This is a genomic window from Enterobacter sp. 01-M-02-SI-ECC (assembly GCF_047530595.1).
GTDB classification, from domain to species: domain Bacteria; phylum Pseudomonadota; class Gammaproteobacteria; order Enterobacterales; family Enterobacteriaceae; genus Enterobacter; species Enterobacter cloacae_M.
On sequence record NZ_JBLKCZ010000014.1, the window covers coordinates 1 to 103,212 of the forward strand.

At 56.6% G+C, this 103,212-nt stretch carries 95 protein-coding genes; 68 read left to right on the forward strand and 27 right to left on the reverse strand.

Features of this window, described 5'->3' with window-relative positions:
• Positions 1 to 233 precede the first annotated feature (233 nt).
• The 4 genes from metA (at position 234) to aceK (ending at position 6,162) form a co-directional block, all read left to right on the forward strand.
• Positions 234 to 1,163 (forward strand): homoserine O-acetyltransferase MetA, encoded by a 930-nt coding sequence (gene metA, locus ACMWLG_RS16955; RefSeq protein ID WP_024906663.1) that lies wholly within the window; start codon positions 234 to 236, stop codon positions 1,161 to 1,163.
• 270 nt (positions 1,164 to 1,433) lie between these two features.
• Positions 1,434 to 3,035 carry a malate synthase A gene (aceB, locus tag ACMWLG_RS16960; RefSeq protein WP_023309985.1) on the forward strand — a complete coding sequence of 534 codons (1,602 nt, stop codon included), beginning with the start codon at positions 1,434 to 1,436 and terminating at the stop codon, positions 3,033 to 3,035.
• Between the two features lie 31 nt (positions 3,036 to 3,066).
• On the forward strand, positions 3,067 to 4,371 hold the full coding sequence (gene aceA, locus ACMWLG_RS16965) for an isocitrate lyase (RefSeq protein ID WP_023309986.1): 1,305 nt from the start codon (positions 3,067 to 3,069) through the stop codon (positions 4,369 to 4,371).
• A 51-nt stretch (positions 4,372 to 4,422) separates the two neighbouring features.
• Positions 4,423 to 6,162: a bifunctional isocitrate dehydrogenase kinase/phosphatase gene (gene aceK, locus ACMWLG_RS16970; RefSeq protein WP_045402577.1), complete on the forward strand. Its 1,740-nt coding sequence runs from the start codon at positions 4,423 to 4,425 to the stop codon at positions 6,160 to 6,162.
• Positions 6,163 to 6,326: 164 nt separating this feature from the next.
• Here the strand turns inward: aceK and iclR are convergent, their stop codons facing one another.
• Entirely contained in the window at positions 6,327 to 7,157 is an 831-nt protein-coding gene (gene iclR / locus ACMWLG_RS16975) for a glyoxylate bypass operon transcriptional repressor IclR (RefSeq protein ID WP_023309988.1), read from the reverse strand.
• Positions 7,158 to 7,350: 193 nt separating this feature from the next.
• Between iclR and metH the strand changes: the two genes are divergently transcribed.
• The 5 genes from metH (at position 7,351) to rluF (ending at position 14,515) form a co-directional block, all read left to right on the forward strand.
• A complete protein-coding gene (metH, locus tag ACMWLG_RS16980; RefSeq protein WP_045402574.1) occupies positions 7,351 to 11,034 on the forward strand; it encodes a methionine synthase in 3,684 nt (1,227 codons plus the stop codon).
• 216 nt (positions 11,035 to 11,250) lie between these two features.
• The gene (locus ACMWLG_RS16985) at positions 11,251 to 12,882 is read left to right on the forward strand and encodes a Na/Pi cotransporter family protein (protein WP_023309990.1); all 1,632 of its coding nucleotides are present in this window, start codon (positions 11,251 to 11,253) and stop codon (positions 12,880 to 12,882) included.
• A 95-nt stretch (positions 12,883 to 12,977) separates the two neighbouring features.
• The gene (locus ACMWLG_RS16990; protein ID WP_032662656.1) at positions 12,978 to 13,271 is read left to right on the forward strand and encodes a type II toxin-antitoxin system CcdA family antitoxin; all 294 of its coding nucleotides are present in this window, start codon (positions 12,978 to 12,980) and stop codon (positions 13,269 to 13,271) included.
• Positions 13,271 to 13,588: a CcdB family protein gene (locus ACMWLG_RS16995; protein ID WP_023309992.1), complete on the forward strand. Its 318-nt coding sequence runs from the start codon at positions 13,271 to 13,273 to the stop codon at positions 13,586 to 13,588. Before ACMWLG_RS16990 ends, ACMWLG_RS16995 begins: the two co-directional genes overlap by 1 nt.
• Before the next feature lie 54 nt (positions 13,589 to 13,642).
• The gene (gene rluF, locus ACMWLG_RS17000; protein ID WP_023309993.1) at positions 13,643 to 14,515 is read left to right on the forward strand and encodes a 23S rRNA pseudouridine(2604) synthase RluF; all 873 of its coding nucleotides are present in this window, start codon (positions 13,643 to 13,645) and stop codon (positions 14,513 to 14,515) included.
• On the opposite strand, the gene ACMWLG_RS17005 is transcribed toward rluF, so the two are convergent.
• The 3 genes from ACMWLG_RS17005 to lysC form a co-directional block, all read right to left on the reverse strand.
• Positions 14,516 to 14,788: a DUF3811 domain-containing protein gene (locus ACMWLG_RS17005; RefSeq protein WP_023309994.1), complete on the reverse strand. Its 273-nt coding sequence runs from the start codon at positions 14,786 to 14,788 to the stop codon at positions 14,516 to 14,518.
• A gap of 50 nt (positions 14,789 to 14,838) precedes the next feature.
• Positions 14,839 to 15,783 (reverse strand): ketopantoate/pantoate/pantothenate transporter PanS, encoded by a 945-nt coding sequence (gene panS, locus ACMWLG_RS17010; RefSeq protein ID WP_029740629.1) that lies wholly within the window; start codon positions 15,781 to 15,783, stop codon positions 14,839 to 14,841.
• Between the two features lie 93 nt (positions 15,784 to 15,876).
• Positions 15,877 to 17,226: a lysine-sensitive aspartokinase 3 gene (lysC, locus tag ACMWLG_RS17015; RefSeq protein WP_023309996.1), complete on the reverse strand. Its 1,350-nt coding sequence runs from the start codon at positions 17,224 to 17,226 to the stop codon at positions 15,877 to 15,879.
• A 374-nt stretch (positions 17,227 to 17,600) separates the two neighbouring features.
• On the opposite strand from lysC, the gene pgi reads away from it, so the two are divergent.
• The 5 genes from pgi (at position 17,601) to ACMWLG_RS17040 (ending at position 23,392) form a co-directional block, all read left to right on the forward strand.
• Positions 17,601 to 19,250, forward strand: coding sequence for a glucose-6-phosphate isomerase (gene pgi / locus ACMWLG_RS17020; RefSeq protein ID WP_045402571.1), 1,650 nt, complete (start codon positions 17,601 to 17,603; stop codon positions 19,248 to 19,250).
• A 367-nt stretch (positions 19,251 to 19,617) separates the two neighbouring features.
• Complete coding sequence (gene yjbE, locus ACMWLG_RS17025) at positions 19,618 to 19,860, forward strand: exopolysaccharide production protein YjbE (RefSeq protein ID WP_008503423.1); 243 nt, start codon at positions 19,618 to 19,620, stop codon at positions 19,858 to 19,860.
• 63 nt (positions 19,861 to 19,923) lie between these two features.
• Entirely contained in the window at positions 19,924 to 20,562 is a 639-nt protein-coding gene (locus ACMWLG_RS17030; RefSeq protein ID WP_045402567.1) for a YjbF family lipoprotein, read from the forward strand.
• Positions 20,559 to 21,296, forward strand: a complete 738-nt coding sequence (locus tag ACMWLG_RS17035) for a capsule biosynthesis GfcC D2 domain-containing protein (RefSeq protein WP_045402563.1) — start codon at positions 20,559 to 20,561, stop codon at positions 21,294 to 21,296. Before ACMWLG_RS17030 ends, ACMWLG_RS17035 begins: the two co-directional genes overlap by 4 nt.
• Positions 21,296 to 23,392, forward strand: coding sequence for a YjbH domain-containing protein (locus ACMWLG_RS17040; protein ID WP_045402559.1), 2,097 nt, complete (start codon positions 21,296 to 21,298; stop codon positions 23,390 to 23,392). Before ACMWLG_RS17035 ends, ACMWLG_RS17040 begins: the two co-directional genes overlap by 1 nt.
• Positions 23,393 to 23,469: 77 nt before the next feature.
• Here the strand turns inward: ACMWLG_RS17040 and ACMWLG_RS17045 are convergent, their stop codons facing one another.
• A complete protein-coding gene (locus tag ACMWLG_RS17045) occupies positions 23,470 to 23,922 on the reverse strand; it encodes an acyltransferase (RefSeq protein WP_045355214.1) in 453 nt (150 codons plus the stop codon).
• 95 nt (positions 23,923 to 24,017) lie between these two features.
• Here ACMWLG_RS17045 and psiE point away from each other — a divergent pair, with 95 nt between their 5' ends.
• Positions 24,018 to 24,428 (forward strand): phosphate-starvation-inducible protein PsiE, encoded by a 411-nt coding sequence (gene psiE / locus ACMWLG_RS17050; protein ID WP_000202963.1) that lies wholly within the window; start codon positions 24,018 to 24,020, stop codon positions 24,426 to 24,428.
• Between the two features lie 222 nt (positions 24,429 to 24,650).
• On the opposite strand, the gene malG is transcribed toward psiE, so the two are convergent.
• The 3 genes from malG to malE form a co-directional block, all read right to left on the reverse strand.
• Positions 24,651 to 25,541: a maltose ABC transporter permease MalG gene (malG, locus tag ACMWLG_RS17055; RefSeq protein WP_023310002.1), complete on the reverse strand. Its 891-nt coding sequence runs from the start codon at positions 25,539 to 25,541 to the stop codon at positions 24,651 to 24,653.
• Between the two features lie 14 nt (positions 25,542 to 25,555).
• On the reverse strand, positions 25,556 to 27,100 hold the full coding sequence (malF, locus tag ACMWLG_RS17060) for a maltose ABC transporter permease MalF (RefSeq protein ID WP_045402554.1): 1,545 nt from the start codon (positions 27,098 to 27,100) through the stop codon (positions 25,556 to 25,558).
• A 119-nt stretch (positions 27,101 to 27,219) separates the two neighbouring features.
• A complete protein-coding gene (gene malE, locus ACMWLG_RS17065) occupies positions 27,220 to 28,410 on the reverse strand; it encodes a maltose/maltodextrin ABC transporter substrate-binding protein MalE (RefSeq protein ID WP_023310004.1) in 1,191 nt (396 codons plus the stop codon).
• A gap of 370 nt (positions 28,411 to 28,780) precedes the next feature.
• Between malE and malK the strand changes: the two genes are divergently transcribed.
• From malK to ubiA, 5 genes are all read left to right on the forward strand, one after another.
• Positions 28,781 to 29,890: a maltose/maltodextrin ABC transporter ATP-binding protein MalK gene (gene malK / locus ACMWLG_RS17070; RefSeq protein ID WP_023310005.1), complete on the forward strand. Its 1,110-nt coding sequence runs from the start codon at positions 28,781 to 28,783 to the stop codon at positions 29,888 to 29,890.
• A 71-nt stretch (positions 29,891 to 29,961) separates the two neighbouring features.
• Positions 29,962 to 31,287, forward strand: a complete 1,326-nt coding sequence (locus tag ACMWLG_RS17075) for a maltoporin (protein ID WP_045402550.1) — start codon at positions 29,962 to 29,964, stop codon at positions 31,285 to 31,287.
• Between the two features lie 111 nt (positions 31,288 to 31,398).
• A complete protein-coding gene (gene malM / locus ACMWLG_RS17080) occupies positions 31,399 to 32,358 on the forward strand; it encodes a maltose operon protein MalM (protein WP_045402588.1) in 960 nt (319 codons plus the stop codon).
• A 180-nt stretch (positions 32,359 to 32,538) separates the two neighbouring features.
• Complete coding sequence (gene ubiC / locus ACMWLG_RS17085) at positions 32,539 to 33,036, forward strand: chorismate lyase (protein WP_045402546.1); 498 nt, start codon at positions 32,539 to 32,541, stop codon at positions 33,034 to 33,036.
• A gap of 12 nt (positions 33,037 to 33,048) precedes the next feature.
• On the forward strand, positions 33,049 to 33,918 hold the full coding sequence (ubiA, locus tag ACMWLG_RS17090; protein WP_045402542.1) for a 4-hydroxybenzoate octaprenyltransferase: 870 nt from the start codon (positions 33,049 to 33,051) through the stop codon (positions 33,916 to 33,918).
• An 87-nt stretch (positions 33,919 to 34,005) separates the two neighbouring features.
• Here ubiA and zntA read toward each other — a convergent pair whose 3' ends face one another.
• Together zntA and ACMWLG_RS17100 are read right to left on the reverse strand one after the other, a co-directional pair.
• Entirely contained in the window at positions 34,006 to 36,177 is a 2,172-nt protein-coding gene (gene zntA / locus ACMWLG_RS17095; RefSeq protein ID WP_045402539.1) for a Zn(II)/Cd(II)/Pb(II) translocating P-type ATPase ZntA, read from the reverse strand.
• A gap of 76 nt (positions 36,178 to 36,253) precedes the next feature.
• On the reverse strand, positions 36,254 to 36,880 hold the full coding sequence (locus tag ACMWLG_RS17100) for a lysoplasmalogenase (RefSeq protein ID WP_023310011.1): 627 nt from the start codon (positions 36,878 to 36,880) through the stop codon (positions 36,254 to 36,256).
• A 129-nt stretch (positions 36,881 to 37,009) separates the two neighbouring features.
• Here ACMWLG_RS17100 and ACMWLG_RS17105 point away from each other — a divergent pair, with 129 nt between their 5' ends.
• On the forward strand, positions 37,010 to 37,369 hold the full coding sequence (locus ACMWLG_RS17105; protein ID WP_045402536.1) for a DUF2500 domain-containing protein: 360 nt from the start codon (positions 37,010 to 37,012) through the stop codon (positions 37,367 to 37,369).
• A gap of 64 nt (positions 37,370 to 37,433) precedes the next feature.
• Here the strand turns inward: ACMWLG_RS17105 and ACMWLG_RS17110 are convergent, their stop codons facing one another.
• Positions 37,434 to 37,715, reverse strand: a complete 282-nt coding sequence (locus ACMWLG_RS17110) for a DUF1145 family protein (RefSeq protein ID WP_010436509.1) — start codon at positions 37,713 to 37,715, stop codon at positions 37,434 to 37,436.
• Positions 37,699 to 38,301: a 16S rRNA (guanine(966)-N(2))-methyltransferase gene (rsmD, locus tag ACMWLG_RS17115; RefSeq protein WP_023310014.1), complete on the reverse strand. Its 603-nt coding sequence runs from the start codon at positions 38,299 to 38,301 to the stop codon at positions 37,699 to 37,701. Before rsmD ends, ACMWLG_RS17110 begins: the two co-directional genes overlap by 17 nt.
• 127 nt (positions 38,302 to 38,428) lie before the next feature.
• Between rsmD and ftsY the strand changes: the two genes are divergently transcribed.
• The 6 genes from ftsY to livJ all read left to right on the forward strand — a co-directional run bounded on the left by ftsY (position 38,429) and on the right by livJ (position 45,414).
• Positions 38,429 to 39,889 (forward strand): signal recognition particle-docking protein FtsY, encoded by a 1,461-nt coding sequence (gene ftsY, locus ACMWLG_RS17120; RefSeq protein ID WP_045402532.1) that lies wholly within the window; start codon positions 38,429 to 38,431, stop codon positions 39,887 to 39,889.
• A gap of 2 nt (positions 39,890 to 39,891) precedes the next feature.
• Positions 39,892 to 40,557 carry a cell division ATP-binding protein FtsE gene (gene ftsE / locus ACMWLG_RS17125; RefSeq protein ID WP_045402529.1) on the forward strand — a complete coding sequence of 222 codons (666 nt, stop codon included), beginning with the start codon at positions 39,892 to 39,894 and terminating at the stop codon, positions 40,555 to 40,557.
• Entirely contained in the window at positions 40,550 to 41,605 is a 1,056-nt protein-coding gene (ftsX, locus tag ACMWLG_RS17130; RefSeq protein ID WP_023310017.1) for a permease-like cell division protein FtsX, read from the forward strand. Before ftsE ends, ftsX begins: the two co-directional genes overlap by 8 nt.
• Before the next feature lie 251 nt (positions 41,606 to 41,856).
• Positions 41,857 to 42,714: an RNA polymerase sigma factor RpoH gene (rpoH, locus tag ACMWLG_RS17135; RefSeq protein ID WP_023310018.1), complete on the forward strand. Its 858-nt coding sequence runs from the start codon at positions 41,857 to 41,859 to the stop codon at positions 42,712 to 42,714.
• A gap of 136 nt (positions 42,715 to 42,850) precedes the next feature.
• Positions 42,851 to 44,116: a 4-aminobutyrate--2-oxoglutarate transaminase gene (locus tag ACMWLG_RS17140; RefSeq protein WP_045402525.1), complete on the forward strand. Its 1,266-nt coding sequence runs from the start codon at positions 42,851 to 42,853 to the stop codon at positions 44,114 to 44,116.
• 197 nt (positions 44,117 to 44,313) lie between these two features.
• Complete coding sequence (gene livJ / locus ACMWLG_RS17145; RefSeq protein WP_021242735.1) at positions 44,314 to 45,414, forward strand: branched chain amino acid ABC transporter substrate-binding protein LivJ; 1,101 nt, start codon at positions 44,314 to 44,316, stop codon at positions 45,412 to 45,414.
• A 78-nt stretch (positions 45,415 to 45,492) separates the two neighbouring features.
• Here livJ and panM read toward each other — a convergent pair whose 3' ends face one another.
• Entirely contained in the window at positions 45,493 to 45,882 is a 390-nt protein-coding gene (gene panM / locus ACMWLG_RS17150) for an aspartate 1-decarboxylase autocleavage activator PanM (protein ID WP_023310021.1), read from the reverse strand.
• Between the two features lie 424 nt (positions 45,883 to 46,306).
• Here panM and livK point away from each other — a divergent pair, with 424 nt between their 5' ends.
• The 10 genes from livK (at position 46,307) to ugpQ (ending at position 56,468) form a co-directional block, all read left to right on the forward strand.
• Positions 46,307 to 47,416, forward strand: coding sequence for a high-affinity branched-chain amino acid ABC transporter substrate-binding protein LivK (gene livK / locus ACMWLG_RS17155; protein WP_045402522.1), 1,110 nt, complete (start codon positions 46,307 to 46,309; stop codon positions 47,414 to 47,416).
• A gap of 46 nt (positions 47,417 to 47,462) precedes the next feature.
• The gene (gene livH, locus ACMWLG_RS17160) at positions 47,463 to 48,389 is read left to right on the forward strand and encodes a high-affinity branched-chain amino acid ABC transporter permease LivH (RefSeq protein WP_008500099.1); all 927 of its coding nucleotides are present in this window, start codon (positions 47,463 to 47,465) and stop codon (positions 48,387 to 48,389) included.
• The gene (livM, locus tag ACMWLG_RS17165) at positions 48,386 to 49,663 is read left to right on the forward strand and encodes a branched chain amino acid ABC transporter permease LivM (protein WP_023310023.1); all 1,278 of its coding nucleotides are present in this window, start codon (positions 48,386 to 48,388) and stop codon (positions 49,661 to 49,663) included. The genes livH and livM overlap by 4 nt, the downstream gene beginning before the upstream one ends.
• Positions 49,660 to 50,427, forward strand: a complete 768-nt coding sequence (gene livG, locus ACMWLG_RS17170) for a high-affinity branched-chain amino acid ABC transporter ATP-binding protein LivG (RefSeq protein ID WP_023310024.1) — start codon at positions 49,660 to 49,662, stop codon at positions 50,425 to 50,427. The genes livM and livG overlap by 4 nt, the downstream gene beginning before the upstream one ends.
• 1 nt (position 50,428) lies before the next feature.
• Positions 50,429 to 51,142, forward strand: coding sequence for a high-affinity branched-chain amino acid ABC transporter ATP-binding protein LivF (gene livF, locus ACMWLG_RS17175; RefSeq protein ID WP_072254535.1), 714 nt, complete (start codon positions 50,429 to 50,431; stop codon positions 51,140 to 51,142).
• A 344-nt stretch (positions 51,143 to 51,486) separates the two neighbouring features.
• Positions 51,487 to 52,803, forward strand: coding sequence for a sn-glycerol-3-phosphate ABC transporter substrate-binding protein UgpB (gene ugpB, locus ACMWLG_RS17180; protein ID WP_045402518.1), 1,317 nt, complete (start codon positions 51,487 to 51,489; stop codon positions 52,801 to 52,803).
• A 120-nt stretch (positions 52,804 to 52,923) separates the two neighbouring features.
• The gene (ugpA, locus tag ACMWLG_RS17185) at positions 52,924 to 53,811 is read left to right on the forward strand and encodes a sn-glycerol-3-phosphate ABC transporter permease UgpA (RefSeq protein WP_023310026.1); all 888 of its coding nucleotides are present in this window, start codon (positions 52,924 to 52,926) and stop codon (positions 53,809 to 53,811) included.
• Positions 53,808 to 54,653: a sn-glycerol-3-phosphate ABC transporter permease UgpE gene (ugpE, locus tag ACMWLG_RS17190; protein ID WP_045402515.1), complete on the forward strand. Its 846-nt coding sequence runs from the start codon at positions 53,808 to 53,810 to the stop codon at positions 54,651 to 54,653. The genes ugpA and ugpE overlap by 4 nt, the downstream gene beginning before the upstream one ends.
• Position 54,654: 1 nt before the next feature.
• Positions 54,655 to 55,725 (forward strand): sn-glycerol-3-phosphate import ATP-binding protein UgpC, encoded by a 1,071-nt coding sequence (locus ACMWLG_RS17195; protein ID WP_045402512.1) that lies wholly within the window; start codon positions 54,655 to 54,657, stop codon positions 55,723 to 55,725.
• Entirely contained in the window at positions 55,722 to 56,468 is a 747-nt protein-coding gene (gene ugpQ / locus ACMWLG_RS17200) for a glycerophosphodiester phosphodiesterase (RefSeq protein ID WP_045402509.1), read from the forward strand. The genes ACMWLG_RS17195 and ugpQ overlap by 4 nt, the downstream gene beginning before the upstream one ends.
• Here the strand turns inward: ugpQ and ACMWLG_RS17205 are convergent.
• Positions 56,452 to 56,829, reverse strand: a complete 378-nt coding sequence (locus ACMWLG_RS17205; RefSeq protein ID WP_045402505.1) for a DUF2756 family protein — start codon at positions 56,827 to 56,829, stop codon at positions 56,452 to 56,454. The genes ugpQ and ACMWLG_RS17205 overlap by 17 nt on opposite strands.
• A gap of 123 nt (positions 56,830 to 56,952) precedes the next feature.
• Between ACMWLG_RS17205 and ggt the strand changes: the two genes are divergently transcribed.
• Positions 56,953 to 58,698 carry a gamma-glutamyltransferase gene (gene ggt, locus ACMWLG_RS17210; RefSeq protein ID WP_072254533.1) on the forward strand — a complete coding sequence of 582 codons (1,746 nt, stop codon included), beginning with the start codon at positions 56,953 to 56,955 and terminating at the stop codon, positions 58,696 to 58,698.
• 106 nt (positions 58,699 to 58,804) lie between these two features.
• On the opposite strand, the gene yhhY is transcribed toward ggt, so the two are convergent.
• A complete protein-coding gene (gene yhhY, locus ACMWLG_RS17215; RefSeq protein ID WP_045402502.1) occupies positions 58,805 to 59,293 on the reverse strand; it encodes an N-acetyltransferase in 489 nt (162 codons plus the stop codon).
• A 256-nt stretch (positions 59,294 to 59,549) separates the two neighbouring features.
• Here yhhY and ACMWLG_RS17220 point away from each other — a divergent pair, with 256 nt between their 5' ends.
• The 5 genes from ACMWLG_RS17220 (at position 59,550) to gntU (ending at position 64,501) form a co-directional block, all read left to right on the forward strand.
• On the forward strand, positions 59,550 to 60,587 hold the full coding sequence (locus ACMWLG_RS17220; protein ID WP_045402500.1) for an oxidoreductase: 1,038 nt from the start codon (positions 59,550 to 59,552) through the stop codon (positions 60,585 to 60,587).
• Positions 60,588 to 60,710: 123 nt separating this feature from the next.
• On the forward strand, positions 60,711 to 61,406 hold the full coding sequence (locus tag ACMWLG_RS17225; RefSeq protein ID WP_045402497.1) for a pirin family protein: 696 nt from the start codon (positions 60,711 to 60,713) through the stop codon (positions 61,404 to 61,406).
• Between the two features lie 101 nt (positions 61,407 to 61,507).
• Entirely contained in the window at positions 61,508 to 62,503 is a 996-nt protein-coding gene (gene gntR / locus ACMWLG_RS17230; RefSeq protein WP_021242747.1) for a gluconate operon transcriptional repressor GntR, read from the forward strand.
• Between the two features lie 126 nt (positions 62,504 to 62,629).
• Positions 62,630 to 63,157, forward strand: coding sequence for a gluconokinase (gene gntK, locus ACMWLG_RS17235; RefSeq protein ID WP_008503362.1), 528 nt, complete (start codon positions 62,630 to 62,632; stop codon positions 63,155 to 63,157).
• 3 nt (positions 63,158 to 63,160) lie between these two features.
• Positions 63,161 to 64,501, forward strand: coding sequence for a gluconate transporter (gene gntU / locus ACMWLG_RS17240; RefSeq protein WP_010436459.1), 1,341 nt, complete (start codon positions 63,161 to 63,163; stop codon positions 64,499 to 64,501).
• Between the two features lie 117 nt (positions 64,502 to 64,618).
• On the opposite strand, the gene plsB is transcribed toward gntU, so the two are convergent.
• Positions 64,619 to 67,039, reverse strand: coding sequence for a glycerol-3-phosphate 1-O-acyltransferase PlsB (gene plsB, locus ACMWLG_RS17245; RefSeq protein ID WP_045402495.1), 2,421 nt, complete (start codon positions 67,037 to 67,039; stop codon positions 64,619 to 64,621).
• A gap of 154 nt (positions 67,040 to 67,193) precedes the next feature.
• On the opposite strand from plsB, the gene ACMWLG_RS17250 reads away from it, so the two are divergent.
• The 4 genes from ACMWLG_RS17250 to ACMWLG_RS17265 all read left to right on the forward strand — a co-directional run bounded on the left by ACMWLG_RS17250 (position 67,194) and on the right by ACMWLG_RS17265 (position 70,010).
• Positions 67,194 to 67,562 (forward strand): diacylglycerol kinase, encoded by a 369-nt coding sequence (locus ACMWLG_RS17250; protein ID WP_023334158.1) that lies wholly within the window; start codon positions 67,194 to 67,196, stop codon positions 67,560 to 67,562.
• A 108-nt stretch (positions 67,563 to 67,670) separates the two neighbouring features.
• Positions 67,671 to 68,279 (forward strand): transcriptional repressor LexA, encoded by a 609-nt coding sequence (gene lexA / locus ACMWLG_RS17255; protein ID WP_023310039.1) that lies wholly within the window; start codon positions 67,671 to 67,673, stop codon positions 68,277 to 68,279.
• 63 nt (positions 68,280 to 68,342) lie between these two features.
• A complete protein-coding gene (gene dinF, locus ACMWLG_RS17260; protein ID WP_045402492.1) occupies positions 68,343 to 69,680 on the forward strand; it encodes an MATE family efflux transporter DinF in 1,338 nt (445 codons plus the stop codon).
• A 120-nt stretch (positions 69,681 to 69,800) separates the two neighbouring features.
• Positions 69,801 to 70,010: a CsbD family protein gene (locus ACMWLG_RS17265; RefSeq protein WP_014830284.1), complete on the forward strand. Its 210-nt coding sequence runs from the start codon at positions 69,801 to 69,803 to the stop codon at positions 70,008 to 70,010.
• Between the two features lie 69 nt (positions 70,011 to 70,079).
• Here ACMWLG_RS17265 and zur read toward each other — a convergent pair whose 3' ends face one another.
• A complete protein-coding gene (gene zur, locus ACMWLG_RS17270; RefSeq protein ID WP_008503369.1) occupies positions 70,080 to 70,592 on the reverse strand; it encodes a zinc uptake transcriptional repressor Zur in 513 nt (170 codons plus the stop codon).
• A 114-nt stretch (positions 70,593 to 70,706) separates the two neighbouring features.
• Between zur and ACMWLG_RS17275 the strand changes: the two genes are divergently transcribed.
• The 4 genes from ACMWLG_RS17275 to pspG all read left to right on the forward strand — a co-directional run bounded on the left by ACMWLG_RS17275 (position 70,707) and on the right by pspG (position 74,135).
• Positions 70,707 to 71,195, forward strand: coding sequence for a cupin domain-containing protein (locus ACMWLG_RS17275; RefSeq protein WP_023310041.1), 489 nt, complete (start codon positions 70,707 to 70,709; stop codon positions 71,193 to 71,195).
• A gap of 223 nt (positions 71,196 to 71,418) precedes the next feature.
• Positions 71,419 to 72,678 (forward strand): conjugal transfer protein TraF, encoded by a 1,260-nt coding sequence (locus tag ACMWLG_RS17280; protein ID WP_126304323.1) that lies wholly within the window; start codon positions 71,419 to 71,421, stop codon positions 72,676 to 72,678.
• A gap of 82 nt (positions 72,679 to 72,760) precedes the next feature.
• The gene (gene dusA, locus ACMWLG_RS17285) at positions 72,761 to 73,756 is read left to right on the forward strand and encodes a tRNA dihydrouridine(20/20a) synthase DusA (protein ID WP_045620061.1); all 996 of its coding nucleotides are present in this window, start codon (positions 72,761 to 72,763) and stop codon (positions 73,754 to 73,756) included.
• A gap of 136 nt (positions 73,757 to 73,892) precedes the next feature.
• On the forward strand, positions 73,893 to 74,135 hold the full coding sequence (pspG, locus tag ACMWLG_RS17290; protein ID WP_023310044.1) for an envelope stress response protein PspG: 243 nt from the start codon (positions 73,893 to 73,895) through the stop codon (positions 74,133 to 74,135).
• Positions 74,136 to 74,319: 184 nt separating this feature from the next.
• Here pspG and ACMWLG_RS17295 read toward each other — a convergent pair whose 3' ends face one another.
• Complete coding sequence (locus ACMWLG_RS17295) at positions 74,320 to 75,303, reverse strand: quinone oxidoreductase (RefSeq protein WP_045402484.1); 984 nt, start codon at positions 75,301 to 75,303, stop codon at positions 74,320 to 74,322.
• A 66-nt stretch (positions 75,304 to 75,369) separates the two neighbouring features.
• Between ACMWLG_RS17295 and dnaB the strand changes: the two genes are divergently transcribed.
• The 8 genes from dnaB (at position 75,370) to ACMWLG_RS17335 (ending at position 82,555) form a co-directional block, all read left to right on the forward strand.
• Complete coding sequence (dnaB, locus tag ACMWLG_RS17300) at positions 75,370 to 76,782, forward strand: replicative DNA helicase (protein ID WP_023310046.1); 1,413 nt, start codon at positions 75,370 to 75,372, stop codon at positions 76,780 to 76,782.
• A gap of 16 nt (positions 76,783 to 76,798) precedes the next feature.
• Entirely contained in the window at positions 76,799 to 77,878 is a 1,080-nt protein-coding gene (gene alr / locus ACMWLG_RS17305; protein WP_029740224.1) for an alanine racemase, read from the forward strand.
• Between the two features lie 22 nt (positions 77,879 to 77,900).
• On the forward strand, positions 77,901 to 78,458 hold the full coding sequence (gene pnuC, locus ACMWLG_RS17310) for a nicotinamide riboside transporter PnuC (protein ID WP_045402482.1): 558 nt from the start codon (positions 77,901 to 77,903) through the stop codon (positions 78,456 to 78,458).
• Positions 78,455 to 79,465, forward strand: a complete 1,011-nt coding sequence (locus ACMWLG_RS17315; RefSeq protein WP_045402480.1) for an AAA family ATPase — start codon at positions 78,455 to 78,457, stop codon at positions 79,463 to 79,465. The genes pnuC and ACMWLG_RS17315 overlap by 4 nt, the downstream gene beginning before the upstream one ends.
• A gap of 75 nt (positions 79,466 to 79,540) precedes the next feature.
• Complete coding sequence (gene tyrB, locus ACMWLG_RS17320) at positions 79,541 to 80,734, forward strand: aromatic amino acid transaminase (protein ID WP_045355258.1); 1,194 nt, start codon at positions 79,541 to 79,543, stop codon at positions 80,732 to 80,734.
• Positions 80,735 to 80,955: 221 nt separating this feature from the next.
• Positions 80,956 to 81,669 (forward strand): acid phosphatase AphA, encoded by a 714-nt coding sequence (gene aphA, locus ACMWLG_RS17325; RefSeq protein WP_045355260.1) that lies wholly within the window; start codon positions 80,956 to 80,958, stop codon positions 81,667 to 81,669.
• A gap of 113 nt (positions 81,670 to 81,782) precedes the next feature.
• On the forward strand, positions 81,783 to 82,199 hold the full coding sequence (locus ACMWLG_RS17330; protein ID WP_023310052.1) for a secondary thiamine-phosphate synthase enzyme YjbQ: 417 nt from the start codon (positions 81,783 to 81,785) through the stop codon (positions 82,197 to 82,199).
• Positions 82,200 to 82,201: 2 nt separating this feature from the next.
• Entirely contained in the window at positions 82,202 to 82,555 is a 354-nt protein-coding gene (locus ACMWLG_RS17335) for an MmcQ/YjbR family DNA-binding protein (RefSeq protein WP_023310053.1), read from the forward strand.
• A 3-nt stretch (positions 82,556 to 82,558) separates the two neighbouring features.
• Here ACMWLG_RS17335 and uvrA read toward each other — a convergent pair whose 3' ends face one another.
• Complete coding sequence (uvrA, locus tag ACMWLG_RS17340; protein ID WP_045355262.1) at positions 82,559 to 85,381, reverse strand: excinuclease ABC subunit UvrA; 2,823 nt, start codon at positions 85,379 to 85,381, stop codon at positions 82,559 to 82,561.
• A gap of 250 nt (positions 85,382 to 85,631) precedes the next feature.
• Between uvrA and ssb1 the strand changes: the two genes are divergently transcribed.
• Positions 85,632 to 86,162 (forward strand): single-stranded DNA-binding protein SSB1, encoded by a 531-nt coding sequence (gene ssb1 / locus ACMWLG_RS17345; RefSeq protein ID WP_023310055.1) that lies wholly within the window; start codon positions 85,632 to 85,634, stop codon positions 86,160 to 86,162.
• Between the two features lie 62 nt (positions 86,163 to 86,224).
• Here the strand turns inward: ssb1 and ACMWLG_RS17350 are convergent, their stop codons facing one another.
• Complete coding sequence (locus ACMWLG_RS17350) at positions 86,225 to 86,506, reverse strand: YjcB family protein (RefSeq protein ID WP_008503385.1); 282 nt, start codon at positions 86,504 to 86,506, stop codon at positions 86,225 to 86,227.
• A 646-nt stretch (positions 86,507 to 87,152) separates the two neighbouring features.
• Between ACMWLG_RS17350 and ACMWLG_RS17355 the strand changes: the two genes are divergently transcribed.
• Positions 87,153 to 88,718, forward strand: coding sequence for an EAL domain-containing protein (locus tag ACMWLG_RS17355; protein ID WP_045402478.1), 1,566 nt, complete (start codon positions 87,153 to 87,155; stop codon positions 88,716 to 88,718).
• A 6-nt stretch (positions 88,719 to 88,724) separates the two neighbouring features.
• Here the strand turns inward: ACMWLG_RS17355 and soxS are convergent, their stop codons facing one another.
• A complete protein-coding gene (gene soxS / locus ACMWLG_RS17360) occupies positions 88,725 to 89,051 on the reverse strand; it encodes a superoxide response transcriptional regulator SoxS (protein WP_013095071.1) in 327 nt (108 codons plus the stop codon).
• A gap of 98 nt (positions 89,052 to 89,149) precedes the next feature.
• On the opposite strand from soxS, the gene soxR reads away from it, so the two are divergent.
• The 4 genes from soxR (at position 89,150) to ACMWLG_RS17380 (ending at position 94,014) form a co-directional block, all read left to right on the forward strand.
• Positions 89,150 to 89,608: a redox-sensitive transcriptional activator SoxR gene (soxR, locus tag ACMWLG_RS17365; RefSeq protein WP_023310057.1), complete on the forward strand. Its 459-nt coding sequence runs from the start codon at positions 89,150 to 89,152 to the stop codon at positions 89,606 to 89,608.
• Positions 89,609 to 89,901: 293 nt separating this feature from the next.
• Entirely contained in the window at positions 89,902 to 90,573 is a 672-nt protein-coding gene (locus ACMWLG_RS17370; RefSeq protein WP_023310058.1) for a glutathione S-transferase family protein, read from the forward strand.
• Between the two features lie 294 nt (positions 90,574 to 90,867).
• A complete protein-coding gene (gene ghxP, locus ACMWLG_RS17375) occupies positions 90,868 to 92,217 on the forward strand; it encodes a guanine/hypoxanthine transporter GhxP (RefSeq protein WP_023310059.1) in 1,350 nt (449 codons plus the stop codon).
• A gap of 150 nt (positions 92,218 to 92,367) precedes the next feature.
• Entirely contained in the window at positions 92,368 to 94,014 is a 1,647-nt protein-coding gene (locus ACMWLG_RS17380) for a Na+/H+ antiporter (RefSeq protein WP_023310060.1), read from the forward strand.
• A 66-nt stretch (positions 94,015 to 94,080) separates the two neighbouring features.
• On the opposite strand, the gene ACMWLG_RS17385 is transcribed toward ACMWLG_RS17380, so the two are convergent.
• Positions 94,081 to 94,968: a LysR family transcriptional regulator gene (locus ACMWLG_RS17385; protein ID WP_045402475.1), complete on the reverse strand. Its 888-nt coding sequence runs from the start codon at positions 94,966 to 94,968 to the stop codon at positions 94,081 to 94,083.
• A gap of 102 nt (positions 94,969 to 95,070) precedes the next feature.
• Between ACMWLG_RS17385 and ACMWLG_RS17390 the strand changes: the two genes are divergently transcribed.
• Both ACMWLG_RS17390 and ACMWLG_RS17395 read left to right on the forward strand, forming a co-directional pair.
• Entirely contained in the window at positions 95,071 to 95,481 is a 411-nt protein-coding gene (locus ACMWLG_RS17390; protein WP_045402473.1) for a CidA/LrgA family protein, read from the forward strand.
• A complete protein-coding gene (locus tag ACMWLG_RS17395) occupies positions 95,474 to 96,163 on the forward strand; it encodes an LrgB family protein (RefSeq protein ID WP_023310063.1) in 690 nt (229 codons plus the stop codon). Before ACMWLG_RS17390 ends, ACMWLG_RS17395 begins: the two co-directional genes overlap by 8 nt.
• Positions 96,164 to 96,195: 32 nt before the next feature.
• Here the strand turns inward: ACMWLG_RS17395 and actP are convergent, their stop codons facing one another.
• The 3 genes from actP to acs form a co-directional block, all read right to left on the reverse strand.
• On the reverse strand, positions 96,196 to 97,845 hold the full coding sequence (gene actP / locus ACMWLG_RS17400) for a cation/acetate symporter ActP (RefSeq protein ID WP_023310064.1): 1,650 nt from the start codon (positions 97,843 to 97,845) through the stop codon (positions 96,196 to 96,198).
• Positions 97,842 to 98,156: a DUF485 domain-containing protein gene (locus ACMWLG_RS17405; RefSeq protein ID WP_028017918.1), complete on the reverse strand. Its 315-nt coding sequence runs from the start codon at positions 98,154 to 98,156 to the stop codon at positions 97,842 to 97,844. The genes actP and ACMWLG_RS17405 overlap by 4 nt, the downstream gene beginning before the upstream one ends.
• Positions 98,157 to 98,314: 158 nt before the next feature.
• Complete coding sequence (gene acs, locus ACMWLG_RS17410; protein ID WP_045402471.1) at positions 98,315 to 100,273, reverse strand: acetate--CoA ligase; 1,959 nt, start codon at positions 100,271 to 100,273, stop codon at positions 98,315 to 98,317.
• A 423-nt stretch (positions 100,274 to 100,696) separates the two neighbouring features.
• Between acs and gltP the strand changes: the two genes are divergently transcribed.
• Positions 100,697 to 102,010 (forward strand): glutamate/aspartate:proton symporter GltP, encoded by a 1,314-nt coding sequence (gltP, locus tag ACMWLG_RS17415; RefSeq protein WP_045355265.1) that lies wholly within the window; start codon positions 100,697 to 100,699, stop codon positions 102,008 to 102,010.
• A gap of 80 nt (positions 102,011 to 102,090) precedes the next feature.
• On the opposite strand, the gene ACMWLG_RS17420 is transcribed toward gltP, so the two are convergent.
• Complete coding sequence (locus tag ACMWLG_RS17420) at positions 102,091 to 102,765, reverse strand: tetratricopeptide repeat protein (protein ID WP_045402468.1); 675 nt, start codon at positions 102,763 to 102,765, stop codon at positions 102,091 to 102,093.
• Positions 102,766 to 102,886: 121 nt separating this feature from the next.
• Positions 102,887 to 103,039 (reverse strand): Hok/Gef family protein, encoded by a 153-nt coding sequence (locus ACMWLG_RS17425; RefSeq protein WP_032644722.1) that lies wholly within the window; start codon positions 103,037 to 103,039, stop codon positions 102,887 to 102,889.
• Between the last annotated feature and the right edge of the window lie 173 nt (positions 103,040 to 103,212).

Here is a 103,212-nt window from a genome sequence, read left to right on the forward strand (position 1 = left end):
CTGGCCTGTGAACCGGGTGGGTGCTCTGCTCCCGTGGCGGGTTACTCTGCCTGCCTGACCAGCTTCACTTCGTCAATACGGTTCTCACTGCACGCTTACAGTCAAACCGCACCATCCCCTCCTTGAAACTTTCTCACCTTCTGCTTGCGGACTCGACATTCAAACCATTTCTGGATATCGTTAGCTGTCTGGATGTCTAAACGTTTATACGTATGCTGTGAGGATATAAAGTTATGCCGATTCGGGTGCAGGACGAGCTACCAGCCGTCAATTTCTTGCGTGAAGAAAACGTCTTCGTCATGACGGCTTCGCGTGCGACAGGTCAGGAAATTCGCCCGCTGAAGGTGCTTATTCTCAATCTGATGCCAAAAAAGATCGAAACAGAAAACCAGTTCCTGCGTCTTCTGTCGAACTCCCCTCTGCAGGTTGATATTCAGCTGCTGCGAATCGATGCCCGTGAGTCACGTAACACGCCTTCTGAGCATCTGAACAACTTCTACTGTAACTTCGATGATATTCAGGGGGAAAACTTCGATGGACTGATCGTGACCGGCGCGCCGCTCGGTCTGGTGGAATTTAACGATGTCGCTTACTGGCCGCAGATCAAACAGGTTCTGGAGTGGGCAAAAGATCACGTTACCTCCACATTGTTTGTCTGTTGGGCGGTACAAGCCGCGCTGAATATTCTTTATGGCATCCCCAAGCAAACCCGTACTGAAAAGCTCTCCGGCGTATACGAACATCACATTCTTCACCCGCACGCTTTGCTGACGCGTGGTTTCGATGACTCCTTCCTGGCCCCGCATTCTCGCTACGCCGATTTCCCTGCCCAGCTGATTCGTGATTACACCGATCTGGAGATCCTGGCCGAAACGGAAGATGGAGATGCTTATCTGTTTGCCAGCAAGGATAAACGCATTGCTTTTGTGACCGGGCATCCTGAGTACGATCCGCATACCCTTGCGTCAGAGTATTTCCGTGATGTCGAAGCGGGTCTAAATCCGGATGTACCGTACAACTATTTCCCGAAAGACGACCCGCAAAACAAACCGAGAGCAACCTGGCGCAGCCACGGGAATTTGCTTTTCACTAACTGGCTCAACTATTACGTCTACCAGATAACGCCATACGATCTGCGTCACATGAATCCGACGCTGGAGTAATCTTCTGCACTAGACGATCCTAAAGCGTTTCAGCTATTCAAATCAGGCACCTTCGGGTGCCTTTTTTATTTTCGAAATGTCGCTCACCATTCAATAAAACTTTAATTCCAATAAAATCAGATAATTAATTTCACATTTACATTAAAATGGAAATTGTTTTTGATTTTAGAAAAAATGTAGATAGTCTTAATTCTGCTGAGCGAAAACTACCCAACGATCTTTCGTTCGCATCGGGGGCGTGATTTTGGATCTTTGATGAGGAGCAGAGTAATGACTCAACAGGCAACGACGGTCGATGAACTGGCCTTTACCCAGCCGTATGGCGAGCAAGAACAGCAGGTTTTGACGGCGGAAGCGGTAGAATTTCTGACTGAACTGGTGACTCGCTTTACGCCGCAGCGTAATAAGCTGCTGGCGGCACGCATTCATCAGCAGCAGGAAATTGACGATGGCAAGTTGCCTGGCTTCATTTCGGAAACCGCTTCCATTCGTCGCGGTGAGTGGAAAATCCGCGGCATCCCTGAAGATTTACAGGATCGTCGCGTTGAGATCACCGGTCCGGTAGAGCGCAAAATGGTGATCAACGCCATGAACGCCAACGTTAAAGTCTTCATGGCCGATTTTGAAGACTCTCTGGCGCCGGACTGGCGTAAGGTCATCGAGGGGCAGATCAACCTGCGCGACGCCGTGAACGGCACCATCAGCTATACCAACGAAGCCGGCAAAATTTACCAGCTCAAACCGAACCCGGCGGTGCTGATCTGTCGCGTACGCGGCCTGCACCTGCCTGAAAAACATGTCACCTGGCGTGGGGAAGCCATTCCGGGCAGCCTGTTTGATTTCGCGCTTTATTTCTTCCATAACTACAAGAATCTGCTGGCAAAAGGCAGCGGCCCTTATTTCTATCTGCCAAAAACGCAGGCCTGGCAAGAAGCGGCCTGGTGGAGCGAAGTGTTCAGCTACGCGGAAGATCGTTTCAACCTGCCGCGCGGTACCATCAAGGCCACCCTGCTGATTGAAACGCTGCCTGCCGTGTTCCAGATGAATGAAATTCTGCACGCCCTGCGCGACCATATTGTCGGCCTGAACTGCGGACGCTGGGACTATATTTTCAGCTACATCAAAACCCTGAAAAACTATCCCGATCGCGTACTGCCGGATCGCCAGGTTGTGACCATGGATAAACCGTTCCTGAGCGCCTACTCGCGTCTGCTGATCAAAACCTGCCACAAGCGCGGCGCCTTTGCGATGGGCGGCATGGCGGCTTTTATCCCGAGCAAAGACGCAGAGCGGAACAATCAGGTGCTCAACAAGGTGAAAGCCGATAAAGAGCTTGAAGCCCGTAACGGTCACGACGGCACGTGGATTGCCCATCCCGGCCTGGCCGATACGGCGATGGAGGTCTTCAACCGCGTTCTCGGCGACAATAAAAATCAGCTGTTCGTCACGCGTGAAGACGATGCCCCAACGGCTGAAGAACAGCTGCTGGCACCGTGCGCGGGCGAGCGTACGGAAGAGGGCATGCGTGCCAATATCCGCGTCGCGGTCCAGTACATCGAAGCGTGGATCTCCGGCAACGGCTGTGTACCTATCTACGGCCTGATGGAAGATGCCGCGACGGCGGAGATCTCACGTACCTCCATCTGGCAGTGGATCCACCATCAAAAAACACTCAGCAACGGCAAGCCGGTGACCAAATCTCTGTTCCGCCAGATGCTGGCCGAAGAGATGCGGGTGATCCAGGACGAGCTGGGCGAACACCGCTTCAGCAGCGGACGTTTTGACGACGCTGCGCGCCTGATGGAGCAAATCACCACATCAGATGACTTAATCGACTTCCTGACCCTGCCGGGCTACCGCTTCCTGGCGTAACTCACCACATAACAATATGGAGCATCTGCACATGAAAACCCGTACCCAACAAATCGAAGAGTTAAAGAAAGAGTGGACACAACCTCGCTGGGAAGGCATCCGCCGTCCTTACAGCGCGGAGGAAGTGGTGAAATTACGCGGCTCGGTCAATCCGGAATGCACGCTGGCACAGAACGGTGCGGCGAAAATGTGGAAGCTGCTGCACGGTGGCTCTAAAAAGGGCTACATCAACAGCCTCGGCGCGCTGACCGGCGGTCAAGCGCTGCAGCAGGCGAAGGCCGGTATTGAAGCTATCTATCTTTCCGGCTGGCAGGTCGCGGCGGATGCCAACCTGGCGTCCAGCATGTACCCGGATCAGTCGCTCTATCCGGCTAACTCCGTGCCGTCGGTGGTGGATCGGATCAACAACACCTTCCGCCGTGCGGATCAGATCCAGTGGGCTGCCGGTATCGAACCTGGCGATCCGCGCTTTACTGACTACTTTCTGCCGATCGTCGCGGATGCGGAAGCAGGCTTCGGCGGCGTGCTGAACGCCTTCGAGCTGATGAAATCGATGATTGAGGCCGGTGCAGCGGCCGTTCACTTCGAAGATCAGCTGGCATCAGTGAAGAAATGCGGACACATGGGCGGTAAGGTGCTGGTTCCTACACAGGAAGCCGTACAGAAGCTGGTTGCCGCGCGTCTGGCTGCTGACGTGCTCGGCGTGCCGACGCTGGTGATTGCCCGTACCGATGCGGACGCGGCGGACCTGATCACCTCTGACTGCGACCCGTACGACAGCGAATTCATCACCGGCGAACGTACCAGCGAAGGCTTCTACCGCACCCATGCCGGCATTGAACAGGCGATCAGCCGCGGCCTGGCGTATGCGCCTTACGCGGACCTGGTCTGGTGTGAAACCTCCACGCCGGATCTGGCGCTGGCAAAACGCTTTGCCGACGCCATCCACGCGAAATACCCGGGCAAGCTGCTGGCCTACAACTGCTCGCCGTCCTTCAACTGGCAGAAAAAGCTGGATGACAAAACCATCGCCAGCTTCCAGCAGCAGCTGTCCGACATGGGCTACAAATACCAGTTCATTACCCTGGCCGGTATCCACAGCATGTGGTTCAACATGTTCGACCTGGCGCACGCCTATGCGCAGGGTGAGGGCATGAAGCACTACGTTGAGAAGGTGCAGCAGCCGGAGTTTGCGGCGGGCAAAGACGGTTACACCTTCGTGTCTCACCAGCAGGAGGTGGGGACCGGCTACTTTGACAATGTGACCACGATTATTCAGGGCGGCACCTCCTCCGTCACTGCCTTAACGGGTTCAACGGAAGAAGCACAGTTCTAAACTTTTCCCCCTCTCCCCTCTCGGGGAGAGGGTTGGGGTGAGGGGGAATATATGTCGCGTGGCCTGGAATTGCTGATTGCCCAAACTATTTTGCAGGGCTTCGATGCCCAGTATGGTCGTTTTCTTGAAGTGACATCCGGCGCGCAGCAGCGCTTCGAACATGCAGACTGGCATGCGGTTCAGCAGGCCATGAAGCAGCGTATCCATCTCTATGACCACCACGTGGGTCTGGTGGTGGAGCAGCTGCGCTGTATTACCGACGGTAAAAGCCCGGACGCGGAATTTTTACTGCGCGTGAAGGAGCACTACACCCATCTGTTACCCGATTACCCGCGCTTCGAGATTGCGGAGAGCTTTTTCAACTCCGTCTATTGCCGGTTATTTGACCACCGCTCACTATCTCCTGAGCGGTTATTTATCTTCAGCTCCCAGCCCGAGCGACGCTTTCGAACCATTCCCCGTCCGCTGGCGAAAGATTTCTTTCCCGATCGCGGATGGGAAAAGCTCCTGCACCGCGTGCTAACGGATCTGCCGCTGCGCCTGCCCTGGGAGAATAAAGCCCGGGATATCGGTTATATCCACGCGCATCTCAACGAAACCTTCGGCGCGGAGGTGCTTAGCCATAGCCATTTGCAGGTGGCCAACGAGCTTTTCTACCGCAATAAAGCCGCCTGGCTGGTCGGCAAACTGGTTACGCCGACCGCCATTGTGCCTTTTCTGCTGCCCATTCACCGTACCGACGACGGGGAACTGTTTGTCGATACCTGCCTGACCACCGGCGCCGAGGCCAGCATCGTGTTTGGCTTCGCCCGCTCCTATTTCATGGTGTACGCCCCGCTGCCTGCCGCGCTGGTGGAGTGGCTGCGAGAGATCCTGCCGGGCAAAACCACCGCCGAGCTGTATATGGCCATTGGCTGCCAGAAGCACGCCAAAACGGAAAGTTACCGGGAGTACCTGCGCTATGTCACCACGGCCGATGAGCAGTTTATCGAAGCGCCAGGCATTCGCGGCATGGTGATGCTGGTCTTTACGCTGCCGGGTTTCGACCGGGTCTTTAAGGTGATTAAAGACAGATTCGCGCCGCAGAAAGAGATGACCGCCGCGCACGTTCGCGCCTGCTATCAGCTGGTCAAAGAGCACGATCGCGTCGGGCGCATGGCGGATACTCAGGAATTCGAAAACTTTGTGCTGGATAAACAGCAGATTGACCCAGCGCTCATGACGCTGTTAATGCAGGAAGCACCTGCGAAAATCACCGATCTGGGTGACAAAATCGTGATTAGCCATCTCTACATTGAGCGCCGCATGGTGCCGCTGAATATCTGGCTTGAGCAGTCCGAAGGCCAGGCGCTGCGGGATGCCATTGAAGAATACGGCAACGCGATTCGCCAGCTTGCCGCCGCCAATATTTTTCCGGGCGACATGCTGTTTAAAAACTTCGGCGTCACCCGTCACGGGCGGGTGGTGTTTTACGATTACGACGAAATTTGCTACATGACCGAAGTGAATTTCCGCGATATACCACAGCCCCGCTACCCGGAAGATGAGCTTTCAGGTGAGCCGTGGTACAGCGTCTCGCCGGGCGATGTGTTTCCGGAGGAGTTTCGCCACTGGCTGTGCGCCGACCCGCGCATCGGGCCGCTATTCGAAGAAATGCATGAGGATCTGTTCCGCGCCAGCTACTGGCGCGGGCTGCAAACGCGGATCAAAAACGGGCATGTCGAAGATGTGTACGCTTACCGCCGCAAGCAGAGGTTTTGCATTAGGTTTGCACCTTCTCTCGCAGGATGAGGACATCATGTTTGCACCCTCTCTCGCAGGGTGAGGGCATCATGTTTTCTCCCTCTCCCTGTGGGAGAGGGCCGGGGTGAGGGCATCAGGCCACAGTGTAACCCCATCGCCCGGTGGCGCTGCGCTTACCGGGCCTACGGTTCGAATGTTCGCCGGAACCCAACTTAGCGAATCCCACCATACGCCAGCGTTACCTCTTTCGCCGCCTTAATCACCAGCGCACCCAGCTCGGTCACGCGGTCGTCGGTCATCCGCGAAATCGGCCCGGAGATGGAGATAGCGGCAAACGGCTCGCGGTGCTCGTCAAAAATGCAGGCCGCGAGGCAGCGCAGGCCCAGGGCATGTTCTTCATCATCAAACGAATAGCCACGCTTGCGGGTCAGGGCCAGATCTTCTTTCAGATGCACGGGCGACACCAGCGTGGCGTGGGTGTAGGCGTGCAGCCCTTTACGGTGCAGCAGCCCCGTCACCTGCTCTTCGCTCAGCTGCGAGAGAAACGCTTTCCCCGCCCCGGAGGCATGCATCGGCAGCTTGCCGCCAATCGGCGCGGACATACGCATCAGCTGCGTGCACTGCACCTGGTCGATAATAATCGCCTGATGGTCGCTTTGGTCCAGCACCGCGAGGTTGACCGTCTCGCCGGACTCCTCCATCAGCTTGCGCAGAATCGGGTGCACAATCGCCAGCAGGTTGCGGCTCTGCAGGAAGCTGCTGCCGACGATAAACGCATGCGCGCCCACCGCCCAGTGCCCCAGCTCGCCGACCTGGCGGACAAAGCCCAGCTGCTGCATGGTGGTCAGCAGGCGATGCGTCGTGGAGTTCGGCAGGCCAGCCTGCTGGGCCAGCTCCGTCAGGGCCACGCTGCCGTGCGACTCGGCTATCCACTCCAGCAGCTTCAAACCGCGCGTGAGCGATTGAACCTGTCCGCCCTGTTGTGCGGCGGCGGCGGTGGCAGCAGGTTTTCTGCCGCGTTTAGCGGGAACGGTCGCGACCATGACGATCTCCTTTTTCTGTATCGTGGAAATCATTTTCGTTTTATTTGGTGAATTTGCAACCGTTATCCTGACTGATCGGAGGAGTGATGGTGAACATGTCTCATGTTACCGCTGTGCGGCTTTTCCACCCTGCGAGATTGTGCCAGTATGGAACGCAGCCTTTTGGCCTTGTTGAGCGTTGTCGGGAGCAAGTGTGAGCAGCAAAGTAGAGCAACTGCGTGCGCAGTTAAATGAACGAATTCTGGTGCTGGACGGCGGCATGGGCACCATGATCCAGGGGTATCGTCTGAGTGAAGACGATTTCCGCGGCGAGCGCTTTGCCGACTGGCCCTGCGACCTAAAAGGGAACAACGATCTGCTGGTGCTCAGCAAGCCGTCAGTTATTAAGGATATCCACAACGCCTACTTCGAAGCGGGTGCGGATATCGTTGAGACCAACACCTTTAACTCGACAACCATCGCCATGGCGGATTACCAGATGGAATCCCTGTCGGCGGAAATCAACCTGGAAGCCGCGAAGCTGGCGCGCGCCTGCGCCGACGAGTGGACGGCACGCACGCCGGACAAGCCTCGCTACGTTGCCGGGGTGCTTGGCCCGACGAACCGAACCGCGTCGATTTCACCGGACGTCAACGACCCGGCGTTTCGTAATATCACCTTCGATCAGCTGGTCGCGGCCTACCGTGAATCGACCAAAGCGCTGGTGGAAGGCGGTTCCGATCTGATCCTGATTGAAACCGTATTCGACACCCTCAACGCCAAAGCCGCGATTTACGCGGTGAAAGAGGAGTTTGAGGCGCTGGGCGTTGACCTGCCGATCATGATTTCCGGCACCATCACCGACGCCTCCGGCCGTACCCTGTCCGGTCAGACAACCGAAGCGTTTTATAACTCTCTGCGCCACGCCGAAGCGCTCTCCTTTGGCCTGAACTGCGCGCTGGGGCCTGATGAGCTGCGCCAGTACGTGCAGGAGCTTTCCCGTATCGCGGAATGCTACGTCACCGCCCACCCGAACGCCGGTCTGCCGAACGCGTTCGGTGAATACGATCTCGATGCCGACACCATGGCGGCGCAAATCCGCGAGTGGGCCGAGTCTGGCTTCCTGAACATCGTCGGTGGCTGCTGCGGCACCACGCCGGAGCACATCGCGGCCATGAGCAACGCCGTCGCCGGACTGCCGCCGCGCAAGCTGCCCGAGCTTCCGGTTGCCTGTCGTCTGTCCGGCCTTGAGCCGTTGACCATCGGCGACGACAGCCTGTTTGTGAACGTGGGTGAGCGTACTAACGTCACAGGTTCTGCAAAGTTCAAGCGCCTGATCAAAGAAGAGAAATACAGCGAAGCGCTGGACGTTGCCCGCCAGCAGGTGGAAAGCGGCGCGCAGATTATCGATATCAACATGGACGAGGGGATGCTCGACGCCGAAGCGGCGATGGTGCGTTTCCTCAACCTGATCGCCGGTGAGCCGGACATCGCCCGCGTGCCGATCATGATTGACTCGTCCAAATGGGAAGTGATCGAAAAAGGGCTGAAGTGCATTCAGGGTAAAGGCATCGTCAACTCTATCTCGATGAAAGAGGGCGTTGATATCTTTATCCACCACGCGAAGATGGTCCGCCGCTACGGTGCCGCCGTGGTGGTGATGGCCTTTGACGAAGTGGGCCAGGCGGATACCCGCGAGCGTAAAATTGAGATTTGCCGCCGCGCGTACAAGATTTTGACCGAAGAGGTGGGCTTCCCGCCGGAAGACATTATCTTTGACCCGAACATTTTCGCCGTCGCGACCGGGATTGAAGAGCACAACAACTATGCCCAGGACTTTATCGGGGCATGTGAAGACATCAAGCGCGAGCTGCCGCACGCGCTGATCTCCGGCGGCGTGTCGAACGTGTCGTTCTCGTTCCGCGGTAACGACCCGGTGCGCGAAGCGATCCACGCCGTGTTCCTCTACTACGCCATCCGCAACGGCATGGACATGGGGATCGTTAACGCCGGCCAGCTGGCGATTTACGACGATCTCCCTGCCGAGCTGCGCGACGCCGTAGAGGACGTGATCCTTAACCGCCGCGACGACGCCACCGAGCGCATGCTGGACCTGGCGGAGAAATACCGCGGCAGCAAATCGGATGAGACGGCAAACGTTCAGCAGGCCGAGTGGCGTTCCTGGGACGTGAAAAAGCGTCTGGAATACTCGCTGGTCAAAGGCATCACCGAATTTATCGAGCTTGATACCGAAGAGGCGCGCCAGCAGGCAGACCGCCCGATTGAGGTGATCGAAGGCCCGCTGATGGACGGCATGAACGTGGTCGGCGATCTGTTCGGTGAGGGCAAAATGTTCCTGCCGCAGGTGGTGAAATCCGCCCGCGTGATGAAGCAGGCGGTAGCGTATCTTGAGCCCTACATCGAAGCCAGCAAAGAGAAAGGTTCCAGCAACGGCAAGATGGTTATCGCCACCGTGAAGGGCGACGTGCACGACATCGGCAAGAACATCGTCGGCGTAGTGCTGCAGTGTAATAACTACGAAATTATCGACCTCGGCGTGATGGTCCCGGCGGACAAAATCCTCAAGACCGCGCGCGAAGTGAACGCCGACCTGATTGGCCTCTCCGGCCTGATTACGCCGTCGCTCGACGAAATGGTCAACGTGGCAAAAGAGATGGAGCGACAGGGCTTCACCATTCCGCTATTGATTGGCGGGGCGACCACCTCAAAAGCGCACACGGCGGTGAAAATCGAGCAGAACTACAGTGGCCCGACGGTGTACGTGCAGAACGCCTCGCGCACCGTGGGCGTGGTCTCCGCGCTGCTCTCCGACACCCAGCGCGACGATTTTGTGGCGCGCACCCGCAAAGAGTACGAAACCGTTCGCATCCAGCACGGCCGTAAGAAGCCGCGCACCCCGCCTGTTTCGCTTCAGGCGGCGCGCGACAACGATCTGGCCTTCGACTGGTCCAGCTATACGCCACCGGTGGCACATCGTCTGGGCGTGCAGGACGTGACGGCCAGCATCGAGACGCTGCGCAACTACATTGACTGGACGCCGTTCTTTATGACCTGGTCGCTGGCGGGCAAATATCCGCGCATCCTGGAAGATGAGGTGGTCGGCGAGGAGGCGAAGCGCCTGTTTAAAGATGCCAACGACATGCTCGACACGCTGAGCGCAGAGAAAACCCTCAACCCGCGCGGCGTGGTGGGCCTGTTCCCGGCGAACCGCGTGGGCGACGACATCGAAATTTATCGCGATGAAACCCGCACCCACGTGCTGGCGGTCAGCCGGCATCTGCGCCAGCAAACGGAGAAAGTGGGCTTTGCCAACTACTGCCTGGCCGATTTCGTCGCGCCGAAGCTGAGTGGTAAAGCCGACTATATCGGCGCCTTTGCGGTAACCGGCGGTCTCGAAGAAGATGCGCTGGCGGACGCGTTCGAAGCGCAGCACGATGATTACAATAAAATCATGGTGAAAGCGATTGCCGACCGCCTGGCGGAAGCCTTTGCCGAGTACCTGCACGAGCGCGTACGTAAGGTGCACTGGGGCTACGCGGCGAATGAGAACCTCAGCAATGAGGATCTGATCCGCGAAAACTACCAGGGGATTCGCCCGGCGCCGGGCTATCCGGCCTGTCCGGAGCACACCGAAAAAGGCACTATCTGGAAACTGCTGGATGTGGAAGCCCATACCGGCATGAAGCTCACCGAGTCGTTCGCCATGTGGCCAGGCGCGTCCGTCTCAGGCTGGTACTTCAGCCATCCGGACAGCAAGTACTTTGCCGTGGCGCAACTGCAGCGGGATCAGATTGAAGATTACGCCCTGCGCAAAGGGATGAGCGTGTCTGAAGTGGAGCGCTGGCTGGCGCCAAATCTCGGCTACGACGCCGACTAAAATCACTTTTCCTTACAACAAACAGGGCGCTCATTGGGCGCCCTGTCTCTTTCTTACGTTTAAACCCTTATACTGGAAGAAGGTTCTTATCTTTTGCCCGGTGGCGCTGCGCTTACCGGACCTGCGCGTAGGCCGGATAAGGCGTAGCCGCCATCCGGCAAGACAATGCGCAACAAACCTCAGGAAAACACATAACGATAAGGAGGAAAAACTTCCGTGCTGACGTTGTTACACCTGCTCTCTGCAGTCGCACTGCTCGTATGGGGCACCCATATCGTCCGTACCGGCGTGATGCGCGTATTTGGCGCGCGCTTACGTACCGTTCTCAGCAGCAGCGTTGAGAAGAAGCCGCTCGCCTTCTGCGCGGGCATTGGCGTAACGGCGCTGGTTCAGAGCAGTAACGCCACGACCCTGCTTGTCACCTCCTTTGTGGCGCAGGATCTGGTGGCGCTGGCCCCGGCGCTGGTGATTGTGCTGGGGGCGGATGTAGGTACCGCGCTGATGGCTCGTATCCTGACCTTCGATCTCTCCTGGCTGTCGCCGCTGCTGATTTTTATCGGCGTTATCTTCTTCCTCGGCCGCAAGCAGACGCGCGCCGGACAGCTCGGGCGCGTAGGGATAGGCCTGGGGCTGATCCTGCTGGCGCTGGAGCTGATTGTGCAGGCGGTCACGCCAATCACCGAGGCCAACGGCGTGCAGGTCATCTTCGCCTCCCTGACCGGGGACATCATGCTTGACGCGCTGATTGGCGCGGTGTTTGCCATCGTCAGCTACTCCAGCCTGGCGGCGGTTCTTCTGACGGCGACCTTAACCGCCACAGGGGCGATCTCCTTCCCGGTGGCGCTGTGTCTGGTGATCGGGGCCAACCTCGGCTCCGGCCTGCTGGCGATGCTCAATAACAGCGCGGCCAACGCCGCAGCCCGCCGCGTGGCCCTCGGCAGCCTGCTGTTTAAGCTGGTGGGCAGCCTGATTATTCTGCCGTTCGTTCACCCGCTGGCGAACCTGATGGACAACCTACCGCTGCCGAAGGCGGAGCTGGTGATCTATTTCCACGTGTTCTACAACCTGGTGCGCTGCCTGGCGATGGTGCCGTTTGCCGCGCCGATGGCCCGCTTCTGCGAACGCCTCATTCAGGACGAACCGGAGCTGGATGCGCGCCTGAAGCCGAAGCACCTGGATACCTCCGCGCTGGATACCCCGGCGCTGGCCCTGGCGAACGCCGCGCGCGAGACGCTGCGCATGGGCGACGCAATGGAAACCATGCTCGAAGGCCTGCAAAAGGTGATGCACGGCGAGCCGCGTGAAGAGAAAGAACTGCGCAGACTGGCGGACGATATCAACGTGCTCTATACCGCCATTAAGCTTTACCTGGCGCGTATGCCGCAGGACGAGCTGGCGGAGGAGGAGTCCCGCCGCTGGGCGGAAATTATCGAGATGTCGCTTAACCTTGAGCAGGCCTCGGATATCGTGGAGCGTATGGGCAGCGAGATCGCCGACAAATCCCTTGCCGCGCGTCGTGCGTTTTCAGGTGAAGGCCTGAAGGAGCTGGAAGCGCTGCACGAACAGCTGGTCAGCAACCTCAAGCTGGCGATGCTGGTCTTCTTCTCCAGCGACGTGCCGAGCGCGCGCCGTCTGCGTCGCAACAAGCATCGTTTCCGTATTCTGAACCGCCGCTACTCGCATGCCCACGTTGAGCGTCTGCACCAGCAGAACGTGCAGAGTATCGAGACCAGCTCCCTGCATCTGGGGCTACTGGGGGATATGAAGCGTCTCAACTCGTTGTTCTGCGCGGTGGCGTACAGCGTGATGGAACAGCCGGATGAAGACGACGAGCGGGATGAGTATTAATCTCCGGAAGCGCCTCGCAAAACCGTTTTGCGGGGCGTGACACCTTATAAAGCGCCATTTACTCTTCAGACCTTACATTTTGAAGGGAATAGAAAATGCTCGTTTATTACGCTACACTTCGCCAATTCATGCGCATTCCGATGGGAGTTCTCATGCGCGCTACTCATGGCATCAAAAAATCAGTCAATGTGTCGTTAGCACCAGAAATCCTTGAAGAGGCGCGTCGGCTTAAACTTAATCTCTCTGCTGTACTCACGGCTGCGCTGCAAGAGCAGTTTCGGGCGCATCAGCGCGCAGAGTGGTTAGCAGAAAATAAAGCTTCTATCGAGGCCATTAACCAGTGGGTTGATGAAAACGGCTCCTTTAGTGATTCTCAGAGATCGTTCTGATGGAGCAATATTTTGCTTATGAGAATGAAGGTAAGGGGAAAACTGCCTATCCCTGGCTAATCAATATGCAGCATCCCGTGGCCAATGTGATGAAGCATGTCCTGGTCGCACCAGCAGTTGAGCTTAGCAACCTGGGAGGCATTCAGCCGCCTGCGAAAGTGTGCCCTGTCGTTGAGATAGCGGGTAAGCCCTGCGTGGTCATGATGCACATGATGGCTGGCATATCGCCAAAAGAGTTAGGTGAGCGTGTTGCCGATCTTACGCAAAACCGGGCTTCATTGCGGGATGCACTCGATTTTTTGATCAACGGCTACTAACACTTTTTTGTCAGCCGCAAGGTAAGGTATATTTCGCCCTTCACAGGAGAAACTATGCTGCCAACTCAATCAACCCGATTAAACAAATACATTAGCGAGAGCGGGATCTGCTCACGTCGCGAGGCTGACCGTTACATTGAACAAGGTAACGTGTTTCTTAACGGCAAACGCGCCACCATCGGCGACCAGGTGGTGCCTGGCGATGTAGTTAAAGTGAATGGTCAGGTCATCGAACCGCGTGATGCTGAAGACCTGGTGTTTATCGCGTTGAACAAACCGGTTGGGATTGTCAGCACCACGGAAGACGGTGAGCGGGACAACATCGTTGATTTCGTGAACCACAGCAGCCGTATCTTCCCGATTGGCCGTCTGGATAAAGACTCACAGGGGCTGATTTTCCTCACCAACCACGGCGATCTGGTCAACAAGATCCTGCGTGCCGGTAACGACCACGAGAAAGAGTACATTGTGACGGTGAACAAGCCGGTCACGGACGAATTTATTCGCGGCATGGGCGCCGGCGTGCCGATCCTCGGCACCGTCACGAAAAAGTGTAAGGTGAAGAAAGAAGCGCCGTTCGCGTTCCGCATTACGCTGGTTCAGGGCCTGAACCGCCAGATCCGCCGTATGTGCGAGCACTTCGGTTATGAAGTGACGAAGCTGGAACGCACGCGCATCATGAACGTCAGCCTGTCAGGCATCCCGCTGGGCGAGTGGCGCGATTTAACGGATGACGAGCTGATTGAACTCTTCAAGCTTATCGAGAATTCCTCGTCCGAAGCGAAGCCGAAGGCCAAAGCAAAACCGAAAACCCAGGCGATTAAGCGCCCGGTGGTGAAGGCGCCGCAGGCGGAAGATAAGGGGCGAGGCAAGCCGGGTAATGGAAAACGCTTTACCCAGCCGGGACGCAAAAAGAAAGGGCGCTGATTAGCGCCTTCCACGTGTAGACGTTGTGGCCGACCAGGAAAATGTCGCCTCTGCATCGGGTTTATAAGCCTGCTCTTTTTTCAGCTTGCGGGCTTTTTTCGCCGCGGCGTCACGCTGCGCCATCAGCTTATCGATGTACTCTTTTTTCACCTGATTGGTTTCGGCGTTCGTCAGCGTGCGGCCATGTGCGATACGGGCGCGGTCGAGAAGCGTTTTCAGTTCGCGCTGCTCGGCTTCCGTCATGTCTTTCTGGGTCAAACGTGGTGTAGCCATTGCTGAAGCCTCCTGATAGAGAGGCTTCAGTGTAAAGCAAGCCGCGCAAATTAACCCTGCTTCACCGCATCTTTTTTCGTTTGTTCATCAATCGGTTTGCCGGACCAGTATCCCGCCAGTAGCGAGCCGGAGAGGTTATGCCAGACGGAGAACAGCGCGCCAGGCAGGGCCGCCAGCGGGGAGAAGTAGATTTTACCGAGCGCCGCCGCTAGGCCGGAGTTCTGCATGCCTACCTCGATTGCCAGCGTGCGGCAGGTAGATTCGTCAAAACCGAACAGCTTCCCACCCCAGTAGCCGCCCAGCAGGCCAATCGTGTTATGCAGCACCACGGCGATGATCACCACAAAGCCCACGGAGGCAATGTGCGATGCGGAACCCGCCACCACGGCGCTGATGATCGCCAGAATGCAGACCATCGAAAACGCGGGCAGGTACGGCTCAACGGCCTTCACCACGCGCGGGAAAAGATGGTGAATGACCAGCCCCAGCGCAATCGGGATCACCACAATCTGCAGAATGCTGAGCAGCATGCCCATCACGTCCACCTGAATATGCGCGTCCACGTACAGGCGGGTTAACAGCGGTGTGGCAACGACGCCCACCAGCGTCGAAACGGACGAGATCGTGACGGAGAGCGCCACGTCGCCTTTCGCCAGGTAGATCATGACGTTGGACGCCGTGCCGCTGGCCACGCTGCCCACCAGCACCATCCCGGCCGAGAGATCGGGCGGCATCTTAAAGGCCATCGCCAGCAGCCACGCCGCAAGCGGCATCACCAGGTAGTGCAGGAAGATCCCTGCTGCGACGGGCGCAGGGCGAGACAGCACGCGTTTAAAGTCGTCAATTTTCAGATGCACGCCCATACCGAACATGATCAGCATCAGCAGCGTGGCGACCCACGGACCAATGCCCGTGAACGTGGCGGGGGTGTAATACGCGAGTACGGAGAGCAGCAGCGCCCATAACGGGAACAGCCGCGTAACGGCGGATAACATAGTGGATTCCTTGCAGTATTGTCGTGTTGTTTAGTTATGAAAAAGCCGGGTCTGTGCCCGGCTTATAGGTATTGTTTATCGTGCTAACGAATTTTATTCAAACAAATTCTGATGAAGTTTCTGCACGACCTGCTCGGCCTGATCGGCAGGCACCAGGAAGCAGAGGTTATAGCTGGATGCGCCGTAGCAGATCATGCGGATGCTGAACGGGTCGAGCACGCCGAACACCTCTTTACCCACGCCGCAGGCGCGCGACAGCTTGTTGCCGATGATGGCAACCAGCGCCAGGTCTTCTTCCACTTCCACGCGGCACAGCTCAGACAGCTCAATCAGCAGCGACTGCGTCAGCAGCGTGTCGCCGGTGGAGGTCGAGCCGGTGGTGTCCAGCGTTAGCGCAATGCTCACTTCAGAGGTGGTGATCAGATCGACTGAGATATTATGGCGCGCCAGAATGCCAAACACTTCCGCCAGGAAACCGCGGGAATGCAGCATATTGTGGCTGTGGAGCGTCACCAGCGTCTGACGACGGCGCAGGGCCAGGGCGCGGAACAGCGGTGGGTTTTCCGTTTTCTTGCAGACCAGCGTCCCGCCCGCTTTCGGATCTTTACTGGAACCCACGAAGACCGGAATATCGCTGCGCACTGCCGGCAGCAGCGTTGCCGGGTGCAGCACTTTCGCGCCGAAGGTGGCCATTTCCGCCGCTTCTTCAAAGGCGATCACATCAATACGTTTAGCCGCGGAAACGACGCGCGGGTCGGTGGTGTAAATGCCCGGAACGTCCGTCCAGATATCCACGCGCGTTGCATGCAGGGCTTCGCCCAGCAGCGCGGCGGTGTAGTCGCTGCCGCCGCGGCCAAGCGTGGTGGTGCGGCCTTTCGCTTCACTGCCGATAAAGCCCTGGGTGATCACGATACCGTCTGCCAGGCGTGGTGCCAGCTGCTGATTGGTCAGCTCCGCCAGCGCCTCAACGTCCGGCTCGGCACGACCAAAGCGATCGCTGGTACGCATCACTTTACGCACGTCAAACCACTGCGCCTGAACGTTACGCTCGCGCATGATTTCGACAAACAGCAGGGTGGACATCAGCTCGCCGTGGCTGACCAGTTCGTCGGTCAGGGCGGTGGAGGTGGCCAGAGAAGCCGCTTCTGCCAGAGTGGTAATATTTTCCAGCAGACGCTCCACTTCCTCGCGGATGACGTTCGGGTTCTGCAGACGCTCAAGAATGTCGAACTGAATTTTGCGCAGTGCATCCAGCTTCACGAAACGTTCTGTCGCTTCCAGTCCTTCAGACAGAGAAACCAGCAGGTTCGTCACGCCGGCGGATGCTGAGAGCACCACCAGGCGGGTATTCGGATCGGCCAGCACCACATCGGCGCTGCGGTTCATGGCATCGTAATCAGCCACACTGGTGCCGCCAAATTTGGCGACCACAAAACTCGTCATAACAACCTCGTGTCAGGGAATGAATAAGCGACCTTGGCACAAGAGTGAAACGAAAACAGGTGCAGGCGCAAAATACGGCCCTATAAATAAAATGCGGGGGAGGTCCTGTCAATGCTGGGATTATGCGGATTTTTTATGGGGGGGTACCCCTGAGAAACAGGACTTATAACAGCGCCAGATTTTATGCTCCGTTTTAGGGCTTTTTGACCGACATTTCGCCGCCCCAGGAGGCTCCGTCAGCAGCTATACTTTTCGGGTCTTTTCACCTGTGTTTGATGCAGGCCAGGGCAATGGCATAAAAACCATCACAATTTTTATTTGCAGGCGCTACAATCGACCGCAGTCACAATTCTCAAATCAGAAGAGTATTGCTAATGAAAAACATCAACCCAACGCAGACCGCTGCCTGGCAGGCACTCCAGAAACATTTTGATGAAATGAAAGACGTCACCATCGCGGATCTGTTCGCGAAGGATGCCGATCGTTTCAACAAGTTCTCCGCGACCTTCGACGACCTGATGCTGGTGGATTTCTCTAAAAACCGCATTACCGAAGAGACGCTGGCAAAGCTGCAGGATCTGGCGAAAGAAACCGAGCTGGCGGATGCCATCAAATCCATGTTCTCCGGCGAGAAGATCAACCGCACCGAAGACCGTGCAGTGCTGCACGTGGCCCTGCGTAACCGTAGCAATACCCCAATCATCGTTGACGGCAAAGACGTCATGCCGGAAGTGAACGCGGTGCTGGAAAAGATGAAAGCCTTCTCCGAAGCGATCATCTCCGGTAGCTGGAAAGGCTACACCGGCAAAGCGATCACCGACGTGGTGAACATCGGTATCGGCGGTTCTGACCTCGGCCCGTTCATGGTGACCGAAGCGCTGCGCCCGTATAAAAACCACCTCAATATGCACTTTGTGTCTAACGTCGATGGCACCCACATCGCCGAAGTGCTGAAGAACGTGAACCCGGAAACCACCCTGTTCCTGGTTGCGTCCAAAACCTTCACCACTCAGGAAACCATGACCAACGCCCACAGCGCGCGCGACTGGTTCCTGAAAACCGCGGGCGACAACAAGCACGTGGCGAAACACTTCGCGGCGCTGTCTACCAACGGTAAAGCGGTCAGCGAGTTCGGCATTGATACCGCGAATATGTTCGAGTTCTGGGACTGGGTCGGCGGCCGCTACTCCCTGTGGTCTGCGATCGGTCTGTCCATCATCCTGTCCGTGGGCTTCGACAACTTCGTTGAGCTGCTCTCCGGCGCGCACGCGATGGATAAACACTTCTCCACTACCGCACCAGAGAAAAACCTGCCGGTGCTGCTGGCGCTGATCGGTATCTGGTACAACAACTTCTTCGGCGCTGAAACCGAAGCGATCCTGCCGTATGACCAGTACATGCACCGCTTCGCAGCCTACTTCCAGCAGGGCAACATGGAATCCAACGGTAAATACGTTGACCGTAACGGCAACGCGGTGGATTACCAGACTGGCCCAATCATCTGGGGCGAGCCGGGCACCAACGGCCAGCATGCCTTCTACCAGCTGATCCACCAGGGCACCAAAATGGTACCGTGCGATTTCATCGCCCCGGCTATCACCCATAACCCGCTGTCCGACCACCATCCGAAGCTGCTGTCGAACTTCTTTGCGCAGACCGAAGCGCTGGCGTTCGGTAAATCTCGCGAAGTGGTTGAACAGGAATACCGTGACCAGGGTGAAGATCCGGCAACCCTGGACCACGTTGTGCCGTTCAAAGTGTTCGAAGGCAACCGCCCAACCAACTCCATCCTGCTGCGCGAAATCACGCCGTTCAGCCTGGGCGCGCTGATTGCCCTGTACGAGCACAAGATCTTCACGCAGGGCGCCATCCTGAACATCTTCACCTTTGACCAGTGGGGCGTTGAGCTGGGCAAACAGCTGGCAAACCGTATTCTGCCAGAGCTGGGTGACGATAAAGCGATTGCCAGCCATGACAGCTCGACAAATGGTTTGATCAACCGTTATAAAGCATGGCGTGGGTAATTAAAACGTCATGAAAACGTGTCGGCTTAATGCCGGCATTTTTTTATCGGATAATTCCTGATGTCTGTTAGTTAACTCAAATTCTGAATCTGAGTTTAATCCGAAAAAGACGCTTAACCCGTTAATTCCTGCGGTTTATTTTAAGAAAATACGCAGTAATCCATTAACATCTTTATATTATAACTTATTGATTTTAATAATTTATATATTAATGCTATTTGTCTTTCATTTCCATTTTAACCATTAGTCCGAAAACCCCATCCCTATTTCCCCTTACGGCAAACCCACGGCACTAGTTGTGTATACTCGATTCCGCCTGAAATTCTTTTCGGGCAAATCTCCATTCATTCATTGAAGGGAAATTGTTATGAAGAAAGTACTGTATGGCATTTTTGCCATATCTGCGCTTGCGGCGACATCTGTCTATGCAGCTCCGGTTCAGGTCGGGGAAGCGGCAGGTTCGGCTGCGACGTCTGCGTCTGCGGGTAGTTCTACCGCAGCCAGCGCCAGCACCGTAAGTTCAGCCGTGGGTGTCGCGCTGGCGGCAACCGGTGGCGGTGATGGCTCCAATACCGGAACCACGACCACCACGACAACCAGCACCCAGTAATAGCGGGTGTTTTAATCATAACCACACTTCGGTGTGGTTATTTCGCCCCTTCGGAGAAGAGTCGTGAAGCGACCTGCAATCATTCTGATTTGCCTGCTGCTGCAGGCGTGCTCGGCCACCACCAAAGGGCTGGGAAACTCACTGTGGGAAAGCATGTTCGGTACACCGGGCGTGCATCTGACCGATGACGAACTTCAAAACATGCCCTATGCCAGTCAGTACATGCAGCTAAACGATGGCCCGCAGCTGTTTGTGGTGCTCGCTTTCGATGAAAACGGGCAGCAGAAATGGGTGACGCAGGATCAGGCCACCATCGTGACGCAGCATGGCCGTATCGTGAAAACCCTGTTGGGCGGCGATAACCTGCTGGAGGTGAATAATATCGCCGACGACCCGCTAATCAAGCCGAACCAGATCGCCGACGGCGCAAGCTGGACGCGCACGATGGGCTGGACCGAACATAAGCAGGTGCGTTACGCCACGGCACGCTCGACCTTCCGCTGGGACGGCACGGACAGCGTGAAAGTCGGCAGCGACGAAACCCGTGTCCGCGTGCTGGATGAAGAAGTCACCACCGACCAGGCCACCTGGCACAACCGCTTCTGGATCGACGAGGAAGGGCAGATCCGCCAGTCCCTGCAGTATCTCGGTGCCGTATTCTTCCCGGTGAAAACCACCCTGATCAAGGCGGCGAAATCATGAAAACGCTCATCCACGTTGCGCTTCTCGCCAGCCTCGCCGCGCCGCTGGCATGGTCCGCAGGGACTGTGAAGGTCTACACGCCGGACAGTGAAAAACCCAAAACCTTAACTCACGCCGAGCATCTGCTCGATCTCGTCGGACAGCCAAGGCTCGCCAACAGCTGGTGGCCGGGGGCAGTGATCGCTGAACGTCAGAAGACCGCTGAAGCGGAACAACAGCACAAGGCGCTCCTTGCCAGGCTGACGGGGTTAGCGGAACAGGAAGATGGCGACGACGCGGCGGCGATTAATAGCGTTCGTCAGCAGCTGCAGACGCTGAAGGTGACGGGCCGTCAGAACGTGAACCTTGATCCCGACGAAGTGCGCGTTACGGAAAAGGGTAATCCCACGCTTGAAGGGGAGTATACGCTCTGGCTGCCGGAGAAGCCGACGACGGTGACCGTAATGGGGCTAATCAGCAGCCCGGGTAAAAAGCCCTTTACGCCCGGTCGTGACGTGGCGAGCTACCTCGACGAGCAGAGCCTGCTGAGCGGTGCCGATAAAAGCTACGCCTGGGTGGTTTACCCTGACGGGCACACGCAGAAAGCCCCCGTCGCTTACTGGAATAAACGGCATATCGAACCTATGCCAGGCAGCATCATTTTTGTCGGTTTTGCCGACCATTTCTGGACGAAGGCGTATGACGGGCTTAACGCCGATATCCTTCACTCCCTGATTCAGCGGATACCGGAATAATGAAAAAAACCTATCTCTACAGCATGCTGGCGCTCTGCGTGAGTGCCGCCTGCCATGCAGAAACGTATCCGGCACCCATTGGCCCGTCTCAGTCAGACTTCGGCGGCGTCGGTTTACTGCAAACGCCCACCGCGCGTATGGCGCGCGAAGGGGAAATTAGCCTTAACTACCGTGATAACGACCAGTATCGCTACTACTCCGCCTCGGTACAGATGTTCCCGTGGCTTGAAACCACGCTGCGCTATACCGACGTGCGTACGAAACAATACAGCAGCGTAGAGGCGTTCTCCGGCGATCAGACTTACAAAGATAAAGCCTTCGACGTCAAGCTGCGCCTGTGGGAAGAGAGCTACTGGATGCCGCAGGTGTCCGTGGGCGCCAAAGATATCGGTGGTACCGGTCTGTTTGATGCGGAATACATCGTGGCCAGCAAAGCCTGGGGACCGTTCGACTTCTCGCTCGGCCTGGGATGGGGCTATCTCGGCACCAGCGGTAACGTGAAAAACCCGTTTTGCTCCTACAGCGACAAATACTGCTATCGCGATAACAGCTATAAGAAAGCGGGCTCCATTAACGGAGACCAGATGTTCCACGGTCCGGCGTCGCTGTTTGGCGGCGTAGAGTATCAAACGCCCTGGCAGCCATTACGCCTGAAGCTGGAGTATGAAGGGAATGACTACTCGCAGGACTTCGCCGGGAAGATTGAGCAGAAGAGCAAGTTTAACGTCGGCGCCATTTATCGCGTCACCGACTGGGCCAACGTTAACCTCAGCTACGAGCGCGGCAATACGGTGATGTTTGGCTTCACGCTGCGCACCAACTTTAACGACATGCGGCCGCACTACAATGATAACGCGCGCCCTGCTTACCAGCCGGAGCCGCAGGATGCGATTCTGCAGCACTCCGTGGTGGCAAACCAGCTGACGCTGCTGAAATACAATGCCGGCCTGGCGGATCCGAAGATTCAGACCAAGGGCGACACGCTTTACGTCACCGGCGAGCAGGTAAAATACCGCGACTCACGGGAAGGGATCGAACGCGCCAACCGGATCGTGATGAACGATCTGCCGGAGGGGATCCGAACGATCCGCGTGACGGAAAACCGCCTCAACCTGCCGCAGGTCACAACCGAAACGGACGTTGCCAGCCTCAAGCGCCATCTGGAAGGCGAGCCGCTCGGGCATGAGACCGAGCTGGTGCAAAAACGCGTAGAGCCGATCGTGCCGGAAACCACCGAGCAGGGCTGGTATATCGACAAATCGCGCTTCGATTTCCATATCGATCCGGTGCTGAACCAGTCCGTCGGCGGGCCGGAAAACTTCTACATGTATCAGCTGGGCGTCATGGCGACGGCGGATCTGTGGCTCACCGACCACCTGCTGACCACCGGCAGCCTGTTCGGCAACATCGCCAACAACTACGACAAATTCAACTACACCAACCCGCCAAAAGACTCGACGCTGCCGCGCGTGCGTACCCGCGTGCGTGAGTATGTGCAGAACGATGCTTACGTGAACAACCTGCAGGCCAACTACTTCCAGTACTTCGGCAACGGCTTCTACGGCCAGGTGTACGGCGGGTATCTGGAAACCATGTACGGCGGCGCGGGGGCGGAAGTGCTTTATCGTCCTGTCGACAGCAACTGGGCGTTCGGGGTGGATGCCAACTACGTCAAGCAGCGTGACTGGCGCAGCGCGCAGGACATGATGAAGTTCACCGACTACAGCGTCAAAACGGGCCATCTGACCGCCTACTGGACGCCGTCGTTCGCACCTGACGTGCTGGTGAAAGCCAGCGTCGGTCAGTACCTGGCGGGCGATAAGGGCGGCACGCTCGATATCTCTAAACACTTCGACAGCGGCGTCGTGGTGGGCGGCTACGCCACCATCACCAACGTCTCGCCGGACGAATACGGGGAAGGGGACTTCACTAAAGGGGTCTACGTGTCGATTCCGCTGGATCTGTTCTCGTCAGGCCCAACCCGCAGCCGCGCGGCGATTGGCTGGACGCCGCTGACGCGTGACGGGGGTCAGCAGCTTGGACGTAAGTTCCAGCTTTATGATATGACGAGCGATAAGAACATTAACTTCCGCTGATGCTTCACGCCGGGCGGCACCGCGTTTGCCTGGCCTGCTATTTTGTAGGCCCGGTAAGCGCAGCGCCACCGGGCGAATCACAAGCGGCGTAGTAGCCTCGCCGGGTTACCGGCATAGACACCTTTCTCGACGATCGATTTTGTTACCACGCTCCCTGCTCCAATCACCGCACCGTCGCAGATGGATACCGCCAGAATGGTCGCTCCACTGCCTATCGAAACATCATTCCCCACGGTAATATGGCCCCAGCTCTCACGGTCAGCGTTCGGTTTCCCCTCCCGAAACATATCGTTGGCAAACATCACGCCATGGCCAACAAAGCAACGCTGACCAATAGTGACATACTCGCAGATGAAGGTGTGCGACTGGATTTTGCAGTCGTCACCGATGCGCGTATTGCCCTGGATTTCAACAAACGGGCCGACGAATACGCCGTTGCCCAGAACACAGTCGTAAAGGTTAGCAGGTTCATATACGATCACATTGTCGCCACAGGTCACGTTGCGAACCCCGGTTTGTTTACGCTCCATCGGTTTCTTCCTACATAAAACATAATTAAAAAATATAGATCCCCGTCACATTTTTGCGTTATACAGGAACCTCGCCCTGGAGAATGAGGTGCTGTATGACATCCCTGACTCGCCCGCGCGTTGAGTTCATCTCAACTATCCTCCAGACCGTGCTGAACCTCGGTCTGTTGAGCCTTGGCCTGATACTGGTCGTCTTTTTGGGTAAAGAGACGGTGCATCTTGCGGATGTACTGTTCGCCCCTGAACAAACCAGCAAATATGCGCTGGTGGAAGGCCTGGTGGTCTACTTTCTCTACTTTGAATTTATTGCCCTGATTGTGAAGTACTTTCAGTCCGGATTTCACTTCCCGCTGCGTTATTTTGTCTACATTGGGATCACTGCGATAGTGCGGCTGATCATCGTCGATCATAAATCCCCGCTCGACGTGCTGATCTACTCGGCGGCGATACTGCTGCTGGTGATCACCCTCTGGCTGTGTAATTCGAAGCGGCTGAAACGCGAATAAAAAAATGGCGCTCCGAAGAGCGCCTAACAACAGTCACAAGTTTACTCTTCATATTTTACGCTGCTGATGCGTTGGCTGCGTTCGCTCACCCCAGTCACTTACTTTAGTAAGCTCCTGGGGATTCACTCACTTGCCGCCTTCCAGCACCGCAAAATATTTTGAGTATTGGGTCAATACAATACGTCTAAAGTTGAGGGTTGCAGTGGCATAACAAAATGAAACTTAACCTTTCACACCGCCCGCCGTCAGGCCGTTGACCAGCCAGCGCTGCGCCAGCAGGAACACCACGGTAATCGGGATGGCGGAAAGCACGGCCGCCGCGGCAAAGTCGCCCCACAGGTAGTTTTGCGGGTTGAGGTATTGCTGCATACCTACGGCCAGGGTGTAGCTGTTCACATCACGCAGTAACAGTGAGGCAACCGGTACTTCGGTGATCGCAGCGATAAACGACAGGATAAACACTACCGCCAGAATCGGCACCGACAGCGGCAGCAGCACCAGGCGGAACGCCTGCCACGGGGTTGCGCCATCCAGCGCGGCCGCTTCTTCCAGCGAGCCGTCGATAGTTTCGAAATAGCCTTTAATGGTCCATACATGCAGTGCGATACCGCCAAGATAGGCGAAGATCACGCCGCCGTGGGTGTTCAGGCCGATAAAGGGTACGTACTGGCCCAGACGGTCAAACAGGGCATACAACGCCACCAGCGACAGCACGGCCGGGAACATCTGGAAAATCAGCATCCCTTTCAGCAGCGTCGCTTTGCCCGGGAAACGCATGCGGGCGAAGGCGTAGGCGCAGGTGGTGGAAAGCGCCACGATACCGATGGCGGTAATACCTGCGATTTTCACCGAGTTCCACAGCCACAGCAGCACCGGGAACGGCGGCGGCGTGACGCGGCCATCCGCGTGTTCCACGCTGAAGCCCAGCGCGAGCTTCCAGTGCTCCCAGGAGATTTCGTCCGGGATCAGGCTCCCCGTCGCGAAGTTACCCGAACGCAGGGAGATGGCGATAACCATCAGCAGCGGGAACATGATCGCCGCGATGAAAATCAGCAGGCCTAAGTGCGTCGCCAGGAGGCGCAACTTCTGAGATTTGGGTTGTACCATAGCCATGATTGATGCCCTCCTTAATCAAATTTCATACGTGTGGCTTTCAGGTTCACAATCGCCAGAGCGCCTACCAGCAGGAAGATCAGGGTGGCAATCGCTGCCGCCAGACCGAAGTCCTGGCCGCCGCCGCCTTCGAAGGCGATACGGTAGGTGTAGCTCACGAGCAGGTCGGTATAGCCTGCTGGCGTCGTGGTGCCAAGGCGGTCCGGGCCGCCGTTGGTCAACAGCTGAATCAGCACGAAGTTGTTAAAGTTAAAGGCGAAGCTGGCAATCATCAGCGGCGTCAGCGGCTTAATGAGCAGCGGCAGCGTAATTTTAAAGAAGTTCTGGAACGGGCCCGCGCCGTCCATCGCTGAGGCTTCGTACAGATCGTCCGGGATAGCCTTCAGCAGGCCCATGCACAGGATCATCATGTACGGATAACCGAGCCAGGTGTTCACGATGATAATCATCGAGCGAGCGGTGGTCGGGTCGCTGAACCAGGCTGGTTTGATGCCGAACAGGGCGCTCAGCATCATGTTGATTTCACCGAAGCTCTGGTTAAACAGCCCTTTGAAAATCAGAATCGAGATAAACGACGGTACGGCATACGGCAGGATCAGCAGCACGCGGTAAACCGCTTTGCCCTTCAGGGATTCCCACTGGACCAGACAGGCCAGCACCATGCCCACGGCCACGGTCAGGATCACCGTCAACACCGAGAAGACCACCGTCCAGACGAAGATGGCGAAGAACGGCTTCTGAATGCCTTCGTCGGTAAACACACGGGTAAAGTTGTCCCAGCCGATGGTGACTGTGTAGCCCGGGCTGAGCTTGTCATCACCCCATTTGCCGTCGGCAGTAATGGACTGATAGAAACCAATGTCGTTATTCGGACGATATTTCACGCCGCTCTGGTTGTTGGTCAGCGTGCCGTCGTCCGCCAGGGTATACAGCGGCTGCGTGCCGGAGAACTGGCGCAGCGAGCTCATGGTCACCTTGCTTTCGTCTGGCAGCACGGCGGTGAGCTGGGTCAGCGCCTGGCGGTTCTGGGTAATGACGCGCAGGTTGGCACGTTCACCTTCCGGCAGGGCCTGTGCCTCTTTTAAGGCCAGCTTCTGCTCGCCGCCAAATTTGAAGGCGTCAGAGACGAAGTATTTCCCGCTTGCTTCGTCAGTAAGCGCTAACTTCCACTCGTTCCCGGCAGGATAGAGGCCGAAGTTAAAGGTCTTGCCTGCCTGATATGAGCGATCCAGCAGGACCTGCTGCGCGCGTTCCTGCGCAAGCTGGTTGGTGCTGCTGTAGTTGGTAAACGCAATGGCGATGGTACAAATCAGGGGGAACAGGACAAACAGCCCCATCCCGGCCACGCCCGGGTAGACATAGCGCCAGGCATAGGCTTTACGATTAGCGAAAATATACAGGCCAGCAGAACTTAAAATCAGCGTCATGATGGCGAACAGATATTCCCCTTGTACGTACATTAAAACAACAAGGTAACCCACCAGCAGACACAGCAGACCTATCGCTGACCACTTCAGCGCGTCGCTTTGCCACCAGCGTTTCTTTTTAATGACATCCATGGGGTTTTTCCTCTACAACGTTTGATCTTTTCTCCCTCTCCTGGGGGAGAGGGCCGGGGCGTGCGGATAGCGCCAACCCTCACCCTAACCCTCTCCCAAAGGGAGAGGGGACTACGTCATTACTTAGTAATACGACCCTGAGCATCTTTCAGCGCGGCATCGACAGTCTGACGACCGCTTGCAGCGTTGATGACCGCGGTACGCGTGGCGTACCAGAACGCGGCCATCTGTGGGATGTTCGGCATGATTTCGCCTTTCTGGGCGTTATCCATGGTGGCCGCGATACGTGGGTCTTTCGCCAGCTGATCCTGGAAGGATTTCAGCGCGACGGCGCCCAGCGGTTTGTCCTTGTTCACTTCATCCAGACCCTGATCGGTCAGCAGATAGTTTTCCAGGAACTCTTTCGCCAGCTCTTTGTTCGGGCTGGCGGCGTTGATGCCCGCGCTCAGCACGCCAACGAACGGTTTAGACGGCTTGCCTTTGAAGGTTGGCAGCAGCGCTACGCCGTAGTTGACTTTGCTCTTGTCGATGTTGGTCCAGGCCCACGGACCGTTGATGGTCATCGCGGTTTCGCCTTTGTTGAACGCCGCTTCCGCGATGGAGTAGTCGGTATCCGCGTTCATGTGTTTGTTCTTGATCAGATCCACCAGGAAGGTCAGACCCGCTTTCGCGCCAGCGTTGTCCACGCCCACGTCTTTCACGTCATATTTGCCGTTTTCAAACTTGAACGCGTAACCGCCATCGGCAGCAATGAGCGGCCAGGTGAAGTACGGCTCTTGCAGGTTGAACATCAGGGCGGATTTACCTTTCGCCTTCAGCTCTTTATCCAGTTTCGGGATCTCTTCCCAGGTTTTCGGTGGGTTTGGTACCAGGTCTTTGTTGTAAATCAGAGACAGGGCTTCAACCGCGATTGGGTAAGCGATCAGCTTGCCGTTATAGCGAACGGCATCCCAGGTGAACGGGAACAGCTTGTCCTGGAAGGCTTTATCTGGCGTCACTTCTGCCAGCAGGCCAGACTGCGCGTAACCCCCAAAACGGTCATGCGCCCAGAAGATGATGTCCGGGCCGTCGCCGGTTGCTGCAACCTGCGGGAACTTCTCTTCCAGCTTGTCCGGATGTTCTACGGTAACTTTGATGCCGGTATCTTTTTCGAATTTTTTGCCCACTTCGGCCAGGCCGTTATAGCCCTTATCGCCGTTAATCCAGATAACCAGCTTGCCTTCTTCAATTTTGGCGAGCGCTGGGGCGGAAACCATCATTGCTGCAAGGGCGGACAATGCGAAAACGCGTGCGCCAGTCTTGATATTCATATCTGCCATCCTTTTTGGTGATGTGCTCGTGGATACATAAGGTGGTTCAACGTGACTCAGTCTCCTTATTTGACATCCTCTTTCCATCCTCCCAACCCCTACGCCCCACCCCCCGTTTGTGTGATCTCCGTTGCATAAATTTAAGTTATGAGTGCTGGCGCACATAAAAACCCACCGAATTTTGCAGGCGGCTTCACGAATTTTGCCTCAGCCCGCCCGCGGCGGTCGCAGAGCCTGCTCCCTCATCCTCCCGCCTCCTCCCCCATAAAAAAGGCGGGGGGTGGAGGATTCGTGAAAGTAATGGATACCCCATAGTGAACTTATCTTGAATGTTTCTGTCGGTGACAGGTTGTAACGAAGGGAGAAGGGCATGGCGAGCGTACAGCTGCGTAATGTAACGAAAGCCTGGGGTGACGTTGTGGTGTCGAAAGACATCAATCTGGACATCAACGAAGGTGAATTCGTGGTGTTTGTTGGCCCATCAGGCTGTGGTAAATCTACTCTGCTGCGTATGATTGCCGGTCTTGAAACGATTACCAGCGGCGACCTGCTGATTGGTGATACCCGAATGAACGACATCCCGCCTGCCGAACGTGGCGTCGGTATGGTGTTCCAGTCTTATGCACTCTATCCACACCTTTCCGTTGCCGAAAATATGTCCTTTGGCCTGAAGCTGGCCGGCGCGAAGAAAGAGGTCATTAACCAGCGCGTGACGCAGGTGGCGGAAGTGTTACAGCTGGCCCACCTGCTGGAGCGTAAACCAAAAGCGCTTTCCGGTGGTCAGCGTCAGCGTGTGGCGATTGGCCGTACCCTGGTGGCCGAACCGCGCGTGTTCCTGCTTGATGAACCTCTCTCTAACCTGGATGCCGCCCTGCGCGTCCAGATGCGTATTGAAATCTCCCGTCTGCACAAGCGTCTTGGCCGAACGATGATTTACGTCACTCACGATCAGGTGGAAGCGATGACCCTCGCCGACAAAATCGTGGTGCTGGATGCCGGCCGCGTGGCGCAGGTGGGTAAACCGCTGGAACTGTACCACTACCCGGCTGACCGCTTTGTTGCGGGCTTTATTGGCTCGCCAAAGATGAACTTCCTGCCCGTCAAAGTGACCGCGACAGCCATTGAACAGGTACAGGTGGAGCTGCCAAACCGCCAGCAGGTCTGGCTGCCGGTCGACAGCGCCAACGTACAGGTCGGGGCAAACATGTCCCTCGGTATTCGTCCTGAGCACCTGCTGCCGAGCCACATCGCTGATGTGACCCTGGAAGGTGACGTTCAGGTCGTCGAACAGCTTGGTCACGAAACACAGATTCATATCCAGATCCCCGCCATCCGTCAGAACCTGGTCTACCGCCAGAACGACGTGGTGTTGGTAGAAGAGGGTGCCACATTCGCTATCGGCTTGCCGCCAGAGCGTTGCCATCTGTTCCGTGAGGATGGCACCGCATGTCGTCGGTTGCACAAAGAGCCAGGCGTTTAAGCAATCCCAAAAGAAGACACGAAACCGACAGGTCAAGTGTTCAAAGAAAAGCAATGATCTCAGGAGATAGAATGATGATTACTCTGCGCAAACAAGTCCCTCTGGCAATCGCCGTTGCGGCAGGCATCCTGTCTGCCCAGGCAGGCGCCGTGGACTTTAAAGGTTATGCTCGTTCCGGCATTGGCTGGACCGGGAGTGGCGGTGAACAACAATGTTTCCAGACCACCGGTGCGGATTCTAAATATCGTCTTGGTAACGAGTGTGAAACCTATGCGGAAGTTAAATTAGGCCAGGAAGTGTGGAAAGAAGCGGACAAGAGCTTCTATTTCGATTCCAACATCGCCTATAAAACTGCTCAGCTTAACGACTGGGAAGACAGTAACACGCCAGCAGTGCGTGAGTTTAACGTCGTAGGTAAAAACCTGATTGATTCACTGCCAGGGGCAAATATTTGGGCAGGTAAGCGTTTCTATCAACGTCATGACGTTCACATGATCGACTTCTACTACTGGGATATTTCTGGTCCTGGTGCAGGTCTGGAAAACGTTGATGTCGGTATAGGTAAACTCTCTCTCGCAGCAACTCGTTCTTCTGAATCCGGCGGCTCCTCGGCTTTTGGCGATCGCGATCCGAATACCGGTCTGCGTACCTATAACAACAAAGTGCCAAACGACGTGTTTGATGCGCGTTTAGCCGGTATGGAAATTAACCCGGGCGGTACTCTGGAACTGGGTGTTGACTACGGCCATACCAACATTCCTGACGATTACTACCTGCAGCCTGGTGCATCGAAAGATGGCTGGATGTTCACTGCAGAACACACCCAGAGCATGATGAAAGGCTTCAACAAGTTTGTGGTGCAGTACGCCACCGACTCCATGATTTCTCAGGGTAAAGGTCAGGCGCGTGGGGGTGCTGTTGATAATGACGGCAGCCTGATCCGTATCCTCGACCACGGTGCGATCACGCTGGCGGATAAATGGGACCTGATGTACGTCGGTATGTATCAGGATATCGATCGTGACAACAATCAAGGTACCACCTGGTACACCGTGGGCGTGCGTCCAATGTACAAATGGACGCCTATCATGAGCACCTTGCTGGAAGTGGGATATGACAACGTCAAATCTCAGCAAACCGGCGATCGTAACGACCAATACAAAATCACTCTGGCACAACAGTGGCAGGCGGGTGACAGCATCTGGTCCCGTCCAGCGATTCGCGTGTTTGCTACCTACGCCAAGTGGGATGAGAAATGGGGTTACGTGAAGACCGACTCTGAGGGTAACTTCTCTTCCACTGCTGCAAGCAACAGCACTGTAACTCCGTTCGGTACGACCAGCCGTGGTGACAGCGATGAGTGGACCTTCGGTGCTCAGATGGAAATCTGGTGGTAATTTTAGACGTTAATGTATTTAAAAGAGGGGCTTAGGCCCCTCTAACTCATAACGCATTTCTCGGAAAGTATGCGCTATTGCCTGGCTACCATGCTTTCGAATAATGAGGTCATAACGATGAAAAAAAGTCTCTTAGCACTCTGTCTGACGGCGGGCATGTTTGCTGCATTACCAGCAGTGAGCTTGGCTGATGTCAATATCGTTCCGCAGAACACGACTGCTGCGCCTGCGATCCCCTCTGCCACACTGCAAAGTCTGAACTGGGTGCCCGTGAATGTGGCACAAACCCAGACCATCGAGTTGGGGAATACAGGACAGACCCTGAATGTACCGGGAATTTCAGGACCGGTTGCTGCATGGAGTGTCCCTGCAAATGTGGGTGAGTTAACGTTAACGCTTGTCAGTGAAGCCGACAAAACACCCTCTGTATTTGCACCAAACGTGTTAGTGCTTGATCAAAACATGTCGCCTTCAGCTTTTTTCCCTAGCAGTTATTTTACCTATCAGAAACCCGGCGTCATGTCGGCTGACCGCCTTGAGGGCATACTGAAACTGACACCCGCTTTAGGCCAGCAAAAGATTTATATCCTCGCGTTTACTACGCCCGAAGATCTGCAGCGCACCACCAAAATGATTGATCCGGCAAAATCCTATGCTCAGGGGGCGGGTAACGCTATTCCTGATATTCCTGATCCGGTCGCACGCCATGTGACGAACGGTACGCTAAAACTCAAAGTTCAAACAAACACCAGCTCCAGTATTCTGGTCGGGCCGTTATTCGGATCCTCTGGCCCTGCTGCTGTCACCGTTGGCAACACTGCGGCACCTGCACCTGCCTATACCGCACCCGCTGCCACGGCAGCCGCACCGGTAGCGACTGCAGCGCCTGCCTCGGCGAAGAAAGCCGAGCCGGTACTGAACGACACCGAAGAGTACTTCAACAACGCCATTAAGCAGGCGGTGAAGCGCGGCGATGTCGATAAAGCGCTGAAGCTGCTTGATGAAGCCGAACGTTTAGGTTCAACCACTGCCCGTTCCACCTTTATCAGCAGTGTAAAAGGCAAGGGGTAACCGTTTCCCCACAGTGCTGATTTGTTAGTAGTTTGGTGCGCCTGAGTGGGCGCACTTTTTTTCGTATCGGCCAGGCTGTTGCGCCCATGTTGCGATCGTGATCGTTAAATAACGTTTGGCCCCCCTCAATCCGTGTTTCTGCGATACAATGCCATTACGTTATGTATCGGAGAGTCTGGCATGTCACACCCTGCGCTAACGCAACTGCGTGCGCTGCGCTATTTCGACCAAATACCTGCGCTTGATCTGCAGCAGCTCGACTGGTTGCTGCTGGAAGATTCCATGACGAAACGTTTTGAGCAACAGGGTAAAACGGTCACGGTGACCCTGATTCAGGAAGGGTTTGTCTCTGGCGATGAGATCGCCAACGAGCTGCCGCTGCTGCCGCACGAGCCACGTTACTGGCTGCGCGAAATTTTGCTCTGTGCCGATGGCGAGCCGTGGCTTGCCGGACGGACGGTAGTGCCCGAGTCCACCCTTTCCGGGCCAGAGCTCGCGCTGCAACGTCTGGGGAAAACGCCTCTGGGGCGTTACCTTTTCACCTCGTCTGAGCTTACCCGGGATTTTATTGAGATTGGTCGTGATGCTGAACTGTGGGGGCGTCGTTCCCGCCTTCGCCTGAGCGGTAAACCGTTAATACTGACGGAGCTTTTTTTACCGGCATCACCGTTGTACTAAGAGGAAGAAAAAATGGAGTGGAGCCTGACGCAGAATAAGCTGTTGGCGTATCACCGCTTAATGCGTACCGATAAACCGATTGGCGCGTTGCTGCTGCTGTGGCCGACCCTCTGGGCGCTGTGGCTCGCCACGCCGGGCGTGCCGCCGCTGTGGATCCTGGCTGTGTTCGTTGCCGGCGTCTGGCTGATGCGCGCGGCGGGCTGCGTGGTGAATGACTATGCCGATCGTAAATTCGACGGTCATGTTAAGCGTACTGCCGGTCGTCCGTTACCCAGCGGGCAGGTCACCGGGAAAGAAGCCCGCGTGCTGTTTATTGTTCTGGTGCTGCTCTCTTTCCTGCTGGTGTTAACCCTGAACACCATGACCATTCTGCTTTCCATTGCGGCGCTGGCCCTGGCCTGGGTTTATCCGTTTATGAAGCGCTATACCCACCTGCCTCAGGTGGTGCTGGGCGCAGCGTTTGGCTGGTCGATTCCGATGGCGTTTGCGGCGGTTAGTGAGTCCTTACCGCTCAGCTGCTGGCTGATGTTCCTGGCGAACATTCTCTGGGCCGTGGCGTATGACACGCAATACGCGATGGTAGATCGCGACGATGACCTGAAGATTGGCATCAAATCCACCGCCATCCTCTTTGGTCGTCAGGACAAGCTGATTATCGGTATCCTGCAGGTTGCGGTACTGGCGCTGATGGTTGCGATCGGTCGCCTGAACGGGCTGAACTGGGAGTTTTACTGGTCCGTGCTGGTGGCGGGACTGCTGTTTGCTTATCAGCAGAAGTTGATCGCCAGGCGTGAACGTGACGCCTGTTTTAAAGCGTTTATGAACAATAACTACGTTGGTCTGGTGCTGTTTTTAGGCCTGGCGATGAGCTATTTCTTATAAAAAAGTCGGGTGGCGGCTTCGCCTTACCCGACCTACGAGTTAGCAGGACATGGAGGCCCGGTAAGCGCTAGCGCCACCGGGCTTTTTTTATCGGCGACGCAGCAGCCGGAGCGCGTTCGCCGTCACCAGTACCGTTGCCCCGGTATCCGCCAGCACCGCCAGCCACAATCCGGTCATGCCGAGCAGGGTCGTCACGAGGAAAATTCCTTTCAGCCCGAGCGCAATGCCGATGTTCTGACGGATGTTGGCCCGCGTCGCGCGCGCCAGGCTAATCATCTGCGCCAGCCCGGTCAGGCGGTTGTGCGTCAATGCCGCGTCGGCCGTTTCCAGCGCCACGTCGGTACCGCTGCCCATCGCTATACCGATGGTGGACGCTTTCATCGCCGGGGCATCGTTAATCCCGTCACCGACCATTGCCAGCGGTGCGCGAGCGTTCAGCTCCGTCACGGCGCTGACCTTATCCGCAGGCAACAGTCCGGCTTTAAACTCCAGCCCCAGCTCACCGGCAATCGCTGCCGCCGCGCGAGGGTTATCACCGGTGAGTATAACGCCCTGCACGCTCAGCTTGTGCAGCGCCGCCACGGCTTCTTTGGCGTCATCGCGCAGGGTATCGCGCAGCGCCAGCATCCCTTTCGCGACGCCGTCCTGCATAACGGTCACGACGGTTTGTCCGGTCTGTTCTAACGCCTCAATCTCTGGATTAGAAGACTTGCCCGCCGCGACAATCAGCACCTTTTTACCGTCAACGATGGCCTCAATCCCTGACCCGACCAGCGCCCGCTGGGCGGTTGCCGGAGGGATGTCCAGCCCGCGCGCCTGCGCTTCACGCACAATCGCCTGCGCCAGCGGGTGAGTGGAGCCCTGTTCAACGGCGGCGGCCAGTGTAAGCAACGCATCTTCACTGATGTCCTGCGGATACACGCCGGTTACCTGCGGCTTGCCGACGGTCAGCGTGCCGGTTTTATCGAAGGCGATATGCTGGACCTGGCTCAGCTGCTCCAGCGCCGCGCCGCCCTTAATCAGCGCCCCGCGACGCGCCGCCGCCGCAAGACCGGAGGTAATCGCAGCCGGGGTGGAAATCACCAGCGCGCACGGGCAGCCAATCAGCAGCAGCGTCAGCCCTTTATAAATCCAGCCCTCCCACGGCGCGCCAAATAACAGCGGCGGGACGACGGTGACCAGCAGGGCAACCAGCATGATGGCAGGGGTATAAATTCGGCTGAAGCGATCGATAAAGCGTTCGACCGGCGCGCGGCGCTCTTCGGCCTCTTCAATCAGCTTCAGGATACGGTCGATGGCGCTGTCGCCCGGCTCGGAAAGCACGGTGAGCTGCACCAGACGGTCGACGCTGGTGGCGCCAGCAGGCACTTTTTCACCCGCGGCCCGCTCTACCGGAATGGATTCCCCGGTCAGGGCGCTTTCATCAAAGCTCGCGGTGGCGCCAAGCAGCGCGCCGTCTGCGGGCAGACGCCCCCCTGCGGCCACCTCAATCACGTCGCCCGGGCGCAGCGTATTGATGGCGACCGTTTCACGCGTGCCGTTTATCACGCGAGTGGCGGTTTCCGGCTTCAGCGCCATCAGCGCGCTGACCCCTTTACGCGCCCGGCTCGCCGCCCAGCCCTCAAGACGTTCGCCGATTAAGAACAGCAGCAGCACCATCGCCGCTTCTGCCGTCGCGCCAATGAACAGCGCGCCGATTGCCGCCAAGCTCATCAGCGTTTCGATTGCAAACCAGCTGCCGCTTTTCATCAGGCGCAGCGCCTGACGGGCAATCGGGAACAGGCCGACCAGCGTGGTGGCTATAAACGCCAGATTGCCGAACGGATGGTTAATCTGCTCCAGACCCCAGCTCAGGGCCATCATGATGGTGAGGGTAATGAGCGGCAGGTTTTCTTTCAGGGAGGAGGCTTTTTCAACGGGCGCCGTTTCGCTGCGCAGGGTATAGCCCGCCTTGCTGACGGCGGCTTCAATCTGTTTGCTGACGTCGCTATCGGCGCTGACCAGCAGCTTTTCGGTGGCGAACAGCACCTGAACGTGACTCACGCCCGGCACCTGCTTGACGGCGTTTTCCACCTTGCGGGCGCAGGCCGCGCAGTCCATTCCGTTGACGACCCAGCTGTAGCGGTTGCCGCTTTCAGGAAGGGGTTGAGTTGGCGTTTCGCACGCGCCTTCGCAGCAGCAGTCGTCTTTCGACGGAGCCGGGCTGAGCTTAAGTGCCGAGAATTGAGGAACTTTTTTAGGTATTTCTGGAGTCGACATGGCAGTCTCCGGCAATGATAATTTTCTCATTAACCGCAGCATACACTCTGGAGTCGACTCCAGAGTCAAGCGCTATTTAGATATACAGCGAACGCACAATCAGGAAATGCCCGGCAAAGTAACAGGCGGAGGCTATCGCGTTATCCGCCCGGAAGCGGCGGCGATAGTGGCTGCCCAGCCACACGATATTCCCGATCAGCAGCAGCGCGGCGCCGAAGAACGCGGACATCGCCGGAGCGGTCGGACGGAAGAACCACAGCTCGCCCGCCAGCCACACCATCACGAGCGTCATGGCGATAAAGGTACAGACCGGCAAACGCATCTCTTCCAGTCGTGACCAGATCACCGCAATCAGCAGCGCGCCAATCACCAGCAGCACCAGCGGCAGCGGCCAGAAGAAGGAGAGCGTCATCTGGCTGGCAAAGTAGATGGTATAGAGCAGATGCGACAGGAAGAACGCCCCAACGGCGTAGAGCAGGCGCTGGCGTGGCAGCAGGGTTAAGGCATCGCCAATCAGGGATGCACACAGTCCGGCTAGCACCAGATAGCTGACGGCGTTGAACATCGGCGCTTGCCAGGCCAGCAGCAGCAGGAGCAACAGCGTGACCGGTTTAAATAACCAGCGCTGCCAGGTGGGACCGCGGTACGACGCATCGACATAAAGCCATGCGGAAAAACAGACAGCGATAAATGACCAAAGCATATTAACTCCCTGTATCTGTTAAGTCTGAATAATCAGTTTCTGATCCAGTGTAGTGACGCGGGCGGGCGTTTGGCAATGGCGGGGGAGGCAAGGTATCCTGAATTCCGCAAAATCTGATGGGATTGTCGAATGAGCAAGATGCCGCTTTTTTTCATTATCGTGGTGGCGATTATCGTCATTGCCGCCTCGTTCCGTTTCGTGCAGCAGCGCCGCGAGAAGGCGGATAACGATGCCGCGCCGCTGATGCAAAAGCGCGTGGAGGTGACCAACAAACGCGAAAAACCGCTCAACGACCGCCGCTCGCGCCAGCAGCAGGTGACGCCTGCGGGCACAGCAATGCGCTATGAAGCGAGCTTTAAGCCGGAAGCGGGCGGCCTGGAGATAACCTTCCGCCTGGAGGCGCAGCAGTATCATCAGCTGACGGTGGGGGAGAAAGGGACGTTGAGTTACAAAGGGTCGCGGTTTGAAGGGTTTGAACCGGAGCGGTAATTTTCCCCTCACCCCGGCCCTCTCCCCTTGGGAGAGGGTTAGGGTGAGGGCATCAGGCCGCGCCTTACTTCTTCACCTGCGCCTTAAACTTCTTCATCCATACCAGCAGCTCAAACACGCCGAAAATAAACACGCGCAGCTGCTGCCAGCCCGTCATCTGCGGGCCGTCTTTCGGCAGACCGTTTTTCAGCATCACCATCTGCAGGGCGTGCATGAACGACGTGAAAATCAGCGCGACGTTAACGAAAATATTCATCGGGCGCGGGAACGGGTGCACCAGATTTAAAATCAAAAATGCCCAGACGCCCAGCATCAGCAAACGTCCCAGGTTAATCAGTACCGGCATCGGAGCCTCCTTGTGCCTGACGGTGATAAAGACGATAGGCCACCTGACCAGCGACCTTTTCGCGGTGCAGATCCCAGTGGGCGGGAACAGGTGGCAAACCGTTTTCCACTTCGCTTTCAACGTAAATTAGCGCGTCATCCGCCAGCCAGCCGTTTTGCTCCAGCAGGGATAACGTCTCTTCCAGCAGCCCCTTGCGGAACGGCGGATCGACAAACACCACGTTATGCGGCGTGCCCTTTTGCGCGAGGAAGCTCAGCGTGTTGGTGTTCACGACTTTGGCGTTGCTCGCCTTTAGCGTCGCCAGATTTTGCTGCAGCGTCTGCGCAACGCCGCGCTCCATCTCCAGCAGCGTGGCGCTGGCGGCATAGCGCGACAGCGCTTCCAGCCCCAGCGCGCCGCTTCCGGCGAAGCAGTCCAGGCAGTGGGCGTCTACCATTGACGGGGCCAGCCAGTTAAACAGCGTCTCGCGCACGCGGTCGGTAGTAGGGCGTAAACCGGGGCTGTCCGGCACCGGTAATTTCCGGCCTCGCCACTGACCGCCGATAATACGAATTTGACCGGCCGGGGCGCGGTTGGGTTTCTTCATCTCAGGAAAGCTCTGTTAACAATTGGCCTGCGATTGCGGGCGGTGATGTCAATTAAGTAAAGTGTTAGACTATTTCATCATTTTTTTAGCTTCCATGTATATAGCGCCGCGAGGAGTGTAGTCGCAGATGGCAAAACAAAAAAAACGTGGCTTCTTTTCCTGGCTGGGCTTCGGTGAAAAAGAGCAAGAAACAGAACAGAAAACCGAAGATCAACAAGCCGTTGAAGAGCAGTCGCAGCCTGAAACGCCTGTAGAAACCGCCGCGGTTGTCGAAGCGGAAGAAACGGCGCACAGCAAAGAAGAGATTGAATCCTTTGCACAAGAGGTGGTTGAGGTCACTGAACAGGTTCAGGAGAGCGAGCAGCCAGAATCGATTATCGTTGAGGACATTACCGAAGCGCCACAGGCCGTTATCGAACATGAAGAGCTGCCGCTGCCGGAAGAGGTGAAAGCCGAAGAGGTTTCTGCCGAAGAGTGGCAGGCGGAAGCGGAAACCGTTGAAATTGTTGAGGCGGTGGAGGAAGACGCGGCACTCGAGCCAGAGCTGACCGACGAAGAGCTGGAAGCCCAGGCGCTGGCGGCAGAAGCCGCGGAAGAAGCGGTCATCGTCGTGCCGGTAGAAGAGCAGGCCGAAGAAGAGAGCGTCCAGGAGCAGGAAAAACCGACCAAAGAAGGTTTCTTCGCGCGCCTGAAGCGCAGCCTGCTTAAAACCAAAGAAAACTTAGGTTCCGGATTTATCAGTCTGTTCCGCGGCAAGAAGATCGACGACGATCTGTTTGAAGAGCTGGAAGAACAACTGCTGATTGCTGACGTTGGGGTAGAAACTACCCGTAAGATCATCGCCAATCTGACCGAAGGGGCGAGCCGCAAACAGCTGCGCGACGCCGAAGCGCTGTACGGTCTGCTGAAAGACGAGATGGGTGAAATTCTCGCAAAAGTTGACGAACCGCTTAATATTGAAGGCAAAACGCCATTTGTTATTCTGATGGTCGGCGTGAACGGCGTGGGTAAAACCACCACCATCGGCAAGCTGGCGCGTCAGTTCGAGCAGCAGGGCAAATCGGTGATGCTGGCGGCGGGCGATACCTTCCGCGCGGCAGCGGTTGAGCAGCTGCAGGTGTGGGGCCAGCGCAACAACATTCCGGTGATTGCCCAGCATACCGGCGCGGATTCCGCGTCCGTGATCTTTGACGCCATCCAGGCGGCGAAGGCGCGCAACGTGGACGTGCTGATTGCCGATACCGCAGGGCGTTTGCAGAACAAATCGCACCTGATGGAAGAATTGAAGAAAATCGTTCGCGTCATGAAGAAGCTGGACGAAGACGCGCCGCATGAAATTATGCTGACCATTGATGCCAGCACCGGACAGAACGCCATCAGCCAGGCGAAGCTGTTCACTGAAGCGGTAGGACTGACCGGGATCGCGCTGACCAAGCTGGACGGCACCGCGAAAGGCGGGGTGATCTTCTCCGTGGCCGACCAGTTCGGCATTCCTATCCGCTACATCGGTGTGGGCGAGCGTATTGAGGATTTGCGTCCGTTTAAGGCGGACGACTTTATTGAGGCATTATTTGCCCGAGAGGACTAACAATGATTCGCTTTGAACACGTCAGCAAGGCCTATCTCGGTGGGAGACAAGCGCTGCAGGGGGTGACATTCCACCTGCAGCCGGGCGAGATGGCATTCCTGACCGGCCATTCCGGCGCGGGGAAAAGTACCCTGCTCAAGCTTATCTGTGGGATCGAGCGGCCAAGCGCCGGGAAGATCTTTTTCAGCGGCCATGAGATCAGCCGCCTGAAAAACCGTGAGGTGCCGTTCCTGCGTCGCCAGATCGGCATGATTTTCCAGGATCACCACCTGCTGATGGATCGCACCGTTTTCGATAACGTGGCCATTCCGCTGATTATTGCCGGCGCCAGCTATGACGATATCCGCCGTCGCGTCTCTGCGGCGCTGGATAAGGTCGGGCTGCTGGACAAAGCGAAGAACTTCCCGATCCAGCTCTCCGGCGGTGAGCAGCAGCGCGTGGGCATCGCCCGCGCGGTGGTGAACAAGCCTGCCGTACTGCTGGCGGATGAACCGACCGGTAACCTGGACGATGCTCTGTCAGAAGGGATTTTGCGTCTGTTTGAGGAATTTAACCGCGTAGGAGTCACCGTATTGATGGCGACGCACGACATCGGGCTCATTTCCCGTCGTTCGTACCGCATGCTGACCCTGAGCGACGGGCATTTGCACGGAGGCCACGGTGAATAAGCGTGATGCAATAAACCAGATTCGGCAGTTCGGGAACCGGTTTGACCGTTTCCGTAAGCCGCAGGGCGGTGGTGACGGCAATCGTAATGCGCCGAAGCGCCAGAAGGCCGCGCCAAAACCGGCCTCCCGTAAAACCAACGTGTTCAACGAGCAGGTGCGCTACGCTTTCCACGGCGCGCTGCAGGATCTGAAAAGCAAACCGCTGGCGACGTTCCTGACGGTGATGGTGATTGCCATCTCCCTCACGCTGCCGAGCGTCTGCTATATGGTCTATAAAAACGTCAACCAGGCGGCCTCACAGTATTATCCGTCTCCGCAGATCACGGTCTATATGGATAAAGCGCTCGACGATAACGCCGCGGCGCAGGTGGTTGGGCAAATCCAGGCCGAGCAGGGCGTGGAGAAGGTCAACTATCTCTCACGTGAAGACGCGCTGGGCGAGTTCCGTAACTGGTCTGGCTTTGGCGGCGCGCTGGATATGCTCGAAGAGAACCCGCTGCCCGCCGTTGCGGTGGTGATCCCGAAGCTGGATTTCCAGGGGACCGATTCGCTTAACACCCTGCGCGATCGCATCACGCGCATTAAGGGCATTGATGAAGTGCGCATGGACGACAGCTGGTTTGCGCGTCTCTCTGCCCTGACCGGGCTGGTAGGACGCGTCGCGGCGATGATTGGCGTGCTGATGGTGGCGGCGGTCTTCCTCGTCATCGGTAACAGCGTGCGCCTGAGCATTTTCGCCCGTCGCGATACCATCAACGTGCAGAAACTGATTGGTGCAACGGATGGTTTCATCCTCCGACCGTTCCTTTACGGCGGTGCACTGCTCGGTTTTTCCGGTGCATTTCTTTCACTGATATTGTCAGAAATTTTGGTGATGCGACTTTCATCTGCCGTCACTGAAGTGGCGCAGGTTTTCGGAACAAAGTTTGATATCAGTGGCTTAGGCTTCGATGAGTGCCTGTTGCTGCTGCTGGTTTGTTCGATGATTGGATGGGTGGCAGCCTGGCTGGCAACCGTTCAACATTTACGTCACTTTACTCCCGACTAATAAAAGCGTGATATAATCTTTCCCTGCACCGAGATGCTTGCTCTGCAGGGAAAGCGTCCCTGTTGTCGCTTCCCCTGTTATCATCTCCATGTCACAATTTGTGCGTAATTTATTCACCGTTGCACCTGGAACTTGTGGATAAAATCACTGTCTGATAAAAGAGTGAATGCTAATCTCGTTGCTCAAACGCTTTGGCATGGTTGTTGCCTGACGGGGACGACCAGGACCAGAAGAAACATTGAGAGGAATGAATGACCAAAGAAATGCAAACTTTAGCTTTAGCCCCTGTTGGTAACCTGGAATCTTATATCCGGGCTGCGAACACCTGGCCGATGTTAACGGCCGAGGAAGAAAAGGAGCTTGCTGAAAAGCTGCATTACCAGGGCGATCTGGAAGCAGCGAAAAAGCTGATCCTGTCTCACCTGCGCTTTGTTGTTCACATTGCTCGTAACTATGCGGGCTATGGCCTGCCGCAGGCGGACTTGATTCAGGAAGGTAACATCGGCCTGATGAAGGCTGTGCGTCGCTTTAACCCGGAAGTGGGTGTGCGACTCGTCTCCTTCGCTGTGCACTGGATCAAAGCAGAAATTCATGAATACGTGCTGCGCAACTGGCGTATCGTGAAAGTCGCCACGACAAAAGCGCAACGCAAACTGTTCTTCAACCTGCGTAAAGCCAAGCAGCGTCTGGGCTGGTTCAACCAGGATGAAGTGGAAATGGTGGCGCGCGAGCTGGGCGTAACCAGCAAAGACGTGCGTGAGATGGAATCCCGTATGGCCGCGCAGGACATGACCTTTGATATGTCCTCCGACGACGACGCATCTGACAGCCAGCCGATGGCACCGGTTCTGTATCTGCAGGATAAAACCTCGAACTTTGCTGACGGCATCGAAGAGGATAACTGGGAAGATCAGGCCGCGAACAAGCTGACCCATGCGATGGAAGGCCTCGACGAGCGTAGCCAGGATATTATCCGCGCCCGCTGGCTGGACGAAGACAACAAGTCCACGCTGCAGGAGCTGGCCGACCGCTACGGCGTTTCTGCGGAACGTGTCCGTCAGCTTGAAAAGAACGCCATGAAAAAACTTCGCGCCGCTATCGAAGCGTAATTTCCGCGAAGTACACCGAGAACCCCTGGATGAAAGTCTGGGGGTTTTGTTTTTTTAGCGCCCGCTCTGGCGAATTCCCTCCCCCTGGCAAACACTTACTGATGCGCTAAGCAGGCGACTTTCTCAGGGGGACAGGGTGAAAAATAACGAACTGAACGACCGGCGTTTACAGGCGACGCCGCGCGGCATCGGCGTAATGTGTAACTTCTATGCTGATAAAGCTGAAAACGCCACGGTGTGGGACGTGGAAGGCAACGAGTACATCGACTTCGCCGCCGGGATCGCGGTGCTGAATACCGGCCATCGCCATCCAAAAGTCATTTCCGCTATTGAAAAACAGCTCCACGCGTTTACCCATACGGCGTACCAGATTGTGCCGTACGAAGGCTATGTCGCGCTTGCCGAGCGCATCAACCAGCGCGTGCCCGTTGACGGTCCGGCCAAAACCGCGTTCTTCTCCACGGGGGCAGAGGCGGTCGAAAACGCGGTCAAAATTGCCCGGGCGTACACCAAACGTCCAGGCCTTATCACCTTTGGCGGCGCGTTCCACGGCCGCACCTTTATGACCATGGCGCTGACCGGCAAAGTTGCGCCGTATAAGATCGGCTTTGGCCCGTTCCCCGGTTCGGTGTATCACGCGCAGTATCCGAATGAACTGCACGGCGTCAGCACGGCGGAAGCGTTGAAAAGCCTGGAACGTATCTTTAAAGCGGATATCGCACCCGACCAGGTCGCGGCCATTATTCTCGAACCGGTTCAGGGAGAGGGCGGTTTCAACATTGCGCCAGCTGATTTTATGCAGGCGCTGCGCGCCCTGTGCGACACCCACGGTATTTTGCTGATTGCCGACGAGGTGCAAAGCGGCTTCGCCCGTACCGGCAAGCTGTTCTCGATGGAACACCACTGCGTGAAGCCCGATCTAATCACCATGGCGAAAAGCCTGGCGGGCGGGATGCCGCTTTCGGCGGTTTCTGGCCGTGCGGAAGTGATGGACGCACCCGCGCCTGGCGGGCTGGGCGGTACCTACGCCGGAAACCCGCTGGCGATTGCGGCGGCACATGCCGTGCTCGACGTGATTGATGAAGAGGATCTCTGCACGCGCTCGGCGCATCTTGGCCACCACCTGGTGGAAGTGCTGAATAAGGCGAAGGAACGCTGCCCGTATATCGCTGACATTCGCGCGCAGGGCTCGATGGTAGCGGTGGAGTTTAACGACCCGCAAACGGGGCAGCCTTCGCCGGAATTTACCCGCCAAGTGCAGGATCGCGCGTTGCAGGAAGGGCTGCTGCTGCTGAGCTGCGGCGTCTACGGCAACGTCATTCGTTTCCTGTATCCGCTGACTATTCCTGAAGCGCAATTCCGTAAAGCGCTGGACATTATCTCCGCGTCGCTGACACGTTAAAGCCATATGCCCGGCGAAAATCCCTGCCGGGCTTATCATATATTCATTTCAAATTAGCTATTCCAAAATCATAAAAATCGGGTATGTTTTAGCAGAGTATGCTGAAAAATCGCGGACAGCACACCTATAACTGACATAAAGCGCTGCACAACAACATCACAACAATCGTAATAACCATAATAATGGGGAATCTCAGGATGAACATGAAGGGTAAAGCGTTACTGGCAGGATGTATCGCGTTGGCATTCAGCACCATGGCACAGGCAGACATCAAGGTGGCTGTGGTTGGCGCAATGTCCGGTCCGGTAGCACAGTACGGCGACCAGGAATTTACCGGCGCTGAACAGGCGGTTGCAGACATTAATGCTAAGGGCGGTATCAAAGGCGAAAAACTGCAGATCGTAAAATATGATGATGCCTGTGACCCGAAACAAGCGGTCGCGGTCGCGAACAAAGTGGTGAACGACGGGATCAAATACGTTATCGGTCACCTGTGCTCTTCCTCTACTCAGCCAGCGTCTGACATCTACGAAGACGAAGGTATTCTGATGATCACCCCGGCGGCGACCGCACCAGAGCTTACCGCGCGTGGCTACAAGCTGACCCTGCGCACCACCGGCCTGGACTCTGACCAGGGCCCAACCGCGGCGAAATACATCGTTGAAAAAGTGAAGCCGAAGCGCATTGCCATCGTTCATGACAAGCAGCAGTACGGTGAAGGTCTGGCGCGTTCAGTGCAGGATAACCTCAAGAAAGCGAATGCCGACGTGGTGTTCTTCGACGGGATCACTGCCGGTGAGAAAGACTTCTCCACCCTGGTAGCGCGTCTGAAGAAAGAGAATATTGATTTCGTTTACTACGGTGGCTACCACCCGGAAATGGGCCAGATCCTGCGCCAGGCGCGCGCTGCGGGCCTGAAAACCCAGTTTATGGGGCCGGAAGGCGTAGCGAACGTTTCCCTGTCCAACATTGCGGGTGAATCAGCCGAAGGCCTGCTGGTAACCAAACCGAAGAACTACGATCAGGTCCCTGCGAACAAACCTATCGTAGATGCCATCAAGGCGAAGAAACAGGATCCAAGCGGCGCGTTCGTCTGGACCACCTACGCGGCGCTGCAGTCGCTGCAGGCGGGCCTGAACCAGTCGGCCGATCCGGCTGAGATTGCCACCTGGCTGAAAGCGAATACCGTCGAGACCGTCATGGGACCACTCTCCTGGGACACGAAGGGCGACCTGAAGGGCTTTGAGTTCGGCGTGTTTGACTGGCATGCTAACGGCACGGCGACAGACGCAAAATAAAAGCAAAAAGGCAACGTAAGTTGCCTTTTTTAATGTTTTCTCCCTCTCCCCGTGGGTGAGGGCATCAGGCAGCACAAATCAGCCCTGGCGCTTCTCCCAACCGCTCTCCTGCGCCGTAAACCCTAACGCCTGCATAAACGCCGCCATCACGCCGCGGTCTTCCACGCCCACGTCAGCCATCCACCATGAGGTCACGCTCGGGTTTTCGCGGATCACTTCTTCAATTAAATACTGTCCCACACCGCGACGACGGGTGACGTCACGCACGCGCAGCGAGTCCAGCGCCCCTTCTGTACCACTCAGGGTGACGCGAACCGCAGCCAGCAGGCGTTCGTTAAAACGCGCGGCATAAATGCGGTGGGTCTCATCAACGCGCAGCGACGAAGGGGAATATTCCGGCCAGATCTTGCCCAGGTCGATATGATCCTGGTCGCTAAAGGTCACCAGACGCACGATAGTCAGTTTCATTAGCCACTTGTCCAAATCAGATTGAGTAGGGGCAGTGTACTCAATTTATTCACTCAGCGGCTTCCTCTTTTTATTCTCATTAACCAGGTGATTAGTTTTTTGGCAACGCGATGGGCAGTTTGAAAACACATGGATCGAAAAATAAGCAGAATTTTAACCTGAACGGTAGTGATTTATTCGGCGCTTTGTACCGTTATTTTATGCTGCAAACTGCACTTTTATTTGTTTATCTCTGCCTGATTTCAGAATATTATCTTTGCTTAATCGCCTGAAAAATAGAGATTTTAGTCTGGTTTTTGACAAAAAACTGCGCTAAACCATTAAAGGCACTGGTAAAAATAGCGTTGTTCATTAAAAGTACAGAATGCTTTTTAACCATAATAAAACAAAATATAAACACGACATCACGAATGGGGATTCAGAGATGAAAAGGAACGCGAAGACGTTAATCGCGGGGATGGTCGCACTGTCGATCTCGCATGCCGCTATGGCAGACGACATTAAGGTTGCGGTAGTGGGGGCGATGTCCGGCCCTGTTGCCCAGTGGGGTGACATGGAGTTCAACGGCGCGCGCCAGGCCATCAAAGACATCAACGCTAAGGGCGGCATCAAAGGCGACAAGCTGGTGGGCGTGGAATATGACGACGCCTGCGATCCTAAACAGGCCGTCGCGGTCGCCAACAAAATCGTCAATGACGGTATCCAGTATGTGATCGGCCACCTGTGCTCATCCTCCACGCAGCCTGCGTCTGATATCTACGAAGACGAAGGCATACTGATGATCACCCCAGGCGCAACGAACCCGGAACTGACCCAGCGCGGCTACCAGCACATTATGCGTACCGCCGGTCTGGACTCCTCGCAGGGCCCCACCGCCGCCAAATACATCCTCGAGACCGTTAAGCCACAGCGCATTGCCATTATTCATGACAAACAGCAGTACGGCGAAGGCCTGGCGCGCTCCGTGCAGGACGGCCTGAAAAAAGGCGGCGCGAACATCGTCTTCTTCGACGGCATTACCGCCGGTGAGAAAGACTTCTCCGCGCTGATTGCCCGCCTGCAAAAAGAGAATATCGACTTTGTTTACTACGGCGGCTACTACCCGGAGATGGGGCAGATGCTGCGTCAGGCGCGCGCCACCGGTCTGAAGACCCAGTTTATGGGGCCAGAGGGCGTGGGCAATGCCTCTCTGTCGAACATCGCCGGGGATTCTGCTGAAGGCATGCTGGTGACGATGCCAAAACGCTATGACCAGGATCCGGCCAACAAGGCTATCGTGGATGCGCTCAAGGCGCAGAAGAAAGATCCAAGTGGTCCATACGTCTGGATCACCTACGCGGCCGTACAGTCTCTGGCCACCGCGCTGGATCGCTCCGGCAGCAAAGAACCGCTGGATCTGGTGAAAGATTTAAAAGCACACGGGGCGAGCACCGTGATTGGGCCGCTGAACTGGGATGAGAAAGGCGATCTGAAGGGATTTGAGTTTGGTGTCTTTAAGTGGCACGCCGACGGTTCATCCTCGGCCGCCAAATAATCATCCCACCGCCCGGCATGACGGGCGGGTATAAAAAGGTTTGCATATGTCCGAGCAGTTTCTCTATTTCCTGCAGCAGATGTTTAACGGCGTTACGCTGGGAAGCACCTACGCGCTGATCGCCATCGGCTATACGATGGTTTACGGCATTATCGGCATGATCAACTTCGCCCACGGCGAGGTGTACATGATCGGTAGCTACGTCTCTTTCATGATTATCGCCGCCCTGATGATGATGGGCATCGACAGCAGCTGGCTGCTGGTCGCCGCCGGGTTTGTCGGCGCGATTGTGATTGCCAGCGCCTACGGCTGGAGCATTGAGCGCGTGGCCTACCGGCCGGTGCGCAGCTCCAAGCGCCTGATTGCGCTGATTTCCGCGATCGGGATGTCGATCTTCCTGCAAAACTACGTCAGCCTGACCGAAGGTTCGCGCGACGTGGCGCTGCCAAGCCTGTTTAACGGCCAGTGGATTGTGGGGGCCAGCGAAAACTTCGCGGCCTCTATCACCACCATGCAGCTGGTTATCTGGGTCGTGACCTTTATTGCGATGCTCGCCCTGACGCTGTTCATCCGCTACTCGCGTATGGGACGCGCCTGCCGCGCCTGCGCGGAAGACCTGAAGATGGCGAGTCTCCTCGGCATCAACACCGACCGCGTGATTGCCCTGACCTTCGTGATTGGCGCCGCGATGGCGGCGGTGGCGGGTGTCCTGCTCGGCCAGTTCTACGGCGTGATCAACCCGTACATCGGCTTCATGGCCGGGATGAAAGCCTTCACCGCGGCGGTTCTGGGCGGTATCGGCAGTATTCCGGGCGCGATGATCGGCGGCCTGATCCTGGGCGTGGCGGAAGCGCTCTCCTCGGCGTACCTGAGCACGGAATATAAAGACGTGGTGTCGTTTGCCCTGCTGATTCTGGTTCTGCTGGTGATGCCTACCGGTATTCTGGGCCGTCCGGAGGTAGAGAAAGTATGAAACCGATGCATTTTGCAATGGCGCTGCTCTCTGCCGCCATGTTCTTCGTGCTGGCCAGCGTCTTTATGGGCGTCCAGCTTGAGCTGAATGGCACCAAACTGGTTGTCGATACCGCAGCTGACATTCGCTGGCAGTGGGTATTTATCGGTACGGCCGTGGTGTTCCTGTTCCAGCTGCTGCGTCCGCTGTTCCAGAAGACGCTGAAAAACGTCTCCGGTCCGAAATTCGTGCTGCCGGCAATCGACGGTTCTACGGTTAAGCAGAAGCTGTTCCTCGTGGCGCTGCTGGTAGCCGCCGTGGCGTGGCCGTTTGTGGTGTCTCGCGGCACCGTGGATATCGCCACTCTGACCATGATCTACGTGATTCTCGGCCTCGGTCTGAACGTGGTCGTGGGGCTCTCGGGCCTGCTGGTGCTGGGCTACGGCGGCTTCTACGCCATCGGCGCCTATACCTTCGCGCTGCTGAACCACTATTACGGTCTCGGCTTCTGGACCTGCCTGCCGCTGGCGGGGCTGGTCTCTGCCGCTGCTGGCTTCCTGCTTGGCTTCCCGGTGCTGCGCCTGCGCGGTGACTACCTGGCGATTGTGACCTTAGGCTTCGGCGAAATCGTCCGTATCCTGCTGCTCAACAACACCGAAGTGACCGGCGGCCCGAACGGCATCAGCCAGATCCCGAAACCGACCTTCTTCGGCCTGGAATTCAGCCGTACCGCCCGCGAAGGCGGCTGGGACACCTTCAGCAACTTCTTCGGCGTGAAGTATGACCCGTCCGACCGCGTGATTTGGCTCTATCTGGTGGCGCTGCTGCTGGTGGTGATTACCCTGTTCGTGATCAACCGCCTGCTGCGCATGCCGCTGGGCCGCGCGTGGGAAGCGCTGCGTGAAGATGAGATCGCCTGCCGCTCTCTGGGCCTGAACCCGACCCGCATCAAGCTGACCGCGTTCACCATCAGCGCCGCGTTTGCTGGTTTCGCCGGAACGCTGTTTGCCGCGCGTCAGGGCTTCGTTAGCCCGGAATCGTTCACCTTTGCCGAATCCGCCTTTGTGCTGGCAATTGTGGTGCTCGGCGGGATGGGCTCGCAGTTTGCCGTTATCCTCGCGGCCATCCTGCTGGTGGTCTCGCGCGAGCTGATGCGCGACTTTAACGAATACAGCATGCTGATGCTGGGTGGTTTGATGGTGCTGATGATGATCTGGCGTCCGCAGGGTCTGCTGCCGATGACCCGTCCACAGCTGAAGCTGAAGAACGGGCAAGCGAAAGGAGAGCAGGCATGAGTCAGCCATTATTATCCGTTAACGGCCTGATGATGCGTTTTGGCGGCCTGCTGGCGGTCAACAACGTGAATCTGGATCTGCACAAGAAAGAGATTGTCTCCCTGATTGGTCCGAACGGCGCGGGGAAAACCACGGTCTTTAACTGCCTGACCGGCTTCTACAAGCCAACGGGTGGCACTATCATGCTGCGCGATCAGCACCTGGAAGGGCTGCCTGGCCAGCAGATCGCCCGCATGGGCGTAGTGCGTACCTTCCAGCACGTGCGTCTGTTCCGCGAGATGACGGTGATTGAGAACCTGCTGGTGGCACAGCATCAGCAGCTGAAAACCGGGCTGTTCTCCGGCCTGCTGAAAACCCCGGCCTTCCGCCGCGCGCAGGATGAAGCGCTTGACCGCGCCGCCACCTGGCTCGACCGCATTGGCCTGCTGCAGCACGCCAACCGTCAGGCGAGCAACCTGGCCTACGGCGACCAGCGCCGCCTGGAAATCGTGCGCTGCATGGTGACGCAGCCGGAAATCCTGATGCTCGACGAACCGGCGGCAGGGCTCAACCCGAAAGAGACCAAAGAGCTGGACGAGCTGATTGCCGAGCTGCGCGACAGTCACGACACCACCATCCTGCTGATTGAGCACGACATGAAGCTGGTAATGGGCATTTCGGACCGTATCTACGTGGTAAACCAGGGCACGCCGCTGGCTAACGGCACGCCGGAAGAGATCCGCAACAACCCGGACGTGATCCGCGCATACCTTGGTGAGGCATAAGATGGAAAAAGCGATGTTAACGTTCGACAAGGTCAACGCGCACTACGGCAAGATCCAGGCGCTGCACGACGTCAGCCTGCATATCAATCAGGGTGAAATCGTGACCCTGATTGGCGCCAACGGCGCGGGCAAAACCACGCTGCTCGGCACCCTGTGCGGCGACCCGCGCGCCACCAGCGGGCGTATTGTGTTCGATGGTAAAGACATTACCGACTGGCAGACCGCCAGAATCATGCGCGAGGCGGTGGCGATTGTTCCGGAAGGGCGCCGCGTATTCTCGCGTATGACGGTGGAAGAGAACCTGGCGATGGGCGGTTTCTTCGCTCACCGCGATGAATACCAGACCCGCATCAAGTGGGTATACGAACTCTTCCCGCGCCTGTGGGAGCGCCGCATCCAGCGTGCGGGCACCATGTCCGGCGGTGAGCAGCAGATGCTGGCGATTGGCCGCGCGCTGATGAGCCAACCGCGCCTGCTGCTGCTGGACGAACCGTCGCTCGGTCTGGCGCCGATCATCATCCAGCAGATTTTTGACACCATTGAGCAGCTGCGCAAAGAGGGGATGACTATCTTCCTCGTCGAGCAGAACGCCAACCAGGCGCTGAAGTTCGCCGACCGTGGCTACGTGCTGGAGAACGGCCGCGTGGTGCTGGAGGATACCGGCGACGCGCTGCTGGCGAACGAGGCGGTGCGGAGCGCGTACCTGGGCGGATAGGTAAAAGCAAAAAGGCAACGCAAGTTGCCTTTTTTAGTGTTTGCTCCCTCTCCCCGTGGGAGAGGGTCGGGGTGAGGGCTCCAGACCGCACTAGGTAAAAGCAAAAAGGCAACGCAAGTTGCCTTTTTTAATGTTTGCTCCCTCTCCCTGTGGGAGAGGGCTGGGGTGAGGGCACCAGACCGCACCTAACCCCCATCCCCTTCACACAACCATCATCCCCCTGACGCCTGGCTGTCACTTATCTGTAAACAAACAGTTATTTTTCTGTAATTCGAGCATGTCATGTTACCTCGCGAGCATAAAACGCGTGATATCGCGCATCCGGCACAATAAGAGAGATGACAATGACATCGTTACGACACACAGCTTTGGGTCTGGCACTGGGTATGGCTTTTGCGGCGAACGCAATGGCTGTGACCACCATTCCGTTCTGGCATTCCATGGAAGGGGAGTTGGGTAAAGAAGTTGACTCCCTGGCGCAGCGTTTCAACGACGCCCATCCGGATTACAAAATTGTGCCGGTGTACAAAGGCAACTACGAGCAGAGCCTGAGCGCGGGCATCGCCGCCTTCCGTACCGGCAACGCGCCGGCCTTGTTACAGGTTTATGAAGTGGGTACCGCCACCATGATGGCCTCCAAAGCCATCAAGCCGGTCTATGAAGTGTTCAAAGAAGCGGGCATCAACTTCGACGAATCGCAGTTCGTGCCGACTGTAGCGGGTTACTACACCGATTCCAAAACCGGCCATCTGCTGTCTCAGCCGTTTAACAGCTCCACGCCGGTGCTCTACTACAACAAAGACGCCTTCAAAAAAGCCGGTTTAGACCCGGAGCAGCCGCCAAAAACCTGGCAGGACCTGGCGGAGTACACCGCGAAGCTGAAAGCGGCGGGGATGAAGTGCGGCTACGCCAGCGGCTGGCAGGGCTGGATCCAGATTGAAAACTTCAGCGCCTGGCACGGCCTGCCGGTGGCGACCAAAAACAACGGCTTCGACGGCACCGATGCGGTACTGGAGTTCAACAAGCCGGAGCAGGTGAAGCACATCGCGCTGCTTGCCGATCTGAACAAGAAGGGCGACTTCAGCTACTTCGGGCGTAAAGACGAATCCACCGAGAAGTTCTACAACGGCGATTGCGCCATTACCACCGCCTCTTCCGGCTCGCTGGCGGATATCCGCCACTACGCCAAATTCAACTACGGCGTGGGCATGATGCCGTACGACGCTGACGTGAAGGGCGCGCCGCAGAACGCCATCATCGGCGGGGCGAGCCTGTGGGTGATGCAGGGTAAAGACAAGGGCACCTACAAAGGGGTGGCCGAGTTCCTCGACTTCCTGGCGAAGCCTGAAAACGCCGCCGAATGGCATCAGAAGACCGGCTACCTGCCGATCACCAAAGCCGCGTACGACCTGACCCGCGAGCAGGGCTTCTACAGCAAGAACCCGGGCGCGGACATCGCGACGCGTCAGATGCTGAACAAGCCGCCGTTGCCGTTCACCAAAGGCCTGCGTCTGGGCAACATGCCGCAGATCCGCACCATCGTGGATGAAGAGCTGGAAAGCGTGTGGACCGGTAAGAAAACGCCACAGCAGGCGCTGGACTCTGCGGTAGAGCGCGGGAATCAACTGCTGCGCCGCTTTGAGCAGTCGACCAAATCGTAAAAAAATGCCCGGTGACGCGCAGCGTTCCGGGCCTACGGATTAATGCGGCCTGATGCCCTCACCCCAACCCTCTCCCACTGGGAGAGGGAGAAAACAGAAATCGCCAGGAACCAAATCTCAATGTCATCATCCCGTCCGGTGTTCCGTTCCCGCTGGCTGCCCTATCTTCTGGTCGCGCCGCAGCTGGTCATCACCGTTATCTTCTTTATCTGGCCTGCGGGCGAAGCGCTGTGGTACTCGGTACAAAGCGTCGATCCGTTCGGGCTCTCCAGCCAGTTTGTTGGCCTGGACAACTTTACCGCGCTGTTCCATGACAGCTACTACCTGGACTCCTTCTGGACGACGATGAAGTTCAGCGCGCTGGTGACCGTCAGCGGTCTGGTTGCCTCGCTGTTTTTCGCCGCGCTGGTGGACTACGTGGTGCGAGGCAGCCGTATTTATCAAACCCTGATGCTGCTGCCTTACGCCGTGGCTCCCGCCGTCGCCGCCGTGCTGTGGATCTTCCTGTTTAACCCCGGGCGCGGGTTGATTACCCACTTCCTGGCCGAACTGGGCTACGACTGGAACCACGCCCAGAACAGCGGCCAGGCGATGTTTCTGGTGGTGTTCGCCTCGGTGTGGAAGCAGATCAGCTACAACTTCCTGTTCTTCTTTGCCGCGCTGCAGTCCATCCCGCGCTCGCTGGTGGAAGCCGCTGCCATCGACGGGGCTGGGCCCATTCGTCGTTTCTTCAGACTGTCGCTGCCGCTGATCGCCCCGGTGAGTTTCTTCCTGCTGGTGGTTAACCTCGTGTACGCCTTCTTCGACACCTTCCCGGTGATCGACGCGGCGACCGCAGGCGGTCCGGTACAGGCGACCACCACGCTTATCTACAAGATCTACCGCGAAGGCTTCGCCGGTCTGGATCTCTCTGCCTCCGCCGCGCAGTCGGTTGTGCTGATGTTCCTCGTCATCATCCTCACGGTGGTGCAGTTCCGCTATGTCGAAAGTAAGGTGCGCTACCAATGATTGAGAACCGTCGCGGGCTGACGATTTTCAGCCATACCATGCTGATTTTAGGGATCATCGTCATCCTCTTCCCGCTGTACGTGGCGTTCGTCGCCGCCACGCTGGACACCAAAGCGGTGTTCGACACGCCGATGACGCTGCTCCCCGGCGGGCATCTGTTCGAGAACATGAAGACCATCTGGACCCAGGGAGTGGGCGCCAACAGCGCGCCGTTCTGGCTGATGATGCTCAACAGCTTCATCATGGCGTTTGGCATTACGGTCGGCAAAATTACGGTGTCGATGCTTTCGGCCTTCGCCATCGTCTGGTTCCGCTTTCCGCTGCGTAACCTCTTCTTCTGGATGATCTTCATTACGCTGATGCTGCCGGTAGAGGTGCGTATCTTCCCGACGGTGGAGGTGATCGCCAACCTGAAGATGCTCGACAGCTACGCGGGCTTAACCCTGCCGCTGATGGCCTCGGCGACCGCCACCTTCCTGTTCCGCCAGTTCTTTATGACTCTGCCGGACGAGCTGATTGAAGCGGCACGCATCGACGGCGCGTCGCCGATGCGCTTCTTCCGCGACATCGTGCTGCCGCTGTCGAAAACCAACCTTGCGGCGCTGTTTGTGATCACCTTTATATACGGCTGGAACCAGTACCTGTGGCCGCTGCTAATTATTCAGGACGTCAACCTCGGCACCGCTGTGGCGGGCATCAAAGGCATGATCGCCACCGGCGAAGGCACCACCCTCTGGAACCAGGTGATGGCGGCGATGCTGCTCACCCTTATCCCACCCGTAGTCATTGTTTTAGCCATGCAGCGCGCGTTTGTCCGCGGCCTGGTCGATAGCGAGAAATAAGATGGCAGGTTTAAAACTTCAGGCAGTAACCAAAAGCTGGGATGGTAAAACCCAGGTGATTCAGCCGCTGACGCTCGACGTGGCGGACGGGGAATTCATCGTGATGGTCGGTCCGTCCGGCTGCGGCAAATCCACCCTGCTGCGCATGGTGGCGGGGCTGGAGCGCGTGACCTCCGGGGATATCTGGATTGACCGCCAGCGCGTCACCGAGATGGAGCCGAAAGACAGAGGCATCGCGATGGTGTTCCAGAACTACGCCCTCTATCCGCACATGAGCGTGGAAGAGAACATGGCCTGGGGGCTGAAAATCCGCGGCATGGGCAAAGGCCATATCGACGAGCGGGTGAAGGAGGCGGCACGCATTCTCGAACTGGACGGCCTGCTGAAGCGCCGACCGCGCGAGCTCTCCGGCGGCCAGCGCCAGCGCGTGGCGATGGGGCGCGCCATCGTGCGCGATCCGGCGGTATTCCTGTTCGACGAGCCGCTGTCTAACCTCGACGCCAGGCTGCGCGTGCAGATGCGTCTTGAGCTGCAGCAGCTGCACCGTCGTCTGAAAACCACCTCCCTGTACGTGACCCACGATCAGGTCGAAGCCATGACCCTCGCCCAGCGCGTGATGGTGATGAACAAAGGCGTTGCCGAGCAGATTGGTACCCCGGTGGAGGTCTACGAGAAACCGGCCACCCGCTTTGTGGCGAGCTTTATCGGCAGCCCGGCGATGAACCTGCTGGAAGGGCGTATCAGCAGCGCGGGCACGCATTTTGAGCTGGAAAGCGGGATGGCATTGCCGATCAACTGGTACTATCGTGGCTACGCCGGGCGTAAGATGACGCTCGGTATCCGCCCCGAGCATATCGGTTTAACCTCTCAGGCGGACGGCGGCGTGCCGCTGGTGATGGACACGCTGGAGATGTTGGGTGCAGATAACCTGGCGCACGGGCGCTGGGGCGAACAAAAAATGGTGGTGCGCCTGGCACATCAGGAGCGCCCGAAAGCAGGCAGCACGCTGTGGCTGCACCTGCCGGAAAACCATCTGCACCTGTTTGACGGTGAAACAGGACAACGAGTATGAGCAACTGGCCTTATCCCCACGTCGTCGCCCACCGCGGCGGCGGTAAGCTGGCGCCGGAAAATACGCTGGCGGCGATTGACGTTGGCGCACGCTACGGTCACACGATGATCGAGTTCGACGCCAAGCTGTCGAAAGACGGCGAGATTTTCCTGCTGCATGACGATAACCTCGAACGCACCAGCAACGGATGGGGCGTGGCTGGCGAGCTGCCGTGGCGCGATCTGCTGAAGGTCGACGCCGGAAGCTGGTACAGCGGCGAATTCAAAGGCGAACCGCTGCCGCTGCTGGCGGAAGTGGCCGATCGCTGTCGCCTGCACGGGATGATGGCCAACATCGAAATCAAACCGACCACCGGCACCGGGCCGCTGACCGGCAAAGTGATTGCTCTCGCCGCGCGCGAGCTGTGGGAAGGGATGACCGCGCCGCTGCTGTCATCATTTGAAATCGATGCGCTGGAGGCCGCACAGGCGGCCGTGCCGGCGCTGCCGCGCGGGCTGCTGCTTGACGAGTGGCGCGAGGACTGGCGCGAGCTGACGACACGCTTAGCGTGCGTTTCTATCCATCTCAACCACAGGCTGCTGGATGAGGCGCGGGTGAAGATGCTGAAGGACGCGGGTCTGCATATTCTGGTCTACACGGTTAACAAACCCCAGCGCGCAGCCGAACTGCTGCGCTGGGGCGTGGACAGCATCTGTACCGATGCAATCGACCTGATCGGCCCGGACTTTAGTTCTGCGGATTAAGCATACTGCCATTCGACTGCGGCGGCAGCATATGCTGCTGTCCGCTGCCTGACGACGTCATTCCCCCTAACATCCCGCCGTTTTTATTCGGCAGCGGCTGCTCGCGCATCTGCCCCTGCTGAACGCGCTGGGTGTTGGCGTTCATCTGATTTTGCAGGCTTTGCTGCTGCATTTGGGTCTGCGTTTTAAGCTGCTGGTTAAGCATCCCTTTTTGCTGCTGCTGTTGGCTCATCATCTCCGTCTGCATACGCTGCTGGCTCGGGATAACGTAACCCTGCTGGTTCGGGTTGTTCATGGTGTTGAGTGGCTGTGCGAGCGCGGCAAACGGGATCAGCGCCGCAAGAATCATCAAGCGTTTCATTGTCATTTCCTCCTTTTGAGGTCTCTCTTAAGTTTACCCCGATTTCACCATGACGATGATTTTTTAGGAGTTGTGAACCAGGCTTAAGCGGGGAATATGGATCCCTTCACCTGGAGAACAATAATGATGAAACCAACGTTTTTGCGCTGGGTCGCCATTGCCGCGCTGATGGCAGGCGGTACATTTAGCGTGGCGGCCAACCCGCCCGCGGCGCCTCCGGTCTCTTACGGCGTGGAGGAAGATGTCTTTCATCCCGTGAGGGCAACCCACGGGATGGTGGCATCCGTGGATGCACTGGCGACCCGCGTGGGCGTCGACATTCTCAGGCAGGGCGGTAACGCGGTGGATGCAGCGGTCGCCGTCGGCTATGCGCTGGCGGTGACGCATCCGCAGGCGGGGAACCTGGGCGGCGGCGGTTTTATGATGCTGCGCACCAAAGACGGCAAAACCACCGCCATCGACTTCCGCGAAATGGCCCCTTCTCAGGCGTCCCGCGATATGTTCCTCGACGATCAGGGTAACCCTGACAGCAAAAAATCCCTGACCTCGCATCTTGCTTCCGGCACGCCGGGTACCGTCGCGGGCTTCTCGCTGGCGCTGGAAAAATACGGCACGATGCCGCTGAACAAGGTGGTGCAGCCTGCCATCAAGCTGGCGCGCGACGGCTTTGTGGTAAACGATGCGCTGGCGGACGATCTCAAGACCTACGGCAGCGAAGTCATTCCGAATCACGAAAACAGCAAGGCCATCTTCTGGAAAGACGGTGAGCCGCTGAAGAAGGGCGACCGGCTGGTGCAGAAGAACCTCGCCAAAAGCCTGGAGCTGATTGCGGAGCACGGCCCGGACGCCTTCTACAAAGGGGCGATTGCCGACCAGATTGCCGAAGAGATGCAGAAGAACGGCGGGCTCATCACCAAAGCGGATCTGGCGGAATACAAGGCGGTGGAGCGCGAGCCGATTAGCGGCACCTATCGCGGATACGAGGTCTTCTCCATGCCGCCGCCGTCCTCCGGTGGGATCCACATCGTGCAGATCCTCAATATTCTCGAAAATTTCGATATGCACAAGTTCGGCTTCGGCAGCGCGGACGCCATGCAGGTGATGGCGGAAGCGGAAAAACGCGCCTACGCCGACCGGTCGGAATATCTCGGCGATCCGGATTTCGTGAAGGTGCCGTGGCAGGCGCTGACCAACAAGGCGTATGCCAAATCCATTGCCGATCAGATCGACATCAACAAGGCCAAGCCGTCGAGCGAGATCCGCCCCGGCAAGCTGGCACCGTACGAAAGCAACCAGACCACCCACTTCTCGGTGGTGGATAAAGACGGTAACGCGGTGGCGGTGACCTATACGCTCAATACCACCTTCGGCACCGGGATTGTGGCGGGCAACAGCGGCATTCTGCTGAACAACGAGATGGATGACTTCTCTGCCAAACCGGGCGTGCCGAACGTCTACGGGCTGGTGGGCGGCGATGCGAATGCGGTAGGGCCGAAGAAACGTCCGCTGTCGTCCATGTCGCCCACCATTGTCGTGAAAGACGGGAAAACCTGGCTGGTAACCGGCAGCCCTGGCGGCAGCCGTATTATCACCACCGTGCTGCAGATGGTGGTGAACAGCATCGACTTTGGGATGAACGTCGCCGAAGCGACCAACGCCCCGCGTTTCCATCACCAGTGGCTGCCGGACGAGCTGCGCGTGGAGAAGGGCTTTAGCCCGGACACCATCAAGCTGCTTGAACAGCGCGGGCAGAAGGTGGCGGTGAAGGAGGCGATGGGCAGCACCCAGAGCATTATGGTCGGGCCGGACGGGGCGCTGTTTGGCGCGTCGGATCCGCGGTCGGTGGATGATTTGTCGGCGGGGTATTAACGATTCCCTTCACTCTAACCCTCTCCCCGCAGGGGAGAGGGGATTGCACGGTGCGGTCTTTTCTCCCTCGCCCCTGTGGGGAGAGGGCCGGGGTGAGGGGAGTGTGTCACTTCATTCTCGCCATATAATACGCATCCACATACTCACCGTTGCGCAGGGCAAATTTCCTGCCGGTCCCTTCGATTTCAAAACCAAAATTTTTATAGAGCGCAACAGCCGCTGGATTATCGGCAAAGACCGTCAGTTCGATACGTTCAATGCGTAACCAGTTGTCACACAGATTGATCATCTCGCTCATGAGCCTGCGGCCTACGCCGCGACCCTGCATATCCGCAGCCACGCTGATACCGAATGTGGCAACGTGGCCGCGACGCGGGTTTTCCATTACGTCCAGCGCCATATGTCCAATAACGCGCTGGTCCAGACAGGCAACAAGATGGCGCCGGCCTGGTTTTGTCGCAACGCGTTCGTGCCACATTTCCATAGAAGGATGAGGGAGCTGTAGCGTGTCGTGATACACATCAGGATGCGACATGATGTCGCGCAAAGCTTCTGCATCGCTGGGTTCGATGTGGCGTATCACTATCTCACTCATTCCTTATTCCTCAGTCATTTAAACGTCCCTTCCAACATCAATGACTTTAAAACTTGAGTCAACCGCTATTTTTTGCAAAAAGTATTGGACAAGTGCGAATGAGAATGATTATTATTGCTCTGCATTCAGGAAGACCGCTACGGGAACCTGAAAGCACGACATTGCTCACATTGCTTCCAGTATTACTTTAGCCAGCTTTTAGCTGGCTTTTTTTTTGTTATGGTTAGACTCAGTAACCTTCCAAAAGGACTGAGCCATGACACTACATTGCGCATTTATTGGATTTGGTAAAAGTACGACCCGCTACCACCTGCCGTATGTTCTCAACCGTAAAGACAGCTGGCACGTCGCGCACGTCTTCCGCCGCCGCGCGAAGCCGGAAGAGCAATCCCCGCAGTATTCTCATATCCATTTCACCAGCGATCTTGATGAAGTGCTTAACGACCCGCAGGTCAAACTGGTTGTCGTCTGCACCCACGCCGACAGCCATTTTGACTATGCGAAACGCGCGCTGGAAGCGGGCAAAAACGTGCTGGTAGAAAAACCGTTCACCCCGACCATCGCCGAAGCAAAACAGCTGTTCGCGCTGGCGAAAAGTAAAGGCCTGAACGTTACGCCGTATCAGAACCGTCGCTTTGACAGCTGCTTCCTGACGGCAAAAAAGGCGATTCAAAGCGGCAAGCTGGGCGATATTGTGGAAATCGAAAGCCACTTCGATTACTACCGTCCGGTAGCGGAAACCCAACCCGGCCTGCCGCAGGACGGCTCGTTCTATGGTCTGGGCGTGCATACTATGGACCAGATCATCTCTCTGTTTGGCCGACCGGATCATGTCACATACGACATCCGCAGCCTGCGTAATAAAGCCAATCCGGACGACACCTTTGAAGCGCAGCTGTTCTACGGCGACCTGAAAGCCATCGTCAAAACCAGCCATCTGGTGAAAATCGACTATCCGAAATTTATCGTTCACGGCACCCGAGGCTCGTTCATCAAGTACGGCATCGACCAACAGGAGACCAGCCTGAAGGCCAACATCATGCCGGGTGAACCGGGCTTTGCGGCGGATGATTCCGTGGGCATGCTGGAGTACGTGAACGATGAGGGCGTGACGGTGAGAGAAGAGTTGAAACCGGAAATTGGCGACTATGGCCGCGTCTACGATGCGCTGTATGAAACTCTCACAACTAGCGCGCCGAATTACGTCAAGGAATCTGACGTTCTGACCAATCTGGAAATCCTCGAGCGGGCCTTTGAGCAGGCTTCTCCTGCCACGGTAACCCTCGCGAAATAAGCAAAAACGGCTCCTCTGCGCTTATTCATAATTTTTGAACAGAGGAGTCAATTTTCACCCTCTATGATCCCAGGCGGTTTGCGTCCACACTTACTCCATCGAAACGAACTGAGGGTGAAAACAATGATCTACTTACGCAAAGCAAACGAACGTGGTCACGCGAATCATGGCTGGCTGGACTCATGGCATTCATTCTCGTTTGCCGACTACTACGACCCGAACTTCATGGGCTTCTCCGCACTGCGCGTGATTAACGACGACGTGATTGATGCAGGCCAGGGCTTCGGTACCCACCCGCACAAAGACATGGAAATCCTGACCTATGTGCTGGAAGGGGCGGTTGAGCACCAGGACAGCATGGGCAACAAAGAGCAGGTTCCGGCGGGCGAGTTCCAGATTATGAGCGCGGGTACCGGGGTGCGTCACTCCGAGTACAACCCGAGCAAAACGGAAAAACTGCACCTGTATCAAATCTGGATCATTCCAGAAGAGACCGGCATCACGCCGCGCTACGAGCAGCGCCGCTTCGACGCGAAACAGGGCAAACAGCTGGTGCTGTCCCCGGATGCGCGTGAAGGTTCCCTGAAGGTGCATCAGGATATGGAGCTGTACCGCTGGGCGCTGGCGAAAGACGAAGAGTCTGTGCACCAGATTGCCGCCAACCGCCGCGTCTGGATCCAGGTGGTGAAAGGTGAAGTGTCCATCAACGGCACCAAAGCGACAACCGCCGATGGCCTGGCTGTCTGGGATGAGCAGGCGCTCTCCGTGCATGCCGACAGCGAAAGTGAAATTCTGCTGTTTGACCTGCCGCCGGTGTAATAAATCATAAATAAATGTCCATCCTTCCCTTTGACAGGGGAAGGATGGGCTTTGTCCGTGATAAACTGAGCAAATCTTTCACTTCAAGATTTCTCAGGACGATGAAAAAGAAACGCCCCGTACTTCAGGATGTCGCCGATCGCGTCGGTGTGACCAAAATGACGGTCAGCCGTTTTTTACGTAACCCGGAGCAGGTTTCCGTGGCGTTACGTGGCAAGATTGCCGCTGCCCTTGATGAACTGGGTTATATCCCCAACCGCGCGCCCGATATTCTCTCCAATGCGACCAGCCGTGCGGTGGGCGTTCTGCTTCCTTCCCTGACCAACCAGGTTTTCGCCGAAGTTTTGCGCGGCATTGAAAGCGTCACCGATGCTTTTGGCTATCAGACCATGCTCGCCCACTACGGGTACAAGCCGGAGCTGGAAGAAGAACGTCTTGAATCGATGCTTTCCTGGAACATCGACGGCCTGATTTTAACGGAACGTACCCACACTGCCCGCACGCTCAAAATGATCGAAGTGGCCGGTATCCCGGTGGTGGAGCTGATGGACAGCCAGTCGCCGTGCCTCGATATCGCCGTGGGGTTCGATAACTTCGAAGCGGCGCGCCAGATGACGGCGGCCATCATCGCCCGTGGGCATCGTCATATTGCCTATCTGGGGGCGCGTCTTGATGAACGTACTATCATCAAACAGAAGGGATACGAGCAGGCGATGCTCGACGCGAACTTAACCCCCTACAGCGTGATGGTGGAGCAGTCCTCTTCCTATACGTCGGGTATTGAACTGATGCGTCAGGCACGACGCGAGTATCCGCAACTGGACGGTATTTTCTGCACCAACGATGACCTTGCGGTTGGCGCGGCGTTTGAGTGCCAGCGTCTGGGGCTCAAGATCCCGGATGATATGGCAATTGCCGGTTTCCACGGCCACGACATCGGCCAGGTGATGGAGCCGCGTCTGGCGAGCGTCCTGACCCCGCGTGAACGTATGGGCCGCATTGGCGCAGAACGCCTGCTGGCGCGCATTCGTGGCGAGACGGTTACCCCAAAAATGTTAGATTTAGGTTTCACCTTGTCACCGGGTGGATCTATTTGAACTGACAAATTTGAAGTAGCTCACACTTATTCACTTCGCGCACGTTTGGATATTGCTTCTCTTTTGCCCCGGCAGGACAATGTTACCGATAACTGTTACCCGTAACAATTGACTGAGGGACACCCTTTGAGCACGACTAATCACGATCACCACGTCTACGTCCTGATGGGCGTTTCCGGTAGCGGGAAATCAGCCGTAGCCAGCGAAGTGGCGCATCAACTCCAGGCTGCGTTTCTTGATGGCGACTTCCTCCATCCGCGCAGCAACATCATGAAAATGGCCTCCGGCGAGCCGCTGAACGACGACGACCGCAAACCGTGGTTGCAGGCGCTGAATGACGCCGCGTTCGCTATGCAGCGTACCAACAAAGTCTCCCTGATTGTTTGCTCTGCGCTGAAAAAAACCTACCGCGACCTGCTGCGCGACGGCAACCCGAACCTCTCTTTCATCTACCTGAAAGGGGATTTCGAGGTGATTGAAAGCCGCCTGAAGGCGCGTAAAGGTCACTTCTTCAAAACCCAGATGCTGGTGACGCAGTTCGAAGCGCTGCAGGAGCCGGGTGAAGACGAGAAAGACGTCTTAGTGGTTGATATCGATCAGTCACTGGAGGGTGTTGTTGCCAGCACCATCGAGGTCATTAATAAAAGGCAGTAAGTTTTGAGTACATTAACGCTAGTTTTGACAGCAGTGGGTTCCGTGTTGCTGCTGCTGTTTTTAGTGATGAAGGCGCGTATGCACGCTTTTGTCGCTTTGATGGTGGTTTCTATAGGTGCAGGTCTCTTTTCCGGTATGCCGCTCGACAAGATCGCCGCGACGATGGAAAAAGGGATGGGAGGCACGCTGGGCTTCCTGGCGATTGTGGTCGCCCTTGGCGCGATGTTTGGCAAGATTTTGCACGAGACGGGCGCGGTCGACCAGATTGCCGTCAAGATGCTGAAATCCTTCGGCCACAGCCGCGCGCACTACGCGATTGGTCTGGCTGGCCTGATTTGCGCGCTGCCGCTGTTCTTCGAAGTGGCCGTTGTGCTGCTGATAAGCGTCGCGTTCTCCATGGCGCGCCATACCGGCACTAACCTCGTGAAGCTGGTTATTCCGCTTTTTGCAGGCGTGGCGGCGGCTGCAGCGTTTCTGCTGCCTGGGCCTGCGCCGATGCTGCTGGCGTCCCAGATGCACGCCGACTTTGGCTGGATGATCCTGATTGGCCTGTGCGCGGCAATTCCGGGGATGATTATTGCCGGTCCGCTGTGGGGCAACTTCATCAGCCGTTACGTTGAGCTGCATATTCCGGACGACATCACCGAGCCGCACCTGGGCGAGGGCAAAATGCCGTCCTTCGGCTTCAGCCTGTCGCTGATCCTGCTGCCGCTGGTTCTCGTGGGTCTGAAAACCATCGCCGCGCGCTTTGTGCCGGTGGGTTCCAGCGCCTATGAATGGTTCGAGTTCATCGGTCACCCGTTCACGGCGATCCTGGTTGCCTGTCTGGTGGCGATTTACGGCCTGGCGATGCGTCAGGGAATGCCGAAAGACCGGGTGATGGAGATCTGCGGTGCCGCGCTGCAGCCGGCGGGTATTATCCTGCTGGTGATCGGCGCCGGCGGCGTGTTCAAGCAGGTGTTGGTGGATTCTGGCGTGGGTCCGGCTCTGGGCGAAGCGCTGACCGGGATGGGCCTGCCGATTGCGGTAACTTGCTTTGTGCTGGCCGCGGCGGTGCGTATCATTCAGGGTTCCGCAACCGTGGCGTGCTTAACCGCCGTGGGTCTGGTGATGCCGGTGATTGAACAGCTGAACTACTCGGGTGCGCAGATGGCCGCGCTGTCTATCTGTATCGCGGGCGGTTCGATTGTGGTCTCTCACGTTAACGACGCGGGCTTCTGGCTGTTCGGGAAATTTACCGGCGCTACCGAAGCGCAAACCCTGAAAACCTGGACGCTGATGGAAACCATCCTCGGCACGACGGGTGCGATTGTCGGGATGATTGCTTTCACATTGCTGAGCTGAACGCGGTGATTTAACAAGGCTCAAAAATAAGGCCCGGTAGCGTTAACGCTTACCGGGCCTTTATATTATGCAGAACGCCAGGCCGGGTCAGGTGAAACCCCATCCGGCTTTTTTACATCACTCGCCCTGCGTCGCGCTCTCGATCGTCAAACGCACATCCGACGTAATGAGTTCGGCCAGCATCTGGTACACCTTCAGCGTCTCTTCCGGCTCGGCATCGCCCGTATCGCTGATGTAGCCTTCGTCACGCAGAGTCAGGACCAGAGAGCTGAAGACCGCTTTGTCGAAGAACTCCGGGGCGTTAATGCCGTGCAGAACGGACAGGCGCTGTGCCAGCGTCCGGCTCTCTTTCTCCAGCGTACCGCGGTTGATAGACGGGTTCGCACTCAGCAGCCAGAACGTAATGGCGTAGCGCTGCAGCGTTTCGCGCGCGCCGGCCGCCAGCAGTTGCAGGGTACGGGAACGCGACGGATTGATGTGGAGTTCGTCGTTTGAAACGGCGATCAGCCCCTGACGACGCAGCTCTTCCGTCAGTTTGTCCAGTCCCCCCGCCAGCTCATCCTTACTCCAGCGCAGGAACAGTTCCGCTTTCAGCATCGGATAGAGCGTCTCAACGTGACGCAATAGCTCCTGACGCGAAATACTGCGGTGCTGGGTGATGATAGCCGCCATGAGCGACGGCAGCATCAGCATATGGGTGATGTTGTTGCGGTAGTAGGTCATCAGCACTGCCTGCTCGCGCGGCAGAATGATGATGTCACCGATCGTGTCCTTTTCGACTTCAAACTTGTTCATCTGCAACGCGTGATCGATAAGCTCACTGGCGGTAGCAGAAGGCACGGTTGAATCAACGGAATACGGCACGTTGCGCATCATGTCCAGATAGCAATCCAGCTGCTCCGTGAGCTGTTCGCGGGTCAGCGAGCGCTGACGCGAAGCCAGAAGCGCCGTACAGCACAGGTTCATGGCGTTAGCCGCACCGGCGTTGTTAATGCGCACCATCAGCTCGGACGCGATGCCGTTAACCGTTGGCGTCAGCCAGGCCGGACGAATCGCTTCGATTGGATCGATGGATTCACGCCACTCGGGAACGTGATGGTTCAGATACGTCATCAGCGGCATCGGCTCGCCGAAGTTCACGTAGCCCTGACCGAGATTACGTAGCTTGCTCAAGCCGCGCAGCATCTGCGGCAGGCTTTCTTTCTCTTTGGTCGCACCGCGCAGCTCTTTCGCGTACGTGCCCACTTCCATTACGTGCTCATAGCCAATGTAGATTGGCACCAGCGTGATTGGACGGGTTCCTCCGCGCAGCATCGCCTGAATAGTCATCGACAGCGTGCCGGTCTTCGGATCAAGCAGACGTCCGGTACGGGAACGACCGCCCTCCACGAAGTACTCAACGGAATAGCCGCGGCTGAACAGCTCGCCCAGATATTCGCGGAACACGGTGGAGTAGAGCTTGTTGCCCTTGAAGGTACGACGGATAAAGAACGCGCCCAGGCGGCGGAAAATCGGACCTGCTGGCCAGAAATTCAGGTTGATACCGGCAGCAATATGCGGCGGTACCAGCCCCTGGTGATAGAGCACGTAGGAAAGAAGCAGGTAGTCCATGTGGCTGCGGTGGCAGGGAACATAGACAATCTCATGGCCATCATGCGCCAGCTGGCGTACGCGCTCGGCGTTATGAACGTTGATACCCTGATACAGGCGGTTCCAGGTAAAGCCGAGAATACGATCGGACAGGCGAATCATCTCGTAAGAGAAGTTCGCTGCAATCTCTTCCATCAGCGCAATGGCGTTCTGCTGGGCTTTCTCATGCGATATTTTCTTGCTGCGCGCTTCGTCTTCAACGGCGCGAGCAATCGCTTTGGAGGCCAGCAGCTTGTTGAACAGATCCTGACGCGCCGGAAGACGCGGCCCTACGGCAGCCAGGCGCTGGCGGGCGAAGTGCATACGCGCCACGCGCGCCAGTTTCTGCGCGATGATCTTGTCGGTTCCATGCTCGTCCGCCATTCGACGCAGCGAAACGGAAGGGGAAAAACGCACAAAGCTGTCGCGTCCCAGCCAGGAGACCGCGAAAAACTTCTGGATGCCGTTAAGCATGCGCAGCGGCGGGTTCTCTTCGCCTTTTTCACGGCCCGGACGACGACCAAACATCACCGATACCGGCACCATCTGCACATCCAGATCGGGGTTGCTGCGGTGCAGGTCGAGATAGTCGTGGAACAGCTTGATGGACTCTTCTTTTGGCGTGTAGTAGGTAAACACGCGCGGTCCACCGTGAATGAACACGTAGCGCGGCAGTAAAGTGCCGTCAACTTCAAGCGGTTCAAGCGGGTCAGGTAAGTCATGCGCCAGACACTGGGCGCGAAGCGTCAGTAAGTCTGCCTTCGAGTTATAAGGCAAAACGTACATAATAGGACGCGACGTATCGAGCCCCAATTCCAGCGCGGGTTCTGCTGGGATAGACTTGCTTTTTACCAGGATGCTTAATGGTAAATTAAGTAATTTGTAGTAAATTCGTGGCCAGCCGGACATAAACGATGTAAAGCCTCTGGTTAATAATGCAATTGCGGCGCAAGGATAACAGAAAGCGCGCAAAATTTCTGTTGTTACCCGTCATACTTCAGGCTGTAGCGAAACGCGCTACAGTTCCTGTTACTGACGCTTTTTTTCATAAAAGGTTCTTTTAATGGCCAATAATACCACTGGGTTAACGCGTATCATCAAAGCCGCCGGCTATTCATGGAAAGGTTTCCGTGCCGCGTGGATCAACGAAGCTGCCTTTCGCCAGGAGGGCGTCGCCGCAATCATCGCGGTGATTATCGCCTGTTTCCTTGATGTTGATGCTATTACCCGCGTACTTCTAATCGGTTCCGTACTTCTGGTGATGATAGTGGAAATTCTTAATAGCGCTATTGAGGCCGTTGTTGATCGCATTGGTTCAGATTTCCACGAGCTTTCTGGTCGCGCAAAAGACATGGGATCTGCTGCCGTGCTGCTGGCGATTATCACTGCCGTTATCACCTGGGTCACGCTGCTTTGGTCACATTTCCGATGAGCCTCGAGGAATAATTAAGTCCCTGGTTTTTTGTGCAGTTTTTGGTTCCAAAATCGCCTTTGACTGTATATACTCACAGCATAACTGTATATACACCCAGGGGGCGGAATGAAAGCGTTAACGACCAGGCAGCAAGAGGTGTTTGATCTCATCCGGGATCATATCGGCCAGACGGGTATGCCACCCACGCGTGCGGAAATCGCGCAGCGTCTGGGCTTCCGTTCTCCGAATGCTGCTGAAGAGCACCTGAAAGCGCTGGCGCGTAAAGGCGTGATTGAGATTGTTTCAGGCGCGTCACGCGGTATCCGCCTGCTGGTGGAAGAAGAGACGGGCATTCCGCTGATAGGCCGTGTTGCTGCCGGTGAGCCTTTACTGGCACAGCAGCATATTGAGGGCCACTACCAGGTCGATCCTGGCATGTTCAAACCGAGCGCTGATTTCCTGCTGCGCGTCAGCGGTATGTCGATGAAAGACATCGGTATTCTTGACGGCGATCTGCTTGCGGTGCACAAAACGCAGGATGTGCGTAACGGCCAGGTGGTTGTCGCGCGCATTGATGATGAAGTCACCGTCAAGCGTCTGAAAAAACAGGGTAACACCGTTCAGCTACTGCCTGAAAACAACGAGTTCTCCCCGATTGTGGTCGATCTCCGCGAACACAACTTCTCTATCGAAGGACTGGCGGTTGGGGTCATTCGCAACGGCGAATGGCTGTAACCTCTTCCTGACAGGCTATGGCGCCGCTGTAGCCTGCTTCATTCTCGACTCCCGGTATTTTTCATGTCACTGCTGACGGCATCCGATAAGGCATTGTGGCGTCTTGCTCTGCCGATGATTTTCTCCAATATTACCGTTCCCTTGCTGGGTCTGGTCGATACTGCCGTTATTGGCCACCTTGATTCGCCTGTTTATCTTGGCGGCGTGGCGATTGGCGCGACGGCAACCAGCTTCCTGTTTATGCTGCTGCTCTTTTTGCGCATGAGCACCACCGGGCTCACGGCCCAGGCTTATGGTGCAAAAGATCCGCTGCGTCTGGCGCGCGCGCTGGTCCAGCCGCTGATCCTTGCGCTCGGTGCAGGGGCGTTCATCGTTTTATTGCGGGCACCCCTGATCGATCTTGCGCTTCATATTGTTGGCGGCAGCGAGGCGGTACTGGCTCAGGCGCGACGTTTCCTTGAAATCCGCTGGCTCAGCGCGCCCGCCTCGCTGGCAAACCTGGTTCTGCTGGGGTGGCTCCTGGGCGTTCAGTACGCCCGTGCACCAGTGATTTTGCTGGTGGTAGGCAACCTTCTCAACATTGTGCTGGATGTCTGGCTGGTAATGGGCCTGCATATGAACGTGCGGGGCGCGGCGCTGGCAACGGCGATTGCCGAATACGGAACCTTTATTATTGGTCTGTGGATGGTCTGGCGCGTGCTGGCGATGCGCGGCATCTCCCTGGCGCTGCTCAAAACCGCATGGCGCGGCAATATCCGTAGGCTGCTGGCGCTTAATCGTGACATCATGCTGCGCTCGCTGCTGCTTCAGCTCTGCTTCGGCGCGCTGACGGTTTTCGGGGCGCGACTGGGGCCAGAAATCGTTGCGGTCAACGCGGTATTGATGACGCTACTGACCTTTACCGCCTACGCGCTGGACGGTTTTGCCTATGCGGTAGAAGCGCATTCCGGGCAGGCTTACGGCGCGCGCGAAAGCGGGCAGCTGCGGGACGTCTGGCGGGCAGCCTGCCGCCAGTCTGGGCTGGTGGCGCTGGCGTTCGGCCTGGTTTATGCCTGCCTTGGTGAGCAAATCGTCGCGTTGCTTACGTCTATCCCTGCGCTGCGCGAGCTGGCGAGTCACTATCTCATCTGGCAAGTCATCTTACCGGTGATCGGCGTCTGGTGTTATCTGCTGGACGGCATGTTTATTGGTGCGACGCGCGGAGCGGAAATGCGTAACAGCATGGCGGTCGCGGCGGCCGGGTTTGGCCTGACGCTGCTGACGCTTCCCTGGCTGGGTAATCACGGTTTGTGGCTGGCCCTGGCCGTTTTCCTCTCGCTGAGAGGGATATCGCTGGCTTTTATCTGGCACCGCCACTGGCAAAACGATACCTGGTTCCCTTCACGTCACGATATATCGTGATGGTTAAAGATTCCGAATATGAAATCAACTGCCGAATCCTTAACTACAATAATTATCACGTCCAGCAGAAAAGAACGTAACGGACGTTACGACCCGACGCTTAACTAAGAGGACACGATGATGAATAAAGACGAAATCGGCGGCAACTGGAAGCAGTTCAAAGGTAAAGCCAAAGAACAGTGGGGTAAGCTGACTGATGACGATATGACCGTCATTGAAGGTAAACGCGATCAGCTTGTCGGTAAAATTCAGGAACGTTACGGCTACGCGAAAGACCAGGCGGAAAAAGAAGTGGGCGACTGGGAAAAACGCAACGACTACCGCTGGTAACCGGGCTTTACCCGCAAGTACAAGGAAGTACACCCTGAGGGCGGCCATGAGCCGCCTTTTCTTTTGCCGTTAACGCGGTTTTTTCTTCACAAGAATAGAGTGGTCGTGCTGACACGCGTCCTGATGACGACAGGCTTCCACTTCCACGCAGGCAGAGCACAGTCCGTGCGCTTCAATCACGTTATGACGCAGGGCAAAACCCATTTTTGCTGCCAGCGTATGCATAATATCTTCCACACCTTCCGCAGCCTCTTCTTTCACCACGCCGCATCGGTCACAGATAAACATCGCCGATGTGTGGGTAGGCTGATCGAACAGATGGCACAACACATAGCTGTTTGTGGACTCAACTTTATGCACGAATCCTTGTTCCAGCAGGAAATCCAGGGCACGATACACGGTCGGTGGTTTCGCCTGCGGTTCGCTTTCGCGGAGCAGGTCGAGCAGATCGTAGGCGCTGATAGCACCCTGCTGCAGGCTCATCAGACGTAAGACTTCAAGGCGCTGCGGAGTCAGGCGCACATTGCGTTGCGCACACAGCTTTTCGGCCTGCGCTAACAGCTCTTTTGTGGACTTATCCATTTAGCACCCCGGATGTTATAGGACGGAAACCCCCACTTTATCATGTTCTGGTAAAAACGCCGAGATCCGCCAGTCTGTGCTATACCTGACCCATTACAAACCGGGAAATAAACAATGAAAAAACCTGACTGTATTCGGCACTGGCGCGACGTTGAAGGCGCGGATGATTCGACCTACCCAGATAGCGATGAGCGTTTTTCTATCGGCGCCCCGTTGGCTCGCAAGCTTGGGCTCGGGCGCATTGGTATCCATCATGAGCGTTTACCGCCCGGGCGCAGGACGTCCTATCCGCATGCGGAAAGCGATGAAGAAGAGTTCGTTTATGTGCTCGAAGGTCATCCAGAAGCGTGGATTAATGGCTATTTATGGAAACTTGAACCGGGCGACAGCGTGGGGTTTCCTGCCGGAACGGGTATTTGCCATACCTTTATCAACAACACGGACGAAGAGGTGCGGTTACTGGTCGTTGGCGAGGCCAACAAGAAACACAATCGCATCTACTATCCGCTCAACCCGGTGTATGCCGCTACCCGTGAGGATCGCTGGGTAGACCACCCGCCCCAGTTTTTTGGACCGCATGATGGAAAACCTGGGAAAAAATAATTTCCTCTTCTATAAATATTGAGGGCCGTCACAAAATATAACAGGCCGTAAGGAAGTTTTACTTAGGGATAGAAATAGCGGGTCTTTTACTACTTATTCACAGCAATAGTTCGTTCCTGTTTGGGTGATAACAGACAGGGGTTATTTCATAACAGACTATAACGGGCATACTGTGAAAAAATATTTTAAATTTTCGGTGGTGAGTATCGCTGTTTCCTTGTTTATGGCAAATCAGGCGGGAGCAGCCAATACCTGGACAGAATCACGGAGTGACGCAATGGGTGGCACTGGCGTTGCCTCCGGGAGCTATGGTAGCGGGGCGTTAATCAACCCCGCGTTGCTGGCAAAGGCAAAACCGGACGATGATGTGACGGTCATTTTGCCGGCCGTTGGCGTTCAGGTGACGGATGAGGACAATCTTCAGGATGAGATTGATACCATCAACGACAAAATTAATCACTATAAGGATGTGGTTGATAACCTTACGCCAATTCAGGTCATCACCAATCCGTTAGGTTCCATTAATCAATTCCAGGGCGCGGCCAAAGATCTGGCCGATGAGCTGGACTATCTCAAGGGCAAAACCGCACGCGCGACGGCAGGCGCAGGGCTTGCCGTGAGTATTCCTAACGATGTGCTTTCCGTGGCCTTTATGGCGAAAGGGTACGCCCATGGCCGGGTGAGTTCGTCTATCGATCAGCAAGATATTGATTATCTGCGCGGTATTCAACGAAGCAATGTGGTGGCTGCCGGTGTTGCCCTGGACGCTGCGCTGAACGGTACGGATCAGATCACTAAAAATCTCAACTCAACGGCGTCTGGCCGGGCAGCGATTGTGTCCGACTATGGTGTTGCCGTTGCCCGTCAGTTTGACCTCGGCGGCGTCCCGGTTTCCGTGGGCGTGACGCCAAAACTGCAAAAAACCTGGGTCTATAACTACACCACGTCAATCTACGATTACGACAGTAACAAGTGGAACGACAGCCGCTACCGCACGGACGACACGGGCTTCAACGTCGATGCCGGTATTGCGGCTGATTTCGGCGAACACTGGACCGTTGGCGTGAGCGGCCAAAACCTGATGTCGCGCGATATCGACACCAAAGATATCCGTATCCGCAACGGCCGGACGGGAGAAGTGGTGAGCTATAAAGACACCTACCAGATCCGTCCGCTGGTGACCGCCGGTGCCGCCTGGCACAACGACCTGGTGACGCTGACCGCCGATGGCGATCTGACGGAAACCAAAGGCTTCAAGAGCGAAGATACGTCGCAGTACGTGGGGGTCGGTGCCGAGGTTACGCCGCTCAGCTGGCTGGCGGTGCGTGCGGGTTATCGCGCGGACGTGAAGGGTAACGACAGCAATGTCTTTACCGGCGGTGTCGGTTTCGCGCCGTTCAGTACCGTACATGTTGACCTGATGGGTCTGTACGGCGAGGACGAAACCTGGGGTGCCGGGGCTCAGCTGAGCATGACGTTCTAAAGTCCACCGGAGGCGCTGCGCCTCCGGCTTTTCTTTGTGCTATAGTAGCGCCCCTTTTCCACCAGATGCTTAAAACTTCGCCATGTCGTCAGAATTACAGACCGCTTTCACTGCACACCGTTTCTCCATTGCGCCGATGCTCGACTGGACGGACAGACACTGCCGCTATTTCCTGCGCCAGCTCTCCCGCCATACGCTGCTGTACACCGAAATGGTGACCACGGGCGCAATCATTCACGGGAAGGGCGACTATCTGGCCTATAGCGAAGAAGAGCATCCGGTTGCCCTGCAGCTGGGCGGCAGCGATCCGGTCGCGCTGGCGCAGTGCGCGAAGCTGGCGGAAGAACGCGGCTACGACGAGATCAACCTGAACGTTGGCTGCCCGTCCGACCGCGTGCAGAACGGCATGTTTGGCGCCTGTCTGATGGGGAATGCACAGCTGGTAGCGGACTGTATCAAGGCGATGCGCGATGTGGTCTCCATTCCGGTCACGGTCAAAACCCGTATCGGCATTGACGATCAGGACAGCTACGAATTCCTGTGCGACTTCATCAACACGGTATCCGGGAAAGGCGAGTGCGAGATGTTCATCATTCACGCGCGAAAAGCCTGGCTCTCCGGCCTCAGCCCGAAAGAGAACCGTGAGATCCCGCCGCTGGACTATCCGCGCGTGTATCAACTGAAGCGTGACTTCCCGCACCTGACGATGTCCATCAACGGTGGCATCAAGTCGCTGGAAGAGGCCAAAGCGCATCTGGCGCATATGGATGGCGTGATGGTCGGGCGCGAGGCGTATCAGAACCCGGGCATTCTGGCGACGGTCGATCGCGAAATCTTTGGTATCGAAGGCGCGGACACCGATCCGGTTGCGGTCGTGCGTGCGATGTACCCTTACATTGAGCGCGAGTTGAGCAATGGTACCTATCTCGGCCATATCACCCGCCATATGCTTGGTCTGTTCCAGGGGATTCCGGGCGCGCGTCAGTGGCGCCGCTACCTGAGCGAGAATGCGCATAAAGCCGGTGCCGATATTGAGGTGCTGGAACATGCGCTGCGACTGGTGGCAGACAAGCGATAACTTTCGCTAAAAGTTCGTCAAATTCACCACGCCCTGCGAACGTTCGCGGGGCGTTTTGCTTTAATAACAACAGTTTAATACTGGCATGATTCTTGTAATGCTGAATGCATTACTCAGGAACTCGTGAGAGAGCACCATGCTGGAACTACTTTTTGTGATTGGCTTTTTTGTCATGCTGTTAGCGACAGGCGTTTCGCTGCTCGGCATTCTGGCGGCTATCGTGGTGGCGACGGTGGTCATGTTTATTGGCGGACTGTTTGCGCTGACGATCAAACTGTTGCCGTGGCTACTGCTGGCCATTGCGGTCGTGTGGGTGATTCGGGCGATTAAAGCGCCAAAAGTGCCCAGTTATCAGCGCAATAACCGCTTCCGTTACTAAGGTATTGAGGGGTTCGTCACATACTTGTAACTTTTCCGGCGGCATGGCTTAGAACAGAATAGGATTTAGTTATCGAATCTGTCACTATGACTGCCGTTAAAGAATTCATCGAGCTGTACCCTACATACAGCCGAACTAAAAAAAGAAAGGGCTTCCCACGGGAAGCCCAATTTCTTTTTGGGACTCAGGGAATTAACAAGCTCGACCCCTGCGTCGCCCGGCTCTCCAGCACCTCATGCGCGCGCTGCGCATCGGTCAGCGCGAATTTTTGCGCATCTGACACCTCCACTTTGATGACGCCGCTGGCGATCAGCGAGAACAGCTCGTTGCTGGCTTCCTCAAGTTCTTCCCGGTTGGTGATGTATCCTTGCAGGGAAGGGCGAGTCACATACAGCGAACCTTTCTGGTTCAGTATGCCGAGGTTAACGCCGGTTACCGCGCCTGACGCATTGCCGAAGCTGACCATCAGACCACGGCGCTGCAGACAGTCCAGCGACGCTTCCCACGTGTCTTTCCCCACCGAGTCATACACCACGCGCACTTTTTTGCCGCTGGTGATCTCCTTCAGCCGCTCAACAATGCTCTCTTCACGGTAGTTAATCACCTGCCAGGCGCCCGCCTGCAGCGCGCGCTGCGCTTTTTGTGCATTTCCGACGGTGCCGATAAGCTTCGCGCCCAGTGCCTTTGCCCACTGACAGGCGATGAGCCCGACGCCACCCGCTGCGGCATGGAACAGGAACTGCTCGTCGGGTTTAATTTCATAGGTTTTGCGCAGCAGGTAGTAAACCGTCAGGCCTTTCAGGAACGAGGCCGCCGCCTGCTCAAAGGAGATGGCGTTAGGCAGCAGGGCGGCTTTATCCGCCGGAACGTTGTGGACGGAGCTGTAAGCGCCCAGCGCAGACTGCGCGTATACCACGCGATCGCCCTCTTTAATATGCTTAACCGCGCTGCCCACTTTAACGACGACACCGGCTGCCTCGGTGCCCAGGCCGCTCGGCATTGACGGCGGCGGGTAGAGACCGCCGCGAATATAGGTGTCGATGTAGTTAATGCCGATGGCTTTGTTTTCAACCTGCACTTCGTTTTCGCCAGGCGCGGTGGGGGTGAACTCCACCGCTTTCAGTACGTCTGGCCCACCGTGTTTCTGGAATTCAATGCGCGTTGCCATGCTCCCTCCGTAAGAAAAATATGGTAATCTTTCGACCCACTCTTTATCTCGGTAACTCCATTCACTATGGCAGGAAACAAACCCTTCAACAAACAGACTGAACCTCGCGAGCGTGATTTCCAGGTCGCAGGGTTAAAGGTCCCGCCGCACTCGATTGAAGCGGAACAGTCGGTGTTGGGCGGTTTAATGCTGGATAACGAGCGCTGGGACGACGTCGCCGAGCGCGTCGTGGCGGAAGATTTCTACACCCGCCCGCACCGCCACATCTTTACTGAAATGGCGCGTCTGCAGGAATCGGGCAGCCCGATCGACCTGATCACGCTCGCGGAATCACTGGAGCGTCTTGGTCAGCTCGACAGCTGCGGCGGGTTTGCCTATCTGGCGGAACTGTCAAAAAACACGCCTAGTGCGGCGAACATCAGCGCTTATGCCGATATCGTGCGCGAACGTGCCGTCGTCCGCGAGATGATCTCGGTGGCGAATGAGATCGCCGAGGCCGGTTTTGATCCGCAGGGGCGCACCAGCGAAGACCTGCTCGACCTGGCTGAATCCCGCGTCTTTAAAATCGCCGAAAGCCGCGCCAATAAAGACGAAGGCCCAAAAAACATCGCCGATGTCCTCGACGCCACCGTTGCCCGTATTGAACAGCTGTTCCAGCAGCCGCACGACGGTGTGACCGGGGTAAACACCGGCTATGACGATTTGAACAAGAAAACCGCCGGCCTGCAGCCGTCGGATTTGATTATCGTCGCCGCGCGTCCGTCGATGGGTAAAACTACCTTTGCGATGAACCTCGTCGAAAACGCGGCGATGTTGCAGGATAAGCCAGTGCTGATCTTCAGCCTTGAGATGCCCTCCGAGCAGATTATGATGCGTTCTCTGGCGTCGCTGTCGCGCGTAGATCAGACCCGCATTCGTACCGGCCAGCTTGATGATGAAGACTGGGCGCGCATCTCCGGCACCATGGGCATTCTGCTGGAAAAACGTAACATCTATATCGATGACTCGTCCGGCCTGACGCCGACGGAAGTGCGCTCCCGCGCGCGCCGTATCGCCCGTGAACACGGTGGCATCGGCCTCATCATGATCGACTACCTTCAGCTGATGCGCGTCCCGTCGCTTTCCGACAACCGTACGCTTGAAATTGCGGAGATTTCCCGCTCGCTCAAGGCGTTAGCCAAAGAGCTGCACGTACCGGTAGTCGCGCTGTCGCAGCTGAACCGCTCTCTGGAACAACGTGCCGACAAGCGCCCGGTCAACTCTGACCTGCGTGAGTCCGGCTCCATCGAGCAGGATGCCGACTTAATTATGTTTATCTACCGTGATGAGGTTTATCACGAGAACAGCGACCTGAAAGGGATCGCCGAAATTATTATTGGTAAACAACGTAACGGCCCAATCGGGACGGTGCGTCTGACCTTTAACGGACAGTGGTCGCGTTTCGACAACTATGCCGGTCCTCAATATGATGATGAGTAATTTCTAAGGAATTCAAATGCAAGCGGCAACTGTTGTTATTAACCGCCGCGCTCTGCGACACAACCTGCAACGTCTGCGTGAACTGGCGCCTGCCAGCAAGCTCGTTGCAGTCGTGAAAGCGAACGCTTACGGACACGGTCTTCTTGAGACCGCGCGAACGCTCCCCGATGCCGACGCCTTTGGCGTCGCCCGTCTTGAAGAAGCCCTCCGCCTGCGCGCGGGCGGTATTACTCAACCCATACTGCTCCTCGAAGGCTTTTTCGAAGCCAGCGATCTGCCGACCATTGCTGACCAGCATCTGCACACGGCGGTACATAACGAAGAACAGCTAACCGCACTCGAAACCGCCGAACTGAGCGAGCCGGTGACCGTCTGGATGAAGCTCGATACGGGCATGCACCGTCTTGGCGTGCGTCCGGAAAGCGCGGAAGCGTTTTATCAGCGTTTATGCCGGTGCAAAAACGTGCGTCAGCCGGTGAATATCGTCAGCCACTTCGCCCGTGCCGATGAGCCCGAGTGCGGTGCGACCGAGCGGCAGCTGGATATCTTTAACACCTTCTGCGAAGGCAAGCCGGGGATGCGCTCGATTGCGGCATCCGGCGGGATTCTGCTGTGGCCGCAGTCGCATTTCGACTGGGCGCGACCAGGCATTATTCTCTACGGCGTGTCGCCGCTGGAGAACAAACCCTGGGGGCCGGACTTTGGCTTCCAGCCGGTCATGTCGCTGGTCTCTAACCTGATTGCCGTGCGTGACCATAAAGCGGGTGAGCCTGTGGGCTACGGCGGTACCTGGACCAGCGAGCGTGATACCCGTCTCGGCGTGGTGGCGATGGGTTATGGTGACGGCTATCCGCGCGCCGCACCGTCGGGTACGCCGGTTCTGGTCAACGGTCGCGAGGTGAAGATTGTTGGCCGCGTGGCGATGGACATGATTTGTGTCGATCTGGGGCCTGAAGCCCAGGATAAGCCCGGCGACGATGTCGTGATGTGGGGCGAGGGGCTGCCCGTCGAACGCATTGCTGAAATTACGAAAGTGAGTGCTTACGAACTCATCACGCGCCTGACGTCAAGGGTGGCGATGAAGTACATCGACTAACATTTCATTCCAGGGAAGGATAATGTCCCCTTCAGAAATCGCGGCTTGTCTGGCCTATGCGCTCTCCGTCTGGCTGGCCGCCAGAAATAACATCCATACGTGGTGGATTGGCATCATAGGCAGCGGGCTTTATGCCTGGGTCTTTTATTCTGTGCAGCTTTATGCTGACGTTACGCTTCAATTCTTCTTCATTGTTACGAGCATAACCGGCTGGTTGCACTGGCTTAAAGGCAACCATGGAGAGGTATTGCCTGTTCGTCGTACCAAACCGGGGCATTTCTTGATGCTCCTGGCCTGTGCCGTGAGCGTGGCGGCGGTGTATGGACTGATATTGCATCTCTATACGAATGCCTGGGCTCCCTGGCTGGATTCCATCATTTTGACATTCAGCGTTCTTGCTCAGTTTATGCTGATGGGACGACGTCTGGAAAACTGGTACGTCTGGATTGCCGTTAACACGCTGGCGGTACCGCTGTATGCGATGAGGGACCTGCATCTGACCGCCGGGTTATATTTGCTATTTTGGTTTAATGCATGGCATGGACTGTATCAGTGGCGTAAGGAGATCCGCGCGCAATGAAGCGTTATGCCAGCGGCCTGGTTGTGGGCAAATTTGCACCTTTGCATTCAGGGCATGAAGCGCTTATCAATGCGGCTCTTGAGCAGTGCGAGACGGTCTGTATCATCAGCTATTCGTCGCCGGAAATACGCGGTTACGAACCTGAAAAGCGGCTTAACTGGTTAACAACGCGCTTCCCGCAATGTCGCCACCTCGTGCTTTCGCCGCAAGTGTTGGCTTCATATGGCCTTGCGCCACCTCCAACGAATGACGCTGATGACGATCTTCACCGTCACTATGTTGCAACGCTATGTGAGGACATTTTGCATAGTCAGCCAGAGGCGGTATTTACTGCCGAAGACTATGGAGACGGGTTTGCTAGTGTGTTGAGCCAACGTTTCGGACGACCGGTTGCGCACGTTCGTCTCCAGCGTCCACTGGGACCTGATGCCCCTTCGGGAACGCGCATACGTTCTGATGTTCATCGTTATCGTAAGATGATGTCCTCAGAGGTGTACCGAAGCTTTGTTTTTCGTATCTGCTTATTAGGTGGAGAATCGACGGGCAAAAGCACGCTAGCAAAGGCACTGGCGCAGACGCTAAACGCCCCGTACGTTGCAGAATATGGTCGTGAACACTGGGAAGCAATGAATGGTGTACTTGAACTGGAGGATTTGCTGCATATAGCCCAAGAGCAAGTGCGTCGAGAAGAATTATCCTGTATAGCGCCCTATCTGGTGTGCGATACGTCACCTTTAACGACCTTGTTTTACACGCTCGATCAGTTTGGCAGCGCGCCGCAGGCATTAATTGAGTTAGCCGAACGCGACTATTCTCTGGTCGTACTCTGCGGGGATGAATTTCCCTTTGTGCAGGATGGTACCCGCCAGAATGAGGCGTTTCGTCATCGGCAGCAAGCGTGGTATGAAGCGGAGCTGTCACAGCGAAATATCCCCTTTTTGCGAGTGCAGGGTCCACTCTCTGCGCGAATCGATCAAATTTGCCGATATATCCAGGGGCTGGCCTGATATCGCTCTCGACCTTCTCCTGCTTCCGGTTTATTGTTGAAATCCCTGCCTCATCGAATTCCGGAGAACCATCGCGTGTTTCAGAAAGTTGACGCCTATGCCGGCGACCCTATCCTCTCCTTAATGGAGCGTTTCAAAGAAGATCCTCGCAGCGACAAAGTGAACCTCAGCATCGGTCTGTATTACAACGAGGATGGCATCATTCCTCAGTTAAAAGCCGTTGCCGAAGCCGAAGCGCGTCTGAATGCTGTTCCACACGGTGCTTCTCTTTATCTGCCGATGGAAGGGTTAAACGCCTACCGCAACACCATCGCTCCGCTGTTATTCGGTGCCGATCACGCGGTGCTCGCGCAAAAACGCGTGGCGACCATCCAGACGCTGGGCGGCTCGGGTGCGCTGAAAGTGGGTGCAGACTTCCTGAAAAAATACTTCCCGGATTCAGGCGTGTGGGTCAGTGACCCGACGTGGGAAAACCACGTTGCGATCTTCGAGGGCGCAGGTTTCAGCGTGGCGACCTATCCGTGGTTCGACAGCGAAACGAACGGCGTGCGCGTCGAAGCACTGCTGGAAAAACTGAACACCCTGCCGGCGCGCAGCATTGTGCTGCTGCATCCATGCTGCCATAACCCGACCGGGGCGGATCTCACCAACGCCCAGTGGGATGCGGTGATTGAGGTACTGAAGGCCCGCGACCTGATTCCGTTCCTCGACATTGCCTACCAGGGCTTTGGCGCGGGCATGGAAGAAGATGCTTACGCCATCCGCGCCGTGGCCAGCGCAGGTCTGCCAGCGCTGGTAAGTAACTCCTTCTCTAAAATCTTCTCCCTGTACGGTGAACGCGTTGGCGGTCTGTCCGTGGTCTGTGAAGACGCCGAAGCGGCGGGTCGCGTGCTCGGCCAGCTGAAGGCGACGGTGCGCCGTATTTACTCCAGCCCGCCAAACTTTGGTGCGCAGGTGGTGGCGACGGTTCTCGGCGACGAACAGCTGAAAGCGTCCTGGCTTGCCGAAGTGGAAGCGATGCGTAAGCGCATCCTGTCCATGCGTCAGGAGCTGGTTAACGTGCTGAAAGAGGCCGTGCCGGGACATAACTTCGACTATCTGCTCAAGCAGCGCGGGATGTTCAGCTATACCGGACTGAGCGCGGCGCAGGTCGATCGCCTGCGCGAAGAGTTCGGCGTTTACCTGATCGCCAGCGGCCGTATGTGCGTGGCGGGACTGAATGCCAGCAACGTTCATCGCGTGGCGCAGGCGTTTGCTGCTGTGATGTAAGTACTTACTATTCGCTTCCCCCTCTCCCTGTAGGAGAGGGGCGGGGTGAGGGCATCTGGCCGCACAAAAACCTTGCCCGGCGCTTTGTGATCGTCTTCTTTTTATTCAGCTTCATAAGCAAAAACTCCTTCCCTTCACCTCCCGCTGGGGTTATGGTCGGATAGTTTTTTGATCATCTACTCAAATTAAAACGATAACAAACTGAATATTCAGGGGAAAATATGCGCAAGATCACACTGGCGCTCAGCGCCGCCTGCTTATTGTTCTCGCTTAATAGCGCCGTCGTCGCGCGAGCTTCTGCCCCGACGCCGCTTTACACCGGCACCACCGCCGCCATTCTCGCCGAGCAGGCACCCATTCACTGGGTTTCCGTGGCCCAAATCGAAAACAGCCTGATCGGCCGCCCGCCAATGGCCGTGGGTTTTGACATTGACGATACAGTGCTGTTCTCAAGTCCCGGCTTCTGGCGCGGGAAGAAAACGTATTCACCCGACAGCGAAGCGTATCTGAAGAACCCGGAATTCTGGGAAAAAATGAATAACGGTTGGGACGAATTCAGCATCCCGAAAGAGGTTGCCCGTGCGCTTATTGCCATGCACGTGAAGCGCGGTGACAGCATCTACTTTGTTACCGGCCGCAGTCAGACCAAAACCGAAACCGTCTCTAAAACGCTGCAGGATGATTTCCAGATCCCGGCAACCAGCATGAATCCGGTCATTTTTGCCGGTGACAAAGAAGGGCAAAACACCAAAACCCAGTGGCTGGAAAAGAAAAATATCAAAGTATTCTACGGCGATTCGGATAACGACATCACCGCCGCGCATGACGTGGGAGCCAGAGGGATCAGGGTGTTGCGCGCCTCTAACTCGACCTATCGACCGCTTCCGATGGCCGGAAAGTTTGGCGAAGAGGTGATCGTCAATTCGGAGTATTAAGTGCATGGCAGCGGGTTTGACTCTTTTTTAATCAAATCTCGCTGCTGCGGGTTTTACCTTTCGTCTTCTTGCTGCACACTTAGAAAGATTCATCTTTCATCACGGAGCAGCACATGTGGTATCAACAGACCCTGACCTTAAGCGCTAAACCACGCGGATTTCACCTGGTGACGGATGAAGTCATCGGGCAACTCCGCGACCTGTCGCGGGTGAAAACGGGTTTGCTGCATCTGCTGCTTCAGCACACGTCCGCCTCTCTCACGCTTAATGAAAATTGCGATCCCACCGTCCGGTCCGACATGGAGCACCATTTTCTGAAGAGCGTCCCGGACAACGCGCCTTACGAGCATGACTATGAGGGGGCGGACGATATGCCTTCGCATATTAAATCCTCCCTGCTGGGCGTATCGTTGATGCTGCCGGTTCACAACGGGCGGTTGCTGTTGGGAACGTGGCAGGGGATCTGGCTGGGAGAGCATCGCATTCACGGTGGTTCGCGTAAAATTATCGCCACGCTACAAGGGGAATAAAGATGACAATTTCGGAGATACTTCAGTACTGCATGAGCAAGCCCGGCGCGGAGCAGAGCGTTCATAGCGACTGGAAAGCCACGCAGATTAAAGTGGGTGATGTCCTGTTTGCGATGGTGAAAGAGGTGGAAGGCCGTCCGGCGGCGTCGCTGAAAACCAGCCCTGAACTGGCGGATTTGCTACGTCAACAGCATGATGACGTGAGGCCGAGCAAGCACCTTAATAAGGCGCACTGGAGCACCGTCTATCTGGATGGATCGATTCCAGGCTCGCAGATCTACTACCTGGTGGATGCGTCCTATCAGCAGGCGGTTGAGCTGCTGCCGGAAACCACCCGACAGCAACTCTCCGTGTGACAATTACAGCAACGGTTTAAGGAAGCGCGCGGTGTGCGAGGCTTCGCACTCTGCAACGGTCTCTGGCGTACCGGAGACGAGAATTTCACCGCCGCCGCTGCCGCCTTCCGGGCCGAGATCGACAATCCAGTCCGCGGTTTTAATCACGTCCAGGTTATGTTCGATGACCACGATAGTGTTGCCCTGATCGCGCAGCTGATGCAGAACCTCGAGCAGCTGCTGGATGTCGGCAAAGTGCAGGCCCGTAGTCGGCTCGTCCAGAATGTAGAGCGTCTGACCGGTGCCGCGTTTTGACAGCTCACGCGCCAGCTTCACGCGCTGCGCTTCACCGCCGGACAGCGTGGTTGCCGACTGCCCCAGACGAATGTAGGTCAGGCCTACGTCCATCAACGTCTGCAGCTTACGCGCCAGCGCAGGGACGGCGTCAAAGAACTCGCGCGCCTCTTCGATGGTCATGTCCAGCACTTCGTGGATGGTCTTGCCTTTGTACTTAATCTCCAGCGTTTCGCGGTTATAGCGTTTGCCTTTGCACTGATCGCACGGCACGTAGATATCCGGCAGGAAGTGCATCTCAACCTTGATCACGCCGTCGCCCTGGCACGCTTCGCAGCGGCCGCCACGCACGTTAAAGCTGAAGCGTCCTGGCGTATAGCCGCGGGAGCGCGCTTCCGGCACGCCGGCAAACAGTTCACGTACGGGCGTGAAGACGCCGGTATAGGTTGCCGGGTTAGAGCGCGGGGTACGGCCAATCGGGCTCTGGTCAATGTCGATAACTTTATCGAAATGCTCCAGCCCCTGGATGTCGCGGTACGGTGCAGGCTCGGCCAGCGTCGCGCCGTTCAGCGCCGTCTGCGCAATCGGGAACAGCGTATCGTTGATCAGCGTCGATTTACCGGAACCGGACACGCCGGTGATACAGGTAAACAGGCCAACCGGCAGCGTCAGGGTGACGTCTTTCAGGTTGTTGCCGCGCGCGCCGGTCAGCTTCAGCACTTTTTCCGGATCTGCCGCTACGCGCTGTTTCGGCACTTCAATCTTGCGCTTGCCGCTCATGAACTGGCCGGTCAGCGATTCGGGTACCGCCATAATGTCCTTCAGCGTCCCTTCCGCGACTACCTGACCGCCGTGCACGCCAGCGCCTGGGCCAATGTCGATGACGTGGTCAGCCGCGCGGATCGCATCTTCATCGTGCTCGACCACAATTACCGTGTTGCCGAGGTTGCGCAGGTGAACCAGCGTCCCGAGCAGGCGCTCGTTGTCGCGCTGGTGCAGGCCGATGGACGGCTCATCCAGCACGTACATCACGCCTACCAGACCCGCACCAATCTGGCTCGCCAGACGGATACGCTGGGCTTCACCGCCGGAGAGCGTTTCTGCCGAGCGGGAAAGCGTCAGGTAGTTCAGGCCGACGTTCACCAGGAACTTCAGGCGATCGCCGATCTCTTTCAGCACTTTTTCGGCAATTTTCGCGCGCTGGCCGGAGAGCTTCAGGTTGTTGAAGAAGTCCATCGCATGGCCGATGCTCATGTCTGAGATGGTCGGCAGCGCGGTGTTTTCCACAAACACGTGGCGCGCTTCGCGACGCAGACGCGTGCCCTCACAGGTGGCGCAGGAGCGGTTGCTGATGAACTTTGCCAGCTCCTCGCGCACCGCGCTGGATTCGGTCTCTTTGTAGCGGCGCTCCATGTTGTGCAGCACCCCTTCGAACGGGTGGCGACGCACGGAGGTATCGCCGCGATCGTTCATATACTTGAACTCGATGTTCTCTTTGCCGGAACCGAACAGGATCACTTTGTGCACGTTCGGGGTCAGGCTCGCCCACGGGGCTTCGACGTCGAACTTATAGTGCTCTGCCAGCGATTTCAGCATCTGGAAGTAGTAGAAGTTACGCTTGTCCCAGCCGCGAATGGCGCCGCCCGCCAGCGACAGTTCCGGGTTCTGAATCACGCGGTCCGGGTCGAAATACTGCTGGACGCCCAGGCCGTCACAGGTCGGGCACGCGCCCGCCGGGTTGTTGAATGAGAACAGGCGCGGTTCCAGCTCGCGCATGCTGTAGCCGCAAATCGGGCAGGCGAAGTTGGCGGAGAAGAGCAGCTCTTCCGCTTTTGGGTCGTCCATGTCGGAGACCACGGCCGTGCCGCCAGAAAGTTCCAGCGCCGTTTCAAAGGATTCCGCCAGGCGCGTGGCGAGATCGTCGCGCACCTTAAAGCGGTCAATCACCACCTCGATGGTGTGCTTCTTCTGCAGCTCCAGCTTTGGCGGATCGGACAGGTCGCACACCTCGCCGTCGATACGGGCGCGGATATAGCCCTGGCTTGCCAGGTTTTCCAGCGTTTTGGTGTGTTCGCCTTTTCGCTCTTTAATGATCGGCGCCAGCAGCATCAGGCGTTTGCCTTCCGGCTGCGACAGCACGTTATCCACCATCTGGCTGACGGTCTGGGCCGCCAGCGGGACGTCGTGGTCCGGGCAGCGCGGCTCGCCCACGCGGGCATACAGCAGACGCAGGTAGTCATGAATTTCGGTAATGGTACCGACCGTTGAACGCGGGTTATGCGAGGTGGACTTCTGCTCAATAGAGATAGCAGGGGACAACCCTTCAATGTGGTCGACATCCGGTTTTTCCATCAGCGACAGGAACTGACGCGCGTACGCAGAGAGCGATTCAACGTAACGACGCTGTCCTTCGGCATACAAAGTGTCGAAAGCCAGTGAGGATTTGCCAGACCCCGAAAGCCCGGTCACGACAATGAGTTTGTCGCGAGGGATTATGAGGTTGATATTCTTGAGATTGTGGGTGCGGGCGCCCCGAACTTCGATCTTATCCATTCACCTTTCCCGGTTGGAACACGGATTGCCTGATTTGTTTGAAGGACAAACGGCTGTCAGAAACGGCTAATTATGACACAATTTGACCTGTTTGAATATACAGTATTGGAATGCATTTTCTGATTGGCTGTGTAACAATGTGGAGTTGCGAGAGAACTCTGGAACGTGCTACGCAACTATCAAAGTGCAGCATGGAAATGGTACACTCGCGCGTTTACACTATTAAGAAACGTATTCAGGAGACACGAACATGGCCAGCAGAGGCGTAAACAAGGTGATTCTCGTCGGTAATCTGGGCCAGGACCCGGAAGTACGCTACATGCCGAGTGGTGGCGCAGTTGCCAACATTACGCTGGCTACTTCCGAATCCTGGCGTGATAAAGCGACCGGTGAGATGAAAGAGCAGACCGAATGGCACCGCGTTGTGCTGTTTGGCAAACTGGCCGAAGTGGCCGGTGAGTATCTGCGTAAAGGTTCTCAGGTCTATATCGAAGGCCAGCTGCGTACCCGCAAATGGACCGATCAGTCCGGTGCTGAGAAGTACACCACGGAAGTCGTGGTCAACGTGGGCGGTACCATGCAGATGCTGGGTGGCCGTCAGGGCGGTGGCGCACCGGCTGGCGGCGGTCAGAGCCAGCAGCAGGGCGGTTGGGGTCAGCCTCAGCAGCCGCAGGGCGGCAACCAGTTCAGCGGCGGCGCGCAGTCTCGTCCGCAGCAGCAGTCTGCTCCGGCGCCGTCTAACGAACCGCCAATGGATTTCGACGACGACATTCCGTTCTGATTTCCGCGTGCTGAAAACAAAAAACCCAGACTATCGTCTGGGTTTTTTTATTCCGTCAGGGATCAGGTAATCACCATCGGCCAGTCTGGCGGCGTGTGGCTCATCGCCTCAACCATCACCACTTTAATATTTTCCCAGACGGCGGCGATATCCAGCAGGGTGATGCCAAGCAGACCCGTTGCAAACCAGCAGGCTGCACCCAGCCCCAGCAGGGTGCTGATGACAGCAAGACCCGCATAGTCAGATTTACGAAACTGAATATTCAGCGTGCTGGCTAAAAACATCAGTACCGCACTCAACAAAGGCCAGCGCAGGAGAACCATGCTGGTAGTAATGGTTGCCATAAAACCCATCCTCTACAAAACAGACGAACTGAATGAAACGGTGTTTCTCGTTACAAAATATGTGTGAACTATATCACATTTGTTGATTTATTCGCCAGTGTCTGAGCGATCAAAAAAGAGGATTTTATTCTTCAGAAAAGGCGATTGCGCGGGTTGGTTCGGCCTTCGGCGCACGAGGAGGTGGGCACACAGCGTGCCGGAAACGCACATCGGGCAGGTGGTGATACCGCAAATTCGGTTTTTATAAGAGGGACGTTATTCTCACCCAATCCTGAAAATATTGTGGTGAAGGCTGACTATTTATAAATCAACGAACACAATGCCTCCGAGCAAATAGTATAAAACGTCCCGATGAAGTTGTACTTTTTTCATGCTGTCAGACGTTTGGCTTAATCAACGATCGTCTGTTGTGTTATCTTCCCGTCAGCCCTAACGGGCTGGATAATTATTTTCCTTAATTGAAACGGAACGAATACTTACAGTTTAACTTACGGGAAAATATTATCGGCATAACGAAATTTAAGATTTTTAATACTAAAAGTCAGTTGCTAACTTCGCATGATTCATGCAACGTAATCACCTGTTTAACAAAGCATCCGGCCTTCATTACTACAGGCGTACAACATGCAGGGATATAGGGCGGGAAATGAATCGTAGCGCGCGGCGCAAAATGCTCAGGGTGGTAGGGATCATCATGGTAGTTATGCTGCCGGTGATGCTTGCGCTATGGTTTGCCCAGCTACGAGCCGTTTCTGAAACAAGCGCCCAGCTACGCACATTTGCTGAACTGGCTTTAGACAAAACAGAGCTGGTTATTCAACAGGTTGAGCTGGCCAGGGACGAGGCGGTAAAATATCAGGGCGAGCTTTGCACGCCGGGACACCGTCAATATATGCTGAACGTTGTTCGTGGCCGCCTGTTTGTCGCCGATTTAATTTACGCTGAAGGTCAGAATTTTCTTTGTTCGACCGTTTTTACACCGGATCACCCCTACGCCATTCCTGTCGCTAATTACACGCGTAAACCTGACGTCGCTATCTATTATTATCGCGACACCCCATTTTATACTGGCTATAAAATGACATATATGCAGCGCGGAAATTATGTGGTTGTCGTCAACCCGCTTTCATACAGCGAAGTCATGTCCGCGGATCATTCTCTCTCCTGGGGTGTGTACGACACGGTAACCAATGCTTTCTTTTCCGTCAGCCAGAAAGCCAATGTTTCTTTATTAAATTCGATGATTCGGGATAAGGAATCGGTATTTCAAAAAGATAACCGCTTTTATACGATCGTAACATCTCCCAAAAGACCGATTGCGGCCATTGTCTCGACATCAAATAAACGCTTTTATGAAACGCTTTATCACCAGGCGACGTTGACGCTGCCGCTGGGCATGATCTGCAGCATTATTATTTTGCTGGTATGGTCCCGTACCCATCGTGAGCTTAATTCGCCGGGGCGCTTACTGCACCGCGCGCTGAACAAACGACAGCTTTGCGTCCACTATCAGCCGATTATTGATATTAAGAATAACCAGTGTGTGGGCGCGGAGGCGCTGTTACGCTGGCCTGGCTTTAACGGGCAGGTGATGAGCCCGGCTGAGTTTATCCCGCTGGCGGAAAGTGAGGGAATGAGCGAGCGGATTACGGACTATGTCGTTGAGGAGGTGTTCAACGATCTGGGTCATTTCCTGGCCGAGCATCCGCATCTCTATATTTCGATTAACCTGTCGGCCACGGACTTCCACTCCTCGCGGCTGATCGCCATGATTTCCGAAAAGGCCCGCCACTACGCGGTCCGTGCGCAGCAAATCAAAATAGAAGTGACGGAACGCGGTTTTATCGATGTGCCAAAAACCACGCCGGTGATTCAGGCTTTCCGTCAGGCGGGTTATGAAGTCGCGATCGATGATTTCGGTACCGGCTACTCGAACCTGCACAACCTCTACTCGCTGAACGTGGATATTCTGAAAATCGATAAATCGTTTATCGATACCTTAACGACCAACAGTACCAGCCACCTGATCGCCGAGCATATTATCGAGATGGCGCAAAGCCTGCGGCTGAAAACCATTGCGGAAGGGGTAGAGACGGCAGAGCAGGTGAGCTGGCTGTTGAAGCGCGGCGTCCAGTTTTGTCAGGGATGGCACTTCGCGAAAGCGATGCCGCCCCAGGAATTTATGACCTGGCAGCAGCAGCCTTTGCACTGAGGGTGATTAATTCAACTGGTGGCGATAGTCGCTCGGCGTGCGGTCAAACTCGCGGCGAAACACGCGGGAAAAGGTTTGTTGCGACACATAGCCAAGGTCCATCGCGATATCAAAAATGGGCCGCTGCGTGGAGCGTAGCGCCTGTGCCGCCAGCAGCAGTCTGCGCTGGCGAATGTACTCGCCCAGCGTCTGATGCATGACCGTGCGGAACATTCTCTGTAAATACCATTTCGAATAGCCCGACTTTTTAGCGACCACATCAATGTTCAACGGTTGGTCGATATGTTCATCAATCCATTCAATAAGCGTCTGAATAATCTGCTGATGCGACATAAGGTTGCCCCTCTGTAGATACAACTATCTCGGTTAATTCGTCGTTTTCTCTGCGGGCGAGTATAATTCCTCAAGTTAACTTGAGGTAAAGAGGTTTTATGGAAAAGAGATTGCCGCGAATTAAAGCGCTGTTAACCCCCGGCGAAGTGGCAAAGCGAAGCGGCGTTGCGGTATCGGCGCTCCACTTCTATGAAAGCAAAGGGTTAATTAAAAGCATCCGCAACGGCGGCAACCAGCGCCGCTATACCCGAGACGTGCTCCGCTACGTGGCGATTATCAAAATTGCGCAACGAATCGGAATCCCCCTGGCCACCATCGGCGAGGCGTTTGGCGTGCTGCCTGAAGGGCATACGCTGAGCCCGAAAGAGTGGAAAGAGCTGTCGTCCCAGTGGCGTGAAGAGCTGGACCGGCGTATTCATACGCTGGTCGTCCTGCGTGATGAGCTGGACGGTTGTATCGGCTGCGGCTGCCTGTCGCGTAGCGATTGTCCGTTGCGTAACCCCGGCGACAGGCTGGGCGAGCAGGGGACGGGGGCGCGGCTGCTGGAAGAGGATTGAGTTTGTGCGGCCGGCAAAAAGCATAATAAAGAACTAAAGCGCCACATAAGGGCGCTTTAGTTTTTCCCGGTCTTTGCCTTTCACTCTATCCCGCTGGTTCACGGGAGGGTTTCCCCCGACATCAGCACCCCTCAGTGTCGAGCTGGTTGGGGAGGTTCCGGATTGTGCTGACACTTTAATTCTATGCAAGACCCGTTTTTTCGCCAGCCTCACCGACCGTTTTTTAGACGAATTTTTTTCGCGGTGTTGTTCAATTTTCTATAGTTAAAAAGTATGAATAACAGGAGAAAGCCATGCTCACGGTACACCACCTTAACCAGTCGCGCTCGCACCGCGCGATCTGGGCGCTGGAAGAACTCGGCCTGCCTTATGAGATCGTCCACTACCAGCGCGAAAAGAACATGCTGGCGCCGGAGGCTCTTAAAAAGGTGCATCCGTTGGGCAAATCGCCGGTCATCGAAGATAACGGACTGATTCTTGCGGAGTCTGGCGCAATTCTGGAATATCTGCAGGAAACGTACGATGCCGAGTCTCGGCTTAAGCCTTTGGATCCCGCGCATAAGGTGCAATACCGCTTCTGGCTGCATTACGCCGAAGGATCGCTGATGCCGCTGCTGTTAATGAAGCTGGTCTTCAACAGCCTCGGCAAGCCGCCGGTGCCGTTTGGTATCAGAACCCTGGGCAAAGCGCTGGGGCAGGGGGTGCAGAAAGCGTATCTCAACCGTCAGCTGGAGACCCATGCGCGCTTTATTGAGTCACATCTTGCCGAAAACAGCTGGTTTGCCGGGGATTCGCTCAGCATGGCCGATATCCAGATGAGCTTTCCGATCTTTGCGCTGCTGGCGCGCGGCGGTATCGCTAATCTGCCGCATATTCAGGCATGGAAGGCAAAAGTTGAGAACACCCCAGGCTGGCAAAGAACCCTGGAACAAGGTGGACCGTTATCTATTCCCGGTGAGGACTGAAATGTAAACAAATTGCGCATAGACGATAACGTTTGCGCATCCTCTGTTTATTTCTTCAGCGTCATAAGTGAATTTTAGAGAAAAACGAGAAAGTTCAGTTGAAAAGGGCGGGGATTACGCTAGATAATCGTTTGCCTTAATTTGACCACCCGTTTGTAAGCGCGGAGCTAAACGTTTGCTTTTTTTGTGACGCCCTTTCGTCACAAACGCAACACAAGGATTTGACGTTCAGCTGGCAGTGGCGTCTCCACCTCGCTTACAAACTTCCTAAAAAACTCTCAGGGGATGTTTTCTATGTCTACGCCATCTGCGCGTACTGGCGGTTCACTTGACGCCATGTTTAAAATTTCGGCCCGCGGCAGCACCGTGCGCCAGGAAATTGTTGCCGGTTTGACAACGTTTCTGGCGATGGTTTATTCCGTCATCGTTGTGCCGGGCATGCTGGGCAAAGCAGGCTTCCCGCCAGCGGCCGTCTTTGTGGCGACCTGCCTCGTGGCCGGCGTGGGCTCCATCGTGATGGGCCTGTGGGCGAACCTGCCGCTGGCGATTGGTTGCGCCATCTCTCTGACCGCGTTTACCGCGTTCAGCTTGGTGCTGGGACAGCACATCAGCGTACCGGTTGCGCTGGGTGCCGTGTTCCTGATGGGTGTGCTGTTTACCGTGATTTCGGCGACCGGCATCCGTAGCTGGATTTTGCGCAACCTGCCGCAGGGCGTGGCGCACGGTACCGGCATCGGTATCGGCCTGTTCCTGTTGCTGATCGCCGCCAACGGCGTCGGTCTGGTCATCAAGAACCCGCTGGACGGTCTGCCGGTGGCGCTGGGCCACTTCGCCAGCTTCCCGGTGATTATGTCGCTGATCGGCCTGGCGGTGATTATCGGTCTGGAAAAACTGAAAGTCCCGGGCGGCATTCTGCTGACCATTATCGGTGTATCCATCGTCGGCCTGATTTTCGATCCAACCGTACACTTCTCCGGTATCTTCGCCATGCCGTCGCTGAGCGATGACAAAGGCAACTCCCTGATTGGCAGCCTGGATATCGTTGGCGCGCTGAACCCGGTGATCCTGCCAAGCGTGCTGGCGCTGGTCATGACCGCCGTGTTTGACGCGACCGGTACCATTCGTGCGGTGGCCGGTCAGGCGAACCTGCTGGATAAAGACGGTCAGATTATTGACGGCGGCAAAGCGCTGACCACTGACTCCCTGAGCAGCGTCTTCTCTGGTCTGGTGGGCGCGGCGCCTGCGGCGGTGTACATCGAGTCCGCAGCGGGTACGGCGGCAGGCGGTAAAACCGGCCTGACGGCGATCACCGTCGGCGTGCTGTTCATGCTGATCCTGTTCCTCTCTCCGCTCTCCTATCTGGTTCCGGCGTATGCGACCGCGCCAGCGCTGATGTACGTTGGCCTGCTGATGCTGAGCAACGTGGCGAAAATCGACTTTGCGGATTTCGTGGACGCCATGTCTGGCCTGATCACCGCGGTCTTCATCGTCCTGACCTGTAACATCGTGACCGGCATTATGATTGGCTTCGCGTCGCTGGTGATTGGTCGTCTGGTCTCCGGTGAATGGCGCAAGCTGAACGTTGGCACCGTGATTATCGCCGTTGCGCTGGTAGCGTTCTACGCGGGCGGCTGGGCAATCTAAGTTGTCCATTGATGCGAAAACGGGTGGCTCAGGCCGCCCGTTTTTATTTTCAGGACTCATCCTGTTGCCTTTTGCGTTACTCTGGGGAAGATAGAATAAAAGGCACGACGCCTTCCGGAGTAAATAAGCAACACAGCAAACAGGGAACGCATGGAAATCTTCTTCACAATACTCATCATGACCCTTGTGGTCTCGCTATCCGGGGTGGTTACACGCGTACTGCCCTTTCAGGTCCCCCTGCCATTAATGCAAATTGCCATCGGCGCGCTGCTGGCGTGGCCGACGTTTGGCCTGCACGTGGAATTTGACCCCGAACTGTTCCTCGTGCTGTTTATCCCGCCGCTGCTGTTTGCCGATGGCTGGAAAACGCCCACGCGCGAATTCCTTGAGCACGGGCGCGAGATCTTCGGCCTGGCGCTGGCGCTGGTGGTGGTCACCGTCGTCGGGATTGGTTTTCTGATCTACTGGGCGGTACCGGGTATTCCATTAATACCGGCTTTTGCGCTGGCCGCCGTGCTGTCGCCAACCGATGCCGTGGCGCTGTCCGGCATTGTGGGTGAAGGCCGTATTCCGAAGAAAATCATGGGGATTTTACAGGGTGAGGCGCTGATGAACGACGCCTCCGGCCTGGTTGCCCTGAAGTTTGCCGTGGCCGTTGCGATGGGCACGATGGTGTTTACCGTCGGCGGCGCGACGCTGGAATTCTTCAAGGTGGCGATTGGCGGTATTCTCGCAGGCTTCGTGGTGAGCTGGCTGTATGGCCGCTCATTGCGCTTCCTCAGCCGCTGGGGCGGCGATGAGCCCGCAACGCAGATCGTACTGCTGTTCCTGCTGCCGTTTGCCTCTTATCTGATTGCCGAACATATCGGCGTGTCGGGCATTCTGGCAGCGGTTGCGGCGGGGATGACCATCACCCGTTCCGGCGTAATGCGCCGCGCGCCGCTGGCCATGCGTCTGCGTGCCAACAGCACCTGGGCCATGCTGGAATTTGTCTTTAACGGCATGGTGTTCCTGCTGTTGGGCCTGCAGCTGCCGGGCATTATGGAATCCTCGCTGGTGGCGGCCGAAGCCGATCCGAACGTTGAGGTCTGGATGCTGTTTACCGACATCGTGCTGATCTACATGGCGCTGATGCTGGTGCGTTTCGGCTGGCTGTGGACGATGAAAAACTTCAGCGTACGTTTCCTGAAGAAAAAGCCGATGGAGTTTGGTTCGTGGACAACGCGTGAACTGCTGATCGCCTCTTTTGCGGGCGTACGCGGGGCGATCACCCTTGCCGGTGTACTCTCCATTCCGCTGCTGCTGCCCACGGGCGATGTCTTCCCGGCGCGCTACGAGCTGGTCTTCCTGGCGGCGGGCGTGATTCTGTTCTCCCTGTTTGTCGGCGTGATTATGCTGCCGATTTTACTCCAGCATATTGATGCCGGTGATTCGACCCAGCAGCATAAAGAGGAGCGTATTGCCCGGGCAGCCACCGCCGAAGTGGCAATTGTCGCGATTCAGAAGATGGAAGAGCGTCTGGCCGCGGATGCGGAAGAGAACATCGACAATCAGCTGCTGACGGAAGTCAGTTCCCGCGTGATTGGTAACCTGCGCCGCCGCGCGGACGGGCGTAACGATGTGGAAAGCTCGCTGCAGGAGGAAAACCTGGAGCGCCGGTTCCGCCTGGCGGCGCTGCGCTCAGAGCGCGCCGAGCTGTACCATCTACGCGCCACGCGGCAGATCAGCAACGAAACGCTGCAAAAGCTGCTGCACGATCTGGACCTGCTGGAAGCGCTGCTGATAGAGAATCAGTAGCGCTGTTTTTGCCCCTCACCCTAGCCCTCTCCCCACAGGGGAGAGGGAACCGATCGAGCCCAGGGGTTAGGGTGACCGCACCCAAAACCCCTCACAACACTGCAGCCACGCCTGCGCGCTCTGCGATAAATACACCCCTTCACGCCAGATCATCCCCAGCTGCCAGTGCAGGTCGCTCTCCAGCGGGATCCAGCGCAGCGTGTTTTTATCAAGCCGCTCGCAGATAGGCTGCGGCAGAATCGCAATCCCCACGCCGGCCTGCACCATTGCCGCCAGGAAATCCCACTGTCCGCTGCGCACCGCTATGCGCGGCTTGACGTTATGCTGGTTAAACAGCGTCATCAGCTGGCGGCTGAGAGCGAAGTCTTCGTTGTAGATCAGCAGAGGGTGCTCGCCGAGCAGTTCAGGTCTCACCGAGTCTAACTTCAGCCAGTCGCCGGAGCGGGGAACCAGCACGCACAGCGGGTGGCTAAAGAGCGGAAGCGTCGCCAGACCGCTCTCTTCCTCAACGGGAAGGGCGGTCATTGCCACGTCGAGCTCGCCGTTGGTGACGGCCTGCTGGACGGTTAACCCACCAAACTCCGAAATCTTCAGCTCAACGCCGGGATAACGCTGGCGAAACAGGCTAATCGGCCCGGCCATCATCATCCCCACCATTGGCGGAATGCCGAGGCGAAGGACACCTTTCTTCAGATGATTGATATCGCCCAGCTCTGCTTCCAGCTGGCGAAACTCCGCCAGAATCGCCAGCCCGCGTTCGAACACCACGCGTCCGGTGTCGGTCAGCAGCAGCTTGCGCCCGTCGCGGATCAGCAGGGTACAGTTCAGTTCATCTTCGAGGTTTTTCAGCATCTTGCTGATGGTGGGCTGGGTAACAAACAACTTCTCCGCTGCGCGGGTAAAACTTTGCTGACGAACCACTTCGACAAAATAGCGCAGCGTTCTTATGTCCATGATTATTCCTCGAAACTATACCTTTGATGATTTTAATTCATTTCAGTCCATACCGTGCGCTCTCTATACTGGCGCCTCGTCTCATTTTTGAGGAAAACCCCCATGGCCGTGGCGTTAAGCCGTGTTACGCCTGCCGTTGTGCAACGATTCCAGGTCCCGGTGCAGGTACTGCTCTACGCGGGACTGTTTGTTTTCGCGGAATATCTTGTCGGCTGGCTGCATCTGCCGCTGCCCGCCAATCTTGTCGGGATGCTGCTGATGCTGACGCTTATTCTGTGCCGCGTAATCCCCCTTAACTGGGTACGCGCCGGGGCGCGCTGGCTGCTGGCGGAGATGCTGCTGTTCTTTGTTCCGGCGGTGGTGGCGGTGGTGAACTATGCGCAGCTGCTGATGGTGGACGGCTGGCGAATCTTTGCGGTTATCGCGCTGAGTACGCTGATGGTGCTGGGGGCGACCGCCTGGGTGGTGGATAAAGTGTATCGCTTTGAAATCAGCAGGCACAAACATGACTAACTTTCAGATCAGCGTCTTGTGCCTGATTGCGACGCTGGCGATCTACTTCGCCAACAAGCGGCTCTATCGCCGCTTTCATGCCCTGCCGCTGATGCCGCTGGTCTTCACGCCGATCCTGCTGGTGCTGATGTTGGTCTTCGGCCACATCTCCTGGCAGAACTACATTGGCGAATCCCACTGGCTGCTGTGGCTGCTCGGCCCGGCGACCATCGCTTTTGCCGTCCCCGTTTACGACAACCTCGCCATTATCAAACGCCACTGGATGTCGCTCAGCGCGGGTGTAATCACCGCCACGGTGGTGGCGGTGTGTAGCTCCGTCTGGCTGGCGCGGCTGTTTACGCTGCCCGATGAAATTCAGCGCAGCCTGGCAGTGCGTTCGGTAACCACGCCGTTTGCGCTGGCGGCTGCTAAACCGCTCGGCGGGCAACCGGATCTGGTGGCGCTGTTTGTGGTGGTGACGGGCGTCTTTGGGATGGCCGTCGGGGATATGCTCTTTCTGCGGCTTTCTATCCGGGAAGGGATGGCGAAAGGCGCGGGGTTTGGCGCGGCATCGCATGGGGCGGGCACGGCACGTTCGTATGAGCTGGGGCAGCAGGAGGGCGTTGTCGCGAGCCTGGTGATGATGCTTTCGGGCGTGGTAATGGTGCTGATTGCGCCGCTGGTGGCGTGGGTGATGTTCTAAGCTCCCCGGCCAGAATGACCGGGGAGAAAGGCTTAGTGCGCGCGGCCCTGCTCGACGCCCAGGCCGGTTTGCGAGCGGATAAACTGGGCGCGGAATTTCTCACGCTCCAGGTTACCCTCCGGCGAATTGTCGGTGGCCGAGAAGAACCAGATGCCGATAAACGCCACGGCGATCGAGAACAGCGCCGGGTATTCATACGGGAAGATAGCGCTTGCGTGACCGAGGATCTGCACCCAGATGGTCGGGCCCAGAATCATCAGGATCACCGCCGTCAGCAGCCCCAGCCAGCCGCCAATCATCGCGCCACGGGTGGTCAGCTTCGACCAGTACATGGAGAGCAGGATGATCGGGAAGTTGCAGCTTGCCGCAATCGAGAAGGCCAGCCCCACCATAAAGGCGATGTTCTGCTTCTCAAACAGAATGCCTAACAGAATCGCCACGACGCCCAGCACCAGCACGGTGATTTTCGAGACCTTCAGCTCGTCGCGCTCGCTCGCGCCTTTGCGGAAGACGTTGGCGTAGAGGTCATGCGATACCGCAGACGCGCCTGCCAGCGTCAGCCCTGCAACCACCGCAAGAATGGTGGCGAAGGCCACGGCGGAGATAAAGCCGAGGAACAGGTTACCGCCCACCGCGTCCGCCAGGTGCACCGCCGCCATGTTGTTACCGCCAATCAGCGCGCCCGCCGCGTCTTTAAACGCCGGGTTCGCCCCCACCAGCATGATCGCGCCAAAGCCGATGATAAAGGTGAGGATATAGAAGTAACCCATGAAACCGGTGGCGTAAAAGACGCTCTTACGCGCTTCACGCGCATCGCTCACGGTGAAGAAACGCATCAGGATATGCGGCAGGCCCGCAGTACCGAACATCAGGCCGAGACCGAGCGAGAGCGCGGATATCGGGTCTTTCACCAGCCCGCCCGGGCTCATGATCGCTTCCCCTTTCGGGTGGACCGCCATCGCTTCGGTGAACAGGTTATTGAAGCTGAACCCGACGTGCTTCATCACCATAAAGGCCATAAAGCTGGCGCCGAACAGCAGCAATACCGCTTTGATGATCTGCACCCAGGTGGTTGCCAGCATGCCGCCGAACAGGACGTACATCACCATCAGCACGCCAACCAGCACCACCGCGACGTGGTAGTTCAGGCCGAACAGCAGTTCGATCAATTTACCCGCGCCCACCATCTGCGCAATCAGGTACAGCGCCACCACCACCAGCGAACCGCAGGCGGAGAGGGTGCGAATCGGACCCTGCTTCAGGCGATACGAGGCCACGTCTGCGAAGGTATAACGGCCCAGGTTGCGCAAGCGTTCGGCAATCAGGAACAGGATGATCGGCCAGCCGACGAGGAAGCCGAGGGAGTAGATCAGGCCGTCATAGCCGGAGGTGTAGACCAGCGCGGAGATCCCGAGGAACGAGGCGGCGGACATAAAGTCACCCGCGATCGCCAGCCCGTTCTGGAAGCCGGTAATGTTGCCGCCTGCGGTGTAGTAATCGTTACGGGAGCGCACGCGTTTCGACGCCCAGTAAGTGATATACAGCGTCAGCACCACAAAAATCAGGAACATCACAATCGCCTGCCAGTTGGTTGGCTGGCGCTGTACCTCGCCGGTAATCGCATCCGCCGCGTGGGCGGCAAAGGGAAGCGTGGCGGCGAGCGCCGTCAGAATTCTCTTCATGATGCTTTTACCTCTTGCAGTACCGCTTTATTAAGTCGATCGAATTCACCGTTCGCGCGCCAGACGTAAACGCCGGTCAGCACAAATGAAATCACAATTACGCCAATGCCAATGGGAATACCGCGCGTCACGCTGGTCCCCTCGTGCAGCGGGGTGCCCAGCCAGTGCGGCGCAAAGGCGATCAGCAGAATAAAGCCGACATAGATAATCAGCATGATGATGGAAAGGATGAAGGCAAACCGTTGCCGCTTATCGACGAGCTCCCTGTAGTGCGCACTATTCTCTATCTGCTGACAAATATCGTTATTCATCACAGAGTCTCCAAAGGTAAGGTAGGTTTGTTTTTAGTCCCCTCTCCCCTTTGGGGAGAGGGTTAGGGTGAGGGGAGGAAGGTGCGGTCAAATTTGGGGGTGAGGTGCGGTCTGATGCCCTCACTCCGACCCTCTCCCACAGGGAGAGGGAGAAAACACTAGGAAGGCATCGCGATGGCCTGCTTCTCTTCGAGCAGTTTTTCCACCACGCCAGGATCCGCGAGCGTTGAGGTATCGCCGAGGTTGCTGGTGTCTCCAGCCGCGATTTTGCGCAAGATACGACGCATAATTTTGCCGGAACGGGTTTTCGGCAGCGAGTCGGTCCAGTGCAGCACGTCCGGCGTCGCCAGCGGGCCAATCTCTTTACGCACCCAGTTGCGTACCTCAGCGTAGAGCTCAGGCGACGGTTCTTCACCGTGGTTCAGGGTGACATAGGCGTAAATCGCCTGGCCTTTGATGTTGTGCGGAATGCCCACAACCGCCGCTTCGGCAATCTTCGGATGCGACACCAGCGCCGATTCAATCTCAGCGGTGCCCAGACGGTGGCCGGAGACGTTCAGCACGTCGTCCACGCGCCCGGTTATCCAGTAATAGCCATCTTCGTCACGACGCGCGCCGTCGCCGCTGAAGTACATGTTTTTAAAGGTCGAGAAGTAGGTCTGCTCGAAGCGATCGTGATCGCCGAACAGGGTACGCGCCTGACCAGGCCAGGAGTCAGTGATCACCAGGTTGCCTTCGGTGGCGCCTTCCAGCGGGTTGCCTTCGTTATCCACCAGCGCAGGCTGCACGCCGAAGAACGGACGGGTTGCGGAACCGGCCTTCAGCTGCGTGGCGCCCGGCATCGGGGTGATCATGAAGCCGCCGGTTTCGGTCTGCCACCAGGTGTCCATCACCGGGCATTTCTCGTTGCCGATTTTCTTCCAGTACCACTCCCAGGCTTCCGGGTTGATTGGCTCACCCACGGAACCGAGGATGCGCAATGAAGAGCGGTCAGTGCCTTCGATGGCTTTATCGCCTTCCGCCATTAATGCGCGGATCGCCGTTGGCGCAGTGTAGAGAATGTTGACCTGGTGTTTGTCGACCACCTCACACATACGCGCCGGGGTCGGCCAGTTTGGTACGCCCTCAAACATCAGCGTTGTTGCGCCACAGGCCAGCGGGCCGTACAGCAGGTAGCTGTGTCCGGTAACCCAGCCCACGTCGGCGGTACACCAGTAGATGTCGCCCGGATGGTAGTCGAAGACGTATTTGAAGGTGGTGGCCGCATAGACCAGATAGCCGCCGGTGGTGTGCAGTACGCCTTTCGGCTTACCGGTGGAGCCGGAGGTATAAAGAATGAACAGCGGATCTTCTGCGTTCATCTCTTCCGGTTGATGCTGGTCGCTCGCGTTCTCGATCAGGTCGCTCCACCACAGGTCGCGCCCCTCGTTCCAGTCGATTTTGCCGCCGGTACGCTTAAGGACGATGACGTTACTGACCGTTTTGACGTTCGGGTTTTTCAGCGCTTCGTCGACGTTTTTCTTCAGTGGGATACCGCGCCCGGCGCGCACGCCTTCATCGGCGGTGATCACCAGTTTTGAACTGGAATCGACAATACGGCCCGCAACCGCCTCTGGCGAGAACCCGCCGAAAATCACCGAGTGGATCGCACCGATACGCGCGCAGGCCAGCATGGCCACCGCCGCTTCCGGCACCATCGGCATATAGATAGCGACCACATCGCCTTTTTTAATGCCTTTTTCCAGCAGGACGTTGGCGAAGCGGCACACGTCGCGGTGCAGCTCTTTGTACGTAATATGTTTGCTTTGCGAGGCGTCATCGCCTTCCCAGATGATGGCTGTCTCATTCCCGCGCTCGGCGAGGTGACGATCGAGGCAGTTCGCCGCCAGGTTAAGGGTGCCATCTTCATACCATTTAATGGAGACATTGCCGGGCGCAAAGGAGGTGTTCTTCACCTTCTGATAAGGTTTGATCCAGTCAAGGATATGGCCCTGCTCACCCCAGAAGGTGTCCGGGGCGGTGATAGACTGCTGATATTTCTCGTGATACTGCTCCGGGGTGATCAGGCAACGGTCCGCAATATTTGCGGGAATGTCGTGTTTATGTATTTGGCTCATGGCTTTTTTTCTCCTTGTAAGATGTTAATAATATGTCGCAAAAACGTTAATTGTAGGGGCTTTACAAGCTTTGTTTATTATTTGGGCTACAGATCACGCATTGTTTGAAGAGTATGAAAAATGAGCGAATGAAACTTTGAAGGAAAATAATTGATGCTGACGATTATTCACATTTATGTTTAAAAAAGCGTTTTTATAACAAAAGGTTATTTATCAGAATTAGAACATACTCCCGTCATCGTCGCTTTTGTGAGTGAAACGCGTCGTTCTTTAAGGCTTGCGCAACAGGTCGCGCAAATGATACTCATACGCCGCGTTAAAAAATCCCATAAACCAACGCAACACAATTCATACCCTTTCAGTATGTCTCCCTGTTCATGCAGTTTGAATGAATAAGGCGCTTCATTGAGGAAGTCAGTTTCTATGAAAAACGTTAAAGTCAGCCTTGCCTGGCAGATCTTAATCGCCCTTGTGCTGGGCATCTTGCTGGGCAGTTACCTCCACTATCATAGCGACAGCCGCGAATGGCTGATTGCGAACCTGCTCTCTCCGGCAGGGGATATCTTTATTCATCTGATCAAGATGATTGTGGTACCGATTGTGATCTCGACGCTGGTGGTCGGTATTGCGGGCGTCGGCGATGCGAAGCAGTTAGGCCGTATTGGTGCGAAAACCATTATCTATTTCGAAGTGATCACTACGGTTGCGATTATCCTCGGTATCACGCTGGCGAACGTGTTCCAGCCGGGTTCCGGGATCGATATGTCGCAGCTGGCCACGGTGGATATTTCGAAATACCAAAGTACGACCGCTGACGTGCAGAGCCATGCGCATGGCCTGATGGGCACTATCCTGTCGCTGGTGCCGACCAACATCGTGGCGTCGATGGCGAAGGGCGAGATGCTGCCCATCATCTTCTTCTCGGTACTGTTTGGTCTGGGGCTCTCTTCCCTGCCGGCGACGCACCGTGAGCCGCTGGTGACCGTGTTTCGCTCTATCTCCGAAACCATGTTCAAAGTGACCCACATGGTGATGCGTTACGCGCCGGTAGGGGTGTTTGCGCTTATCGCGGTGACCGTGGCGAACTTCGGTTTTGCCTCCCTGTGGCCGCTGGCGAAGCTGGTGCTCCTGGTTCACTTCGCCATTCTGTTCTTCGCGCTGGTGGTGCTGGGGGTCGTGGCGCGCCTGTGCGGGCTGAGCATCTGGATCCTGATTCGCATCCTGAAAGATGAGCTGATTCTGGCGTACTCCACGGCAAGTTCTGAGAGCGTGCTGCCGCGCATCATTGAGAAGATGGAGGCCTACGGCGCGCCTGCCTCTATTACCAGCTTCGTGGTACCGACCGGCTACTCCTTTAACCTGGACGGTTCGACGCTGTACCAGAGCATCGCCGCTATCTTTATTGCGCAGCTGTACGGCATTGACCTGTCGCTGTGGCAGGAGATCGTACTGGTGCTGACGCTGATGGTGACGTCCAAAGGTATTGCAGGCGTTCCGGGCGTCTCCTTCGTGGTGCTGCTTGCAACGCTTGGCAGCGTCGGTATTCCGCTGGAAGGTCTGGCGTTTATCGCCGGTGTCGACCGTATCCTCGACATGGCGCGTACCGCGCTGAACGTGGTGGGGAATGCCCTGGCGGTGCTGGTTATCGCCAAGTGGGAACACAAATTCGATCGTAAAAAAGCGCTGGCGTATGAACGCGAGGTGCTGGGTCGTTTTGATAAGACGGCCGACCAGTAACATCCTAAGCCCGGTGGCGCTGCGCTTACCGGGCCTACGGATTTTGTAGGCCGGGTAAGGCGAAGCCGCCACCCGGCACTTTACTCTCCGCTCAGCGCATCAAACTCTTCGCATCCGGTATCAAAGCCTTCAGTGCAGCTCAGGTTCAACCAGTACAGCGCTTTCTGTTTATTGGGCGTGATAAAGCCTTTCTCACCCTGCCTGAACAACATCCCTGCCCAGTACTCGGAGTAGCCCGTGCGTGAAAGTGCCGAGCTCCGCTTGAACCACGAGGCGGCCTGCACGTCGTCCTGGGCCACTTCAACGCCGTTGGCATAAATCAGCCCCAGCAGCATTTGCGCATCTACCGCAGAGTCGTTGTCGATATCTTCGGCCGCCGTTTGCAGCAGTTTGATGGCCTGAGGATAGTCAGTTTTACCTGCCTGAGTGTTGATCAGCACGCGCGCCAGCATGATCGCGCCGCGTTTGCTGCCTGCGATGGTTGCCTGCTGCGCCAGTGCCTTAGCTTGCGCATAATTTCCCTGGGTAAAGAGGATTTGCGAGAGCAGCCCCATGGCGTCGACGTCGCCACCTTTAGCGGCTTTCTCGGCCCACAGCGCGGCCTGCTTGCTGTCACCGGAGCTAAAGTATGTATCGGCCAAATAATACTGGGCACGGGCGTCACCCGCTTCAGCCTGTTCTTTGTACTGGCTGCCAATCTCGTCGGCACGGACAAGCGATGTAAAAAGTAACAACAACAGAAAAATATGTTTCATAGGTTCTTATCATCGGGGTACACGCCGCGCAGTATAATCGCGGCGACAGAAGAAAAAAATGGGTGCATTAAGACCTCAGCATCCTGCAAGCCGGGCGGAACAGTGGTTCCGCCCGTAGAGGTTAGCCTGCGTTACAGGCTAATTTAGCCGCCACCTCCTGATGTTCACCCTTTATTGAAAACTCGCATAACTTACCTCGAGTAATAAAGGTAAAGATCACTATCGTCAGGCAAATAATAAAGACGATGCCTAACGCAGTTTTTAATGGCGTCATGCCTTTTACTCCTTGTCAAAAAAAGAATAAGAGGCTACTCTCAACTTGTTCGGAGTTGAGGGAGTAGCCTCGGGTTGTACTGACCCCAAAAAGTTGGACAGTTAAACACGAGGCACATAGGTCTGGGTTCGATATTCAATTGGACTCAGACCTTTTAATTTCAGGCTAATTCT

Coding starts and splice junctions, on each gene's coding strand:
- ACMWLG_RS17355 (WP_045402478.1), top strand. CDS start 87,153: ATGAATCGTAGCGCGCGGCGCAAAATGCTCAGGGTGGTAGGGATCATC.
- soxS (WP_013095071.1), bottom strand. CDS start 89,051: ATGTCGCATCAGCAGATTATTCAGACGCTTATTGAATGGATTGATGAA.
- ACMWLG_RS17205 (WP_045402505.1), bottom strand. CDS start 56,829: ATGAAACGCTTGATGATTCTTGCGGCGCTGATCCCGTTTGCCGCGCTC.
- ACMWLG_RS17040 (WP_045402559.1), top strand. CDS start 21,296: ATGAAAAAAACCTATCTCTACAGCATGCTGGCGCTCTGCGTGAGTGCC.
- panS (WP_029740629.1), bottom strand. CDS start 15,783: ATGTTATCCGCCGTTACGCGGCTGTTCCCGTTATGGGCGCTGCTGCTC.
- ACMWLG_RS17420 (WP_045402468.1), bottom strand. CDS start 102,765: ATGAAACATATTTTTCTGTTGTTGTTACTTTTTACATCGCTTGTCCGT.
- livJ (WP_021242735.1), top strand. CDS start 44,314: ATGAACATGAAGGGTAAAGCGTTACTGGCAGGATGTATCGCGTTGGCA.
- aceB (WP_023309985.1), top strand. CDS start 1,434: ATGACTCAACAGGCAACGACGGTCGATGAACTGGCCTTTACCCAGCCG.
- lexA (WP_023310039.1), top strand. CDS start 67,671: ATGAAAGCGTTAACGACCAGGCAGCAAGAGGTGTTTGATCTCATCCGG.
- pspG (WP_023310044.1), top strand. CDS start 73,893: ATGCTGGAACTACTTTTTGTGATTGGCTTTTTTGTCATGCTGTTAGCG.
- ACMWLG_RS16990 (WP_032662656.1), top strand. CDS start 12,978: ATGCTCGTTTATTACGCTACACTTCGCCAATTCATGCGCATTCCGATG.
- ACMWLG_RS17295 (WP_045402484.1), bottom strand. CDS start 75,303: ATGGCAACGCGCATTGAATTCCAGAAACACGGTGGGCCAGACGTACTG.
- livG (WP_023310024.1), top strand. CDS start 49,660: ATGAGTCAGCCATTATTATCCGTTAACGGCCTGATGATGCGTTTTGGC.
- ACMWLG_RS17395 (WP_023310063.1), top strand. CDS start 95,474: ATGACTAACTTTCAGATCAGCGTCTTGTGCCTGATTGCGACGCTGGCG.
- malE (WP_023310004.1), bottom strand. CDS start 28,410: ATGAATATCAAGACTGGCGCACGCGTTTTCGCATTGTCCGCCCTTGCA.
- aceA (WP_023309986.1), top strand. CDS start 3,067: ATGAAAACCCGTACCCAACAAATCGAAGAGTTAAAGAAAGAGTGGACA.
- ACMWLG_RS17280 (WP_126304323.1), top strand. CDS start 71,419: ATGGCAAATCAGGCGGGAGCAGCCAATACCTGGACAGAATCACGGAGT.
- aphA (WP_045355260.1), top strand. CDS start 80,956: ATGCGCAAGATCACACTGGCGCTCAGCGCCGCCTGCTTATTGTTCTCG.
- ACMWLG_RS17370 (WP_023310058.1), top strand. CDS start 89,902: ATGCTCACGGTACACCACCTTAACCAGTCGCGCTCGCACCGCGCGATC.
- soxR (WP_023310057.1), top strand. CDS start 89,150: ATGGAAAAGAGATTGCCGCGAATTAAAGCGCTGTTAACCCCCGGCGAA.
- livF (WP_072254535.1), top strand. CDS start 50,429: ATGGAAAAAGCGATGTTAACGTTCGACAAGGTCAACGCGCACTACGGC.
- pgi (WP_045402571.1), top strand. CDS start 17,601: ATGAAAAACATCAACCCAACGCAGACCGCTGCCTGGCAGGCACTCCAG.
- ACMWLG_RS17045 (WP_045355214.1), bottom strand. CDS start 23,922: ATGGAGCGTAAACAAACCGGGGTTCGCAACGTGACCTGTGGCGACAAT.
- livM (WP_023310023.1), top strand. CDS start 48,386: ATGAAACCGATGCATTTTGCAATGGCGCTGCTCTCTGCCGCCATGTTC.
- dnaB (WP_023310046.1), top strand. CDS start 75,370: ATGGCAGGAAACAAACCCTTCAACAAACAGACTGAACCTCGCGAGCGT.
- zur (WP_008503369.1), bottom strand. CDS start 70,592: ATGGATAAGTCCACAAAAGAGCTGTTAGCGCAGGCCGAAAAGCTGTGT.
- gntR (WP_021242747.1), top strand. CDS start 61,508: ATGAAAAAGAAACGCCCCGTACTTCAGGATGTCGCCGATCGCGTCGGT.
- ACMWLG_RS17350 (WP_008503385.1), bottom strand. CDS start 86,506: ATGGCAACCATTACTACCAGCATGGTTCTCCTGCGCTGGCCTTTGTTG.
- ssb1 (WP_023310055.1), top strand. CDS start 85,632: ATGGCCAGCAGAGGCGTAAACAAGGTGATTCTCGTCGGTAATCTGGGC.
- ACMWLG_RS17100 (WP_023310011.1), bottom strand. CDS start 36,880: ATGCTTTGGTCATTTATCGCTGTCTGTTTTTCCGCATGGCTTTATGTC.
- malF (WP_045402554.1), bottom strand. CDS start 27,100: ATGGATGTCATTAAAAAGAAACGCTGGTGGCAAAGCGACGCGCTGAAG.
- ACMWLG_RS17075 (WP_045402550.1), top strand. CDS start 29,962: ATGATGATTACTCTGCGCAAACAAGTCCCTCTGGCAATCGCCGTTGCG.
- actP (WP_023310064.1), bottom strand. CDS start 97,845: ATGAAGAGAATTCTGACGGCGCTCGCCGCCACGCTTCCCTTTGCCGCC.
- ACMWLG_RS17110 (WP_010436509.1), bottom strand. CDS start 37,715: ATGCCGGTACTGATTAACCTGGGACGTTTGCTGATGCTGGGCGTCTGG.
- lysC (WP_023309996.1), bottom strand. CDS start 17,226: ATGACGAGTTTTGTGGTCGCCAAATTTGGCGGCACCAGTGTGGCTGAT.
- rluF (WP_023309993.1), top strand. CDS start 13,643: ATGCTGCCAACTCAATCAACCCGATTAAACAAATACATTAGCGAGAGC.
- ugpA (WP_023310026.1), top strand. CDS start 52,924: ATGTCATCATCCCGTCCGGTGTTCCGTTCCCGCTGGCTGCCCTATCTT.
- malG (WP_023310002.1), bottom strand. CDS start 25,541: ATGGCTATGGTACAACCCAAATCTCAGAAGTTGCGCCTCCTGGCGACG.
- rpoH (WP_023310018.1), top strand. CDS start 41,857: ATGACCAAAGAAATGCAAACTTTAGCTTTAGCCCCTGTTGGTAACCTG.
- ACMWLG_RS17105 (WP_045402536.1), top strand. CDS start 37,010: ATGAGCAAGATGCCGCTTTTTTTCATTATCGTGGTGGCGATTATCGTC.
- gltP (WP_045355265.1), top strand. CDS start 100,697: ATGAAAAACGTTAAAGTCAGCCTTGCCTGGCAGATCTTAATCGCCCTT.
- ubiA (WP_045402542.1), top strand. CDS start 33,049: ATGGAGTGGAGCCTGACGCAGAATAAGCTGTTGGCGTATCACCGCTTA.
- yjbE (WP_008503423.1), top strand. CDS start 19,618: ATGAAGAAAGTACTGTATGGCATTTTTGCCATATCTGCGCTTGCGGCG.
- pnuC (WP_045402482.1), top strand. CDS start 77,901: ATGTCCCCTTCAGAAATCGCGGCTTGTCTGGCCTATGCGCTCTCCGTC.
- ACMWLG_RS17220 (WP_045402500.1), top strand. CDS start 59,550: ATGACACTACATTGCGCATTTATTGGATTTGGTAAAAGTACGACCCGC.
- alr (WP_029740224.1), top strand. CDS start 76,799: ATGCAAGCGGCAACTGTTGTTATTAACCGCCGCGCTCTGCGACACAAC.
- acs (WP_045402471.1), bottom strand. CDS start 100,273: ATGAGCCAAATACATAAACACGACATTCCCGCAAATATTGCGGACCGT.
- ACMWLG_RS17250 (WP_023334158.1), top strand. CDS start 67,194: ATGGCCAATAATACCACTGGGTTAACGCGTATCATCAAAGCCGCCGGC.
- ACMWLG_RS17225 (WP_045402497.1), top strand. CDS start 60,711: ATGATCTACTTACGCAAAGCAAACGAACGTGGTCACGCGAATCATGGC.
- livK (WP_045402522.1), top strand. CDS start 46,307: ATGAAAAGGAACGCGAAGACGTTAATCGCGGGGATGGTCGCACTGTCG.
- ggt (WP_072254533.1), top strand. CDS start 56,953: ATGATGAAACCAACGTTTTTGCGCTGGGTCGCCATTGCCGCGCTGATG.
- ACMWLG_RS17005 (WP_023309994.1), bottom strand. CDS start 14,788: ATGGCTACACCACGTTTGACCCAGAAAGACATGACGGAAGCCGAGCAG.
- ACMWLG_RS17330 (WP_023310052.1), top strand. CDS start 81,783: ATGTGGTATCAACAGACCCTGACCTTAAGCGCTAAACCACGCGGATTT.
- ACMWLG_RS17425 (WP_032644722.1), bottom strand. CDS start 103,039: ATGACGCCATTAAAAACTGCGTTAGGCATCGTCTTTATTATTTGCCTG.
- ACMWLG_RS17265 (WP_014830284.1), top strand. CDS start 69,801: ATGAATAAAGACGAAATCGGCGGCAACTGGAAGCAGTTCAAAGGTAAA.
- dinF (WP_045402492.1), top strand. CDS start 68,343: ATGTCACTGCTGACGGCATCCGATAAGGCATTGTGGCGTCTTGCTCTG.
- rsmD (WP_023310014.1), bottom strand. CDS start 38,301: ATGAAGAAACCCAACCGCGCCCCGGCCGGTCAAATTCGTATTATCGGC.
- aceK (WP_045402577.1), top strand. CDS start 4,423: ATGTCGCGTGGCCTGGAATTGCTGATTGCCCAAACTATTTTGCAGGGC.
- ACMWLG_RS17380 (WP_023310060.1), top strand. CDS start 92,368: ATGGAAATCTTCTTCACAATACTCATCATGACCCTTGTGGTCTCGCTA.
- ACMWLG_RS17335 (WP_023310053.1), top strand. CDS start 82,202: ATGACAATTTCGGAGATACTTCAGTACTGCATGAGCAAGCCCGGCGCG.
- psiE (WP_000202963.1), top strand. CDS start 24,018: ATGACATCCCTGACTCGCCCGCGCGTTGAGTTCATCTCAACTATCCTC.
- ugpE (WP_045402515.1), top strand. CDS start 53,808: ATGATTGAGAACCGTCGCGGGCTGACGATTTTCAGCCATACCATGCTG.
- ftsY (WP_045402532.1), top strand. CDS start 38,429: ATGGCAAAACAAAAAAAACGTGGCTTCTTTTCCTGGCTGGGCTTCGGT.
- ghxP (WP_023310059.1), top strand. CDS start 90,868: ATGTCTACGCCATCTGCGCGTACTGGCGGTTCACTTGACGCCATGTTT.
- livH (WP_008500099.1), top strand. CDS start 47,463: ATGTCCGAGCAGTTTCTCTATTTCCTGCAGCAGATGTTTAACGGCGTT.
- ugpB (WP_045402518.1), top strand. CDS start 51,487: ATGACATCGTTACGACACACAGCTTTGGGTCTGGCACTGGGTATGGCT.
- ACMWLG_RS17315 (WP_045402480.1), top strand. CDS start 78,455: ATGAAGCGTTATGCCAGCGGCCTGGTTGTGGGCAAATTTGCACCTTTG.
- iclR (WP_023309988.1), bottom strand. CDS start 7,157: ATGGTCGCGACCGTTCCCGCTAAACGCGGCAGAAAACCTGCTGCCACC.
- ACMWLG_RS17035 (WP_045402563.1), top strand. CDS start 20,559: ATGAAAACGCTCATCCACGTTGCGCTTCTCGCCAGCCTCGCCGCGCCG.
- ftsE (WP_045402529.1), top strand. CDS start 39,892: ATGATTCGCTTTGAACACGTCAGCAAGGCCTATCTCGGTGGGAGACAA.
- yhhY (WP_045402502.1), bottom strand. CDS start 59,293: ATGAGTGAGATAGTGATACGCCACATCGAACCCAGCGATGCAGAAGCT.
- uvrA (WP_045355262.1), bottom strand. CDS start 85,381: ATGGATAAGATCGAAGTTCGGGGCGCCCGCACCCACAATCTCAAGAAT.
- ugpQ (WP_045402509.1), top strand. CDS start 55,722: ATGAGCAACTGGCCTTATCCCCACGTCGTCGCCCACCGCGGCGGCGGT.
- malK (WP_023310005.1), top strand. CDS start 28,781: ATGGCGAGCGTACAGCTGCGTAATGTAACGAAAGCCTGGGGTGACGTT.
- ACMWLG_RS17405 (WP_028017918.1), bottom strand. CDS start 98,156: ATGAATAACGATATTTGTCAGCAGATAGAGAATAGTGCGCACTACAGG.
- zntA (WP_045402539.1), bottom strand. CDS start 36,177: ATGTCGACTCCAGAAATACCTAAAAAAGTTCCTCAATTCTCGGCACTT.
- ACMWLG_RS16995 (WP_023309992.1), top strand. CDS start 13,271: ATGGAGCAATATTTTGCTTATGAGAATGAAGGTAAGGGGAAAACTGCC.
- ACMWLG_RS17275 (WP_023310041.1), top strand. CDS start 70,707: ATGAAAAAACCTGACTGTATTCGGCACTGGCGCGACGTTGAAGGCGCG.
- metA (WP_024906663.1), top strand. CDS start 234: ATGCCGATTCGGGTGCAGGACGAGCTACCAGCCGTCAATTTCTTGCGT.
- panM (WP_023310021.1), bottom strand. CDS start 45,882: ATGAAACTGACTATCGTGCGTCTGGTGACCTTTAGCGACCAGGATCAT.
- plsB (WP_045402495.1), bottom strand. CDS start 67,039: ATGTCCGGCTGGCCACGAATTTACTACAAATTACTTAATTTACCATTA.
- ACMWLG_RS17195 (WP_045402512.1), top strand. CDS start 54,655: ATGGCAGGTTTAAAACTTCAGGCAGTAACCAAAAGCTGGGATGGTAAA.
- dusA (WP_045620061.1), top strand. CDS start 72,761: ATGTCGTCAGAATTACAGACCGCTTTCACTGCACACCGTTTCTCCATT.
- ACMWLG_RS17390 (WP_045402473.1), top strand. CDS start 95,071: ATGGCCGTGGCGTTAAGCCGTGTTACGCCTGCCGTTGTGCAACGATTC.
- ACMWLG_RS17385 (WP_045402475.1), bottom strand. CDS start 94,968: ATGGACATAAGAACGCTGCGCTATTTTGTCGAAGTGGTTCGTCAGCAA.
- ubiC (WP_045402546.1), top strand. CDS start 32,539: ATGTCACACCCTGCGCTAACGCAACTGCGTGCGCTGCGCTATTTCGAC.